This window comes from Novosphingobium sp. FG137, from assembly GCF_057809735.1.
In genome coordinates, this window is sequence record NZ_JBMDKN010000001.1 from 621738 (window position 1) to 736528 (window position 114791).

Genomic DNA, 114791 nt, shown 5'->3' on the forward strand with positions numbered 1-114791 from the left:
CCTGGCTGATCGCCGTGCGCACCGTTTCATCGCGAAACGGCTTGCCAATCAGGAATGCCGGCTCCGGCCGTTCGCCCGTGAGCAGCAATTCCGGAAAGGCCGTAATGAAGATCACCGGTACGTCGCTCTGCGCCGCGATAGCATCGACCGCCTCGACACCTGAGCTACCGTCTGCGAGCTGCACATCGCTGAGCACGAGGTTCGGCTTTTCCAGATCGAAAAGGACGCGCGCATCCTGGGCAGTGGTCGCATTGGCGACAACTTGGTGACCGATTTCGGCAACGATGCTCTCGAGGTGGCATGCGATCAGTGCCTCATCCTCGATGACGAGCACGCGCACCGGCTCGTCGAACCCGAGATTGGTCTTCGCCTGCTGGACGAGTTCCTCCGCATATCTTTCTGAAACACTCAGGATCGCAGCGGTTTGGAGGACCGAAAAGCCTTCGAGTTGATGGAGTAGAAGGGCCTGGCGCTGCAGGCTCGGAACCCGCGCAATTTGCGAGCCGTGCTCGGAGACCGATCCAGGTGGCGCCGGGACCTCGGTCGACATCCACAGCTTGGTGAAGGCGCGGAACAGGGCGATTGGTCCGTTACATATCTCGGCGCGGATGGCCCCGTCATGGAGTGACGACTCGAGCAGCGCCCGGACTAACGCGTCTCCCGCAGTTTGCCTGCCCGTGAGGGACCGAGCGTAGCGTCTGAGGTAGGGCAGGGCTCGTCCCAGTTCCGCGCCGGCCTGATCGCCGGCCGATATGCTGCGGCCGGAAAGGTGTGAAGGATCCGAAGACATGCCCATAACTGGTCCCATATAGCGCGGCCCGTTCACTCTGCGGCGCGCAAGTGTGGCGGGGTTTCGACATAAACGGTTGCCGTGCGGGTAGTTCCCGCCCGCGTGACAAAAAACTTGCGGCTGCGGCCTGTGGGGCAATTGCCACGCCTCGCCGCAAGGTTTGCACACTAACTAAAGTTTCAAGCTAAGCAATGATTCGGTAGTATTTTCGCGACTGTGGAATCGGATCCGCATTCCGTCGCTTTATTTGGAGAATAGTTGCCCAAAACCCTTTGTCAGGAAAATCCTATGACCAATCAGACCGAGCCCAAAGTCGGCGCGATGGAGAGCCATGCCTTGCCCGACGCGGATTTTCACCGAGAGCTTGTCGCCTCGATACCGCACCTGCGTGCTTTCGCGCGCAGCCTGTGCGGCCATCGGGATATCGCAGATGATCTCGCGCAGGAGACATTGCTCAAAGCCTGGGCTGCCCGAGATCGCTTCCGGGCAGGGACGAGTTTCCGGGCCTGGACATTCACGATCCTCAGGCACCACTATTTCGGCCAATTGCGGCGCGAGCGCTTTACGGGTGCGTATGACGAAGCCACTGCGGAGCGCATCCTCCATTGCAAGGGCGATCAGGAAGCGCGGCTGGAGGCAATCGATGTCCTGCGCGCGATGGAGTGCCTGACAGCGACGCAGCGCGAAGTCCTGATTTTGATGGCCATCGGCACGATGAGCTACGAGGAAATCGCGCTGGTGTGCGGCGTGGCGGTCGGCACGATCAAGAGCCGCATAGCCCGCGCTCGCGCGGCGCTCTCTGCCATTCTTGAAGGAGGCATCGTGCCGGAAGCGCGCAAGAATTTCGTGCTGGAGGGAGAAGTTTTCGATGCCTTTCTGGCGAGATTGCACGCCATCGCCCCCGCATACGCAACCCGCGCGGCCTGAACATGCGAAAGGTGCAGCGTAAGCAATCTGCGGCCGTCCTAGCTCGCCCCCTCCACCCGAGCGCTAACGGCTGCAGGTCCTTCGGCGGCGCTAGTCGGTAGCGCCGCCGAAGGTTAGCGCTGCGGCGAGCGCGCCAAAGGTGATGATCCCGCAGGTCGGTGGACTTCCACGCAGAGGCCGCGGCCGAGGCTGAACTGGCGCAACTGGGCACCGAAGAAGAGCACCATCGAGCGGATGATCTGCGAGCCGAGGCCGGTGCCCGAAGGGCTGACGCTCTTGCCAAGACCGACATCATTATCTTCCACGCGCAGGCGATATCTTCCCTCGGCTTCGTCCTTGAACACGATGCGCACTTCGCCGGGCTCCTCCCTTGCATAGGCGTACTTGCACGCATTGCTGACGAGTTCGTTGATCAGGATCCCGAGTGTGACCGCGGTCGCGGCCGGCAAGTGCGCCGGTTCGGCGTCGACCATGATGTTCCGCGCGCAGCAATGCAGGATGCGCCGGACACGCTGCCAGCTGTGGCGCAGGGCAAGAGGATTGGACCTTGGTCAGGTTTGCCCATCTTCATCCTGCATGCGCAGCGGGATCGAGACGATGAAGGTTGAGCCGATGCCCAGTTCCGATTCCAATGTGATCGAGCCCCCCAGTCGGACGATCGAGGAGCGCACATGCGCAAGGCCGATGCCCTCGCCAGGCTTGTCCTGCGGACCGGAACGGCGGAACAGATCGAATATCCGTTCGAAGTCCGCAGGGATGATGCCCCTGCCATTGTCGCTGACCCTGAATTCGGCGAACGCGTCGATGCGCCGGCCAGCGATGGACACCACCGGCGCGCGGCCGGGTTGCGCAAATTTAACCGCATTTTCAATAAGATTTGAGAAGATTTGTTCGACGACCATGCGGTCGCAAACGATATCCGGGAGATGACCTGCAATCTCGATCGTTGCCCCGGCCTGTTCGATCAGAGACTGTATGTATTCGGTAATCCCATTCACCAGCTTCCGCATGTCCAGAAGCTGCGGGACGAGCTCGCGGCTGTTCTGGCGCGACAGTTGAAGGATTGCCTGAATCAGCCCGTCGATCTTGCGGGTCGAGGCGCTGATGAAATGGATCGCTTCGGGTAGGTCCCGCTCCACCAGCGTATCGGTTTCGGGATAGATGGTTTCCGGACGGACGGCGCGCGCCTTGTTGAGGATATCCGCCAGCTTTTGCGCCACGGTCTCCAGTTCGGCGGTAAAGCCCATGATGTTGAGTAGCGGCCCGCGCAGATCGTGCGAGACAGTATAGGTAAAGCGCCGCAGCTCGTCATTGGCACTTGTAAGCTCGCGCGTCCGCTCCCCGACCGCGCGCTCGAGGCCAAGATTGGCCGTCTGCAGCGCCTGGCGCGAGACGATGATGTCCTGCGTGAAGTTCCACAGACTTTTATAGATGAGCGCGGCAAGCACGCAAAGTGTCGTCGCAGCCAAGCCGAGCAGCGCGTAGAAGCTGATCTGGAGATCATGGAGCCGCCTGCTGCGCCCGTTGAGCAGCAAGTCTTCCTCCTCCTGCATCTCGGCAAGCAGTTGGTGGGATGCTGTCAGCGCCTCGGAACGGCGACCGCGCGGGCCGTGTTGCAACTGCGCCACCAGTACGCGCAGCTTCGCGATGCGGGCCTGCTGGGATTGGTTATCGACGGTCATCCGCGCAAGATCGTTTATCGTCTGGTCAAACTGCGCCCGATCGTCTTCCTGCCCGGCCTGAAGCCACGCAACCGCAAGGCTGATTTGTCCAATTTGCCGTCTGGTCTGGTAAGTATGGGTCACCCAGCCCATCTGCTGTTCATTCACACTGGTGAGGCCAACGGCAAGTGCGATAAGTCCGGCGAGCGCGGCGAAACCCAAAATGATATTGCGCAGCTGCTGCATACGGAATCTGCGCTCAACGTCCGAGAAATAGGGCATAAACGTCTATTTCCCCCTGTCGCAGACGGTCGGCATTTCAGCGCAGGTCCAGCAAGGGACGAGGAAGCAGCAATCCGATATCGTCCCCAAAGCGGTCACTGGCCACAGACACAATTCGGTCGGCAGTAACGCGCGCGAACAACGCAAGTTCCGGGGCGGAAGGTCATTGTTCAAACTATTGCCGCCAAAACGCTCTCCTGAGTGCCCGAAGTGCCAGGCACAGATCGATTAGCTGCCGCAGGTTTCCTTCCGCCCGTGTAGCAGGGGGCGGATGCGTGGAACCGCTGATGCGATAGATCGCATTGCGCTGGACGAGCTGTCCCAACACCGCGCGCTGGCCCTTGCGGCGTCTGCACGGCTCCCCGGGGCCTTGGCCTCAATCGGGGAAATCCCATCGACATGGGCGTGCTGGCTAACCTGCGCCTACAACGCAAAGAAAATCGAGGCGAACCTCGCAGAATTGCGCGGCTTCGGGCGCAATGGTCATATGGGATTTCGTGGTCATTATAGCTCCATCGGGGCAAGTGCCCTCGAAACCGGACCGCAACGATGAAGTTCCCATACGCCAACATGGGTTGGGATAATCCTGGTCTGCGCTTGAATGCAGTCATGCGCGACACGCAGGCGGGAACCTTGACCTTGCCGGCGGCTTTACTGGCTATGCTTCTGGCGCGCACCGCGCGGGTTGTTCATGATCTGAAAGGCACGGCATGTCGCAGGATTCCCCCAGCTTCGAGACTACGCCCGGCCCGTCGGGCGAGACGCACCAGCATGTTCCGAACGGCGGCCCGCACGATGCCGGGCTTGCTCATCTCACAACCAATCAAGGCCTGCGCATCAGCGACAACCAGAACAGCCTGAAGGCAGGTCGAAGCGGGCCAGTGCTATTGGAGGATTTTGTCCTCCGCGAGAAGATCTTCCACTTCGACCATGAACGCATTCCGGAACGCGTGGTCCATGCGCGCGGACACGGAGCGCACGGCGTGTTCGAATGCACGCGCGCGATTCCCGAACTGACCAAGGCCGGCCTTTTCGCCGAGACCGGCAAGAAGACGCCGGTCTTCGCACGCTTTTCGACCGTCGCGGGCGGCGCCGGCAGCATCGACACGCCCCGCGACGTGCGCGGTTTTGCCGTTAAATTCTACACGGATGAGGGCAACTGGGACATCGTCGGCAACAATATCCCGGTGTTTTTCATTCAGGACGCGATCAAGTTCCCCGACCTCGTCCACGCGGTGAAAATGGAGGCAGACAAAGGCTATCCCCAGGCCGCCAGCGCGCACGATACGTTCTGGGATTTCATCAGCCTCATGCCAGAAGCGATGCACATGGTGCTCTGGCAGATGAGCGACCGCACGCTGCCGCGCTCGCCACGCTTCATGGAAGGCTTCGGTATTCACACCTTCCGGCTGGTAAACGGGGCGGGCGAGGGGCATCTGGTGAAGTTTCACTGGAAGCCAGTGCTCGGCATGCAATCGACGACGTGGGACGAGGCAACCAAGATCGCGGGTGCAGACCCCGATTACCATCGCCGCGACCTGTTTGAGACGATCGAGCGCGGCGCGTTTCCGCAGTGGGAACTGAGCATCCAGGTGTTCGATGATGGCTGGGCCATGGAACAGCCCTACGACGTTCTGGATGCGACCAAGCTTATCCCGGAAGAGGTGGTGCCAGTCACGATCATCGGACGGATGACGCTGGACCGCAATCCCGACAACTTTTTTGCAGAGACCGAGCAATCGGCGTTCTGCCCCGCCAACGTGGTGCCGGGAATCGACTTTACTGCCGATCCGCTGCTGCAGGGACGGTTGTTCTCCTATCTCGATACGCAGAAATCACGGCTCGGCACGACCAACTTCCACCAGTTGCCAATCAATGCCCCGCGCTGCCCGTTTCAGAATTTTCAGCGCGACGGCATGATGCAGATGGGCGTCCCCCACGGCCGCGCCAATTACGAGCCCAACAGCCTGTTCGAGCAGGGCGAACCAACCGGCCCGCGGGAATGCGCCGAGACCGGCTTCGTCACATTCCCGGACGCAGCCCAGCGCGATGATAGCTGCGCGCGTCTGCGCATGCGGCCCGAACTGTTTGACGACCACTACTCGCAGGCCCGGCTGTTCTACCGTTCACAAACTCCGGTCGAACAGTCTCACCTTGCCAGCGCCTTTGTGTTCGAGCTGTCGAAAGTGGATCTTGAGCATGTTCAGCAGCGCATGCTGACCCGGCTCGCAGCAGTCGACATGGACCTGGCGCACCGCGTTGCGAAAGGCCTTTCACTGCCGCTGCCGGCTCCTGCGAAAAGCGCAGCGCCAGTATTCGACATGGACCCTTCGCCCGCGCTTTCGATCCTGTCCGCAGGCCAGCCGCGCATGAACGGGCGGACGATCGGGCTGCTCTTTGCTGAAGGCTCCAGCCGTGACAGCATCGAGCGGATGCGCGATGCGATCGAAGCGCAGCAGGGCCGGGTGGTACTGGTTTCGCAGAAGGTCGGCTTACAGGAAGTCCGCGATGGCACCTTGAAAGCAGACGCCAAGTTGGAGGGAAGCCCATCGGCGCTGTTTGATGCAGTGGTCTCGATCATACCGCCGGAAGCGCTCAGCGCTTTGCGCAGCGATCACACCGCGCGCGAGTGGTTCGCCGATGCCTATGCCCATTGCAAGACGATCGGCGCCTGCCCGGCAACGCTGCGGCTGCTCGGAGAATGGGGGATCGCCGCGGACGATGGCGTAACCAACCTCCAGGACTTCCCCCATGTCGCACCGGCCCGGCACTGGTCGCGTGAGCCGCGTGTGCGCCTGCTTGCCTGAGGTGAGGCGGACGTGTCCTCCGTCATTGCGGAGGGGACCCTAAGCCTCCAACGCGCGGTTGATAGGTCCTGACCCTAGGAGCGAGAGGAAAGCTGCCCTTCGAAGAAGCGCAGGCTGTCAGCGAGGTGCCGGTTCCAGTAGGGCCAATCATGGCCGCCCGGAAACTCCTCGTAGAGGTGGGCGATGTTGGCCGCCGTCAGCGCCTCATGCAAACGGCGGTTTTCGGGCAGTAGCGCGTCATCCACTCCGCAATCGAACCGCAGCGGGGGCAAGGCGGCACGCGCACGCAGCAGGCAAGTCACGACTGAGCGGTCCTCGGCCTGCTCTCCCCATCCGATGCGCTGCTCTTCGATCATGGGGTCCATCTGTTCCAGATCTGTGATCGCGGAATGTGCGGAAACGGCTGCCAGACGCTCGGGATAGCGCCCGGCCAGACGCAGTGCGCCGAAACCGCCCATGCTGAGGCCGGCCATGAACAGGGGCGCAGGCGCATCGCCGGTACCCCGCACCTCGCGCACGACTGCGGGAACCTCGTCGATGATCCATCGCTCGAAGTCGGCCGCGCCATGGGGCACATAGCCCGATCCATCGCCCCACAATCCGTCAGAAGGCATGGCCAGCACCATCGGCCGCACCTCTCCTGCAGCAATCAGCGCATCGAGAACCGGAGCTGCGCCGCCGCGAAAGGCCCATGCCCAATGCGAGCCATAGACGCCGTGCAGCAGGACCACGATCGGCGAGTCCGCCGCCGTGCCCGGGGGCGCGTAGATCGTAACATCGCCCCGCTGGCCCAAGGCCGCGCTCTTGACCGTTGCGAACGTGAAACCGGGAGGCGTCAGCGCCGGGTCTGAAAATTCAAGCGTGCGAAACATGGTCATCACCTGTCAGCCAGATCAAGCCCTTGCCGCTCACGCCCGAGAGCATGTCCGAAATGGCCTGACCGGCGCTCTCGAGGCCGTAGTGGTGGGTTATCTGTTCCGCGACATGGAGCTTGTTTTCAGCCATCATCGTGAACAGGCGCGGGAAATCCCGGGTGGGACAGCAGCCGCCATAGAGCGCTGTCGAATAGCTCTTGTCCCACATGAAATCGGGCATGTGCGCGGTGACGGCGCCGTGGCTGCCGCTGACCTGAATGGCGCGCCCGCCATTGCGGACGAGGTGCAGGGGCAGGAAACTGAGGCGGGCTGAACCGGTCGCCTCGAAGGCGACATCCACGCCGTAATCGTCCGTCAGCGCACGTACCTTGCCGATCTGATCGGCAAACGCGGGGTCATCGCTCTGGACGAGGATGCCGTCGGTCGCGCCGAAGTGCCTGGCCCGTTCGAGTGGCTCGCTCCTCAGGTCCATCGCGATGATCCGGCTGGCCCCGGCGATGCGGGCGCCCTGAATGACATTGAGGCCAACGCCGCCGCAGCCCACGACCGCAACGGTCTCCCCCGGGCGGACCTGCGCCACATTGAGTGCGGAGCCGACCCCGGTCATCACTGCGCAGCCCAGCAGGGCCGCTTCGCCCAATCCCATGGCCGCAGGCAGCGGACTGACCGCTTCCTTCCTGACAATCGTGAAATCGGAAAACACGCCGAGATGGAAGGATCGATCGATGGGCTGATCGCCCCACAGGGTGCTGCCGGCATGGGCCGCGCTCGTGCCGAACCGTTCCGGCCAGCGACCGTGTGTGCGGTCGCAGATGTGCTCGTTGCCGCGCGCGCACTGCGGGCACGCGCCGCAGGGAATGGCCCAGTTCAGGCAAACCGGCTGGCCGATGGCAAGGCCCGTCACGCCCGGCCCGACGGCATCGATGATCCCTGCGCCCTCATGCCCGAGAACCATGGTCCGGCCCCATGACAGGCTGGCGTGGTCCGTATGGCAGACCCCTGCCGCGACCACGCGAATTCGCACTTCATTGGGCCCCGGCGGCGCTACGCTGACCTGCTGGAGCAGCAAGTCGCCCGCACCGGTGGTAATGGCGGCCCGGGATTCGACGAACTGGCTTGCGCGGGGCATTGTCTCTCCAATCGGCCACCATGATGCGGCGGCACCCTTTGCCTTGCCGGCACTGCGATGAAAACAGAGCGACATACGAATTCAGACTTGGCGAATGGAGGCCGGAACCCGCCGCCCGCAGATCGCATGGACCTTGCCCGGCAGCGCTGTTAGCGTTGCGGGATGGCAAGAGGGTCAATCTGTGAACCGGTCGAGGTCCACCCTCGTGCACTGGTGCGCGCCGAGCGCGTGGTGGCGGCCTTGGCAGACCCTGCGCCCGAACGATTCGCGCACTTTCACGATGCCGCCGAACTGGTCTGGTTTCAGGAGATTTCGGGCGAGCTCGTCAGTGAGGACGGCGTCTTCACGCTACGTGCCGGAACGCTCGTGTTCGTGCCCTCCATGCGCCATCACGATTTTGCCATAACGGAGGGCGCGCACAGCTGGGTTCTGGCACATCTCGATCCATCGCTGACAGCGGCCCTTGCTGCGCGCGAGGCGAAGATCTCGCTCGGTCGCTGCACGGCGATCACGTTTGATGGCGCCATGCGCGGCCGCATGAACACGCTGTTCGATTGGCTGCTGGAACTTGCGGCCAAGCCCGCCCCTGCGCGAGCGACAACCGCGGGCATCATCGAACTGATACTCGGGATGATTGGGCTTGCCGGTGATGGCCACCCGGAGAAAGCGCCTGGCGAGAGCGGCGGGCTCGATCGGCTCAGGCCAGCGCTCGACCTCGTGGCGCGGAGCCCTGCAAGCCCGATAACGTTGAGCAGCGCGGCTAGCGCCTGCCATCTCTCGGAAGCCTATTTCTCGCGCCGCTTCAAGCTGGTCTTTGGCAACACCTTTTCGGATTACCTGCGCTCCTATCGGTTGCGACTGGCGGCGCAGCGGCTGCTTTCGGGTGGGGAGCGGATCAACGAAATCGCCTACAAGACCGGCTTTGCCAGCCCCGCGCACCTTGCCGACCAGTTCCGCCGGCGCTTCGGCATGAGCCCGCGCGAGTACCGGGCCAAGGCCCGCAAAGGTCAAGAACACGAAAGCAATTGACCGGTTTTGTCCGCTGGTTTTCCCGGCTCAGCCGGTGCGATAATCTTTCCATGTCAGACCAAGATTGCATTGATCCGTTTCGCGCCGAGCGTCAGGCCCATGGCATCCTGATTGCCGATTTCGTCGGCGAAACCATCCCGATGATCCTGCGCCATGCCGATGTCCGCCAGGCAGCGAAGGATTGGACGATCTTCTCGTCGGATGCGCCGATGCGGGTGCCGATCCCGTCGGAAGAGGGCGTGCGCTCGGTTCGCCAGCTGCCGATCGAGGCCGATCCGCCGCTCCACTCCCAGTTTCGCGATCTGCTCAAGCCGATTTTCCTGCGCCCGTTGGCGGCGGACTATCAGGCCCGCATCGACGCGCTGATCGCGCGGCTGATCGAAGCGGCCACGGCCCAGCCGGAGATCGAGATCGTGCGCGGGTTTGCCCTGCCGCTGCAATCGCGCGCGCTCACCTATCTGCTGGGAATGCCGGAAAAGGCGGCCGAGGAATGGATCAGCTGGGGCACCCATGTCTTTCACGACGGCGAGGACAGCACGGGGAAGGGGGAAACGCTTGACCGCTATATCCGCGGAGCGCTCGATGCCGCCGATGTCGTCCACGGCACCGACTTCTTTGCGATCCTGCGACGTGCAACGGTCGATGGCCGCGCGCTGACGATCGACGAGATGGTCGGGATCGCGAATCTGACCTTTGCTGGCGGCCGTGACACGGTGATCCATTCGGTCAGCCGCATCATTGCCTACTTTGCCGCACACCGCGAGGAGCTTGCCGCCCTCGCCGGTGATCACAAGCGGATCGCCTTTGCGACCGAAGAGTTTGTCCGCTTCATATCACCGCTCACCCACATCGGTCGCGTCTGTGCCCATAGCACGCAATTGGGCAGCCACGACGTGCAGGCGGATGAACGCATTTCGCTGTGCTGGGCTTCGGCCAATCACGATGAACGCGTGTTCGAAGACCCCGGGGTGGTCAGGCTCGATCGGTCGCCAAATCCGCACCTCGGCTTCGGCAGCGGGGTGCACAACTGCCTCGGCGCAACCCAGGCCCGCGCGATCCTGCGCAGCCTCATCCAGCAGCTGGCCACACAGACCAGCGCGATCACCGTGCTGGGCGAGGAGCGCCAATACGAAGAGCAAACCGATTATCGCCGTTGGGTCGGCTTTGAATCGCTGCTCGTGCAAATGGAGCGCTGAGCCAGGTGCCGATCAACGCGCTGCGCCCGGTCGGCGCGCGGCGGGCTGGGCATCCGGAATGGGCTGGGTGCCAACTGACAGCGATCTGGACGCTCAGGCCTCCCGCCGCCTCGGCCTCGCGGGCTATATGCTTCGGTGCCGGAACATCGGACGCGAACGATCTCGCCTGATTTATTCGGCAGCGTCCCGCGCTTCGGTATCCAGCATCTCGACACGCGGATCATTGGGTGAAACCCAGTCGTTCCCGATCGCCTGCTCGACCCGCAGGTGCGCTGGCACGGCATCCAGACCGATCATGCGGTCGCAATGCTGGTGGAACCAGTAGATGCGCGATTCCTGATAGCTCAGCGGCACGCTCTTGAAGCCGCGGCTTTCCATCGAGCGCTGGATAGCCTCACCGAACTGGGTGTCCTCGAGGATAAGCTTGGCCATTGCCCGCCCGTTCGAAGCGGTTTCATCTGGCACGGTCCACAGATCGGGTGCCTCGCCGTCACCCCAGTCCGGCGCCATCGTGATCAGTTCCAGCCGCGTGGTCGTGAGCGAAGTGGGCCAGAAGATCAGCGGCGGCACGAAGTAGTTCGACTGCGGCGAGACAAAATTGGGGAAGATCGTGTAGCTCTGCGTGTGGGTGCGCCCCAGTTCGCCCACGGTGTCGATCGTGGTCCAGTTGGGCGCGTTGTCGATGGCCCGCACGTGATCGCCCTGCATCTCGCGCGGGGGCGGTGCGAGCATCCGTCCGTGGCCACCCGGATAGAGATGATTGACGTTGCGCTTGGCATCCACCAACGGGGCGACCGTATCGGGATGGATGAAGGGCACATGGTAGACTTCCATGTTGGCCTCCATCGCGACCTTCCAGTTGCACGCGAGGTCGAACGAATGGCGTGCGGCCAGACGCAGCTTGTCGAAGCCGAACTCCTCCCATTCCTCGGCGATGGGGCCGAGCCATGCGCGCAAGGTCGGCGCTTCATCGTCGAAGTTGACGAAGATCAGCCGACCGAACATCTCGCAGCGCACCGGGATGAGGCCGCGCGTTGAAAGTTCGAGATCGACGAAGTCCTGCCGCTCGGGCACCCCGATCAGCGAGCCGTCCGTCTTGTAGGTCCAGGCGTGATAGGGGCACACGAGCCGCCGGGCGCAGCCTCGATCCTGCGTCACCACCGGCGCGCCCCGATGGCGGCAGGTGTTGTAGAACGCCCGCACCACGCCGTCGGTCCCGTGAACGATGATGATCGGGTCGCCCGCATTGTTCCAGCGCATGAAGCTGCCGGGCTCGGGCACTTCGTCGAGATGCGCCGCGAACAGCCACGACTTGCCGACGACGTGCTCCTGTTCGAGCGCGTAGTATTCGGCGCTGGTGTAGCGCGCCGCAGGCACATCGGGCAGCGACGGAAAGCCTGCGGGCGGCCCTTTGCGCTGCCCTTCCCATTCCATCAAGGCCTTCAGTGTCGCGATCGTGCTGGCATCCATGTGCACCTCTCCATCCGAATCATCTCGGCTATTATGCAACGAATGTTGCATAATAGTGCCTGGATTGCTAGAGCCCGAGAACCGGATGGTCTTGGGAGAGGGCGGCGCGATGCAGATGACCGATATCGAAAGGGGGTCGGCGCCAGCCGCGAAGGCGGTTGGTTCGGGTGCTCGCAAGACCCTCGAACAGCACGCCGCCGTTCTGCTCAGCCACACTGCAGAGGGAACATTTCCGCTGGCAGGCGAGGTCATGGTTCTGGGCGCCGACCACTACACCTCCCCGGAGCGGTTTGCCGCCGAGAAGCGGCGCATCTTCCAGCGTGTCCCGCTGGTGCTCGCCGCTTCGTGCGAATTGCCCGGTGCCGGGGCCTACAAGACGCTTGAGGTTGCGGGCATCCCGGTGCTGCTGGTCCGCGACCGACAGGGCAAAGCCCACGCCCTGCTGAACGCCTGCACCCATCGCGGCGCTGCTGTGGCGAGCGGGTGCGGCTCGGCGGTGCGCTTCACTTGTCCTTATCACGGCTGGACTTTCGCTCAGGACGGCGCGCTGCTCGGTGTGGCCAGTCCGGCCGATTTCGGCACGGTCGACAAGGCGCTGCTGGCGATGAAGCGCTTTGCGGTCGCAGAGCGCGCGGGGCTGATCTGGGCGATCCTCGATTCCAAGAGCACGCAGGATCCGGCAGCCATGCTGGGCGGGATCGATGACCTGATCGCGGGCTTCAACCTTGCCGATTGGACCCTGATCGAAAGCCGCACGCTCCACGGGCCAAACTGGAAGCTTGCCTTCGACGCGCACCTTGAGTTCTACCATGTCCCTGTCTTGCATCGCGACACCTTCGGGCCGGAGCGGAGCAACCGGGCGTTCTACTTTGCACAGGGACCACATCAGCGGGTGATCGCGCCGCAAGGCCGCCCGGGTTCGGTGGTTCCGGATGATCTCTACGCCCTCGGCCGTCTGCCGGCCTTGGGCGAGCCGCTGGATCCGCTCTTGATGGGCGAGTGGATTCTGTTCCCGGGCACCTCGATCAACACCTTCTACATTAGGGGCATCCGCTGCGTGCTGGTTTCGATCGTCGTTCCGGGCGCCGAAGTCGGCACGTCCACCACTACCCAGACGTTCCTCGCCGAAACACCGCCTGATGCAGCGGGCCGTGCCGCAATGAGCGAGATCTGCGCCTTCCTTGCCCGCGTTGTTGGCGATGAGGACCTGCCGACCTCGGCGTTCCAGCAGAAAGTGATGGCGACCGGGATGGTCGGCGAGGTGCGTTTCGGGCGCAACGAGGGCGGCTTGCAGCACTTTCACCGCTGGCTTGATCGGGTCATCGTAGCGGACAACACCGAACTGGCGAACCTTCTGGCGGCCCCATGCCCGCAGTGATCGATCACGCCGCGCGCCGCACCGCGCTGGCCGAGATCGCCGCCGATCTGGTCGCGAGCGGCGGCGCCGAAGCGGCGACAGTGCGCGCCGTTGCGGCAGCAGCCGGGTTCAGCACCAAGGCGGTCACGCACTACTTCCCTGACAAGCGCGCGCTGATGCTGCTCACCTATCGCCATGCGGCGCTGAGCTCGCAGGTGCGCACCGATGCCTCGCAGCCCAAGGACGGGGGTGATATCATCGCCTTGCTCCACGCCCTGCTGCCGACCGATCCCAAGGTCGAGCGCGACTGGCGGGTTTGGTTCTCCTTCTGGGGCCTCGCCATCGCCGACCCGGAATTTGCTGCCGAGCAGCGCAAGCGTATGCGCGATTTCGTCGCCCAGATCGAAGCGATCCTCGCCGCAGATCGGCGCTGCGCGCACCTCACAGCGGCTAAGCGCCCGGATGTTGCCAGCGCGCTGCTTGCTGCGCTGATCGGGATCGTCACGCAGGTGATTTTCGATCCCGAAGCATGGCCGCCCCAACGGCAAGTCGTCGCGGTCAACGAAGTGCTGACACGATTTGAAGACGTCGCCGAAAAAGGGAACGGGTAGGATCGCCAAGAAGGCACGCCACCGGCAACGTCACGTCGTCGCCCATGGCTTTCGGAGATGTCGCGGGGCGTCACCGGACAGAGCAGCCATCTTCGCAAAGGAAGGCCACGGTTGACGATGATCGAGAGAGACGCACTCCATCCGCAGTCGCAAATTGGCCTGACAGGCTGGTTCAGACTTTTCGATGTGCCATCACCGAAGGGATCTGCTTGATAAACTTCTGCATTTTCCAGCGAAACACCTCACGCAAATTGGCATTACGACAGAGATTGACATAAATGACCAAAATAAATAATTGGTCAGGCCAGAAGGTAAATCCGATTCTGGGAGGGTGTCATGACGCACAAGTTTATCCTGCTGGCCGGCCTATCCGGCCTCGCGCTTTCGCAGCCCGTCCACGCGCAGGAGGCTGCAGAGCCTGCGGCGCCCTCGGCAGGCATCGAGGAGATCGTCGTCACTGCGCAAAAGCGCGAGCAGAACCTGCAGGCGGTACCTGCTGCCGTGACTGCGCTTTCAAGCCAGGCGATTGCCAATGCGCGTCTGTCGGACTTCTCCGACCTCACCCGCGCGGCGCCCGCGCTGACCATCACGCAGACCACCACTTCGCCCAACAACTCGATCATCCTGCGCGGCATCGGCACGTTCGCCTTCTCGATCGGGGTCGAGCCGAGCGTGGCGGTGATCATCGACGATATGCCGGTGGTGCAGCAGGCGCAGGCGTTCGACAACCTCGCCGATCTTCAGCGCATCGAAGTGCTGAAAGGTCCGCAGGGCACGCTGTTTGGCAAGAACGCCTCGGCGGGCGTCGTCAACATCGTCACCAAGGATCCGGCGCGCGATTTCGAAGGCAGTGCCAGCGTTACGGTCGCCACCGATGGCGATGTGCGCTCGGAAGCGGCGGTTTCCGTTCCGCTGTCCGATGGCGTGGGCCTGCGCGTTACTGGCTTCTACCATGATTTTCCGGGTAACGTCCGCAACCTCACCAGCGGCCGCAAGCTCAACGACCAGGAAAACTATGGCTTCCGCGCCAAGCTGCGCGCCGAACTCGGCAGCAACCTGACCTTCACGTTGACGGGCGCTTACGGCAAGGCGGTGCAGGACGGGGCGACCAACACCATCCGCAGCATTTCCGGCACCGGCACGCCCCGCGTGTTCGGCAGCCCGGCGCTGGCGCTGGCGCCCAGCCTGACCGGGATCACGCCGGGCGAGGGCAACTATAACGCGCGGGTCGATACCGCAGGCGCCACCCGCAACGAGACCGCCAGCATCGCGGGCAAGGTCAATCTCGATCTCGGGTTCGCGGATCTGATTTCGGTAACGGCCTATCAGGACTGGAAGTTCAACTTCGAGACCGACTTCGACGGCACCGATCTGAATGTCCTTGGTGGCCTTACCGGCGGCGCACTGAAGGGTGGCCTGGTGCAGAGCGGACCCTATCACTCGACCAACTTCACCCAGGAGCTGCGGCTCGTCTCGGGCGGTCGTTCGCCGCTCAAGTATGTCGTCGGCGCTTTCTATTCGAACGCCAAGACCCGCCGCGCATTCCAGCGTGGCCCGGTTGTCGCGACGGCGGACTGGTCTGCGCGCAACAGCAGCGAGAGCATCGGGATCTTCGCGCAGGTGGACTACACCCTGCCGACCGAGACCACGATCAGTGGCGGCGTGCGCTACAATCATGAGAAGATCGGGGTTGCCTTCGACAACAACCTGCCTTCAGCCACCGCCAACACCTGCCTCTCCGGCAATCCGCTGTGCCGGGGAACCAACAGCGACAGCGTGGTGACCTACAAGGTCTCGATTGCGCAGGAACTCGCGCGTCAGGTCATGGTCTTTGGCAGCGTTTCGAGCGGCTACAAGGGCTTTGCCTATGATATCACGACCGGCTTCAATCCGGCGCGGGTCGATGGCGCGCTCGGCGGCACAGGCCCAGGCTTGCTTGGTGTCGGCCCGGTTCGCCCGGAAACCTCGACCTCGTGGGAAGCGGGTATCAAGAGCCGCTTTGCCGATAACCGCATCCAGCTCAACGTGGTTGGCTTCCTGACCGATTACGACAACTTCCAGGCCCAGTCGGCGGTGCTGCTCGGCACACCGCCTGCACCGCAGTTCGTGCTCAACAACGTGGGCAAGCTGCGCACCAAGGGTTTCGAAGTGGAGCTGACCGCCAAGCCGACCGACTGGCTGCGCTTCGATGGCGGTGCGAGCTATACCGATGCGATCATGCGCAGCTTCCCGGCGGCGCAAGGCTATGCCGGGCAAACCGGCCAGGTGTGGAATGGCACCGCTTCGGCGCTGGTCGGCCCTTGCGTTACGGCAGCGCCGGCCACGGCAGCCAGCCCGCGCACGACCTGCACCTTGCAGGACCGCTCGGGCGCGCGCCTGCCCAACTCGCCGCGACTGAAGTGGAACATTGGCGCAACGGCCGAATTTCCGCTCGGCGGCAATGCCAAGGGCACCGCGATCCTCACTTATCAGCACCAGAGTTCGGTCAACTTCGATCTGCTCGGCAATCCGCTGCTGGTGCAGGAAGGCTACGGCGTGCTCAATGGTAGCCTTGGCGCCGAATTCGGCCGGGTCCGCATCACGGCCTTCGTCAACAACCTGTTCGACAAGCATTATGCCTCCAGCCTCACCGACGGCTACGGCGTGCTGGGCGGCAGTGCGAGCAACGACACCCACGTCGTTTACCAGTTCCAGACGCGGGATTCGCAGCGCTATGCCGGGGTGAAGCTCGGCGTGCAGTTCTGAAGCGTCATGGTCTGCTGCCCCAGGCCTTGATATCCACCCTTGCCGGACCGGAAAGCGCATGCCTTCCGGTCCGGACTTTTTGGCGCGAGGCGCGCCGCGCAGATCGGGGATAAATCGTTCATGAAACGCTCTGGCATCGCGCTGCGCTGGTGGATCATCGGACTGATCACGCTTGGCACCATCCTCAACTACCTCGCCCGCTCCACGCTCTCGGTCGCCGCACCCACGCTCAAGACCGAGTTTGCGATGACGACCGAGCAGTACAGCTTGGTCGTGCTAGCGTTTCAGGCCAGCTACACCGTGATGCAGACGGTGGCTGGCGCGGTGCTCGATGCGCTGGGCACACGCGTCGGCTTCTTCGTTTTCGCCATTGGCTGGGCGCTCAGCAACATGGCCCATGCCTTTGCCACCGGCTGGATGAGCCTTGCTGTGTTCCGCGCCATGCTGGGAGCGACCGAGGCTGCAGCCATTCCGGCCGGCACAAAGACCGTCGCGCAGTGGTTCCCGCCCAAGGAACGCCCACTCGCCACCAGCCTGTTCCAGATGGGCACGAGTGTCGGCAACATGATTGCGCCGCCGCTCGTCGCGTTCTGCATTCTGGCGTGGAACTGGCAGGCGGCGTTTATCGTCACCGGCGCGCTCAGCCTGGTCTGGGCAGTGATGTGGTGGGTGGCCTACCGCGATCCGGCCGTTCATCCGCGCCTTTCGAAGGCAGAGCGCGAAGCGCTTGCCGCGATGAACCAGCCTCAAGCCGGCAAGCCCGCAACGCGCGGCGATGTGCTGCGCAGCCGGGCGTTCTGGGCGATTGCGGTGCCGCGCTTCCTGGCCGAACCCGCGTGGCAGACCTTCAACTTCTTTATCCCGCTCTATCTTGTGGCGGTCTGGAAGCTCGATCTCAAATCCATCGCCCTGTGGGCATGGCTGCCGTTCCTCGCGGCTGATTTCGGCAGCCTTGCGGCGGGCCTGCTCCCGCCCTGGCTGATGGCGCGGGGCAGCTCTATGCTGTCTTCGCGCAAGATCACGATGACACTGGGCGCGCTGTGCATGGCAGGGCCAGCCTGCATCGGCCTTGCCACCTCGCCTGGAATGGCCATTGCGCTATTCTGCGTCGGCGGGTTTGCGCACCAGATGCTGAACGGTGCGCTGATCACGCTGTGTGCCGATGTGTTTGATAGCCGCACCGTCGGCACGGCCAGCGGTATGGCCGGAACGTCGGCATGGGTTGGCGGCATGCTGTTCACCCTGCTGATCGGGCAGAGCGCCGATGTGCTGGGCTACAACCCGCTGTTCGTGGCGCTGGCGGGGCTCGACCTGCTGGCCGCCGCGGTGCTGTGGAGCCTGCTCAGGAATCCCGCGCCGGGATCGCGCCGCGCCGCATGATCGTCCAACCGGCGAGCGCGTGCCCGCCAAGGGCTGCCTCTGCGGGGGGCTGACCGCGCAGCCGGGCTGCGAGATACCCAGCATTGAAGGCATCGCCCGCGCCGCTGGTATCGACCGGCGTGAGCACACACTCCGGGGCGATGATCGTGCCATCGGGCAAGCGGCAGCCGGCCGGGCCAAGCTTCACGATGGTTTCCGCGCAGCCCAGTGATCGCCAGTGCTGGGCAACCGCCTTGGCCGTCTGCTGACCTGAAAGCATGGTTTCGTCTTCCAGCGTGGGCAGGCCGATGCTGGCAACCGCGATGGCAGCATCGCGCGCCGAGCGGGCAGTGCGCACATCGGGCCAGAGGCGCGGGCGATAGTTGCCATCGAAGGCAACGAGGCCGCCGTGCTGCCGAACCCGGCGGGCCAGTGCCAGAAGGGATTCGCGGCCTTCGGAGGGCAGGATGGCGAGCGAAATCAGCGAAAACGCCATGAGATCGGCGTATTCGGCAGCGGCAAATGCGGCATCGATCCCGGCGCACGCAAACATCCGCCGCGCTGCACTGTCGCCGCGCCAGTAGGTGAAGCTGCGCTCGCCCGCCTCGTCGCACGTGATGGCATAGAGGCCCGGATTGCGCGCGGGATCGGCGAGGATCAGGCTCGTATCCAGCCCCTCGGCCGACCAGCGCGCCTTGAGGTCATCGCTGAACGGATCGGTGCCGAGCGCGGTCAGATAGGCCGTATCGATCCCGCTGCGGGCGAGATGGATCGCGGTGTTGAGCGTGTCGCCGCCATAGCCGAGCCGCCAGCTGGAGCTGTCCTGAGACAGCTCCAGCATGGCCTCACCCACCAGAACCGCGCGCGGGGCATTTCCGGCCATTCAGCGGCAAGCCGGGTTGGCCGCGCCGGGGACGGCGTAGAACGCGATGGCGTGGCCGGGCAGGGCTGCCTTGCCGGAAATCGCTACGCCTTCCAGCCCGGTCAGCTTCAGATCCGGCGACAGGGCGGGGGCCTTGCCGTTGATCAGCACGGCGCGCGTGTCGATCGGCTGGCCGGTCATGGTCCACCCCGTTGCCTTGCCGCCGAGGCGCAAGGTCTGCGCCGCTTCGCCAGTGTTGAGCGCCATCACCGCAACACCGCCGGGTTTGCCGACAAGGCACTGTGCATAGAGCCTGAGCGCCGGGGAGGGCGAACGCGGCGCAGCCAGCACGGTGGAACCCATCGTGCGCTTCCACAGCACGGCCGCCCAGTAATTCGGGCGCGGGGTCAGGGTGTCGCGGTCGATCAGCCCATAATCGCTGGCTGCCAGCGTGTTGTGCATGATCACCTGCAACCCCTTCTGCGCCAGCGCGGCGTTCTGGTTGAGGTAGCGGAAGGTATCGAGGAAGGTCGAGGCCCAGGGGCTGCCACCGCAGGCGGCCTGCGCGGTTTCCGTGTTCCACATCGGCTTGCCCGGCTCATACTTCTCGCGCAACGCGGCATAGTAGTCGTAGTCGCGCACCGTCAGATCGAGCCAGCGCGCGGTCAGGGCGTCCTCCTTGGCCGCTGTGCCGATGCCGAGGCCCTTGCAGCGCTGCGAGACGGTGCCGTAGAAGTGGTACGATACCGCATCGAGGCTGCCTGGATTGGCCTTCATCATGTCGTCGGTGCTGACATGGCTGCCAAATTCCGCCGGGACCGGAACGTCCTTGAGCAGGCCCGCCTCGCCGACACCGCCGACGCCGAGGATCGTCATCTCGGGCGCCGCCTTTCGCGCCCAATCGCGGAAAATGCGGAACTCCGCGCCATAGTTGGTCGCAGTATAGCCCTTGGGCATCTGCGGCGCGGCGCTGGGCATGTTGGCTTCGTTGAAGAACTCGGCGGCCCGGATCGTCCCGCCCGCCTCGCGGGTGAGATCGAGCAGGCGCTGGGCCTGAACCGGCGTCCACACGCCATCAGCGCCGCGTGTGCCGTTGCTGACCGCAAAGCTGGTGACGATGGGGGCATCGACCGCCTTGGAGAAGGCGACCACATGCCGCCACTGGTCGCGGGTCAGCACCTGCACGAAGCCTGCCGGCGGCGCGGAAAGGTGCTCGCCCTCGGCTTCCAGATAGGTGTTGTTCGACCACGTGCCGCTCACGCGCAGCAAGCTTGGCCCGAGTTCCTTGGCGAGTGCGATCAAGCGAGCGTCGGCAAGGTCGATGGGCGGGCGCTGGCGGTAGCGTTCATCCGCCGGGCCGCCATAGGGAGCCCAGAAACGGCCGCCAGTCACTTCGACCATCTCGATGTTGTAGCCTTGATAGCGCGCATCCACCGTTGCTACGCGGGCAAGGCCGCCAAGCCCGAGCGGGGCGGAAGATGGCGCCGGGCCAGCGGCGGTGAGGGCAACCAGCGCGGTTGCGGCAAGCAGGGTCTTACGCATGGGTCTTTGTCCTCTCACCAGTTCCACATCGTGCCGTCTTCCAGCCGGGCGACCGGAAGATAGGCGGGCTTGTAGGGGTACTTCGCAGCCAGCTTCTCATCGATATCGACGCCGTGGCCCGGTGTGTCTCCGACGAACAGCTCTCCTCTCTCGAAGTGGTAGTCGTGCGGGAACACCGCGTCTGTTTCCTCGGTGTGGCGCATGTATTCCTGGATGCCGAAGTTGGGCACCCAGGTATCGAAGTGGAGCGCGCAGCCCATGGTGACCGGCGAAAGATCGGTCGCGCCATGGCAACCGGTGCGCACGCCATAGAGGCTGGCGAGATCGGCGATGCGGCGCAGGTGGGTGATGCCGCCAGCGCCCACGACGGTGGCGCGGATATAGTCGATCAGCTGGTTCTGGATGAGATCCTTGGCATCCCAGATCGTGTTGAAGATCTCGCCCACCGCGAGCGGGGTGACGGTGTGATGGCGCACCAGCTTGAAGGCTTCCTGATTTTCAGCAGGCGTGCAGTCTTCCAGCCAGAACAGCTGGTAGGGCTCAAGCATCTTGCCGAGATTGGCGGCTTCCTGCGGGGTATAGCGGTGGTGCCCATCATGCAGAAGATGGTGGTCGAAGCCGTAGGTCTTGCGCAGCTCCTCGAACATCTTGGGCACGTAGTTCAGCGCCTTGCGCGTATCCCAGCCCGTCACCGAGGGGAGGGCGGCATCGGCCGGCTCGTAGTAGAGCTTGCCCCGGCCCACCCCGTAGGCGTCCTTGATGCCCGGCACGCCCGTCTGCGCGCGGATCGCCTTGTAGCCCATCTCGATATAGTGGCCGACGGCCTCGACCGTTTCGGCAATGTCGCTGCCGTTGGCATGGCCGTAGACCATGATCCCGTCGCGGCTGCGGCCGCCGAGCAGATCATAGAGCGGCATGCCCGCCATCTTGGCCTTGATGTCCCACAGGGCCATGTCCACTGCCGCGATGGCGCGCATGGTAACCGGGCCGCGCCGCCAGTAGGCCCCGCGATAGAGATACTGCCAGATATCCTCGATCCGGCGCGGGTCCATGCCGATCAGGCAGGGAAGCACGTGATCTTCCAGATAGGCGACGACCGCCTTTTCGCGCCCGTTCAGCGTGGCATCGCCGATCCCGTAGACACCTTGGTCGGTTTCGATCTTGAGCGTGACGAAATTGCGGCCCGGACAGGTCACGATCACGCGGGCGGACTGAATCTTCATGCGAATCCCCGTGCATTGGGTAGTGGAGCGTGTACAATGCGACTTGACCAAATCTGCCATACCTGTCAAGAAAATTGGTAATACCAAAAAGGAACCGACATGAGCGAGATCGAGAAAGGCCCGGATCGACTCTACCAGGACCTCGCCCGCAACCTGACCGAGGAACTGGCGAGCGGGGCCTACCCCATCGGCGCGCGCCTACCCGCAGAGCGCGAGCTGGCGGTCAAGTATGGGGTCAGCCGTCCCACCGTGCGAGAAGCCATCATCGCGCTTGAAGTGCAGGGACTGATCGAAGTGCGCGTCGGCTCGGGCGCCTATGTCCGCCGCCTGCCCGGCAGCGAGGACATGCCCGGCTTCAATGTCAGTGCCTTCGAACTGACCGAAGCACGCCTCCTGTTCGAAGGCGAGGCCGCCGCGCTTGCCGCCACCCAAATCACCGACGAGGAACTGGCCGAGATCGAACGGCTGGTCGATGCGATCGCGCAGGAGAACAACGATCCGCGCGGCAGCGAGCAGGCAGACCGTGCGTTCCATCTCGCGATTGCCAAGGCCACGCGCAACGGGGCGATCCACGATGCCATCGAGCGGCTGTGGGACCTGCGCGCCACTTCGCCCGAGGCGGCTCTGCTCCACGAAAAGGCGCGCACGGCCAATATCAAACCGGTGGTCGATGAACACACCACAATCGTGCAGGCGCTGCGCGCCCGCGATCCGGTTGCCGCGCGGCTCGCGATGCGCGGCCATCTCAGCCAGGTGATCGACAGCCTGCTGTTCGCCACAGAAGAGCGCCAGATCGAGGAAGCGCGCCGCGCCGCGCAGGCCAAGCGCGACCGCTACGCAAGGGCCACCGCGTGATCCGCAGTCTCGACCTTCATCCCGACCGGCTGTTTCCGGCTGACCCGGCTGTCCGCTCGCTGGCCCGTGAGCTTTATGGTACGGTTCGCGATCTGCCGATCATCAGTCCGCACGGCCACACCGATCCGGCGTGGTTCGCGAAGAACGAGAGCTTCGGCAACGCGACCGAGTTCCTGCTCGTGCCGGACCACTACGTGTTCCGCATGCTCTATTCGCAGGGCGTGTCGCTGCAGGACCTCGGTGTCGGCAATCCAGACGTCGATCCCCGTGCGGCATGGCGGCTACTGGCAGAGCGCTATCATCTGTTTCGCGGCACGCCTTCGCGGATGTGGCTCGACTTCGTGTTTGCCGATACCTTCGGCTTCAAGGTCCAGCTCTGCGCCGAAACGGCCGATCTCTATTTCAACAGCATCACCGAGCAGCTGGCCAGCGAAGCCATGCGCCCGCGCGCGCTGTTCGAACGCTACAACATCGAGGTGCTGGCAACGACCGAAAGCCCGCTGGACAGCCTCGAACACCACGCCGCGATCCGCGGGAGCGGCTGGGGCGGGCGGGTCATCACTGCCTATCGCCCCGATCCCGTCATCGATCCTGAATACGAGGGCTTCCGCGCCAATATCGACCATCTGTCCGAGCTGACCGGTGAGGACTGCACGACATGGGGCGGCTACCTCGCCGCGCATCGCAAGCGGCGCGCCTTCTTTGCATCTATGGGCGCGACCAGCACCGATCACGGCCACCCCACCGCGCTGACCGCCAACCTGTCGCGCGGCGAGGCTGAGCGGCTGTTCCAGACGGTGATTTCGGGAGCTTTCACCGAATACGACGCCGAACTGTTCCGCGCCCAGATGCTTACCGAAATGGCCGCAATGAGCATCGATGACGGGCTGGTCATGCAGATCCACCCCGGCGCATTCCGCAATCACAACGAGGGCCTGTTCCAGACGCTCGGCCGCGACATGGGCGCGGACATGCCGATGCGCACCGACTATGTCCACGCGCTCAAGCCCATGCTCGATTGCTTCGGCAACAACCACGCGCTTTCGATCATTCTCTTCACGCTCGATGAAAGTGCCTATGCGCGCGAACTTGCGCCACTGGCGGGGCATTATCCTTGCCTCAAGCTGGGTCCGGCCTGGTGGTTCCACGATAGCCCGGAAGGCATGCGCCGGTTCCGCCGGATGACGACCGAGACGGCGGGCTTCTACAACACCGTCGGCTTCAACGACGATACGCGCGCGTTCCTCTCGATCCCCGCGCGCCACGATGTTGCGCGGCGGATCGACTGCGGCTTCCTTGCCGAGCTCGTGGCGGAACATCGCCTTGCCGATTGGGAAGCGGCCGAGCTGGCGAGCGACCTCACCTACAATCTCGCCAAGCAGGCCTACCGCCTGTGAGCGATGCCGCGCGCCTTTCGTCAGCCGCGCTGGCGAAGTTGCCAGACGGCATCGTCCGCCCAGGTTACGACCGCGACGCACAGGCAGTCGGCATCGTGCACTTCGGCATCGGGGCGTTCCACCGCGCGCATATGGCGTGGTATACCGATCACGCGATGCGCCGCGGCGAGCAGGGCTGGATGATCCTTGGCGTTTCGCTGCGATCGGCAGACGTGGCGCAGCAACTGAACCCGCAAGGCGGCCTCTATAGCGTGATCGAGCGCAGCGCGGCAGGCTCCAGCGCTGGGATCGTCGGCGCGGTGCGCGGCGTGCTGGTGGCTCCGGAAGAGCCCGAGGCAGTGATGACCGCACTGGCCGCGCCGGAGACCCGGATCGTCAGCCTGACGATCACCGAGAAGGGCTATTGCCGCACCTCGGCAGGCGATCTCGATGGTGAAGCAGCCGGCGCGGGCAGCGTGTTCGACTTCCTCGCGAAGGGCTTGCGGCGGCGGTTTGATGCCGGTCTGCCCGGCCTAACGTTGCTTTCATGCGACAACCTCGCCGAAAACGGCCATCAGCTTGAACGGCTGTTGTGCCAGTATCTCGCGCGCCATGATCCGGCATTGCTGGACTGGCTCGGCAGCGCCTGTACCTGTCCGTCCACGATGGTCGACCGCATCGTGCCCGCCACCACGTCTGCGGACCGCGATGCCACTGCCGGTCTACTCGGCGGCCTGCGCGACGAGGCGGCCGTGTTCACCGAGCCCTTCAGCCAATGGGTGATCGAGGACCGCTTCGCCGGACCGCGCCCTGATTGGGCAGCCGTGGGCGCCCAGTTCGTCAGGAACGTCGCACCCTACGAGATGGCCAAGCTGCGCATGCTCAATGGCGCTCATTCGCTGCTTGCCTATTGCGGCCTCGCGCGCGGCCACACCTTTGTCCATCAGGCCGTGGCCGATCCGGTGCTGCTCGACCTGGTGCGCAAGCTGCTGCTGGTTGAAGCCGCCCCGACGATTGCCACCGAGCCGGGGCAGGACCTTGCCGCTTATGCCGAAGACCTGCTCGCGCGCTTCACCAATCCCGCGCTCGAACACCGGCTGTCGCAGATTGCCATGGATGGCAGCCAGAAGATCCCGCAACGCTGGCTGGCCACGCTCGCCGACAACGCGGCATGCGGCCGGCAGTGCCCCGCAATCCTGACCGCGATTGGCGCGTGGGTCCGGCATCTGCGCGGCGGCAACGGTCCTGTGTCGGACCCGCTTGCTGCGGCGCTGGGGGCAGCGGCAGCGCTGGATGATCCTATCGAAGCGCTGTTCGGGCGTGACGGACTCCTCGCCAGTGCATGGCAGCCAACCTGCGGCGACACCGATTTCGTTCTGCGAAGTCTTGAGGCGGCGTCTTCGTCAACAGCCTAGAACCGCAGCCGCCTCGCGCTTACCAAGGTGGCTGTCATGCTCTCCTGATTTTCCTCCATGAATGATTGGCGTCTAACCCTCAAGGGTACGACGGGCGGCTAAGCGATCGGGGTTTCGCGCAGAGCAGTTCACTTGCATTATGAAGGAGGCCGTGGCCGGCATCGAACGGATCACGATGCCGCCAGCGAGCCTGTTCACCGGCTTCTCGATTGGCCGAGAGCCGCTTTCCATAACCGACTTGCTATCGAACGAAGCGGCTTCGCTCGCGCTTGAGGCGGTCTGGTCCGATCTCCGTGGGATGGTAACCGGCACCGCGCTCGGGCGGCGCATCGCCGAGATCGCGGTGGCCGAGAACGATCATGTGGAGCCTGGCCAGTTGCTGTTCCGGATTGCCCCGGTGTCTTATCGGCAGGCGCACACCGCAATTGGAGGTCCTGTGATGCTAACTCGATCATGGCGCCCCGAACGCGCCCTGATTGAGTTTGGACCCTGACATTGACTGGGTCGGGTGGTTTTCGCCTGGCCAGTGCAAGGTGGCAAGATCATGGTGTTCATGATAAATCGGTGACAAGTAAAAACGGTCAGGTAAAAATATGCCGCAGAAGCCCCAGTCGATAGGCAGTTTTGCTGACGGAAATTATCAGGGACTGAGCGCTGGCTGGACCGACGGAGCGAGCGCATCTATTGGACTGAATTGGGCGCTTGAGGCTTATGCGCGTTCTACTGAAGTTCTTCTAAAGGCATCTTCAGTAGATGAAATTGCTGACCATGTCTGTCAGGAAATTGTCCGCCACGATGGATATGCTCTGGCGCTAGTCGGCTTGATTGATACGTCGTCGGGAGACATCAACGTCATCAGATCTGCGGGCACGGCCAAGGGCTATGCTGACGGTCTCGTTCTCAGCATCAACGAAAACGTTCCCAGCGGCCAGGGTCCAACCGGCACAGCCTTGCGGAATGGCCGGATTCAAGTCGTTGAAGATGCGTTGATCGACCCGCTTTACGCCCAATGGCGTGGCCGGGCTCAGAAGTACAATATTCGTTCCTCGATCTCCGTGCCGATCATGTGCGACGGAGATGTATCGGGAATCCTCATTGTCTATGCGGTGAAGCCGCGGGCTTTTTCGAGCCTCGATATCAATCTTTTCATTGATCTGGCCAGAAAGATCAAGATATCGATCGATCTATTCAAGAAGAATGAGATAATTATCGATCAACTTAACGAGATGGCCCAGCATTATCGTCAGTTTGAAAACATAATGTCGTCAACTTCTGAAGGTTTCATCATAGCTGATCTGGACGGCCATATCGTCAACGTCAACAACGCCTACTGCAGTGATGTCGGTTATGATAAGTCCGAACTCATCGGGAAAAGCATTTCGTTCTTGAGTGAGTCCTTTAGCAGGAGCGAAATATTAAAAGATATCAGATACATAAAGAAGTTCGGCTCGCTCTCGTTCACGACCTTCCATCGGCACAAGAACGGCGCACTGGTGCCTTTTCGCGTCCACGCCACGTACGATGACAGTCTTGAAGAGCGCATGTTCGCGTTTTTCCATAACATCTCTGACATCGAAGAAGTGAGCCAAGAACTTGAAGATCTTCGAAAATCGCATCGGGAGCAGGAGCGCCAGGTCAGCGAAACGCGGCAATTGCTCGCCAGCGTCAGCGAAGAGACATTGCGGCAGATCGGCCGCGATCTCCATGACGACATCGGGCAGATCCTGACTGGTGGAGCCATGCTGGCCGCAGACCTCAGCAAAACCATTTCCACCTGCTGCCGAGGCGCCGTCGGCGATCGGGCTGAGGTTCTGACCGGCATGCTCAGCCAGGCGACCAATCGCCTGCGTGCGATCACCCATGGGCTTTATCCCGTGGCGATCGATGCGGCAGGGCTGTTCGGATCGATCCAGACGCTGATTGGCGGGATGCGTACCCTCACAGGTATTGAATTGAGTGTCGACTGTGTTGGCTTGGAACCGGTTCTGGACGAGGAGACGCTCCTGCACATCTACAGGATCGTTCAGGAGGCCACCGCGAACGCAATCAAACACAGCCAAGGCTCAGCGATCGTAATTTCGTTGAATTGCGACCGGGCCACCCTTCGACTGACGGTTTCAGACGACGGGCGCGGCATCGTCCGCTCTCATCGTAGGCGGCTAAGGCAAGGCATCGGGATGGCCACCATGAAAGCGCGCGCCAGCGCCATTGGAGGGAAACTGAGCGTGACATCACCGCGATCCGGCGGGGTACGGGTCAAACTTCTGATGGCGTTGAAGGCCTAGGAACTGCGCATGAACGAACCCATCCGTCGCAACGTACTGCTTGTCGATGACCATGCCGTCGTCCGCACTGGCCTCAAGGCCATCGTCGATGGCACGCCGGACTTTACAGTGTGCGCCGAAGCCGAAGACGAGGCGCAGGCTCTTGTGCATTTGCGTGAGTTGGCGGTTGATGTCGCTGTGGTCGACCTGATGCTGGGCAAGAATTCGGCGCTGGCATCGATCAAGCGGTTTTTGCAGTACCGGCCCAATCTGCGCATGCTCATGTTCTCCATGCATGATGAAGAGGTCTACGCCACACGTGCCTTGCAGGCCGGGGCGCACGGCTACCTCATGAAGGGGGCTGACAGCGGAACCTTGATAGATGCCATCCGTACAGTCGCTGCCGGCCGCATCTACCTCAGCGCCCGGATCCAGAGCGAGATCCTGTCCAACATGGCGGCCGGCCATCCCGCTTCTGCCGCCGGCAATCTCAGCGCGTTAACGCAGGCCGAACTCGCTATCCTGCAGATGCTCGGCTCGGGGCAGAGCGTCAAAGAAATCAGCGCGAACCTTGGGCGAAGCCTCAAGACAATCGCGACGCATCGGAACAACATCCGTCTCAAACTTGATCTGCCGACGAGTGCCGCCCTAGTGCATTTCGCGACCCGATGGGTACAGGCCGGCACAATCGCTTGATCCTAATGCGCGAGTCAACTAAGCGATTTCCGTAGGGCCTTGCCAATCCAGACTCTAAGTCAAAGACTTAGAATCCAATAAGCCAATCGCTTATCTGCGAATGAGATGTAGGCGGAGTGATGGTCGACGGCCGTGGGCCTAGATTCCTCACATGAACCTATCCATCGCCACCCGTGACCAAGCTGCGTTTGCAGATGCCTCGCAGCGCTTTGCCCGGCGCACAATTGCCGGACAGGCCGCACTCGCCGACATCCCGTGTGCTGACACAAGGGCGGAGGCCCGAATTAGCGCCGCAATGGCGGTGCAAGTGCGAACCGAACAGGACGAAAGACCTGGCTGCATCCGTAACCTGTCCCCGCGCGGGGTCATGCTTTCGATGGCGAAACCGCCGCGGCGCGGCGAGTTTGTGGAGATCGTGACCGGAAGCCATTCGCTGGTCGGGCATGTCCGATGGGCCAGTGATTGCCGCGTCGGCATTGCCCTGCGCAACGCGATCGACGTGGGTTCGATCCTGGGCGGGAAGACCGGTTCGATCGCTGGAATGCCCAAGCCGGGTCGCAAGGCAATGTCGATGCCCGTGGCTGTCCATAGCCCTCGCGACAGTCACATTGTAGCCCGCCAGTTGCAGTTCGCGGCCATGATCGCCTTTGGCGCCGTCGTCGCATTCATGATTGCCTTTTGCGTCAACGACCTGCTCGCCGATGTCATCAGCCAGGTCAGAACAGGACTGCCCGGATGAAAGCCTTTTTGAAAGCTAACGGGATGACCTTTCCGAACTCTGGTCTGGAACATGTGATGCCGGATGAATCTTCGCGTACAAAGGCAGTGATTGGTCCACTTGGCGAGCCGCTGACCCTTGAGTCGCTCCCGCCACCGAACTGCAATCGCTGGACTCCACGTCGCAAGGCCGAAGTGGTGGCTGCGGTGAATGGCGGACTGCTCATGCTGGGCGAGGCCTGCGCACGATACAGCCTCAGCCTTGAAGAGTTTTTCGGTTGGCGACGTGTCGTCTACCGGTCCGGCATACAGGGACTGCGTGCAAAGCGCGCACAGTCTTGCGATTAAACACCTGAAAAAGTTCAGTTAGATGCCCAGTCTCGGCAGAGATCATGAGCAGAGAATCAGACTGAACCCCTGAAAGCCAACTCAAAACCATGACCTGCTCACCTTGAAACAGGCCGGGTCATTCCATGATCCAGAAAAAGGTAAGTCGCACCATGGCAATCCGATACAGCGGCCGAATAGCGCCGATGTCCAGCGATCGTCCTGAGCAGCCGATCGGTACTTGCGCGACACCCTTTCCGATCCGTGCACGCTATCTGAGAGCGCGCGATCAGGCTTCGGACGAGCGTCAGGCGTATGTCTGCAGCGTGTTTGATGATCTTGTGTGCTTTCCTTTCTCCGATGAGGGCACTTTCGCGCTGTCGCGCGCGGACGAGGACAATGATGTCCTGATGCTTGATGCTGCCGATCCAGCGCGTATGGCCCGCTACCTAAGGGTCAACCGCGCACTGCTCCGCAACGTGGCAAAGTTTGCGATCATGCAGGACAGTTCTCCGCCGCGCCGCGCCCGGATGCTGACGGCAGGTTGCGACGATGTGTTTGATAGTACACGGGTAAGCTCGGAAGAAGCCAGACTTCGGGTCGCGGCGGTCATACGCCGATACCATGCGCGCTGGGCCACCCGGAACAAGGATCAGGGCATTGCGGCCGACATGGCGCAATTCGCTGCCCCGAATACCCTGACACCCCGTGAGCTTGCACTTCTGAGCGCGCTTGCGGAGCAACGAGGCAAATCGATGTCTGTGCAGAGGTTGAGCCGGTTCGTAGCACCGCCAGATACTGCGCAGTTCAGGCGTTCGCTCAAATTCTCGATCTCCAGACTTCGCAGAAAGCTCTATCCGCAATGGCGCATCGAGTCCGCTCCCGACAAGGGCTATGCCCTCTTACGCTTTAATGCGGGGAACGCCGAGCCAAAGGCAGGTAGCGAAGCAAGCTCGTGGCGGCTTCTAGGATTTCAGCTCGGTTTGCAGGATACTGAAGCATCCACTCACGACCAAGCAAGGTCTGCTTAATAAGCTCGACAATACAGCGGCGTGAGCCAGGTCTTGCTCGACGTTCTCAACAAACCGCTCGGCTGGATCTGCTGAAGGTGCGCCTACCCACCGTGCAGCGCCGATGGCCCGCGCTTCATCCGCAGCCATGGCAGCGGCTGCCACCGGTGCGGGCGCACTCGGATTGGTTGCCTCAGGGCTGGTGATGCTTCCACCGCAAATACAATGATCGCAGCGGTTCGCGTACCGCCTGACCGCCCCTTCAACGTCAATCTGTTCTGTCAGCGTGCACCCGCGCGCAATCCCCGTTCTAATTGGGTTTGGCTGTCCAGACTCACACTTGGTGTGGGATCGGGTGGAGCAGAAAAGAACGCTATTGATGCGCAAAATCCGATAAATGCCGCATTTCTGGGGCCCTTTGGATACTTGCGGCTCGATCAGGAAACAAGCCTGGCGGAGACGGAGGGAGACTAGAAAATGGCTTAAACAAATGTAAAAAAATGGGAATTCTCATTCAATTGTTCTGAATGCCCCCAGGTGTGCCCCCGCCTGCTGAGGCTTTGCTTGGTATCCCAAAATCGGCGTAGCCGTTCGCGGCCACGCGCTCCAACTCGCGCCGGTAACCGCGCACGCCGCCCGAATAGGGCATGAAGACGCGCGGCTTGCCCTCAATCTCGGCACCGACATAGTATGACGCCGCCCTCGGGTAGAGGGTTTCCTGCGCGCGTTCGTTGACATGTTCGACCCAGCGCGCTTCGGCATCTGGGCTGGCTTCGATCCGTGCTGCGCCCAGTGTCTTTGCATGGACCAGCATCTGGGTCAGCCAATCGACCTGCTGCTCGATAGAGAGGATTACGTTGCTGAGAAGCGATGGGCTGCCGGGGCCGACCAGAACAAACATGTTGGGAAACCCAGAGACTCCAAGCCCGAGGTAGGTCGCCGGGCCGGCTGACCATTTGTCCCGGAGGCTGAGCCCGTCCCGGCCGATGATGTCGGGGCGCAGCAGTGAGCCGGTGAACGCATCAAATCCGGTCGCGTAGATTAGGACATCGAGCGGATAGTGTGCATTTCCGGTGCTGAGGCCGGTCGGGGTCAGGGCCTCGATCGGATCGGCCTTGATATCGACCAGCGCCACATTGTCGCGGTTGAAGGTGGCGAAGTAGTTGCTGTCGACCGAGGGCCGCTTGGCACCGAAGGGGAAGCCGCGCGGGGTCAGCAGTTCGCGGGTCGACGGATCCTTCACCTGCGCGGCGATTTTGTCGCGGATAAACGTTGCAGCCGTCTCGTTCGAGGCCTCGTCCAGCAGGATATCCTTGTAGGCCAGGGCGAAGCCGAAGCCGAGCCGGACCCACGCCGCTTCATAGACCGCCTGGCGCTCGTCTGCCGAGGCTTCGAGGGCCGATGCGCCATTAGGCACGAAGCCGAGGCCGCTGGGAGAATTGAGCGCGCGGGTGCGGCGGGCGCGATAGTCCGCCTTTATCGCCGCGTCCTCTTCAGCCGAGATCGGTGCATTGGCGGCCGGAATGCTGAAGTTTGCAGAGCGCTGGAACAAGGTGAGATACGCGGCCTCGGCGGCAATCAGCGGCGTCATCTGTACGCCGGAGGAGCCTGTGCCGATGATCCCGACTCGCTTCCCCGCCAAATCGACGCCCTCGCGCGGCCAGGCGGCGCTGTGATAGATCGCGCCCGTGAAGCTTTCCTGCCCTGGCAGAGTGGGCTGCTTGGTCGTTGAAAGCTGGCCAACCGCCATGATCAGAGTGTCCGCATCCCAAGTGCGGCCATCCTCGGTAGTCACGGACCAGCGATTGCTGGACTCATTGAACTCGGCACGCGCCATGCGCGTGTTGAACTGGATGGCAGGGCGCAAGTCGAAGCGGTCCGCCACATGGCGGATGTACGAAAGCACTTCGGGCTGAGTCGCGTAGCGCTCGCTCCAGCGCCATTCCTGCTCAAGCTCGGGCGAGAACATGTAAGAATAGTCGTAGCTTTCGACATCGCAGCGTGCGCCGGGATAGCGATTGTGGTGCCAGACCCCGCCCAGATCGTCGCTCGCCTCCAGCACGGCGACCGAGAATCCGGCCTCGCGCATGGAATAGAGCGCGCGGAGTCCGGCGAGGCCAGCGCCTACGATCAGGATGTCAACAGTGGCGTGGGATAGATCATTCGTCATGGCGAATCGGATATCTCTTCTGCGATCATCTATCAACACTTATGTTGATCGAGCCGCTTTCGGTGCATTTAAAGCCTCGGTTTTCGGGCTCGGATGGATAAAATCAACGTATATGTTGACTAAGGCGTTCCTCGGCGATAGCCATCGTGACCAGAGAACATGACAACCAAGGATGCTGGCAATGCAGTTTGAAACCCTGATCTATGAAAAGGCTGATCGCATCGCGACAGTCACCCTCAATCGGCCGCACACCGGCAACGCGATTTCGGTGCAGCTGCGCGATGAGCTTGACCGGGTGATGGACGATCTTGATCATGACGACGAGACGCGTGTCCTGGTGATCAAGGCCAACGGTGCCCATTTCGGCACGGGTTATGATCTCAAGGAGTTCTCCTACCTCTGGGATGCCGACAGCGCGATCAATGAAGTGCAGCGTCGCCCACATCGCCGTAATCCGGTTTGGTCGCGTCGCGAGTTCCACCTCTCGCGCGAGCGCTGGATGCGCCTGTTCCGCCTGCGCCAGTGCACGATCGCGGTGGTCCACGGACACTGCGTTGCCGGATCACTCGATCTGATCGGCGTGTGCGACATTGCCTTTGCCGCCGAAGATGCCTTGCTCGGCCAGCCCGAGGCACGCGCCATGGGTGAGCTTCATGTCTTCGCGATGTGGCCGATCCATCTCGGCATGCGCAAGACCAAGGAGTGGCTGTTCACCGGCGACAACATGACCGGCGTTGAAGCGGCCGAAATGGGCTTGGTGAACCGGGCTGTGCCGCGCGAGGAACTGGAAGCCGTGGCGATGGCCTATGCCAAGCGCGTATCCAATGTGCCGCTCGATGCGATCTACAGTCACAAGGAAGTGACCAACCGCTGGTTCGAGGCGGCCGGCATGCAGGCCGGCATGGCTGCGGCCAACGATCTCGATGCGCTCGGCATTGCCGGGCCGGGGATGGAAGAGTTCACCAAGGTGTGGCGCGAGGGCGGGGTCCGCCCGGCCGTGCGCATGCGCGATGCGCCTTTCGCGCCCTATCGCACGTATCTTGAGGCCTATGAGGCCGAACGAGATCGCGGCCCTGCGGACGCGTGACGGCAGAGGCTGCCCTGCGGTCGTCCGCTTTGGACCGACAAGCCGCGCTGGCGACGCGCTTTCCGAAATGGATTGCGCGCTCGCTGGACGGCATGCTGGATTCGGCAGCAGGGGAGTTTCCCGACCGGCCGTATGTCATCACGGACGAACGGTCCTGGACCTATCGTGAGCTGGCGGACTGGTCACTGCGGCTGGCTGCCGGTCTGATTTCGGCAGGAGTACGGCCAGGTGACCATGTGGCGCTGCTCATGGCCAACTACCCTGAGTTCGTTGCGCTCAAGTTCGCTATTTCGCGGGTCGGGGCAGTGGCCGTGCCGATCAATATCCTGAACCGGCAGGCGGAGTTGGGCTATGTTCTGGCCCAATCCGATGCGGTCATGCTTGTGACCATGGACTGCTTTCGGGGCCTCGATACCCTGGCAATGCTCGATCAGCTCATGCCTGGCTGGGAGCAGCACGGTGGCGGGCAGGCTTTTCCGAAGTTGCGGACGGTCGTCGTGTTTCCCACGGGTTCGGAGCCAGCCCGGGCCCAGGCCACACCCTTGGCCGCGCTGGAGCATCGCGCGCCCGAGGGGCTGGCCTTCCCTTCCTCGTCCCCGGATGCTGTTGCGGATATCATCTATACCTCTGGCACCACCGGGGCGCCCAAGGGCGTGATGCTGAGCCACGATCAGGTCTTGCGCACTGCCTTCACCAGTGCCTTGGCGCGAGCATTCGAGGACGCGCGGCGCATCGTGTTCGCGCTGCCGATGTACCACGTCTATGGCTACGGTGAGGGCATGCTGCCGGTGCTGTTCGTCGGCGGTGCAATCGTTCCGCGGTTGCGGTTCGAAGCGGCGGATCTGCTTCAGGCCATCGCGCTGCACCGCGTCACCGATGCCTTGCTGGTGCCGACCATGACGCTGGCCGTGATCGATGCGGCGCGGGATGCTGCTTGCGATCTCTCCTCTCTTACCTCGGTTCTTTCCTCCGGCACCCGTGCTCCCGAGCGGATCTGGAGGGAAATCGGCAGCGTGTTGGGCGTGGCCGAGATCACGACCGGCTACGGCATGACCGAGGTCACCGCATCCTCCACCGTCACCCGGCCCGATGACCCGTTCGAGCGGCTGCTCGAGACCAACGGCCGGCTGCGCGATGCGGGCGTGGCCGGCGATCCGGCGCTTGGCGGCCAACTGGTCGCGTACAGGGTGGTCGATCCGGACAGCGAGGCGGTCCTGCCTGCCGGCGCGGTAGGTGAGTTGCGCGCGAAGGGGCCTGGCGTGACGCGCGGGTACTATAACAAGCCGGCTGAGACAGCGGCTGCGTTCGATGCCGAGGGCTGGTTTCGCACCGGCGATCTGGGGCGGATCGACGGCGAGGGTTATCTCACGCTGGCCGGGCGCCTCAAGGAATCCTACCGCTGCGGGGGGGAGCAGGTGCTGCCTAGTGAAGTGGAGGACGTACTGACTTCGCATCCCGATGTGATGCAGGCGCATGTCGTGCCCTTGGCCGATGAACGCATGGGTGAAGTTGGCGTGGCGCTGGTTGTGCCATGTGATGGTGCAGAGATTACGAGTGAGGCGCTGCTGGCTCTCGTTCGAGAACGCCTCGCGCGCTTCAAGGTACCGCGTCACCTGTTTTTTGTGAAGGCAACGGACATTCCCACAACCGCATCGGGCCGCGCCCGCAAGTTCATGTTGGCGGAAGCCGTCGCTCGCATGGTGGAGGCGGCATGAGCGAGGCAGGCGCTAGCAAAACGCGGGTCGCAATTGTCACCGGGGCCGCGCGCGGCATTGGCGCGAGCATTGCGCTCCGCCTTGCCGCAGATGGCCATGACATTGCCGTGATCGATCTCGATGCGTTGGCCTGCAGCGAAACCGTGCGCGGGATCGAGGCACTCGGGCGACGGGCCCTTGCGGTCGGCGCGGACGTCGCGGACGAAACCGCTGTTGAGCAGGCAGTGGCTGATGTGACCGCTGCGCTCGGGCCGCCCACGATTGTGGTCAACAACGCAGGCATTCTGCGTGACCGCACGATCGGCAAGATGTCGCTGGCGGATTGGGACCTCGTGATCAACGTCAACTTGCGCGGCGCCTTCCTGATGAGCCGTGCGGTGCAAGCGCACATGCGCGCTGCGGGCTGGGGCCGGATCGTCAACCTTTCCAGCACGGCCGCGCTCGGGAATCTCGGCGAGGCCAACTATGCCGCAGCCAAGGCCGGTGTGCAGGGACTGACCAAGACCTTGGCCATCGAACTGGGTCGCTATGGGATCACGGCAAACGCGGTTGCTCCGGGCTTTGTCGAGACCGCCATGACGGCGGAAGTGGCCGCGCGGGTCGGCATGACGTTCGAGGACATGAAGCAACAGGCGATTGCCGGAACGGTGGTTGGCAGGGTCGGCCAGCCCGAGGATATTGCCCATGCGGTTTCATTCTTCGTCGATGAACGGTCAGGCTATGTAACCGGGCAAGTGCTCTATGTTGCCGGAGGGCCACGCGGATGAGCCCTGCAACTGGAAATGGCGCGCATGATCGCGTAATTGGCGGCGCATGATGAAACACGGCAAGCCAATGATGGCACCCTCCGAAAGCGGTATCGGCAAACGGCGCACTGCGGCGCGCGAAGATTCCAGCGTTTCGCACCAGCAACGCCGCAAGGAAATCGGCGAAGCGGCGATCCGGGTGTTCAACCGGATGGGATTCCAGCGGGCGAGCATGACTGCTGTCGCGGCCGAATTGAATATCGATCGGGCGTCACTCTACTACTATATCTCGTCGAAGGAGGAGCTCTTCGACGAGATCGTGCGTACCGTGGTGGAGCGCAACGTGGCACTGGCGCAGAAGATTCAGGCCAGCGACATGCGTCCGCGGCGCAAGCTCAGCGACCTGATCATCGCGCTGATGTCGTCCTACGGCGAACACTACCCGCTGATGTATATCTACATTCGCGAAAACCTCAGCAATGTCAGTGACAAGCGGTCTGAATGGTCGCGCTACATGCGCGATCTCAATAGCCAGATGTCCGAGGCGGTGATCGCGATCATCGAGCAGGGCTATGCCGACAAGTCCTTCCGCAACGTTGGTTCATCCAAGGTTGTGGCCTATGGCGTGCTCGGCATTGTCGGGTGGACGCACCGCTGGTTCAGGCCGGCGGAAAGCGACGTCAGCGCCGAGGAAATCGGCAAGATCTACGCTGAGATGGTGCTGGCCGGGCTGGAATCGCCCTATTGAGCGGCCCCGGCGCCTTGCATGACAAGACCGCGATCATCACCGGTGCCGGGCAGGGGATCGGCAGGGCCAGTGCCGAACGCTTTGCGCGCGAAGGTGCGCGCGTGCTGGCGGTGGATATCAACGCGGATGCGTTGGCTTCGCTTGAGAGTGCCTGCGGATGCGAGCCTTTCGCCCTCGATCTGACTGATGCCGCCGGGGTCGGAGCGTTTGCACGGACGGCGGGTACAGTGGACGTTGCGTTCTTATGCGCAGGCACGGTGCCCTACGGCACGGTGCTTGATTGCAGTGATGAGGACTGGGACGGGGCGTTTGCTCTCAATGTCACGGCCATGTTCCGGATGATCCGCGCCTTGCTGCCAGGGATGATCGCGCGAGGAGGCGGTTCGATCATCACCATGTCGTCGGTTGCCAGTTCGGTTCGCGGTGTACCCGACCGTTTTGCCTATGGCGCAACCAAGGCGGCGATCATCGGCATGACCAAGGCGCTCGCGGCAGATCACGCGGCGCAAGGCATCCGCGCCAATGCGATCTGTCCGGGCACGATCGAGACGCCTGCGCTGGAGGCGCGGATGCAGGCAAGTGGAGACTATGCCCGGACCCGCGCTGCCTTCGCCGCGCGGCAACCGCTCGGCCGATTTGGGCAGGCAGACGAGATTGCCAGCCTCGCGCTCTATCTGGCCAGCGATGCTGCCCGTTTCACCACCGGCCAGTGCCATATAATCGACGGTGGATGGTCGAACTGATGGCAATCGCGCTTGCATAATACCCGTTGGTATGGTTTCTATCCAGTCAGAATGTTTTAAAAGAAGCGGGGGCTGATCCCGCTGGGGTGAGCGCTTTGGGCGATGTCGGTTCCTTCCTGTCGGGCGTGAAAGTTCTCGACCTCTCGCAGTACATTTCGGGGCCGGTCACGAGCCAGATCTTGGCCGACATGGGCGCCGAGGTGATAAAGATCGAGCCCCCCGCCGGAGATGGGATGCGCGATCTGGGGCCGCGGGACGCGGATGGAGAGCCGGTGTTCTACGCCAGCCTGAATGCGGGTAAATCGCTGCGACGGCTCGATCTCAAATCCGCTGATGGGCGCAGTGCGATGGAAGGCCTGCTGGTCGATGCCGATGTGCTGATCGAAGGGTTCCGGCCCGGTGTCATGGCGCGGCTCGGGTTTGGCTACGCGGCGCTGGCAGCACGCAATCCGGCGCTGATCTATTGCTCGATCAGCGGTTATGGCACCGATGGTCCGCTGGCCAACGCGGCCGGCCATGATGGCAACTATCTGGCGGAAAGCGGCATTCTGGACCGCAACGGCCGCGATGCTCCGGTGTTCTTCGACCCGCCGATCGCGGATATGGCGGGCGCGCTCTATGCGGCGATTGCCATTCTCGGCGCGCTCAATGCCCGGCAGCGGACGGGCGAGGGGGCGCATATCGAGCTTGGCCTTGCCGACACCCTGATGCCGCTGCAATCGATGCAGGTAGCCGAATGGGGCGCGAACGGCACCGTGCCGAAACGTGGCTCGACGTATCTCAACGGGGCTGCGGCTTACTACAACCTCTACCGGACCGCCGACGGACGGCATGTCATGCTGGGGCCGGTCGAGCCCCGGTTCTGGCAGAACTTCTGCGCGGCGGCAGAACGGCCCGACTGGGTAGAGCGGCAGAACGACTCGCTGCCCCAAACGGGTCTGATCGCAGAAATCACCGCGTTCTTTGCCGGGCGAAACCTGGCTGAGATTGCGGCGCAGTTCGCCGATGCGGATTGCTGCCTCTCACCCGTGCTCGATCTGAGCGAAGCGCTCTCTTCCGAGCAGGTGCGCGCACGCGGCCTTGTCCAGTGTGCCGATGGTGCCTTGCAGACCCTGTTTCCCGCCACCTTCAATGGCCAGCGCCCCGCGCTGCGCGCGCCGCTATGCGTGGAACCGGGCCTATGACACGTCAACTGGACGTTGTTGTCGTGGGGGCGGGGTTTGCTGGCCTCTACGCGCTGCACAAGCTGCGGGCTCAAGGCCTTGCCGTCCAAGCGTTCGAGGCCGCTGACGATGTTGGCGGGGTATGGCACTGGAACCGGTATCCCGGTGCGCGCTGCGACGTGGAAAGCCTGCAATACAGCTACTCCTTCGATGATGCGCTTCAACAAGAATGGGTCTGGTCGGAGCGCTATGCGCAACAAGGCGAGATTCTGGCCTACCTGCATCATGTGGCTGACCGGTTCGAACTGCGGCCGCTGATTTCCTTTGGTACAAGGGTTACATCGGCGCATTTCGATGCGGCGCTGGACCGCTGGCATGTGACAACCGATCGTGGCGATGCGGTCACTGCGCGCTTCTGCATCATGGCCAGCGGATCGCTGTCGGCCTCGCGCTTGCCCGATATCCCCGGGATCGAAACGTTCGCCGGGCAGATCTTGCACACCGGAGCCTGGCCGCATCACGGCGCGGACTTTGCGGGCAAGTCTGTTGCAGTCATCGGCACGGGCTCGTCGGGCGTGCAGGCCATTCCGCAAATCGCCCGTTCGGCCGAGCGGCTGGTGGTCCTGCAGCGCACGCCCAATTTCGTGGTGCCCGCGCGCAACCAGCCGCTGAGTGATGAGAAGCAGACGGCCTGGAAGGGGGCTTATGCTGATTACCGCGCGCAGGCGCGGCAAGTTGGCACCCTTTACGATTTTAGCCAGACCCCTGCGCTTTCGGTCAGCGCCGATGCGCGCGAGGCGGAGTATCGCCGCCGGTGGGAACTGGGCGGGGTCAACTTCGTCCACGCGTTCAGCGATATCATGACCGATCTGGCCGCCAACCAGACAGCCGCCGATTTCGTCCATGCCCGCATCCGTGAACTGGTCGATGATCCCGAGACAGCTGAGAAGCTCTGCCCACGCGGCTATCCGCTGGGGGCGAAACGGATTTGCGTCGGCTCTGACTACTACGAGACCTACAACCGCCCGAACGTGTCGCTCGTTGATCTGCAGCTCGACCCGATCACGATGATCGATGCGCATTCGATCCACACTAGCGAAGCCGTTTTGCCGGTCGACGTGATCGTCTGTGCGACAGGCTACGACGCGCTGACCGGTGCGCTGGCACAGATCGATATCCGCGGGCGTAGCGGTGCGGCGCTGAGCGCCAAATGGGCTGATGGGCCGCGCAACTACCTCGGGCTGATGACTGCGGACTTCCCCAATATGTTCGTCGTAACCGGCCCGGGCAGCCCCTCGGTGCTCGTCAACATGGTGGTGGGTATCGAGCAGCACATCGACTGGATCGCCGGGTGCATCCATCACTTGGCGCAAACCGGTGCCACGCGGATCGAGCCTGAACCCGAAGCGGAAGACGCCTGGGTCCAGCAGGTCAACGATGCGGCGGAATCGACGCTCTTCGTGCAGGCGAACTCCTGGTATCTCGGAGCCAATATTCCGGGAAAACCACGTGTTTTCATGCCCTTTGTTGGCGGTATCGGCCGCTACCGGGCGATTTGCGACGCGGTCGCGGCCAGCGGATACGCCGGCTTTCAGATAGCGAATGGAGACTGACATGGCCTTGCATCCCCAGCTTCAGGCAATCGTCGATGCCTCTGCCGGCCTGCCGCCGATGGAAAGCGTCGCACCCGCCGTGCTGCGCGCCAATTACGAGGCGCTGATCGCCAAGGCGCCGCGCCCGGATGTGGCGCATGTGGAAGACCGGATGATCCCCGGCCCGCGCGGCGAGATTCGTGTGCGCATCTATCGGCCCGACATGGATGAAGGCCACGCCGTTATCACCTACTTCCATGGCAGCGCCTTCGTGATCTGCAGTATCGACACGCATGATGTGCTGTGCCGCCATCTGTGCCTGCAATCGGGCGCGGTCGTGGTCTCGGTCGACTATGGCCTAGCGCCCGAAGCCCCGTTCCCTGCCGGACCCGACGACAGCTTCGCTGCCACCCAGTGGGTAGCTGCAAATGCCGCCAGCTTCGGCGGTAATCCGGCGCGACTGGTCGTGGCAGGCGACAGCGCGGGCGCGACGATGGCGATCGTGACGGCATTGCGCGCGCGCGATGCGGGCGGCCCCGCGATTGTCGCACAGTTTCTGATCTACCCGGTCACCGACTATCCCGACACTCTGCCCGCCTCGTACATCGAGCGGGGCGAAGACTGCGGGCTTACCGCCAAGGCCATGCGCTGGGGCTGGGATCTCTATATCACCAACCCGGACGACCGGGGGCATCCGCATGCCTCGCCGTTGCGCGTACCCGACCTCAGCGATCTGCCGCCCGCTTATGTCATCACCGCCGAATACGATCTCCTGCGCGATGAAGGCAAAGCCTTTGCGGATCGGCTGATTGCTGCGGGGGTGGACACCACGCTGGTGCACTATGACGACATGAACCACGGCTTCATGGGCATGGCCGGCTCGCTGACCCGCGCGGACGAAGCCATGGCAGCAGCGGGCGAATGGCTGAAGACGCTGGCATGAGCCGCCATTTCGCCATTGTCGGTGCGGGCGCGGGCGGGCTCTGTGCCGCGCGCTATCTGACTGGGCAGGGCATCGAGGTGACCCTGTTTGAAGCCGGATCGCAGGTCGGCGGACTTTGGGTCTACAACAACGACAGCGGGATGAGCCCGGCCTACAGGTCGCTACACATCAATTCCGAAGCGAAAGTCAGCAACCTCGCCGACTTTCCGTTTCCGGACGATGCCCCGCTCTACCCCGATCATGCGGAGATGAGTCGCTACTTCGCGCGCTATGCCGATCATTTCGATCTGACGCGCCGCATCCGCTTCAAGGCGCGCGTAAAGCAGATCACGCCGGTCGGCGGCAGCTTCCGCATCGAACTGGAGGACGGGACCGCCGAGACTTTCGACGGTGTGGTCGTCGCCAGCGGGCACCAGAGCGTGCCGCGCCACCCCCCGCAGATCGAGGGCTATACCGGGCACTATGTGCATGCCCATGCCTACCGGGTGCCCGATCCCTATGCCGACAAGCGTGTGCTGGTGATTGGTCCGGGCAATAGCGGTGTCGATATTGCCGCCGATATCTGCACGGTGACCGAGCATACGGTGCTTTCCGCCCGTTCGCCGGTGCTGATCATGCCGCGCATGATGTTTGGCGTGCCCAATTCCCGCACTTTGCTGAAGCTTGAGCGGCCCTTCCTGCCCTGGCAGTTGCGGGTGTGGATCCGGACCACGCTGACGCGGATGTTCCATGGCCGGATGGAGCAGTGGGGCTTTCGCACACCCAAAACGCGCACGCACCCGATCAGCCATCCCACGCTGATCTCCCAGATTGCATGGGGCCGGATCACGGTGAAGCCGGGGATCAAGGCAGTAAACGGCACAACGGTCCAGTTCAGCGATGGCAGCGAAGACAGGTTCGACGCGATCATTGCTGCGACCGGCTACACCACCGCCATCCCGTTCCTGCCTGCGGCGATCTCGCCGGTCGAGGACGCGACGACTCACGTCGTGCTTTATAACCGCGTGGCGCATCCCAGCGTGCCGGGGCTGTTCTTCATCGGCTACTTCGATGTGACCGGCGGCAGCAATATCCGGATGATGGACGATCAGGCCGCCTATATCGCCGCCATGGCGTCCGGTGCGATCCGGCGGCCAAGCGAGAGCGCCATGCTCGCCGCGATCGAGACCGAGCGCGCCTGGGCGCAAAGCCAGTTCCCCGATAGCCCGCGCTATGGGCTGGAACTCGATCCGCGCCGCTATCGGGGGCGGCTGGCTCTGGACTATGCCGCCAATGGCGTTAAGCGACCGGTCTGAGATGGCTGAATTCGCGACGATCCGGGATGAAGTGACAGCGCTGAAGCGCGAGCGCACGGTCGAGGCGGCGGCACAGCTGTTTTACGATCGCGGTTACGAGAAGACCACGCTCGAAGCCGTCGCCGAGACCATGGGCGTCACCAAGCCGTTCATCTACAACCATTTCAAATCAAAGGCCGAACTGCTCGCCGATATCTGCACGCGCGGGGTTAGCGCTTCACTGGTGGCGATGGAGGCCGCACTCGCGGCCGAAGTCTCTCCTACCGATAAGCTCAGGATGCTCTCGCGCGGTTTCCTGACGGCGGTGCTCGGCAACCAGCGCTACATCGCCATCCTCACGCGTGAGGAAAAGAGCCTTGAGCCTGCCGATTTCGAGCGGCTCAGTGTGCTCCGGCGCGATTTTGACCGGAAACTGGTCGCACTGCTGCAAGCAGGGGTGGATGCGGGCGAATTTCATCTGAACGATCCCTATGTCGCGGCGCTGTCGATCGGCGGGCTCGTGAGCTGGGCCTATGTCTGGTACCGCCCCGATGGCCGCCTTTCGCTGGAAGCTCTCGCGGATGAGGTTTCGAGCCTGATCCTGGCCATGGCGGGTGTGCCAGTGGGGCAGTAGAGACCCGCCTAAAGGACCAGCCCGCTTAAAGAACCAGACCGTCGCGCAGGCGCGGATCGGCGATGGCTGCGATACGGCTGCGGCGTTCGTCGAAATCGGTAGCGCGGATATCGGCCGCGCCGTTTTCTGTGACGATCACGTCCACATCGCTCTGTGCGGAGGTAACGTACGCGCTGGCAATGCGGGAAACGATGCGGCTCACGTCACCGCTCTCGTTGACCGAGGGCAGGGCGAGGATCGCGAGGCCACCGGCCGAACGCCGCGCCGCGCGAAAATAGTCCGGCTGGCCGCTGGAAGCCCCGACATAGCGGTCCCCCAGAAACTCGGCATTGACCTGACCGCGCAAGTCCACCTCGATGCCGGAATTGATGGCCATGAAGGGTGAACCGCGGATGGGGACAACGAGTTGCTCTGGCAAGGCGAAACCAAGTCGATCGCTTCGGCCCAGCCAATCGTAAAGCGCGCCGCTACCCAGAGCCAGCGAGGCGAGGCATGCATCGGGGGAGGCTGTATCGATCGCCCCTGCATCCACCAGCGCGGGGAACCAGTCGCCGACCATGCCCGAGCGGATCTTGAGGCCACGCCGGTCCTGCAGCGCATGCGCGATCGCGTTGGAAAGCTTACCGATGCCGATCTGAAGGGTCGCACCGTCAGGCACCAGCTTTGCCACTTCGCGAGCCACGTGGGTCTGCACCTCGCCAGGCGGCTCGGGCGGAGCTTCCGGGAGTGGCGTATTGCTCTCGCGCGCGATGACGATCTGGCTGCGATGCAGGCGGCAGGGGCTGCGGGTGATCGGAACGCGCGCATTGACCTCTGCCACCACGACCCGCGCCAAATGTGCCGCTTCCCAGACATAATCGGCGGCAAAGCCAAGGCTGTGATAGCCATCGGCATCGGCAGGGGAGACCTGCAGCAGCACCACATCCGCCGGCAAGGTTCGCGCGGCGAGCGCGGCGCTCAATTGCGACATGGCAAAAGGGATGACCTTGGCCCGGCCATGGCGGGTGAGCGCCCCCATCGAACCGAGCCCGCAATAGGTGGTGATCCGCAGCGCGTCCGGCACCGCCCCCTTCCACGCTGGATTGAGCGAAAAACCGCAGAACGCCGTCAGGCTATCAATCTGCGCTGCCGCTGCAAACAAGTCTTCCACTAGCCCGACCGGCTCGCTTGTTGCCTGGCCCACGACCACGCGGTCGCCCGGGCGCAGCACATCGGCAAGCACGGATTCGGACAAGCGGGCCTCCTGTGATCTAGCTGGAAGCAGACTGGACTTGCAAATGCGCGGGCAGCTGTCCGGCGATGGTCAGTGTCATGCTGCCCGTGCCCGTGCTGGCTTCCCCGTTCAGGCTTGCCTTGATGGAGACAGGCTGGATGCGGTGCCAGTGGACCTTCTCTGTGCCATCGGGGTAAATCACCTTGGCGGGGTGCGACACATCCCACACATCGGTTTCAAGGCAGGTCTCACCACGCCATGCGCCGAGCCCGCGCCCGTCGTTGAAGCCGCCGCTATAGCCAAGGCCCTGCATTGCGATTGAGGCGCCTTGCGCATCTAGCTCCAGCCGCAGTTCGCCAGCGCCCTCCAGCTGGGCGACCACGACGGCGCGGCGGAAGCGGCGGGTCCCTTCGTGGAGATCCACTGCGAGCGCGATATGGGTCACATCGTGCGCCGTTTCGGTTTCGCGCAATGTAATCACGCCGGTGGTGTAGGGCGTATCATCGCCGCGTCCGGAGAACAGCAGGCTGCCGCTCATTGCAGTGGTGGAGAAGAACAGGAAGGACATGACATGGCCCTTCTCGGAAAGTGGCAGCTTGGGGCCCGTGACCGGTTCAGGCACGCCCATGCCGCGCCGTACGCCCCACGAGTGATCGCGGCACGACCACCATTTGTCGATCTCGATGCGCCGACCTTCGACTTCGAGATAGCCGCTGGCGACGCCGATCTGGTCGAAGCGGCGATAATCCTCGACTGTGCGGCTTTGCAAGCGGGTGTAGTGGGGATGCTCCTCGTGCGCGGGCTCCACACCGTCCCAGCGGATGCGGCCGTGAAGCACGCCTTCGCTGGGCTCGATCACGATATCGAGCGTCTGCAGCGCCTCTATGGGCGTGATGCGGATCGGGCCGCAGACGGTCTCCACGCTCCCGTTGAGCGAGCGCGAGACACGCAGGTTGTACTGCTTGCCATCGACGATCATCACCGCCCCGGCATCGAGCACGTTCATGTTGCGATAGGCACCCATCGTGATCTGGATCGCGACGCGCCCGTCGCCCGAATAGATCGCGAACCAGTAGCGATCAAAGAACCGGGGGTCGCTGGTCCAGACGTGGTCGAATGTGGTCGGCAACTGGTGCCACAGCGTATCGTCAAGCGCGGTAAGCATGGGGTTATGATCTCGTTGAAGAAGGAGTGGCGGTCGGCACGTAGCGCATGGGTACGCGTGAGGCGCGGGCGATCATGTGATCCTGAATGGCGCGGTGCAGATCAGGCGACAGGTCCGGGCTGCAGGCGGCTTCGGCAAGCAGGGCGCGCAGCTGGTCGTTACGCGCAGTCTGCGCGGCGCTGTCGAGCATATCATGTTCAGCGGTTTCCAGCGCGGCGTCTATGTTGGCGGCGAGCCCGGACGGCAATGCGCTGCGCATGTCTTGCAGCAGGCTCAGTGTCGCCGCGTTGTCCCAGCGCAGGAAGCCCGGCACGGCGGGCAGCGCCTCGGTCACCATGCGTAAGTTCGCGATGAGGTTGTCGAGTATCGTGCGCGCAAAGGGTTCTGCGACAGCGGGCGCGACCACGGTTTCCAGAATGCGGCAGGTGCCTAGCAGCTGCTCCTCGACTGAAGGCCTCATGCCGCGCGCTCCATCATCTGCAACATGGGCCGGAAGAGCCACGAAGGGGTCTGGAACACGCGGTTGTACCGGCCCGAGACGAACTCGTTCACCGCGGTCAGTTGGATCACCGCGAGCTTCCAGCACGAAAACACGTTCCACCATGTGAGAGCGGTGTCGTCCACGGCGCGGCTGGTCAGGCGGGTGAAGGCCTCGACGATGTGCGCGCGTTCCCAGTGACCGGGGATCTGGTGCTCGCGTCGCCGCACGGGATTGGTGATCCAGCCGAGGTCTTCGAGCGGATCGCCCAAATGCGCGGTTTCCCAATCGAGCTTGGCGGTGATTCGCGTGCTCTCGATCAGCGCGTTGCCCGGTTTGAAATCGCCATGGACGAGCACGATTTCGTGCGCTTGCGGGGCCGTGCGGCGCATCCACGCCAGCACATAGTCGAGCTCCGGATGGGCTTCGAGCTGGACGCGGCGATATTCCGCCTCCCACTCGCCTAGCGCGATCTGGGACGGCGAGCCTGCAGGCACGCCGAGGCTGGAACCGAGGCCGCGCGCCTGCCAGTCGATGGCCTGAATATCGGTCAGCAGCCGCAGGAAGGTGTGGGCGAGTTCCAGCCGCTCTTCCAGTGGCCGCGCGCCATTCAGCACCATGTAGTCGCAGTGGCCTGAAACACGCTCCATGATGAGCGAAGGTGCGCCGAGGAACTGTCCGTCAGGGTCCATCCAGAACACCGCCGGTGCCACCACCGCGCTGCCTTCGAGCGCCCTCAACACATCGAACTCGCGGCGGCGCTCGGTCTTGAGCAGGGTGCCGCTGGCATCGCGCATCAGCATGAGGCGGTGCATGTGGGAGCCGCAGTCATCGTTCCAGGTCGCGTCGAAAGACCAGTTCTCGCGGCTGAGGCCGCCCGCCGAGCGGGTGAGCCCGGTGAATTGGATATCGCGCGCCGAAGGGATCGCATGGCGCACCAGTTGCGCCAGCCCATCGGCCACCAGCCGTGCCGTAGTGTCCGTCTCGTGAGCGTCCGTCGCCATAGGGATCAATAGATCGCCAGCGGGGTGATCGGGCTGCCGGTACCGCCGACGATAGGCAGCGGCGCGGCTACGAACAGGAACTCCGGCACGCCAAGCGCGGCGAAGTCCTGCAACACAAGCCCCTCCAGCAGCGGGATGCCGTAGTCGCGGATCAGGCGCTGGTGAACAGGGAAGGTCGTGCCTGCGGGAAAGGGCATTGCCTCGATCGCATAGTTGTCGGCGCCAACGAGCGCGACGCTGGCTTCGGCCAGCCAGAGCGCGGCCTCGACGTCGATGCCCGGTTCCTCGTTGAAATCGACGGTGTGCGCCGCTTTGCCCGCCTGGTTTTCCTGCCATCCGGTGCGGATGAGCACAGCATCACCGCTAGCGGGTTCCACGCCGGCGCGGCTGGCAGCGACCCTCAACTCCTCCACCCCGATCGAATAACCAAAGGGTAGGGGCGCATCATGCAGCGCGGCCACATCGAGCAGCAGCCCGCGCGTGACGATGGGCGGCAGCTTCTCCACGCCGCATTTCTTTGCGCCATGGGTGCTGTTGGTCCCTGAACCGGGGTGCCCGTTGTAGAGCTGGTCCTCGGTCCACACGTGGCACAGCGCATCAATGTGCGTGCCGATGTGGAGCGGCATGACCACGCTGTCGTCGGCAAACTGGAAGCCGTTGGCGACACGCGCGCCGGCTGCATAGTCCCCGCCGTCGCGGTCCATGAAATGGAGGAGGCCCGTGCGGTTGCTGGGCACCGGAGTTTTCTTAGACAGCGGCTGCGCGAGGCTGACGACCCGGCCCTGCCGGACAAGGCCCGTAGCCGCGAGCACTTCGCGCGTGCCGACGAGATTGAGCGCACCGATCTCGTCACTTTCGCCCCAGCGGCCCCAAGCATCACGCGACATGGGTTCTATCCTTTGCGGTGAGGGCTGCGGCTTCCGCCTTGAGCGGCTGGCGCTGGAGTTTGCCTGTGGACGTGGCGGGAAGATCGTTGCGGAACACGATCCGGTCGGGCACTTTGTAGGTCGAGGAAAGCCCGCGGGCGTGCGCGATGAGTTCGGCTTCGGTTGCGGGCTGGGCCGCGACCACGAAAGCCACGATGATCTCACCGCGCGCGGGATCGGGCGCGCCGACCACCGCGGCTTGCGCCACCGCCGTGTGTTGCAGCAACACGTCCTCGACTTCGGCGGGCGAGACATTGATCCCGGCGCGCTTGATCATTTCCGTGGCGCGGCCAAGGAAGATCAGGTCTCCGGTATCGGTTAGCTGGCCCAGGTCGCCAGTGCGATACCAGCCGTCTGCGGTGAAGGCGGCAACGTTGTGCGCGATGCTTTGCCCGCCGTAGCCCGACATCAGATAACCGGTCACCTCGATGAGGCCAGGCTGGCCGGTATCCGCTTCCACGCCGGTTTCGGCGTCGATGAATCGCAAGCTGACCCCGGGGAGCGGCGGGCCCTGGCAAGCCGCGCGGCGTTCCAGCGGCCAATCCCACGGCGTGACGCAGCAATTGCCGCAGGTCTCGCTCGAACCGTAGATGTTGCAGATATGCGCTGCGCCCAGCTGCGTTGCCGCCGCGATCACATCTTGCGGGCTGCCGATGGTGAGCCCGGTTCTGAGGCTGGCGGTGCGGGCTGTGGCAAAATCAGGGTGTGCAACGAGGGCGGCGGTCATTGTCGGCAGAGTGTAGATCGCGGTGCAGCGGTGCTGCTCGATCAGCGCGAGCGCTTCGCCCGGTTCAAACCGCTCTTGCAGAATGATCGCAGCGCCGTGGCTCATGGCGGCAGGAAGCGCGTTGGCCGAGCCATAGGCCCAGAACAACGGTGCCGAGACAAACACCCGGTCATCGCGCCCGAGGCCCATCCGTTCGCCGATGTTGAAACCATTCTCGATCACTGCGCCATGGGCGAGGCGGACAGCCTTGGGCTTGCTGGTTGAGCCTGAGGTGTAGAGAATCAGCGCGTCATCCGCCGGGTTCGGCCCCTCGCCGGGCGCAGCATCGGGGGCGGCATCGGGGGCGGCGGCGCAGAAAGCTTCATAGGTGCGCCAGCCCGGGCCCGGTGCATTTGGGGCAACCGCAATCAGTTGGCGGAGATGGGGCAGGCCCGCGCTGGCCCATTTGTTGTGCTCGAAAGCTTCCGGCACCAGCGTTTGCAGCGCAGCGAAGAAGTCTTCCTTGCCCGACGACGGCATGGCGAACAGCGCCGAAATGTGAGCGTCGCCCAGAATGAATGCAAGCTCGGCGGGCTTGGACCACGTGCTGATTGGCACGACGACAGCGCCCGCCGCGCTCGCACCCAAAAAAATCTCGAGCCATTCGATCCGGTTCGACAGAAGCACGCCGATCCGTTCGCCGCGCTGGACGCCCGCGGCCCTGAGCGCGTTCGTGATCAGGCGGGCACGCTGCGCCAGCCCAGCGTAGGTGACCGGCACGTCGCCATCAATGACCGCGCACCGTTCCGGCTCAGTCGCTGCGAGCGCGCGCAGCAGTTCGGGGAAGGTTCGGCTGATCGGCGGTTGCATGTCAGTATCCGCTCCCTATCACAAAGCCGCGATAGCCATCGGCCGCGATTTCGTTGCAGATGCCGGTATAGACTCCAAGCCCGCCGACATAGGGCAGCATCACGCGCGGCTTTCCGGGGATGTTCGCGCCCATGTACCAGCTGTTCGCCTGCACATGCAGCGTCGCCTCGGCCACCTCGCGCACGTGGTTCACCCAATCCTCTTCGGCCTTGGGTTCGGCCTCGATCACGGTGACATCGCGGTTTGCCATATCAGCGAGGCAATCGCCGACCCAGTCGACATGTTGCTCGATCGCCATGACGACATTGGTCAGGATCGAGGGGCTGCCCGGGCCGGTGATCGTGAAGAGGTTGGGGAAGCCCGCGACCATCAGGCCGAGATAGGTCTTCGGGCCGTCTTGCCATTTTTCGGCAAGTGAGACGCCGCCGCGCCCGCGAATGTCGATGCGGGTGAGCGCGCCGGTCACCGCGTCATACCCAGTGGCAAAGACGATACAGTCCACCGCGTAGTGGCCGCCGGAGGTTTCGATACCGGTCGGCGTAATTTGGGTGATCGGGGTTTCGCGTGCATCGACCAGCGTGACACTCTCGCGGTTGAAGGTCGCGTAGTAGTCTGTGTCGACACAAATGCGTTTGGTGCCGATGGCATGGTCGGTGGGCGTGAGCCTGGCCGCGACGGCCGGGTCTTTGACGATTTCCCGGATCTTGCCGCGTACATAGTCCGCCGCGAGATCGTTGGCTGCCTTGTCCTTGAACAGGTCGTTGAAGGCATGGGTGAAATTTGCGCCGCCACGGGCCCAGCGCGCGTCGAATTCGCGCTGGCGCTCTTCGTCGCTCACCTCGAATGCGCCGCGCTGGCTGTACTCATAGAGTGCGCCGGATTTGGTGGCCTTGGCCTTCGCCCTAAGCTGCGCTGCATCGCGCTTCCACGCGTCCTGCACATCATCCTGGAGCGGGTGGTTCCAAGCCGGGATGCTGAAGTTGGGGGTGCGCTGGAAGACGACAAGGTGGTCAGCCGCTTGCGCAATCATTGGCGTGACCTGGATGCCCGATGAGCCGGTGCCGATCACGGCCACGGTCTGGCCCGCGAAATCGACCGGCTCGTGCGGCCAGTGACCGGTGTGATACCAAGTGCCGGCAAAGTCATCGAGGCCCGCAAAGTCAGGCTTGCGCGGCGCTGAGAGCGCGCCAGATGCCATGATGCAGAACCGCGCAGTGACGGCCTCGCCGGTTTCGGTTTCGATGCGCCAGAGGTTCTGGGGCTCGTCGTAGTGCGCTGCAGCAACACGTGTGTTGAAGCGGATGTCGCGGCGCAGATCGAACCGGTCGGCCACATGCTCGATATAGCGCAGGATCTCGGCCTGTGCGGGGTAGCGCTCGGTCCAGACCCATTCGCGCTGCAGCGCCTCGTCGAACGAATAGGAGTATTCGAGGCTGTACACATCGCAGCGCGCGCCGGGGTAGCGGTTCCAGAACCACGTGCCGCCAACGCCGCTGCCTGCCTCGAATGCGAGCACCGACAGGCCGAGGCTGCGCAGCTTGTGGATCATGTAGAGCCCGGCAAAGCCCGCACCCACGACGACAGCATCGTAGTCTGTCTTGATCGGGACGCTGACAGGCTCGGACATCGACGGAAATCCCCTCAATCATTTGGTCTGGCACTTGTCGAGCCGCATTTTTGCGCTCGACACGAGCTCGAATCAACACATATGTTGAAACATAGAAAACCCGCTGGGTTTAATCAATACCCACTGGTAAGGTGTCGGCTATGGATGATCTGACAAACAAGGTTGCGCTGGTGACCGGCGCGGGTGCGGGCATCGGCCGGGCCGTTGCGCTGCGGCTTGCGATGGGCGGTGCCGATGTGGGCCTGTTCGATCTGAATGCTGCGGGAGCCAGCGCGACGGCGGAGGCGATCAACGCGCTTGGCCGGCGGGCAGTGGTAGCATCTGGCAATGTTGCGAGCCGCGTTGAGGTGGTTCGCGGAGTCGAGGCAATCATCAGTGAACTGGGCCAGATCGACGTTCTGGTGAACAACGCCGGAGTCCTGCGCACGGCTGCTTTCCTTGACGTGACGGAGGAGGATTGGCGGCGCATATTCGCGATCAATCTCGACGGCGTGTTTCATTTTTCGCAGGCGGTGCTGCCCGCCATGGTGGCGCGCAAGAGCGGGGCTATCGTCAATGTCTCTTCGTGGACCGGCAAGAAGGGCGTGCCTAACCACGCTGCCTATGGCGCTACCAAAGCGGCGATCATCAACCTGACGCAGAGCCTTGCAGGCGAATTCGGCAGTTCGGGCATTCGCATCAACGCAGTGTGCCCGGGCATCATCGTCGATACCGAAATGCGCGCAGAGGCAGAGGAAATGAACCGCGCGCAGGGCCTGCCCGATGTGGCCACGCGGGTTCAGGCGATTCCGCTGCGCCGCGCCGGAAAGCCTGATGAAATTGCCGAACTCGTCGCCTTTCTGGCTTCGGACCGAGCCGCCTACATGACCGGACAGGCGATCAACGTCACCGGTGGACACTGGATGAACTGAGGAGCCCAAGATGATCCTGATCAGCGCCACACCGAGCCCGTTTGCGCGCAAGGTGCGCATCGCCCTCATGGAGAAGGGCGTGCCCTTCACCTTGCAGAACGAGATACCTTGGCACGCCGATACCCAGACGTCGCGCTACAACCCGCTGGAGCAGCTGCCGGTCCTGATCCCCGACGAAGCGGACCCTGTGTTCGAATCCTCACACATCATGGACTGGATCGAGTGGCGCTATCCCACGCCGCCGATGCTCCCCGATGCGCCCGAGGCGGCGCTGGAGGCCAAGCAGGTGCAGGTGATCGCCGAAGGGGTGCTCGATGCAACCGTGCTGCTGTTCTGGGAAATGCAGCGGCCCCAGCCGAGCGCTGAATGGGCGCAGCGGCAGCTGCGCAAGGTCAAGGGCGGGCTGACTGAACTCAACCGCCGTGTGGGGACACGCGAGTATGTGGTCGGCGACCGCTTCGGGCTGGCGGACATCGCGGTAATCGCGCTGCTCGGCAATCAGGACATCGTGATCGAGACGGGCATGATCCCGCTTTGGCAGGCCTATGCGCCGGATATGGCGCCATGGCACGACCTCTACCCCAACCTAGCGCGGTTCGAGGCGTTCCACCGCGATCGGCCATCGGTGCGCGCAACGGCGCCGGTAATGTTCGCCCTCACGGAAAAGATTGTCTGACCTAATCCTCGAAGATCGCCACCGCGCGGGTCCACCCCGCTGAAGCCGCGCGGATCTTCATTGGGAAGCACGCGATGGTGAAGCCGGTGGCGGGCAGAACTTCCAGATTGTGCAGCTTTTCGAGGTGGCAGTAGCCGATATCGCGGCCCGCCTTGTGGCCTTCCCAGATCAGGGCGGCATTGCCTGTCGCCTCATAGGCCTCACGCGTGTGGACGAAAGGCGCGTCCCAGCTCCAGCCATCGGTGCCGGTCAGCCGCACGCCTCGCTCTAGCAGGTACATCGTGGCGTCGTAGCCCATGCCGCAACCGGCTGTGACGTAGTCATCCTGCCCATACCGCTTGCCCGCCGCTGTGTTGACGACGACGATTTCGAGCGGCGAGAGTGTGTGGCCGATGCGCGCCAGTTCTGCCTCGACATCAGCTGCAGTGACGACATAGCCATCCGGCAGGGCGGTGAAATCGAGCTTCACGCCGGGCTGAAAGCACCAGTCGAGCGGCACTTCGTCGATCGTGATAGCGCGCTCGCCCCGATTCATCGTCGAGGCGAAGTGGTAGGGCGCATCGAGATGCGTACCGTTGTGCGTGATGAGCTCGATCTTCTCGATCGCCCATGCCTCGCCATCGGGCAGGTCACCGGGCTTCAGTCCGGGGAAGAAGCCGATCAGATCGGGGACCGAAGTCTTGTGGTCTATGTAGCTGATCTTCGGCTGATACGGCGGCGGATCGGAGATCACATCGTTCTCGAGATAGATCGACAAGTCCACAATCGTGCGCGCCATGCTCTAAAACTCCACCCTGTCGCCGCCCTTGAGGCCCAGCATCGCGCGGGCTTCGGTGGGCGTGGCCGGTTCATGGCCCATTTCGCGGATGATCCGCACTATCTTTTCCACCTGCTGCGCGTTCGAGGCGGCGAGCACGCCGCGTTCGATGAACAGGCTGTCCTCCAGCCCGACGCGGACATTGCCTCCCATCAATGCTGCTTGTGTCAGGAACGGCATCTGGTGCCGCCCGGCAGCAAGCACCGACCACTGGAAATTGTCGCGGCCGAACAGGCGGTCCGCCGTCGATTTCATGAACATCAGGTTTTCGAGATCTGGGCCGATGCCGCCGAGGATGCCGAAGATCATCTGGATGAAGAACGGCGGCTTCACCAGGCCCCGATCAACGAAATGGGCGAGGTTGTAGAGGTGGCTGACATCGTAGCACTCGTGCTCGAACTTGGTGCCGGCCTCGCCCATCACCTCGAGGATCGTGGCGATATCGCGGAAGGTGTTCCGGAAGATGAAGTCGTCGGAACCGGTTACATAGGGCTTTTCCCAATCGTGTTTCCATTCGGAGATGCGCGCCGCTGCGCCGAAGAACGCGAAGTTCATCGAGCCCATGTTGAGCGAGCACATCTCCGGCTTGAACTGCACCGCTGCCTTCAGCCGCTCTGCCAGTGGCATCGTCGCCGAACCACCAGTGGTGATATTCACCACGGCATCGGTCTGCTGTTTGATGACCGACAGGAACTGCGCGTAGATCGCCGGATCGCCGGTGGGCTGGCCGTTGGCGGGATTGCGCGCGTGAAGGTGCAAGATGGCCGCGCCCGCCTGTGCCGCCGCGATCGACTGCTCCGCGATGTCGGACGGCGTGCAGGGCAGGGCGTCCGACATTGTCGGGGTGTGCGCGCCGCCGGTGACGGCGCAGGTGATGATGACCTTGCTCATCGCGGCGGCATCAGCGCGCGGTTGAGGCCGAGCCGGTCCGCAGTAACTTGCACATGCACAATCTGGTCTCCCTCGGAGTCGAAGATGCCAGCCAGTGCCAGCGTGACCGGTTGGCCGATCTGCGCCGTGTCGATATCATCGAACCCGCCGCGATAGGTGCCGGTGCAGGTGAGGTGGAAGGCGCCGCGCGGCCCGGCGGAAAACAGCTGGTCGACGGCGATGGCGTCGATGGCCACCAGCTCGGTAAAGCGCGGACCTGCAGCGCTGATCTCGTCGATCACTGTCCTGTCGGCCCAATTTGCGGGGGTCGTCAGCCAAGCCTGAGCCAACGCCTCCACTGCTGCGTCTGGTGCTTCGCAAGGCGCGTCCCACGGGGCGGGATGCGGGGCGCGGACCATGTCGCAGGTGCTTTCGGCGAGCTGGCGCTTGCGTGCGTAATAGTCCTCCTCTGCCCAGCCGCGATGCAGCCGCCCATTCTGGATGCGAAACAGCGTGACGCCGCCCCAGGTGGAAAGCCGCCCGCCGTGACGGCTTGACGCGCCGTGTTCGGTAAAGCGCATCGCAATGGCGTCGGGACCGATCACCGTATCGTGCACCGTTACGCAGAGGCCGGGAAACTGATCGAGCTGCGCGGCGGTTGCTGGGAGATAGGTGTCGTCGCGCCCAGCGAGCAGGAAACCGCCGATGCTGAGCGCATAGTCGGGCTCCATGATCGTCTCGACAGCCGCCACATTGTGGCAGGTCAGAAAATCAACGGCAAAGCCGCGCAGCAGGCGCGCGGAGGGGCTGAGGGTCATGCTTGTTCTTCCAACCAGCGCGGATCGCGCATTTCTTTCTTGAGGATCTTGCCCGAGGCGTTCTGCGGCAGCGCCGCCACGAAGGCGACGGCGGTTGGGCACTTGTAGTGCGCGAGCCGCGCGCGGGTGAACGCGATAAGCTCTGCTTCGCTCGGGCCAGTGCCCGCCCGCGCGACGACAAAAGCCTTGGGGGTTTCGCCCCAGCGCTCATGCGGCACGCCGATCACGGCGACGGCGGCGATCGCCGTATGATCATAGAGCACGTTCTCGATCTCGGTAGGGTAGATGTTCTCCCCGCCGGAGACGATCATGTCCTTGAAGCGGTCGTGAATGTACACGTAGCCGTCAGCGTCCTGATAGGCAGCATCGCCGGTACACATCCAGCCATCGGGGGTGATCGCTTTCGCGGTTTCCGCGGGCTTGTTCCAGTAGCCGAGCATGATCGCCTCGGACCGGATGCGGATCTCGCCGACTTCGCCGACAGCAACAGGTTGGCTAGTCGCCGGATCAACCAGCGCGAACTCGTTCCACGGCATCGGCAGGCCGCAGGCGCGCAGGCGGTGTGCGCGCGGGCCGCCCGGATCATGGTCTTCGGGGGCCATCATGATCACGGTCCCGGCGGTCTCGGTCATGCCATACGTGTTCATGAAGCCGCAGCCGAGCACGGCGATCGCGCGCTTGAGCACCGCTTCGCCAATCGGCGCGCCGCCATAGACGATGCGGTTGATGCTCGACATGTCCATCTCGGCCACGCCCGGCACTTCGAGCAGCATCTGGATCACGGTCGGCACGAAGAAACCGTGGGTGACGCGGTAGGCCTGGATCGCCGCGACGATCTCGGCCGGTACGACCTGCTGCATAAGCACGGTGTGGCCGCCCTGGCTCATCGCAGTCATGGCATAGCCGATCCCGCCGATATGGAAGAGCGGGCTGGCCACCAGATTCACGCTGCTGGCCGACATATCCCACAGCTCGCGCGCCATTCGCGCCAGAAACGAGAGGTTGTGGTGGCTCATCACCACGCCTTTGGGCAGGCCGGTCGTGCCTGAGGTGTAGAGGATCAGCAGCGGGCTGTCTGGCGTGGGCAGGGTGCCCGGATCATCCGCGCTTCCGGCATCGCGCCAGGCGGGATAGTCCGCCAGCAGGATCATGGCTGGGGGCGCAGGAGCTTCGGCCAGCAGGCCGTGCAGTTCTTCCTCGACGATCAGCAAGGCGGGCGTGCTGTCGCCAAGAATACCGGCAATCTCGCGCGGGGCGAGCCGCCAGTTGATCGGCAGGCATATCGCACCCGCCTTGGCGCAGCCGAAGAACAGCTCGAACTGCGCCGGCCCATTGCGCGCGAGGATCGCGACCCGGTCGCCAGCCTTCACGCCCTGCGCCGCCAGCGCGTGCGCCACACGGCTGGCCCGCGTGTCGAACGCTCCAAAGCTCAGCGTCTCGTCGCCGAAAGTCAGACACGGAGCATCCGGGGTCAGCGCGGCATTCTGGCGCAGCAAGGTGAGCAGGTTGGTTTCCACAGGGATCAGTAGCTCTTCGGCAGGCCCAGGCTGTGGGTTGAGACGTAGTTCAGGATCATCTCGCGGCTCACCGGCGCGGTGCGGTGCAGGCGCGCAATGAACCACAGGTCGGACAGACCATACTCGTTCGAAAGCCCGTTGCCACCATGGACCTGGATCGCCTGATCAAGCGCCTTGAGCGAGGATTCGGCCGCCGCGAACTTGGCCATGTTGGCGGTCTCGGCCGCGTCTTCCCCGCCATCGCAAAGCTGCGCGGCGCGTGCATTGAGCAGGCGAGAGGCCTGCACATTGATGTAGGCTTCGGCCAGCGGGTGGGCAACGCCCTGATGGGCGCCGATCGGTGTGTTCCACACCGATCGGTCCTTGGCATATTGCGCGGCCTGCGTGATCGCGAAGCGCGAGATGCCGTTGTTGATCGCGGCGGCGGCGATGCGCTCGGGGTTGAGGCCGGAGAACACCTGCTTGAGGCCTGCACCCGGCTCACCGATCAGGGCTTCATCGGGCACCTCGACATTGTCGTAAAAAACCGAGAACTGCTTTTCAGACGTGCGCAGTGCGGAATCGATCTGGGTCATCGAAATGCCCGGTGTGCTGGTGGGTATCACGAACAGCGACAGACCCTGCCGCGAGCCGTCGTTCACCGGCACGCCGTCGCGCGCCACGAGCATGACCGCGTCCGACTGATCGATATCCGAAGTCCAGTACTTTGCGCCGTTGATCACCCAACCATTGCCCTTGCGCACCGCGTGGGTGGTGACCTTGTGGGTGTTCGAGCCTGCGTTCGGCTCTGTAATGCCGAAGCACATCTTGCGCTTGCCGCTGGCAATGCCGGGCAGCCATTCCTGCTTCATCGCGTCGCTGCCGCAAGCCGCGATGATCGGTGCGGTGATCGAGGAGATGACCATCGAGAGGATCGGGCAACCGTGTGCTGCAGTTTCCTCGATGCAGATGTTGAGTTCGGCCAGACCGCCGCCACCGCCGCCGTAGGCCTCGGAGACGTGAACACCCAGGAACCCTGCCTCGCCTAGCGCCGACCACAGCGCTTCAGGCTGCTCGCCCTTGTTCACCACGTCCTGGAAATACTTCCGGCCAAACTTACCGACGAGCTTGCTGACACTGTCGCGCAGATCGCGGTGGTGGTCGGCGGTATCGCAGAGCGATGTTTGGAAAAGATCAGACGACATTCGAAAAGCTCCAGACTTGAAATTTGCTCACTGCGGCCAGGTGAAGAAGCCTTGGCCCGATTTGGCGCCGAGTTTGCCTGCGGCGACCATGTCGATGAGGATTTGCGGTGGGGCGAAACGGGGGCCGTGGGCGGCCTCCAGCGTGCGCGCGATATCGAGCCGGACGTCGATGCCGACGATATCGCTGAGGCGCAGCGGACCCACCGGGTGACGATAGGCAACGACCGCGGCCCGGTCGATATCCTCGGCCGATGCGACGCCCGATTCGAGCATGCGCATCGCCTCAAGGCTGGCGATCAGATCGAGCCGGCTTGTGGCAAAACCAGGCACATCGCGCACGGTGAGCGACTGCTTGCCAATAGCTGTCACATATGCGCGAGCGGCTTCCAGCGTTTCCGGCAAGGTTTTCGCGCCTTCGACCAGTTCGACCAGATGGATCGACCAGACCGGATTGAAAAAGTGCATGCCGAGGAAAATCCCGGGATCGGGCAAGGCCTGCGCCAGCCGGTCGATCGACATCGCGCTGGTGTTGCTACCAATTAGCTTTGGCGCGCGGCGCGCAATCCGGGCCAGAATGTCGAGCTTGAGCTCCAGCCGTTCAGGGACCGTTTCGATCACCAGATCGAGACCCTCCTGCAACAGGTCCACAGCCGCAATCCGCGTGATCCGGTTTTCAAGCGCTGCCGCACCCGGTGCATCAAGCTTGCCGCGCGTGATGGCGGAGGCGGCCGTCTTGCTGATCGTGTCCCGCAGCCCGAGCGCCCGCGCATCATCCGGCTCGACGACCGTGACCTGCGCCCCCGCCATGGCACTGACATAGACGATACCGACGCCCATCGTGCCGCCGCCGACCACGGCGATCTGCTGGTTTGCCAAAGCTTCGTTCATCGTCCGGTCCATTGTGCAGGGCGTTTTTCGGCAAAGGCGCGTGCGCCTTCATTCGCGTCGTCAGAGGCAAGAACGCTGTCTACGAGCGGGCGCTGGCGGTCCCAGATTTCGGCCTCGGGCCACTCGCGCGATTCGCGGATGATGCGCTTGGTCATCGCCGTGCTCAGCGGCGCGTTGGCGGTGATGGCCTCGGCGAGCGCAAGTGCGCCTTCAAGCGCGCCGCCTTCGGGCGTGATCCGGTTGACGAGGCCCCAGCGGTGCGCTGTCGCCGCGTCCATGCGTGCGCCGGTCAGCGCATATTCCAGCGCGATCGTCTCAGGAATGCGGCGCGGCAACCGCACCAGCCCGCCTGAGCCTGCGACCAGGCCGCGCGCCACTTCGGGGAGGCCAAACCAGGCGGTTTCAGCTGCGACGATGAGATCGCAGGCCAGAGCCAGTTCACAGCCGCCTGCCAGAGCGAAGCCTTCTACTGCGGCAATGACAGGCTTTTTCGGCGGCGCTTCGGTAATCCCCGCGAAACCGCGGCCTTCGAGCTCGGGCCGCTCGCCATCGGCAAAGGCCTTGAGGTCCATGCCTGCGCAGAACGAGCTGCCACGCCCGGTGATCACGCCCACGCGCAATTCGAGGTCGGCGTCAAGCCGGTCCAGCGCGCCAGCGATGGCGAGCGACACCGCATGCGTCACCGCGTTGCGCTGCTGCGGGCGGTTGATCGCGATGACGAGGACCGCGCCGTGCTGTTCGATCTCGACGGGGCCGTGCATTGGGCTATCCATGGGCAGGCCTCCCAAGGATGTATTCGCCGAGATCCGCTGTCTCGGTCATGGTCCAGAAGTCGATGATCCGGAACGGGTTGTTGACGACGACCCGGCCTTTGGAATTCTTGTAGTAGGTCTCGACGCCGGGGTAGGTCCACACCATGCCGGCGTGGGTCTGATCGACCTTCACGTTGTAGGCGTCGTGGACATCCTCGCGCACTTCCACTTGCGTGGCGCCTGCAGCCAGAGTCTGCTGAATGAGCGACATCACATAGTGCATCTGCCGCTCGAGCACGGTGATCAGGCTGCCACCGTGCCCGAACTGGGTGTTGGGCCCATAGAGGCAGAAGAAGTTGGGGTATCCGGGAACGACTGTGCCGAGATAGGCGCGCGCATCGTCGCCCTTCCAGTCCTTGTGCAGTTCGCGTCCACCAAGCCCGACGACCTTCATCGGCGCCAAGAGGTTGACCACGTCAAAGCCCGTCGCCCAGATCAGCACATCCGCCTTGTGAACTGCGTCATCCTGCGTGCGGATCCCGTCCGGCATGGCCTCGACCACCGAGCCGGTGACGAGCGTGACATTGTCCTTCGCCAATGTGCGGAACCAGCCGTTGTCCAGGAGCATGCGCTTGCCGAAGGGCGGGTAATCCGGCAGCACTTGCGGCAGCAGATGCGTCGCCCCGCCAAGTTCCGAGGTGATATAGGCCTCAAGCCCCTTGCGGTGCGCATCGTTGATCGGGTTGATCGAACGGCCATGGCCGTCCCACGCAGGATCCTGTTGCAGCGCCTCGTAGAGCTTGTCGTTGAACGCCCAGCTGAGCCGAATGCGGTACCAGCGGCGGTACAGCGGAACCGCATCAAGCAATCGGCGCAGCGGTTCGGGGATGGTCTTGCCGAACTTCGGAAAGGGCGCGGCCCATTGCGGGGTGCGCTGCACGATTGTCAGCGACGCGACGGTGTCCGCAATCGCGGGCGCAACCTGCATCGCGCTCGCACCGTTGCCGATCAGCACCACATCGCGCCCTTCCATCGGCACGCCTTCATCCGGATAAGTGGCAGTGTGGAAGCTGGGGCCCTTGAAGGTTTCGAGCCCTGGGATATCGGGCAGCCGGGGCTTGTTGAACGCGCCGACGCCGCTGATCAGGATCGACGCGCGCAAGGTTTCGCTCTTGCCCGTCTCGTTGGTGACGAGGGCGGTCCATTCGCCTGCAGCCTCGTCAAACCGCGCTTCGGTCACCTCAACGCCGAAGCGGATGTGCCGGGTGATGTCGTGATCGGCTGCGACCTTTTCGAGATAGCCGTGGATCTCCCGGCTGCCGGCGAAGAAGCGCGACCAGTCGTAGGGCGCGAACGAGAACGAATAGAGATGGCTCGGCACGTCACAGGCTGCGCCCGGATAGCGGTTCTCGAGCCAAACGCCGCCGGGTCGATCATGGCGCTCGACGATCGTATACGGAATGCCCGCTTCCGCCAGCTGGATGGCGGCGCACAGGCCCGAAATCCCCGCGCCAATGATCAGCGCGCGAAAACCTTCCGGAACCGGGGCAGGTGCCGTCTCTCTGCCGTCAGCCGCTGGCAGATCGAGATCCGCGCGGATCATCGGGGCGTATGTTGCGGGGACAGTTTCGCCGAGCGAGACGCTCATCATCTCGACGAGTAGCGAATCTGACGGGTTCACCAGGGGAGCCAGCTCTCCGCCAAAATGCCGGGTCAGCGCGGCGTGGGCGGCATCGCGGATTTCGCGCTGCACATCATCGGGCAGACCGCCGCTGTCGTTGTCGTCCATCCCGCGCGTGCGGGTGGGGATGAACTTGCCTTCGATCCAGCTCCGTTCGCCCGTCAGCTGGACCAGCAGACAGGCAAGAGTCGGCACATTTGCAGCCTCCAGCGCTTCGGTCAGCCAATCGAGATGTTCGGTGTCTTGCACAGCTACTGCCACTGCCTGTTATTTCCCTGCACGCGCCATAAGCGGAGCGGCGTTGACAACTCTGTCCTCAACAGCGAGGTAAAAGTCAACAGATATGTTGATTTGACGTTGCTGGGGCTGACAGCGCTTGGTCTGGGTGGCTCATTTCAGAGGCGAAGTCCCGAGTTTTCAACATTTTTTGCTGGAAAAACAGGGATAGTATCGGACTGCCGCCGCTAGTCTTGGCTGTTTCAGCCAAAATTTTAACACCACTGTTGACGAATGCGACCTACCTCATCTACGAAGGTGTTGATAAACGGAAGGCGACTCGATGCAGGCAGGAAAGCCTTGCACGCGCCAAGGGGAGACTAGCCTATGTCCAGACCTACCATCCTTCGCGCTGCGCTCGTTTCGGCCAGTGTCCTGTCGCTGGCCGCGACTGCGCATGCGCAAGCTGCGCCCCAGTCTGAGCAGGCTGCTCCCAGCGAAGGCCTTGGCGAGATCATCGTGACCGCCACAAAGCGTAGCGAAAACCTTCAGAACGTGCCGGTGGCTATCACCGCCGTGAATGCGGCCCAGCTTACCAAGCAGGGCGTGTTCTCCACGACCGACCTCAACAACTCGATCCCGAACCTGCAGGTCAGCTCGGCCTACGGCGAAACCCAGCCGAACTTCACCGTGCGTGGAATCGGCGTCGGCACCGAGTACAATTCCAACGCCGCGTCGCCGGTCGGCATCTACGTCGACGAAGTCTATCAGTCGTTCCGTGCGAGCCATGGCCAACAGTTGTTCGATCTCGAGCAACTGGAAGTCGTGCGCGGGCCTCAGGGCACGCTCTATGGCCGCAACACGACTGGCGGCGCGATCAACTTTATCACCCGCAAGCCCAAGCTGCAGGGTCAGAACGGGACCGTCACGCTGGGCTATGGTTCGTTCAACCGCATCAGCGCGCAGGGTGCGATCGAAGTGACCCCGGTCGAAGACAAGCTCGGCATTCGCATCGCGGGCAGCTACGTCGATTCCGACCCCTATGTGCGCAACGTGCAGCCGGTCGGCCTGATCAAGTCTAATCCGAATGTTCCCGACAACATTGCTTTCGGCGACAAGAATGCCGGTATTTCGCCAGGCGGCCATGAATCGTGGGGAGTTCGCGGGCAGATCCGCTTCAAGCCGAGCGAGCGGGTCGATCTCAACCTGAAGGCCTATGTGGCTCAGTCGGTTGGTGGGCAAGATTCACCGCAGAACCATGGTCCCTCGCTGACCAATGACACGATCAGCCTCGCAGATTCGGCGTTCGGCTTCTTCTACACGCCGCTCGCAAGCACGTTGTTCGGCAATGGTCAGGACCTCACCAAATATCTGCCGCCCGCGTACAGCGCCAAGGGCCGCGGCCTGACCGACCGCCAGATCGAAGGCAACTCGATCGGCACGGCCGAGACCAAGACCTTCGGTATCGTACTCAACGCCAAGTTCGAGCTGGGCGACAAGGTCAACCTCACCTCGATCACCGGCTTCGACCGCACGCGTAATGGCCTGCTGCCGCGCATCGACTGCGACGGCACGCCCTACAACGTGTGCTCGATCGGTTATGCCTCGACCTCGCGCAGCTTCAACCAGGATCTGCGCCTCGATTATTCGAGCGGCCGGTTCAAGGCGATCGCGGGCGTCTATTATGGCTGGGACAAGATCGTCACCAACAACACGCCTGATTTCTACGGCTTCCTCAGCGACGTGAACGCTGCGATCGGCAACCCCAAGACCTACTTCAACCCCGCTGGCCTCGGCCGCGAGGCCGGCATGGCGACCGCGCTTAAGGCGACGCAGAACTACACCCAGGAGCGCAAGTCCTACGCGATCTACGGCGAGGCCAGCTACGAGCTGACCGACACGGTCAAGATCACCGCTGGCCTGCGCTATACCAAGGACAAGTTTGCCTACCTCGACGCGCTGACCACGTTCTACGACGATACCGGAGCGCCGCGCCTCTACACCGTGTCCGACTATGCGCCCGGCGGCGTGCTTTCGAAGTACTTCATTGGTGACAACGCTGCGCTCGACAAGAGCATCAAGCCGCTCAACCGCCGCGATGGCTCGAACGCCCTCACAGGTCGTGCGATCATCGACTGGAAGCCGACCGAGAGCATGCTGCTCTATGCCAGCTACAGCCGCGGCTATCGCGGGGGCACCTACAACGGATTGGCTTTCCAGAATGCCGCTCAGGTCTACTTCGTGCAGCCAGAAAAGGTTGATGCTTTCGAAGTGGGTATCAAGAGCCGCTTCTTCGACAACCGCCTGCAGTTCAACCTTTCGGCGTTCCACTACAAGTACAAGGCGCAGCAGCAGCAGTTGCTCGATCCGAGCTCGGTGACCTTCCTGATCAACCTCGACGGGAAGCTGACCGGTCTCGACGCCGAGCTCATCTTCGCTGTCACCGACAGTATCCGCTTTAACGCCGGCCTCGGCGTGCTCGACAGCAAGTTCGACAAAGGCGCCTGCCCCACGGCACCGATCAGCGGCACACCGCCCCAGGTTGGCAACTGCATCTCGACTGGCGGCGGCAAAATCGATGTGGGCGGCAATCCGTTCCCCTACGCCAGCAAGGTTTCGGGCAACATCGGATTGGACTGGGATGCCTACAAGACCGATGCCGGCACGCTGACGTTCCACGCTGATACCAGCTACACGGGCAGGTACTACTATGACGTGTTCGGCTCGTACGACTATGTCGGGCTGCAGGGCAGCTCGGTCAATTCGGGCAGGGGGCCGCTGGGTGAAGGCCAGGCGCCGTATTGGCTGATCAATGGCCGGATCTCCTACACGACGCAGCACTTCACCATCGCCGGTTACGTCAAGAACCTGACCAACAAGCTCTACTACCCCAACGCGATCAACGTCGAGGGCAGCTACGGCAGTGACTACCGGATCCGCGCGGCACCGCGCCAGTTCGGCATCGAAGTCGGCGCCAAGTTCTGATGCACTACCACGAGGGCACCTGCGACGCAGGTGCCCTCACTGTTTCAGCGTTTCCCATCCGCACATAGGCTGCATTTCATGCGCAAGTTTCACCCGCTCGTTCTTTCGCTTTTGCTTGCCGGTTGCGCGCAGGCCATCGCTGATCCAATCACCTCCGTATCGTCGGGCGAATGGCGAACCTACGGCGGCACTGCCGAAGAACAGCGCTTCAGCCAGCTGACTGCAATCGATGCCAGCACGGTCGGCAATCTGGGCCTGGCCTGGAGCCACGAATTCGATACCGCGCGCGGCCTCGAGGCTACGCCGCTGGTGGCTGACGGGGTGATCTACACGACGACCGCTTGGTCGAAGGTCTATGCGCTTGATGCGGTGAGTGGAAAGCTCCTCTGGGAATACGATCCCAAGGTCCCCGGCGAGACCGGGTTCAAGGCCTGCTGCGATGTCGTCAATCGCGGTGCCGCGCTCTATGACGGCAAGGTCTATGTCGGCACGCTCGACGGCCGGCTGATCGCGCTTGATGCCAAGACCGGCAAGCTCATCTGGTCAACCCTGACGGTTGACCAGAGCAAGCCCTACACGATCACCGGCGCGCCGCGCGTGGTGAAGGGGAACGTGCTGATCGGCAATGGCGGCGCTGAATATGGCGTACGCGGCTACGTCAGCGCTTATGATGCCCAAACCGGCAAGATGGCCTGGCGCTTCTACACGGTACCGCCTGCCAAGGGTGCGGGCCCCGATGGCGCCGCCTCTGACAAGATCATCGCCAAGATGCAGGCCACCTGGGACGGCGATTGGTCCAAGTTCGGCGGCGGCGGCACGGTCTGGGATTCGATCGTCTATGACAAGGAATTCAACCAGGTCCTGATCGGTGTCGGCAATGGCTCGCCGTGGGATCACCGCCTCCGTTCGAACGGCAAGGGCGACAACTTGTTCGTCTCGTCGGTCGTTGCGCTCGATGCCGATACCGGCGAATACAAGTGGCACTATCAGGGCGTACCGGGCGAAAGCTGGGACTTCACTCAGACCCAGTCTATCATTCTCGCCACGCTCAAGATCGGCGGCGCAGACCGCAAAGTCATGATGCAGGCGCCCAAGAATGGCCTGTTCTACGTGATCGACCGTAGTAACGGTAAACTGATTTCCGCCAAGAACTTCGTGCCCGTCAACTGGACGACCGGCGTGGACATGGCGACGGGCCGCCCCGTGGAGAATCCCGATGCGCGCTACGAAAAGGGCGTGTTCGTCGCCACGCCTTCGGGCCACGGCGCCCACAACTGGCAGCCGATGGCCTACAGCCCGCAGGCAGGGCTGGCCTATATCCCGGCGCAGGAAGTGCCGCTCGCCTATGTCAGCGACAAGCCTTTCGTGGCGCGACCGGGCGGCTGGAACCTCGGCGTCAACCTCGCGATCAACTCGTTGCCCGATGACAAGGCTGCGCTCAAAGCCATCCGGGCCACGCTGCGCGGCTACCTCATTGCGTGGAACCCGGTGGAGCAGAAAGAGGCCTGGCGCGTCGATCTCGGCGGCCCTGGCAACGGCGGCGTGCTGACCAGCGCGGGCGGCCTCGTCTTTGCGGGCAATGCCAAGGGGAAGCTGGTCGCCTACGCGGCGACAAGCGGCAAGGAACTGTGGTCCTACGATGCCGGTATCGGCATCATTGCTCCGCCGATCACCTATTCGGTCAAGGGCGTGCAGTATGTCGCCGTAATGGCGGGCTACGGTGGCGGCTATGGCCTGCCGGCAGCGTTTGCCGAACTGCAGGGGCCGCGGCCCAATGGCCGCCTTCTGGTTTTCGCGCTCGGCGGAAAGGCCTCCTACAAGATCGAACGTGCCCCGCAGGCACCACCGGTCATCGTCCAGAACGAATGGACGCCAGAAACGGTGGCCAAGGGCGCCGAGCTCTATGGCAATACTTGTTCGGTCTGCCATGGCGGCGGCGTGCGCTCCTCAGGCGTACTGCCCGATCTGCGCCGCTCGGGCGTGCTTGCCGACAAGGCCACCTGGCAGTCGGTCGTGCATGACGGCGCGCTCAAAGAAAACGGCATGGTCGGCTTCGCCAAATGGATGTCGGTTGAGGATATTGAATCCGTAAGGGCCTACGTTGCCGACCGTGCCCGCCTGCTGGCGAAGGAGCCTGACCAGTGAATCTGCAGATGTTGATCGGCGGCAATCATGTCGCCGGAAACCAGAGCATTGATGTGATCGATCCCGCCACGGGCCAGGTCTTTGCCAGCTGCGCGCGGGGCTCGCGTGAGGACTTCGAGGATGCAGTCACGGCCGCAGCCGCTGCGTTTCCTGCGTGGTCGCAGAGCACTGCGGAAGCGCGCAGTGCCTTGCTTATCCGAATGGCCGAAGTGATTGAGGCCAATCTGGAATCACTCGCCCGCACGCTCACCAGCGAGCAGGGCAAGCCGATCCCCGATGCGCAGGCCGAAGTGGGCGGTGCGGCCTATTTCCTTCGCTACTATGCCGGGCAGACTATCCCGGTTGAGCTAATCGAAGACAGCGAGGCCCGCCGGATCGAGTTGCACCGCCGTCCGCTCGGTGTGGTCGCGGCAATCGTGCCGTGGAATTTTCCTGTCCTCACCGCAGTCAACAAGGTTGGCGCGGCGCTGCTCACTGGGAACACCGTCGTCGTAAAACCCGCAGCCACAACCCCGCTGGCCACGCTGGAAATCGCTGCGTTGTGGAAGGATTTGGTACCTGCCGGCGTGGTCAATGTGGTCACGGACAACAATGATCTGGGCGATGCGCTGACCGGCCATCCGCTGGTGCGCAAGGTCAGCTTCACCGGTTCGACGACCACGGGCAGCAAAGTCATGGCGGCAGGTTCCGCCTCGCTCAAGCGCATGACGCTGGAACTGGGCGGCAACGATTCCGGCATCGTGCTCGATGATTGTGATCCCGAGGTTGTCTCGCAGCAGCTGTTCAATTCCGCCTTCGTCAACAACGGCCAAGTCTGCATCGCGCTCAAGCGGCTCTATGTGCATGAAAGCCAGTATGACGCGGTCTGCGCCAAGCTGGCCGAGATCGCGAATGCCGCCGTTGTAGGACCAGGATCGCAGCAGGGCACACAGCTTGGTCCGGTGCAGAACCGCGTGCAATTCGACAAGCTCAGAGCCCTGATCGAGGAGACGCGCACCGAGGGCACGATCATCGCGGGCGGCGACAGCCCGGAGGGTGAGGGCTACTTTATCAACCCGACCATTGTGCGCGATATCGCAGACAATGCGCGCCTCGTGACCGACGAGCAGTTCGGCCCGGTGCTGCCGGTCATGCGCTTTGCCGATATCGACGATGTGGTGGCGCGGGCCAACAACACCAGCTTCGGCCTTGGCAACTCGGTGTGGTCAGCGGATCCGGCTCGCGCCGGTGCGGTTGCGGCGCGGCTCGATTCCGGCTCGGTGTGGATCAACAAGCACGGCGATATCGGGCCCGACACGCCATTTGCGGGGGCCAAGATGTCGGGCGTCGGGATCGAGATGGGCATGCATGGTTTGCTTGAGTTCACGCAGGCGAAGGTCATGAACTACGCGAAAGCAGCGAGGGTGTAGACTTCTATGATGAGCCAGGAGGTCATCCTTAACGACGGCCATCACATGCCGCAATTGGGGCTTGGCCTCATGCGGTTCGGCTCGGAAGCGGAAACCGCGGCGGTGCTCGCCAGCGCGGCGGATGCTGGATACCGTCTATTCGACAGCGCGGCCATATATGGAAACGAGCAGCAGGTGGGCGATGGGCTTCGCCAGTGTGGGCTGGCGCGGGGCGATGTGTTCGTCACGACCAAGCTGTGGAACACCGAACATGGCCGGGACAAATGCCGCGCAGCACTGGAAGGCAGCTTGCAGCGTTTGGGTCTCGATCAGATCGACCTTTATCTGATCCACTGGCCGCTCCCGATGGATGATCTTTACGTCGAGACCTGGCGCGGGCTTATTGCACTGCGGGAAGAGGGGCTGGTCCGCTCAATCGGTGTGTCGAACTTCACGGTGGAGCATCTTGGCCGGCTCATCGCTGAAACCGGGATTGTGCCGGCGGTGAATCAGATCGAAATGCACCCGCGCTTTCAGCAGCGCGCGCTACATGCGTTTCATTGTGAGCATGGCATCATCTCGCAGGCGTGGTCGCCGTTTGGAGGCGGCGGCACCGGAGGAGTCCCGCTTCTGGGTGAGCCCGTGCTTGCGGAGATTGCGGCGAAGCATGCGCGCACACCCTCGCAAGTGGTGCTGCGCTGGCTCACGCAATCCGGCGCATCCGCTATGCCCAAGGCGACGAGCGCGCTGCACCTTGCGCAGAACATGGCTTCACTGTCGTTTGATCTCGACGAAACCGATCTCGCCGCGATTGCGACACTCGACAGCGCGGATGGCCGCACAGGCCCCGATCCGCTGACCTTTGCCGTGAAGCACTTCGCTTGAGATCCTAGCTACTCACGGTTGCCAGTCAGCCTTGGGCAGATCCTCGGGCCGCAGTTCGAAGCCCAGCGGGATGCACCACGAGCGGTCTTCGCTGAGAATCGCCTCGCTGTGTTTTAAGACCAGCGCATCGAGCGCGCACTCTTGCGGCGTATCCTTTGCAGCTTCGACAAGCGCAGCAACGCCGGCTCGCAAGGTGGCAGTCGCTGCGCGCAGATCGGCGTCCGAGGCGGCTGGATCATCCAGCACCGCTTTGCTTTGCTTCGACTGGTCAGCGAGGCTCAGCGCGTCAGCGTCAAGCAGCGCCGCTACCGCGTCCGCCATGGTCACATAGCGCTGGAGTGTGCCGCGATAGTAGCGGCGCGCCAGTGGCACGCGCTTCTGCATGAAGCCGATGGCTGCGAGCGAGAGGTGGAGCTGTTCGATCACATGCTTGTCAGCGTTCCCAAGAGCGGGAAGCACCACCTCGCCCAGTGCGCGCTGGACCACTTGCAACTGGGTTTCGAAATCCTGGTTCATGCCGTCGCACTCCGGAAAAAGCTGACCAGATCGGAGAGGGCGAGGTAGCCCATTCCGGCAACATGGTTGAGCAGCACGTCCTGATGGGTTGCCGCGCCGCGCGCCGCCCGGGTCGATGCCGCCAGCAACAGCACCGAGACGAGATAGCGGTTGAACACGCCGAAATAGCGTATGCGGGCCGGATCGACCGGCAGGCCCGAGGCCTTTTCATAGGCGGCATAGAGCTCGTCCTCGGGCATCATCCCCGAGACCAGGATCGTCTCGCCATCTTCGGCATAGTGCTGGAAAATCGGCAGCGCTGCGTATGTCAGGTCCTGATGCCGGTCGCCCAGCACAGCACCTTCCCAATCGAGCCATGCGGTGATCTCGCCCTTAGCTTCATCAAACAGGAAATTGCCGCTACGATAATCGGCGTGCACAATCGAAATATGGTCGATTGGCGGGGCATTGCGGTTCAGCCACTTGTAGACCACCGCCATGACCGGCTCTTCCTCAATGCGGTCTTCCTCCCAGATGCGCCGCGCGGCATTGACCTGCCGGATCACTGAGGCGTTCGATCCCACTTCCGGCCGGTCAAAGCTGGCGAGAACGGGCGGCGCGCCGATCGGCAAATTGTGAATGCGGGCAAGGTAGTCGATGAACTGCGGCGCCAGCTTGGCGCGCAAGTCTGGCCCATAGTTCTGGCCCAGCCCCGTGACCTTGCCGGCATCGTGCGAGGGCTTGGCCGTGCCAGTGGCAAAGCCATAGACCATTGCCGGATAGGGCAGGAACTGTGCCTCCGGGTCCATCCAGTAGGCGTGTGGGACAGGTACGGTGCCCTCGACCGCCCGGATCACTTCGAACTCGCGCCGACGGCTCGACTCGGTGACCGAGGCTGCCGGTTCCATGCGCAACACCATCGGGGTGACCATTGGCGCCTGGCCATCGGCGTCATCGCTACGCCAATGCAGGTTGAACAGCATCTGTAGCTTGGATGCACCGCCCGAAAGCCAGCGCGCATCTGCGATCTTGACCGGATAGCCGACCTGATTGGTGATCAGCCGCTCGGTGCCATCCACTAGCGTATCCAGCGCAACCGCCTGAAACGAGGGACCATTGCGGCGGCGCATCTTGCGGGTGAGCACGGTGTCCACTTCGCGCTCGGTGGGAAACCGCGCGCGGACCGCGTCGATGAAGGCATCACTGGGATGCTGCCGGATGGTGTCGTCGGTCATGGTGTGCTGCTTTGTCCCACTCTTTGGGTCAGGTGTCATGCTGGTCGGCCATCCCGCGCGAAAGGTGCGAGAGCCCGGCAAAATCGGCGATATGGCTGTGTCCGACGCGGGTTCCGCTTTCCCAGCGCATCAGGGTCTGGAAAGCCGCGCTCGATGGATTGAAGTTGTACCATGGCGCGGCAGCAACAGTCGTGCCGACCGCGTTCCAGCAATTGCCACGGTCGTCTTCGAACTCGACCACGGCGCGGGTAACCAGCATATCGAACCGCTGCGCGCGCATGGTGGCCCGAACGAGGGGGCGGCGTTCGCCGTCGACGACCACGTAGCCGAACTTAAAGGGGCCGTAGACGACCTCCTTGTTCTCGAACTCAAGCCCCAGGACGAGGAATGCGCCGAGGTCGGGGCCTAAGTTGACATGGACCCAGGTGCCGCCCTTGCTGCCCCAGTCCTTGCGCGGCCCCCAGCTCTTGTTCATGCCCTCGGTGCAATCGACCCTGTACTCGCGGCCATGGAGCGAGAGCGTGCCGGTGACGCGGCCCTTGCTTTCCATGTGGCCGGTGTTCCAGCCATCATAGCCCGCGAGCTTGGACGAGGCGATCAGCGGGTTTTCCGCCGGATCGTGAGGATCGAAGGGATCGCATACCGCGCTGTAGGTGATGTCGAGCGCGCAATTGCCATCGAGCGACTGGTACTGGAACGCGCAAACGCGGGCGCTGTGCGCCTGAAACGACAGGCCATTGGCGAGCGTGAAATCGTCGAAGCGCTCGGGGCAGGGCAAATGCATCTGCGCGTCGTTGTACTCGATCTGCCATGGATGCAGGCTGAGCCCTTTGTGGATCTCGATCGAGCTGTGGCAGACGCCGAGATTGGGCCGCGCCAGATTGTAGAGATTGCCGCTGATGCCCGCTTCGGGCACCGAGAAGATCAGGAACAGCGTTTCGGTCCACTGCATATCCGCCGGGTCACGGGGGTGGAACGCGAAATCCTGAGCAGTGATCATCTTAGGGTCTCCAACGCCAGCCGCCTCAGCAAACGATCATGCCGCCATCGATGACATGCTCGGTGCCGGTGATGAACGAGGATTCGTCCGAAGCGAGGAAAACCACTAGCGGCGAAATCTCAGAAGCCTCCGCAAAGCGGCGGAGCGGAATACCTGCCGCTGCACCGCCGCCATCCTCATCGGTTGCGGCAACCATCATCGGGGTTTTGACGTAGCCCGGATGGACCGAATTGGCACGGATGTTCTGGTCGCCGTATTCGACGGCAACCTGCTTGGTCATGCCGCGCACCGCGAACTTGCTGCCCGCGTAGGCAAGATTGGGTGTGCCGACATTGGCGATCATGCCCGAGGTCGAGGAGATGTTGACTATCGAGCCGCCACCACTGGCGATCATCGAAGGTAGGACCGCGCGCATGCCCAGAAACACGCCGGTCTGGTTGACCGCGCAGACGTGCCCAAAATCGGCCGCTGATAGTTCGGCCGTCTTGGCGATCGTGCCGATGATCCCGGCATTGTTGACCAGCACGGTGATCGGACCAAAGCGCGCTTCTCCTGCTGCGACGACTTCTGCCCAGCCGGCTTCGCTGGCGACATCGTGCTTTTTAAACATGGCTTGGCTGCCCAGCGCCTCGGCCAGCGCTTCGCCAGCTACGGCGTTTAGGTCGGTGAGAATCACGTTGGCGCCTTCGGCGACAAAGGCCTTGGCGTGAGCTTCGCCCATGCCTTGGGACGCCCCCGTAATGATAGCGACCTTGCCGGACAATCTACCCATGTCATCTCTCCATTTTGCCGGGCGCTTGCTCGCCTGATGGGCCAACGGGTTGATCCCGCTTTGGTTTGATGGCGCGGTTTGGTCAGAAGCGTTGGTTCCTACGCGGCACTGATGCCTACTTTTCGGATGCCGACGCTGATGCCCAATCGATATGTGCGCTTACCATCTACTGCCTGATGAATATCGTTCACTGGTGTAATGTCAATGCCGTCGTCATTGGGCGAGGGCGCGTTGGTTCCGCTTCCGCAGGCGGAAGCGTGTCCGGCGCTAGGTCCATGGAGCGGTGGTCTTATCCTTGGGCAGGCCGACCTGACTTCCCAATAATTCCTCTTAAATATTGATTTTTAAGCCTAAAATTTCTGCGTTTCGCCGTCTGCGGGTAACCATCTCGTTGCGGACATCCATGCTGGAATGCTGGGCCAGAGCAACTGGAGCAAGCTGGGCCTTGCCGGTTTTCAACCATTGTGTTGACAGAATGGCGGGCCGATTCTATGTAATGAACTGGCTAACTAAATCCGTTCGGGCGGAAGCAACCCCCGACACCTGAGCAAAGCCGGACAAAGCTGGCGGTCAAGGTGGCAAGGACAAAATCCGAAGCATTCAAGGGAAGGGGATTTCCATGACCAAGCATAAGATTGGCATTGCATCCGCGTTGACAGCACTCGCTCTGGCAAATGCGACCGCTGCATACGCACAGGCTGCTCAGGCGGCGCAAGACGGGGCCGCTGCCAGCGATCCGTCGGGCGAGATCATCGTTACCGCCCAGCGCCGCGCTGAAGCGCTCGAGCGCACGCCTGTGGCCATTTCGGTCGTCAGTGGTGATGCCCTCGCCAAGCGGGCCATCGTGACCGAGTCCGATCTCCAGGCCGCCAGCCCGGGCCTGATCATCCGCGCGGGTTATAACTCCAACCAGCTCAACTACGCCTTGCGTGGCCAATCGCTCGATGCATTCAGCGATACACGCCCGGGTGTTCTGCCCTATTTCAACGAAATCCAGCTGGACGGCGTTGGTGGTGGTTCCTCAGCCTTCTATGACCTGCAATCGGTGCAGGTGCTGAAAGGGCCGCAGGGCACGCTGTTCGGCCGCAATTCTACCGGTGGCGCGGTGCTGTTCACCTCGGTCAAGCCGGACGAGAACTTCGGCGGGTACTTCAGCGGGCGCGTCGGCAACTACAAGTCCTACCAGCTGGAAGGCGCGCTCAACGTGCCGCTGGCGGGTGACAGGGTGCTCGCCCGCGTGGCCGGGTTCTACGAGAAGCGCGATGGCTACCAGCGTAACCTCTTTAACAACACGCGGGCTGGCAATGTCGATCGCTATGGCCTTCGTGGCAGCCTGACATTCAAGCTCTCGGATACGATCAAGAACGAGCTCGTGGTCGATTATCTGCATTCGGGCGGCAACAGCCTGAGCGGGTTGATCGACAGCCTCGAGCCGACCGGGCTCGTTCCGCTGCTCGCGCTGACCAACTTCGGCAATCAGGCGCAGTACAATTTCCTGATCAACGCATTCACTGGCGGCGCTGCCGGCTGCAACGACACGACCAACAATTGCGCTGCCGCCTACGCTGCCGCCAACCCCAAGCTCGATCCTGGTGGTCTGGTGTCGTATCTCAAGACGCAGAAGGCCCGCGGTCCCTATCAGATCGAGTCCGATGGTCCGGCAGAGTATCGCGGCCGCAATATCATCGTCTCGAACATCACCACCTTCGAGGTTGCGACCGACACGAAGATCCGCAACATTTTCGGCTATACCTATCTTCAGAACGGCATCCGGGGCGATATCGACGGCACGCCCTTCGGCATCGATGACAACGGCACCGGCGGCAAGAACGACAATACCCGCCAGTATTCGGAAGAATTGCAGCTGGTAGGGAAGGCGTTCGGCGGCAATCTCGATTATGTGGTCGGCGGCTTCCTCAGCCACGAGACCAACGAGAACGTGACGACCAGCCTGTTGCTCCAGTTCCCGCCGCTCACGTCGCAAACCAACTACAACAAGCTGACCACGCGCGACATGATCGCGGGCTATGCGCAGGGCACATATGATCTCAGCGAGGCGACCGGCCTCGAAGGCCTCGGTATCACGATCGGCGCGCGCTACACGCACGAGAAGATCAAGTTCGATACGCTGCCGGCTGATACGGCATTCAAGGAACCGCCCGCTGTCCAGGCGACGTTCGACTTCAACCAGCGAAAATCCTTCGGCAATCTCAGCTGGACCTTGGGTCTGCAGTATCAGGTCAATCCTGGCCTGCTGATCTACCTTGCCTCGCGCCGCAGCTACAAGAACGGCGGCTATAACGGCATCCAGAACCCCAAGCCGGGTCTTGGTTCCGCCGGCGGCAACGAGTATGGGCTCGAAACTCTGACCGATGCGGAAATCGGCATCAAGTATCGCGGTCGGATGGGCGGCGTACCGGTCCAGTTCAACCTCGCCGGGTTTCAGAACTGGATCAAGAACGGGCAGCGTGTGGCCTATACGCTGCTAGGCTCGACCCCGGCGGCTGTCACGGTCAACGTGCCCTTTTCAAAGGTCACCGGCTTTGAATTCGATGGTTCGATCCGTCCGGCCACATGGCTTAATGTTGGCGGGTCGTTGAATTATACGAATGCCCGTTTTACCGATAATCTCGTCTCGATCGGTGGTGCTCCTCCGGTCCCGTTCGGCACGTATCCCGATACGCCGGAATGGTCAGGTTCGGCGTTTGGCGAAATCACGGTCCCGGTCCGCGATTCAATCGACGTCAGCCTCCGGTCGGATGTCTACTCGCAGTCGCTGTTCTGGTTCGCCTCGACCGGCAACCGCAGCCCCGGTGCCAACGTGAAGGGTTACACGCTGGTGAACTTCCGCCTTGGCATCGCAGACACCAAGGCGGGTTGGTCGCTGTCGGCCAACCTCAAGAACGCCTTCAACCGGGTCTACTATGTCGGCGGGATCGCCACTGGCGAACTGTTCCAGTTCAACACTGTGGTTCCGGGCGCACCGCGCACGTTTATGGCCGAACTGCGCTACAAGTTCTAAAGTTAGCGCCGGGCGGGTTTCCTCACCCGCCCGGCTCGCAAAACCCCGAACATAACGGGGCCCAGTCGAACGATATCAAACTGGAGAACAAGGATGTCTGGCAAGCTTCGATTTGGTGCCTTCTGCGGTCCCCACCATCCGCTGAACGAGAACCCGACGCTCACCTTGCAGCGCGACCTCGAGCTGGCGGAGCACCTGGAATACCTCGGCTTTGACGAGCTGTGGTATGGGGAGCACCATTCGGCTGGGTGGGAACTGATCGCCAGCCCCGAAGTGATGATCGCAGCCGCTGCCGAGCGGACCAAGCGCATCAAGCTGGGCTCAGCAGTGACCTCGGTGCCCTATCACCATCCGCTCATGATCGCCGAGCGCTACAGCCAGCTCGACCACATGACCCGTGGCCGCGTCATGCTCGGCATGGGGCCAGGTTCGCTGGCCTCCGATGCCAAGATGATGGGCATTCCCGTCGCCAAGCAACGCGACATGATGGACGAAGGCATGGACGTGCTCGTCCGTCTGCTGCGCGGTGAGACCGTAACGGCCAAGACCGACTGGTTCACGCTCGACAACGCGCGGATCCACATGACGCCTTATTCGCGGCCCAGCATTGACATGATTGCGGCCAGCACAATTTCTCCGACCGGGTCGCGCGCAGCCGGGCGCAACGGCATCGGTATGCTCTCATTCGGCGCGACGTCCGGCGGCGCTTTCGATGCGCTTTCGGCCAATTGGAATATCGCCGAGGACACGGCCAGAGCGAGTGGCAAGACGATTGATCGCAAGAATTGGCGATTGGTTGCGCCGATGCATATTGCACCGACGCGTGAACAGGCCCGCAAAGAGGTCGAGTTCGGCGTCGAAGGCTGGGCCGACTACTTGCGCAACGTGGCTGCCTTGCCGATCGTTCCGGGTGGCGGCGATGTGATTGATGCGCTGATGAGCTCGCACATGGCCGTAATCGGCACGCCCGACGACGCCGTGGCGCAGATCAGGCGACTACAGGCGCAGTCGGGTGGTTTTGGCACGCTGGTGCTGTTCGCACACAACTGGGCTGATTGGGCCGAGACCAAGCGCTCCTACGAGATGTTTGCCCGTTTCGTCATGCCGCAGGTCGACGATATGGTCGACAACCGCGCCGTGTCGGAAGCCGAGTGCCGCGCCAACCGGCCCGAACTGGCCGGGCAGATCGGTGCCGCCATCCAGGATCGCATCCAGCGCCATATCGACGAGCATGGCCAGAAGGACATTGCGCCCGAACTCATCGCCGCGTTGCCTCCAAAAGCCTGACCGCGGGGGAAAGGTTGCGGGCAGAGCGGTTGGCTCTGCCCAGCGCCTTGGCCGCAAGAGCGAGACGTGCCCATGGATTTGTTCATCAAGCATTATGGGCTGCGGGCAATGGAAGGCGCCGTCTCGGCCTTGCGCGCGGAGCTTGGCCAACTCTCACAGCGAATTGCCGAGATTGATGGCGTTGTCGGGGTCGATCTCCTGCAAGACGAGGCGGATGCCAATCGCTTCATTTTCATCGAGCGCTGGCAATCGGCGGCGCACTACGCCGAGGGCAGCCAGTTGATCGACAAGGCGGCATTCAAGGCCGTGTTGGCCCATCTTGGCGCGCCGCCCGAAGTTGCAACGCTGAAAGCGCTTGGCGCGGGCGGGGTCTGATGCGGCTAAGCGCCTACGCCGCAGCCCGTTCAAGCACGCCGCTTGCACCGCCCGCATAGGCCGGGATTGCACCGCTCAGCGTTACCGCATGGTCAAGTTGAAGCATCTCGACCGGCGAGAGTTTCGCCGCGATCTGGCCGATTTCAGGCGCCAATGATCTAAGGGCCGTGGTCAGATCCGGATGCTCGGGCATGGCAGAGACGACAAGCCGCGTGATCGCTTCGCTGGCAAGGATCACCGCCGGCGAAAGCGTGCCTTCCCGGCTGGCCTTGTCATAGGCCTGCTTGCCCAGGAACATGGTTCGGATCATGTTTCGCGGCTCGGGACGCTGAATCAGGTGGGCAAACACCGACATTTCCGCGCGGATTGCGCCATCAATCGGCTGCATCAGTCCAAATTCGACGCAATCGAGGATCGCGAGCGGGGCTGGTTCATGGCCGAGCATTCGCGCCATTTCGCGCGTGCGATGCGCGGCGATGGCATCCGCGTAGGCGGCATGGGCGAGCGGCTGCGCGGCGTCGTCCCACGGCTGCACCGCATGCGCGCGGTCCGAAAGGAGCCACTCCTCCGCCGCAGCGATCTCCTCACCCTCTGCTACCACGGCATGGACAAGGCCGGCCTCACGCGCTTCCTCGCCGGAAAGCGTGCGGCCTAACAGCAGAACCTCGAGGCCGAGCGCGACGCCGACGAGCCGCGGCACACGCTGGGTTCCCCCAGCACCGGGCAGGAGCCCCACCGCGCATTCGGGCAGGCCGAGCACGGCCCGGCGATTGTTGGTGACGACGCGGTAGTGTGCACCCAGCGCCAGCTCGCAGCCACCGCCGAGCGCCACTCCGGCGATGGCTGCCGCCACAGGCTTACCCGCCGTCTCCAATCGCCGGATGGCATGGCTGAGAGGGAAGAAGTGGTTGAACGCCATGTCGAACCGGTCAGCAGCGGGGGCCGCAACGATCATGTCGTAGGCAACGCCAAGCTCGGAGAGATCGGCACCAGCACAGTAGCCAGTGGCCTTGCCCGATCGCACGAGCACGCCCTTCACATCGGCACGGTGCAGCCATTCGGCAAATTCACCGAGCTCGTGGATAGCTTTGTTCGAAAAGACGTTCATCGATCTGCCGGGGCAATCGAACACGAGGTGCACGAGGCCATTGTCCTGCATCTCGGCACGGAACTGCGTGAGAGTGGGCGGGGTCATGGTGTGGGCTCCGGTATCGGCGTGCGCGGTTTGCGGAACTTGCCTGCATCGTCGCGGACACGCTGGGTGGTAACGTCTATAGAGCGGGGTTGCTTGGCCTTGGCCAGGTGGTCGGCCAGAAAGCCCGCGAGGTCACTGGCCGTAAGCGCCGCATCACTTTCGATCACGGCGTGGACACGCGCGCCCAGATCGGGATCGGGCTTGCCGAAGACCGCGCAGCTGCGCACGGCCGGGTGACGCAGGATGGCGGCTTCGACTTCGGCGGGCCAGATGTTGATGCCGCCGCTGATGATCAGATCATCCTTGCGGTCTGCCAGGAAGAGAAAGCCGTCCGCATCGAGCCAGCCGATATCGCCGACGCTTTCCCAGCCCTCGGCGGTCGCACGGCGCTCGGCCCCGATGTAGCGGTAAGTCGATCCGGGGCCGCCGGGTGGCATGGCATAGACCTCGCCCTGCTCGCCCGGTGCCGCATCGCTGCCATCGGCGCGCAGGATGCGGATGCGCGCATTACCGATGGGGCGACCGACCGAACCGGGCCGCTTCAGCCACTCGCGCCCGCCGATCCAGCAGCGGACAAGGCCTTCGGTCGCGCCGTAGACTTCCCAGACATGATCCGGTCCGAGCCAGTCGATCCACGCCGATTTGAGCCAGGGCGCCATAGGCGCAGCGGTGTGCACAACCTGCTTCCAAGCGGCATATCGCGCAGGTGGCCGCGCGGTTTCGGGCAGGGTCATGATCCGGTGCATCATGGTTGGCACCATCAGCGCCCAGCCAATCCCCTCATGCGCGATTTCCTCAAGCGCGGCAGCGGCATCGAAGCGGTCCATCGTATGGACCGCGCAGCCGTTCCACAGCGCGAACACCGCCGCGCTGAACGGCGCATTGTGATAGAGCGGCCCGGGCACGATCACCCTGCCGTCAGCGGGGATGCCGATGAAGACGGTGCCAGCGGGAAAACCGGCAGGGCGGCCATCGACAATGACCTTGGGCGTGCCGGTGCTGCCACCGCTGGTGCAGGCCTTCCACGACCCCGCAACCGGGCACGGCTCCAACTGGGCATGGTGGGACGAGGGCGCGGGCAGCATCTCGGCATCGATGGCGCAGCGCGGCTGCATTACGCCGATGATGGCATCACGCTCTGTGGGGGGAAGGCGATGCGAGAGCGGCGCAGGAGTCGCGCCGCAGCGGTAGATGGCAAAAGTGAGCGCGAGAAAGTCAGGCCCGTTCGGAAGCTGGAAGGCCATTAGATCGTGTGGCTCCACACCTTTGCCGATGAGCCATGTCGCTAGCTGCGCACTGCGCGCATCGAGCTGGCCAAACGTCCACCGCTCGGTCCCATGGACCAGCGCCTCGCGTTCGGGCGGAACCCGCGCAAACAAGTTGGCCAGCGGCAGGAAGGCCTCAGAAGCCGACTGCATCGGCGCCCTTCAGGGAAAGGATCGCGCGGGCATCATCCGGCGTGGCGACCTCAAGTCCGAGTCCCTCGATGATCTGGCGTACGCGGGTTACCTGTTCGGCGCTGCTTTGCGCGAGCTGCCCGCGCCCGATCCACAGGCTGTCTTCCAGCCCGACGCGGACATGACCGCCCATGCTCGCGGCCATGGCGGCGACTTTCATCTGGTTCGCGCCCGCAGCCAAGACGGACCAGCGGTAGTTGTCGCCAAACAGCCGGTCTGCGGTCCGCCTCATGTGCATCACATCGTCGGGATGCGCGCCGATCCCCCCGAGCAGGCCGAAGCAGGTCTGGATGAACAGTGGGGCTTTTACCAGCCCTTCGCTCCAGAAGTAGTGCAGGTTGTAGAGGTGGCTGGTGTCATAGCACTCGAACTCATAGCGCGTGCCGGTAGCATTTAGCGTGTCGAGCGCATAACGGATGTCCTTGAAGCTGTTGCGGAACACCAGATCGTGGCTCCCCTCCAGCATTTCGGGCTCCCACGCGTGCTGGAATTCCTTGAAGCGCTTCAGCATCGGGAACAGGCCAAAATTCATCGAGCCCATGTTAAGGCTGGCGACTTCAGGCTTCCACACTTCGGCGGGCTTCACGCGGTATTCGACCGGCATGTAGGGTGATGCGCCGGTTGTGAGATTCACCACCACGTCGCTGCTCTGCTTGATCACGCGCAGGAACGGTTCGAAGTCCTCGGGCGTGTGGACTGGGTGACCATCCTGCGGATCGCGCGCGTGAAGGTGGACGATGGCCGCACCAGCGTCCGCTGCGCCGAGCGCGGCTTCGGCAATCTCCTGCGCGGTGACGGGAAGGTGCGGTGACATCGACGGAGTGTGGATCGAGCCCGTAACCGCGCAGCTGATGATGACCTTGTGCTGTGTCACGTTATGCCTCCTGCAGACCCTGCATGGCATCGCGCCAGTGCCGGGCCAGTGTCTCTCGGTTGTGCGGTGCGGCGATGGCGAGGATCGCCTGCGCGCGCGCCTCATGCCCCAGATTGCGTAAGTCTGCCGCACCGTGCTCGGTCACGACCACATCGACATCAAAGCGCGAGAGCGAGACCGGACCGTGCCCTCCGCCTGCCGGAACAATCCGGCTGGCAGTCCTTGCCTCCGACGGCAGCGCTATGATCCTAAGGCCGCCGGCGGCCCTCGCTCCGCGCGCATAGTCGCCTCCGCCGCCGGGGCCCGACAGGAACCCCCGCGCCGAAGCTTCTGCATGGACCTGTCCGTAAAGATCGACTTCCATCGCTGAATTGATCGTGACGAACCGCTCGATTGCGCCGAGCGTTGCCGGATCATGAGTGACATTGACCGGACGGAACTGGAAATGGGGATCGCCGAGCCCGTCATAAAGCGCGGTACTGCCGATCGCGACCCCGACCAGTGCTGACGGGCCGTCTGCCATCGCGCCCGAGCGCACGAGTTCCAGCGCACCATCGCCGATGAGGCCCGTGTGGAGCCGCAGGCCGCGATGGCCCGTGAGCGCGCGGAGCACGGCATCGGGGATCTTGCCGAGCCCGGTTTGAACCGTCGCCCCATCGGGGATGAGCGGCGCGACGTGGGCGGCGATAGCGAGGCTCGTCGTGTCCTCGCCGCTGGCCATCGTGCGCAGCGGCTGCTCGCTCTCGTACCAGCCGGTCAGCTCTGCAAGTGGAATGCCGGGATCACCCGCCGTGCGGGGCATCAGCGGATTGATGTGTGCAATGCGCACCGGAATATCGCGCCAGAGGGCGGCAATGAAAGCAGTCTCCGCGCCGAAGCTGCAATTTCCTTCGGTATCGGGTGGGCTGCACATGAATAGCGCTGCGGCCGGCTTCTGCTGGCGATAGAGTGCGAGGATATCCTGATAACACAGCGGCAGGAACTGACTGCGCGCGCCCTCGCGGCGCAGTTCGGGCGTCTGGAAAAATGTCAGGACGCGCGCGTCATGCCCTGCGCGCCAGACCGCCTTGTTGAGTCCGGGGACAAAGATGCCCGAGAACGTCATCGCACCCAGCGCACTGCCGGCGGCAGCAACCTCGTCGATCAGCAAATCGGATTCCGCCGAGCAGGAGGAGACGAGCGCGAGGCCTCCCGGCGGCAGAACGCCGGGCAGGTCTCCAGGGCGCAGCAGGCGATTCGTCATGTGCTGCGCCCCAAATCCGCTTACTTCACGTATTTGTGGAAGTCCGGTGTGCGCCGTTCTTGGAACGCGCGCATGCCTTCCTTCGATTCCTCGGTGTCGTAAAACAGCTTCACCGAATTCAGCGCCATCATCGAGATACCGCGAATGTTGTCGCTGTCTGCATTGAAACTGCGCTTGGCGAGCGCCAGCGCCGTGGGCGAGCGCTGGCCGAGCATCTCGGTCCACTCATCGACCGCCGCATCGAGTTCAGCCGCTGGAACGACCTTGTTCACGAGGCCCATTTCGAGTGCTTCCTGCGCCGAGTACTGCAGGTTCAGGAACCACATCTCGCGCGCCTTCTTGTCGCCAATGTGGCGGGCTAGAAATGCAGTGCCCCAGCCGGCATCGACCGAGCCGACCTTGGGGCCGACCTGGCCGAACTTGGCCGTGTCGGCAGCGATGGTCAGATCGCAAAGTGTGGCAAACACATTGCCGCCGCCAATCGCGAAGCCGTTGATGCGGGCGATCACGGGCTTGGGAATGTCGCGGATGATCGACTGGAATTCGTCGATCGGCAGGCCGACAATACCGCGCCCGTCGTACTGGCCGTCCTTCGCGCTCTGGTCACCGCCCGTGCAAAAGGCCTTGTCGCCCGCGCCGGTCAGCACAACCGACGAGACGCCCTTGTCATCAGCGGCGAGCTTGAACGCGGCGATCAGCTCCTCGATCGTCTGCGCGCGGAAGGCATTGTAAAGCTTGGGGCGGTTGATCGTGACCCATGCGGCGCGGCCACGCACTTCATAGAGAATGTCTTCGAATTCGGGGGTGCTCATGGCGCATCCTTTCCTGTTTTTTTGGCCTGGGGTCGATCTTCGCGCCGATCAGACCATGTTCATGCCGCCGGAGACCGAAATGGCCTGGCCGGTGATGTAGGCGCCGTCATCAGAGGCGAGCAGCGCAACGATCCCGGCGTAGTCATCAGGCTCGCCCATGCGGCCGAGCGGAATGCCGCGCTCGAGCGCCGCCTTCCACTTTTCGGCTTCGGGGCCGGTCCCGGCGACCTCGGCCATCATCGGGGTGTTGGTCGGCCCCGGGCAAACGGCGTTGCACAGCACATTCTTGCGCGCGAGTTCGCGCGCGATTGACTTGGTGAAGCTTATGAGGCCGCCCTTGCAGGCCGAATAGACGGCTTCCATTGCGGTGCCGACCTTGGCTGCATCCGAGGCGATGTTGATTATGCGCCCTCCGCCATTCGCGACCATCTTGCCCGCGACGGCGAAATGCGTATTGAGATTTCCGGTGAGATTGATCGCGATGACCTTTTCCCAGAATTCAGGCGTGGTCTTGAGGAAGGGGGCAGGGCGGTCCCACCCGGCATTGTTGACCAGAACCCAGATCGGGCCGAGCTCTACCTCGACAGCTTCAACTGCAGCCTGAACGGCAGGCAGATCGCTGACATCGAGCTGCCACGTGCGCACGGTCGCGCTGGGGCCCGCAAGCTGGGCGGTTTCCTCGCCCGCTGCTGTGCTGAGGTCGAAGATCGCGACCTTGCAGCCTTCCGCCGCGAGCCGCAGCGTCAAGGCGCGGCCAATGCCCTGTCCGCCGCCGGTGACAATGGCGACCCTTCCGTCCAATCCTCTCACGTATTCCTCCATTCGGATGTTGCAGTCAGAGATCCAGATCCTGACCGCCCTCTGCTTCGCCGCCCGCCAGATCGAGCAGGCGGTTCTTGATCTTCACGAGCACCAGCGCCGCAGCGTCGAGTTCATCCTCGCTGACGGTCGCCAGAATGTCGGCCTCGACCGCGTCGACGCTTTCGCGGATGGTCGAAACTAGCTTCAGCCCGGCGCGGGTCAGGAAGACCCGGCGTGCGCGCGCATCGCGCTCGTCGGCGCGCCGTTCGACAAAGCTGGCGGATTCCATCCGGTCGATCAGGCCGCCAATCGCGACTTTGGTCAGATCCAAGTCTGCCGCCAGCGCGGTTTGGGTCATGCCGTCGCGGCGCGAGAGGAAAGCCAGAACCCACCACTGCGAGCGCGTTAGCCCGAGCGGCTTGAGCGCACGGTCAACCACGATTCGTCGCAGCCGCGAGACATCATGGATGAGGAAGCCGAAACGCAGACTGGAATCGAGATTTTTCTGGATCATCAAGGAACCTCCGGGAGAGACATTTCCCGGACTAGCCGTAGCCGCGCCTTGCGCAAGGGGGAGAGTAAGCCGGTTCACCTTTTGGCGCTCAGCTTGCCCTTGAACATGTCGCGCGAAATGATGGTCTTCATCACCTCGATGGAGCCGCCGGCGATCTTGACGATCCGCGCATCGGCATAGGCGCGCGCGATCGGATACTCCCACATGTAGCCCCAGCCGCCGAACAATTGCAGGCATTTGTCGACCGTCTCGCAGTGCAGCTCTGACGTGACCATCTTGGCCATGGCGGCATCGACGGGATCGAGCTCGCCTCGCATGAACAGCTCGATGCACTTGTCGGTAAACACGCGTGCCATCACGCTACGGGCCTTCAAGTCGGCGAGCACGAACTGGGTGTTCTGGAAGTCCGCGATGGTCTGGTCGAAGGCCCGGCGCTCGCTGGTGTACTCGACCGTGTAGTCAATCACCGTCTCGACCACGGTGGCCGAGCGGATCGCCTGCGCCAGCCGCTCCTGCGCCAACTTGGTCATCATCAGCGAGAAGCCTTTGCCTTCCTCGCCCAGCATCGCATCTGCATCAACGCGCAGGTTGTCGAAGAACAACTCTGAGGTGTCCTGCGCCTTCATCCCCAGCTTGTCGAGATTCTTGCCCCGATTGAAGCCGGGTAACGAAGCATCGACGAGAAACAGCGTCACGCCTTTGGCGCCGGCCGCAGTATCGGTCTTGGTGGCAAGCACCAGCACGTCGCACATCTGGCCGTTTGAAATGAACACTTTCTGCCCATTGATGACGAAGTGGTTGCCATCGCGCTCGGCCTTGGTGCGGATAGCTTTAAGGTCGCTGCCCGCATGCGGCTCGGTCATGCCGAGCGAGCCGATAGCCTCGCCGCGCACCATCTTGGGCAGCCAGTGGCGCTTCTGCTCTTCGTTGCCGGAGCTGAGGATATAGGTGGCGACCAGATCCGCATGGATCAGGAAACCCGGGCCGCTTGCACCCACCCGCCAAAGTTCCTCGAACACGACCACGTCGAATAGATAGTCGAGGCCAAGGCCGCCGTATTCTTCGGGCACTGTGCAGCATAGCATGCCAGCCTCGCCCGCCTTGAGCCACAAATCACGCGGTACAATCCCGTCTTTCTCCCACTGATCGTGGAAGGGGACGATCTCTTTCTCGACGAAATGACGCACTGTCTGGCGCCACATTTCGTGCTCGGGCTGGAATATCGAACGTTCAATCATTGGGTAGCCTTCAAACGCGAGAGCTGGCGGTCGGTGGCAGGAGTTGGGCCGGCGAAGTGCTGACCTGCGGCGACTGCTGCGGGTTGGCCAGTTTGCGTGTCATCGGTGAAAATGGTCATCGGCCCCTCCTTGCCTCACCAGCCTAGCCTCAAGGCCAATTGCTCTTGCCAGACAATGTGAAGCTGTTTACTACTGTATTTGAGACTGTCAAGCGCGAGTGGTGCAAAACCGCCACCTTGGAGCGATAAGGCAGGGTATCGGATTGAGGAGAAGCGGGTGTCAGGGCTAGCGCAATCGTTCGGTGTTGCCGCGCTCGGCGGCTATGTCCCGCTGCTTCGGCTAGACCGGAAGGCAGCGTCCCGCGAACTGGGCTGGTCTGGCCTGCCGATGCCGCGAGCGGGAATGCGATCCGTTGCCGATTGGGATGAGGACGCGCTCACGATGGCGGTAGAAGCGGCCCGCCAGCTGTGCCGGGAAAGCGCGCCGGACGCGCTCCGGTTTGCCTCGACTTCAGCCTATTTCACCGATCGCGCGCAAAGCGGGATGGCGCTCGATGCACTAGCCATGCCGCGCACGGTGCGCACCAGCGATGCCGCAAATTCGCGGCGCGCAGCCACCTCGGCAATGCTTGATGCCCTGTTGGGCGGGCGAGACGAGATCGTGACGGCCGGAGAGAAGCGGCCCACCCAACCGGGCAGTGCGGCGCAACTCGCCTTCGGAGACGGCGCGGCGGCTGTGCGAACCGGGCCTGATGCGCCCGCGAGGCTCGCGGGCCATGCCAGCTTCTCGCACGATCTGGTCGACCGCTACGCGTCGCGCGATCATCCGTTTACCTACACCTACGAAGAGCGCTTCGTGCGCGATGTGGCGGTGGCCGAAGTGATAATGCCGGTGGTGCGCACAGCGTGTTTAGCCGCCGGCATTGCGCCGGGGCAACTTGCCCATGCCGCCGTGCATGAACCGGTTGGTGGCTGCTGGCGTGCGGCGGCCAAGGCTCTGGGCTGCAAGGCCCCCAATCATTGTGAAGCGGTTTCCGATATAGTCGGCGATCTGGGCACGGCCCATGCCATCTATGGGCTCGGTCTCGCGCTCGACACGGCAGAAGTTGGCGACTTTGTGCTCCTCGTCGGCTTCGGCAGCGGCGCCGATGCCATGGTGTTCGAAGTGACTGGCCCGGTTCCGGGGGCCAGCGCGATGGCGGCGGCGCTCAAGGAAGGGCAGGTCCTCGTGAGCTACTCGCGCTTCCTTAGCCTGACAGGCTCGCTCGAGCTCGACTGGGGCATGCGCGCCGAATTCGAGCAGAAGGCGCAGGCGACTGTTCTCGAACGGGTGGGGCGCGATATGATCGGTTTCGTTGGCGGACGCGACAGCACTGGCAATGTGCAGTTTCCCAAGAGCGCCTTCCCGGCCAATCCGGCGCTGTCTGAGGTCGAAAAGATGGAGGATGAGCGGCTGGCCGATCTTGAAGCGACGATCGTTTCGATCACAGCCGACCGGCTCAACTTCAGCCCAGATCCGCCTTTCGACTTCGGCCTCGTACAATTTGAAAACGGCGCCCGCGTCCTGATGGAAATGGTCAATCGCCCCGCCGAAGGCTTTCGCGTCGGTGACCGCGTGCGGATGCGGCTCCGGATCAAGTCCCAGAACCGCCGTCTCGGCTTTCGCACCTACTTCTGGAAGGCGGCGCCGCTGATGCGGCCCGTGCTGGGAGACGCCTGATGGCCACGGGAATACGCGACAAGGTGGCCATCATCGGCATGGGCTGCACGCGGTTCGGCGAGCGCTGGGATGTGGGTGCGGACGGGTTGATGGTTGAGGCGTTTCTCGAAGCGCTCGCAGATGCTGGAATCGAGCGCGCCCGCATCGAAGCGGCCTGGGTCGGCAATGCGCTCGATGATATCAACGTCGGCAACAGCGCGCTGCCGGCCGCTCATGCGCTTCGGCTCGACAAGGTGCCGGTCACCCGCGTCGAAAACATGTGCGCCACCGGCACTGAGGCCCTGCGCGGTGCCGCTTATGCAGTCGCCTCTGGTGCGGTGGACGTCGCGCTTGCCATCGGCGTCGAGAAGCTCAAGGACACCGGCTACGGTGGGCTCCCGCTGCGCACCAAGGGCATGCAGAACGATCTGTGGATGCCGTATGGTTCAGCGCCGGGCACATTTGCGCAGCTTGCGGGTGCTTATGCCGCCCGCCACGGGATTCCGGCAGGGGACCTCAAGCGCGCGATGGCGCATGTCTCCTGGAAGAGCCACCAGAACGGCGCGCTCTCACCCAAGGCGCATCTGCGCGGCGCGGTCGATATGGATAAGATCCTCAATGCCCCGCTGATCGCCGATCCGCTTGGCCTGTTCGACTGCTGCGGTGTTTCGGACGGTGCGGCGGCGGCCATTGTCACCACGCCAGAAATTGCCCGTGCGCTGGGCAAGGCCGATCCGGTCACGATCAAGGCAATCCAGCTTTCGGCGAGCAATGGCTGGGAAATGCAGTTCGGCGCGTGGGACGGCGCTTCGGTGCCCAACACCCGCGCCGCCGCCGCACGCGCCTATGCAGAAGCCGGCATCCGCGATCCACGTGCCGAACTCGACATGACCGAGGTCCATGACTGCTTCTCGATCACCGAGTTGGTGATCATGGAGGACCTGGGTCTTTCGGAAGAAGGACGTGCGCCGGTCGACATTCTCGACGGACGCTATGATGCGGGCGGGGCGATCCCATGCCAGCTTGATGGCGGGCTGAAGTGCTTCGGCCATCCGGTCGGCGCTTCGGGTCTGCGCATGGCCTACGAGGTCTATACCCAGCTGCAAGGCCGGGCGGGCGATCGCCAGCGGAGCAAGGTCGATTTCGGGCTGACGCACAACCTTGGCGGATCGCCGTTCAACAGCGTTGCCGCTGTCGCGATCCTCGGCCGGCTGAACTGAGAGGGATTGGGACAATGGCAGGCCTGTGGTTTGATGAATTCAAGGTGGGGCAGGTGTTTCGCCACGAAGTGCGCAAGACCGTGCTGGACTACGAGAACAGCCTGTTCTCCTCGCTCACCTACAATCCTGCGCAGATCCATATCGATCACGCCTATTGCGAAGGCACCGAGTTTGGCCAGCCGCTGATGAACTCGATCTTCACGCTGGGACTGGTCATCGGGCTCAGCGTGCAGGACACCACGATGGGCACCACCGTAGGCAATCTCGGGATGACCGATACGACCTTCCCAAAGCCTGTCTTCTCGGGCGATACGCTTCGCGCTGAAACGAAGGTGCTGGAGCTTAGGGAGAGCAAATCGCGGCCCACGCAGGGCATCGTCACCTTCGAGCACATCGGGCTTAACCAGTGCAATGAAGTGGTGTGCCGCACCGTGCGCAACGCGCTGATGATGAAGAAGCCGGCATGAGGCTGCGCTCGCTTTTGTTTGTACCAGGAGACAGCGAGCGCAAGTTCGCCAAGGGCCGCTCTGCCGGCGCGGATGTGCTCATCCTCGATCTGGAGGATGCTGTCGCCCCCTCGATGAAGGAGGCCGCACGCGCCATGGTGACGGGCTGGCTTGGCGAGGCGGATGCGGTCAAGGCCAGTTTGTTCGTGCGGGTCAATCCGCTGGATACCGGCCTGACCGCTGATGATTTAGCGGCTGTGGTGCGGCCGGGCCTCGCGGGCATTCTCGTCCCCAAGGCCAACGGCGCGCAGGACGTTGCCACGATTGCCGGGATGATCGATCCGATGGAAGCTGCCGCCGGCATGGCGCCGGGCAGCGTGAAGATTATGGTCGTTTCCACCGAAACCCCGCAGGCGATGTTTGCGCTCGGCAGTTATACCCCGCCGCATCCGCGCCTGATCGGTCTGACCTGGGGCGCGGAAGACCTTGCGGCCGCCATTGGTGCGACGGACAACAAGGAACCGGATGGGCAGTGGACCGAGCCCTATCGCTTCGCGCGCTCGTTATGCCTTTTTGCCTCGGCTTCAGCCGGGGTGGTGCCGGTCGATACGCTTTATGCTGATTTCCGCGACGGGGCGGGGCTTGAGGTCGATTGCCGCCGGGCCCGTCGCGACGGGTTTCTTGGCCGGATCGCGATCCATCCCGATCAGGTCGCCACGATCAACCGCTGCTTCACCCCCTCGGACGAGGAGGTCGCGCATGCCCACCGGATTGTTGACGCTTTCGCCGCCAATCCCGATGCCGGTACGCTCGGGATCGACGGCAAGATGTTCGATATCCCCCACCTCAAGGCCGCGCTGAAGACGCTGGCCGCCGTCGGAGAAACCGCATGACCCAAGTCCGCCCTCTTCCCACCGAGGAAGACCTTCAGGCTATTCGCGAAGGCGTCCGCGCCGCTTGTGCGCCGTTCGGCGATGACTACTGGTTAGCTCGCGATGACGATGGCGAGTTCCCCCGCGAATTCCACCGCGCCATGGCCGATGGCGGTTGGCTCGGCATTACCATGCCTGAGCAATTCGGAGGTTCCGGCCTCGGTGTGACCGAGGCGATGACAATGATGAGCGAGGTTGCGGCCTGCGGCGGCGGGTTCGCGGCGGCTTCGACCATTCACATCAACCTGTTCGGCCCGCACCCCATCGTGGTGGAGGGCACACTTGAGCAGAAGGCGCGCTGGGTCCCGCGGCTCGTTTCGGGCGAGGACCAGTGCTGCTTCGGCTTTACCGAGCCTGACGCAGGGCTCAACACCACGCGGATCAAGACTTTCGCCGAGAAGGTGCCCGGCGGATATATTGTCCACGGCCAAAAGGTCTGGACCTCGACCGCCCAAGTCGCGAACAAGATCATGCTGCTGACGCGCACGACCAAGTTCGAGGACTGCGCCCGGCCGACTGACGGCATCACGATCTTCTACACTGATCTCGACAGGTCCAAGATTGATGTGCGCCTGATCAACAAGATGGGCCGCAAGGCGGTGGATTCGAACGCGATCTTCATCGACGGGCTGTTCATTCCAGACGAGGACCGCATCGGCGAGGAAGGGAAGGGCTTCGGCTACATCCTCCACAGCCTCAATCCCGAACGCATCCTCATCGGCGCCGAGGCCATCGGCATCGGGCGCGATGCGCTGCGGCGGGGCGTGAACTACGCGAAGGAACGCGTGGTGTTTGATCGGCCGATCGGCATGAACCAGGGTATTCAGCACCCGCTAGCGGAAAAGTGGATGTATCTGGAGAGCGCCTGGCTGATGGTCGAAAAGGCTGCGCACCTCTATGATCAGGGCTTGCCTTGCGGGGCCGAAGCCAACGCGTGCAAGTTCCTCGCCGCGCGCGCTTGCCATGATGCAGCGTGGCAGGCGGTCGCCACCCATGGCGGCTTTGGCTATGCCAAGGAGTACCACGTCGAACGGCTCTACCGGGAAAGCGCGCTGACCCGCCTCGCGCCAATCACCGAACAGTTGATCATGTGCTTCATTGCCGAGAAAGTGCTCGGCCTGCCCAAGAGCTATTGAGGAAAAATCCATGGGGATGATGGACGGTAGGACGGTGCTGGTCACCGGCGCGGGGCGCGGCGTGGGGCGTGGGATCGCGCTCGCTATGGCTGAGGCGGGGGCGGCGGTGGTCGTCAATGACCTTGGCGTTGCGCTGAGCGGAGAAGGCCAGGACGAAGGCTCGCCCGCCGAGCAGGTCGTGGAGGAGATCCGTAGCGCAGGCGGCAAGGCTGTCGCCAACCACGACAGCGTGACTGACTGGCTCGGTGTGGGCCGCATGATCAAGGCGGCCATCGACAGTTTCGGCCGGATCGACGGGGTGGTCAACAACGCGGGCAATCTGCGCGATGTCTACTTCCACAAGATGAGCCCCGAGGATTTCCGCGCGGTGATTGAAGTGCACCTCATGGGCAGCTTCAACACCAGCCGCGCAGCAGCGCCCTTTTTCAAAGAGCAGGGCAGCGGGGCTTATGTCCACATGACCTCGACCAGCGGGCTGATCGGCAATTTCGGGCAGGCCAACTATTCCGCAGCCAAGCTCGGGATCGTCGGACTTTCGAAGTCGATTGCGCTCGATATGCAGCGCTTCGGCGTGCGTTCGAACGCCGTCGCGCCGTTCGCGTGGACACGCATGATCGACTCCATTCCGACTGATACGCCCGAGCAGCAGAAGCGCGTGGACGGCCTCAAGAAGCTCGATGCTAACAAGATCGGGCCCTTGTGCGTCGCTCTGTGCAGCGACGGGGCTGCCAAGGTCACCGGACAGATCTTCGGCGTGCGCAACAACGAAATTTTCCTGTTCTCGCAGCCGCGCCCTATGCGCGCTGCCCACACCGCCGAGGGCTGGACGCCTGAAGCCATTGTCGACCGGGTCTTCCCCCAGTTCTCGAACGACCTTTATCCGCTACACCGTTCGGCCGAGGTCTTCAGCTGGGATCCCGTGTGATTGATCCCGCCGCAATTCTGGCGCATGATTTCGGGCAGCCGGAGCAGACGTATACGCCGCGCGATGCGATCCTGTATGCGCTGGGTGTGGGGCTGGGCAGCGATGCCCTCGATACGGGCGTTCTCGCCTTCCTCGACGAGCGGAGCCTGGCGGTCCTCCCGACGTTTGCTGTCACTCTGTGTACGCCAGGGATGTGGATCCGTGATCCCGCACTTGGCGTCGATTTTGCCAAACTGGTCCATTCGGAGCAGTCTGCCGATTTTATAGCGCCCCTGCCGCCCGAGGCATGTGTTCGGGGTGAGGCGCAAGTTCTCTCGCTGACCGACCGGGGTGAGGGCAAAGGCGCGGTGCTGGTGCTCGAACGGCGGATTTTCGACGTTGCCAGTGGTGCGATGTACTGCCGCCTGCATCAGACGCTGATGTTGCGAGGGGATGGCGGTTTTGGCGGATCGCCCGGGCCGCGCAACGAAATCGCATTACCGGATCGCGTCCCTGATCTGACCGTCAGCTTTGCGACAAGCCCGCGTGGCGCGCTGATCTATCGCCTCTCGGGCGACTGGAACCCGCTGCACCTCGATCCGGAAGTGGCGCGCGCGGCTGGATTTGAACGACCGATTCTGCAGGGTCTTGCCAGCTATGGCATCGCCGGTGTGGCAGTTTCGCGCGCAGTGGGGCGCGATCCGGCTGACCTCTCGCGGCTGGCGTGCCGGTTTTCGGGCGTGGTGCTGCCCGGCGACGAATTGGAATTCCAGATCTGGCAACGTGAAGGCGCAGCCGCGCACTTTGCCGCCTATGTCGGCAACCGGAAGGTGCTCGATGGAGGCGAAATCACATGGAGAAACACGTGACTGCGAGCAGCCTGATCCTATGAGTCTCGATGCGTTGTTCCAGCCGCTGCAGCTTGGCGGGCTGACCTTGCCCAACCGGGTGATCATGGCCCCGCTCACCCGCGCGCGCGCCACGCCCGGCAATGTGCCGACAGCGCTGATGGCGCAGTATTACGCCCAGCGTGCGGATTGCGGGCTGATCGTGTCTGAAGCGACCGCAGTCGATCCGCTGGGCATGGGCTGGTACCGCGTGCCCGGTTTGTGGACGTCAGACATGGTTGAAGGCTGGGCGCATGTGACCGGCGCGGTCCACTCGGCGGGTGGGAAGATCTTCGCTCAGCTGTGGCACATGGGGCGGCTGGTGCTGCCTGACTACATCGGTGGTGCGCAGCCGCTGGGCCCATCGCCCATTGCGGGGGAAGGGCAGACGTTTGCACCGCCACCGCCTGACTACGTAGGCGGCTTCCTGCCGATGAAGGCTTATGTCGTACCGCGCGAGATGACCCATGGGGATATCGCCCATGCGGTCGAAGCCTATGGCACCGGTGCCGCGAACGCGCTGGTCGCCGGGTTCGACGGCGTGGAGATCCACGCGGCCAACGGCTATCTGATCGACCAGTTCCTGCAATCGAACGCCAATCATCGAAGCGATGCTTATGGCGGTGACCTGGCTGGTCGCTCGCGCCTGCTGCGCGAGGTTCTGGAAGCCGTGACGGCGGCGGTTGGCCCCGGCCGGGTCGGTATCCGCATCAGCCCGACCAGCGCGCGCAAGGGCATGGGCGATGAAAACCCCGATGCGCTGGCCGATGCCGTCGCAGCCTTGGCGCAGGAATTCGGCATCGCCTATATGCACCTGATCGAGCCAATTGCTTCCGGCTTCATGGAGCGGCCCGACAACCCGGTCATCGAGCGCATCCGTGCGATTTTCCGGGGCGTCGTGATTCAGAATGGTAGCTTCGATGCTCCGGCAGCCAATGCCTGCATCGCGGCTGGCAAGGCCGATGCGGTCTCGTTCGGGCGGCCCTATATCGCCAATCCCGATCTCGTGATGCGCATGCGCGGCGGGCATCCACTTGCGGTGGCGGACATGGACCATGCCTATGTCGGCGATGCGTGCGGCTATACCGATTATCCGCTGTTTGCCGGTTCGGTTTAGCGCATGATGCTCACGCGACCTGGCGCGTGGCCCGTTCCCAGTGCGGCGCGCGCAGGTCCTTCTTAGAAACCTTGCCCGATGGCACCAGCGGGAAGCTTTCCATGAACGTCACTCGCTTGGGCACTTTGTAGCCCGCCAGCAGCGTTCGTGCATGTGCGATCAGCGCGGCTTCATCGAGCCCGCTATCGGGCTGGCGGATAACGCAGGCCATCACCGCTTCGCCCCACCGCGCATCGGGCACGCCGATCACTGCGACTTGCGCCACCTCCGGGTGGGTTGAAAGCGCGTTCTCCACCTCGGCGCAATAGATGTTCTCGCCGCCCGAGACGATCATGTCCTTGACCCGGTCGACGATGTAGTAAAGCCCCTCTGAATCGCGGCGCGCCACATCGCCGGTGCGGTACCAGCCATTTTGCAGAACTTTGGCAGTGGCATCGTCCTGTTTCCAGTACCCAGCGGTGATGGCAGGCGCACGTGCGATCAGTTCGCCTGGTTCACCCTCGGGTACATCGTTCCCAGCGGCATCGACGATGCGCAGTTCGATCAGCGGCAGCGGGCGGCCGCAGCTTTGCAGCTTGGCCTCGTCCTCTAGGTCATGTTCGCCTGGCCTGAGGATCGTGAACGCCCCGCAGGCTTCGGTGGCACCATAGAACTGCATGAACGCACAAGGCATCTGCGCGATGGCGCGCCGGATTAGGCCCAGCGAAATCGGCGATCCTGCATAGAGCACGAGCCGCAGAGACGAGAAATCGGTCTCGGCCGCGCGCGGATGATCGAGCAGCATCTGGATCATCGTCGGGGTAAGGGTCAGCAAGGTCGGACGGTCGCGCTCGATTGTCTCGCAAATCACGCCGGGATCGAATTGGCGCACGATCGAGACCGCCACGCCGTTATACAGGCACTGGAACGCAATGCCGATCGAGAGCAGATGGAAATTGGGCAACGGGTTTATGAATATATCGCCCTCGTGCCATTCGTAGGCGGGCTCGAGATGCTCGCACAGACGCATCCGGTTGAACGCGCCGTGGCTCAGCATCACGCCCTTGGGTTTGCCCGTGGTGCCCGAGGTATAGAGCTGGATGGCAACGTCTTCCTCGCTGATGAACAGGTCGGGCTTTGTCGTACTATCGCCGGAATAGCGGCGTTCTAACGTGTCTTCACCATCGAACCAAATCACCTCGACCGCACACCCTGAAACTTCCGCTGCGGCGTTCCACAGGTCTGCCAGCGTGCGCTCGACGAATACAATTCGCGCTGTGCTGTCGTCGATGAGCTGCGCCAGTTCGGCGGCCGAAAGACGCCAGTTGAAGGGAACGAAGGCGGCGCGCGTGCGGGCCGTGGCGGTCAGCGCAAAGTAGAAATCGGGGCTGTTGAGGCCAAGGAAGCCGATCCGGTCGCCCGGCTCCGCACCATGCGCCAGCAGGCCGTTCGCAATGCGGTTGGAAACCGCATCATACTCGGCAAACGAGATCGTGCGATCCCCTTGAACCAGCGCGCGCCGCCCGGGCGCGGTGCGCGCATGGTATTCGATGAATTCGCCGAGCGTCCTGACTTCGGGATAGAGCCACATGGGTGTGTCCTCAATCGATGAGCAGCACGGCCTTGACGCATTTCCCGTGGTGGGCATCGTCGATGGCCTCGTTGATCTGGTCCAGGCGATAGGTCTTGATAAACGCCTCGATCGGAAGTCGCCCCGCTTTGTGGTGCGCGATCAGTTCGGGGAGGAACACCGCTGGTTCGGAATCGCCCTCGATGATCCCGCGCACCGTGCCGCCCTGGGTGATGAACTGTACGACGGGAACTGGCAGCGCGGCATCGAGCGAGCCCGGCACGCCGAGCAGCCCGATCCGGCCGCGATTGGCAATCATGTTCACACTCTGCACGACGACCGGCATAAAGCCGCTGGTGTCGATCACCATGTCCGCACCTTCGGGAATGATGCCCCGAACCGCAGTGGCCATATCGCCTTGTCCGTCGAGCACATGGGTTGCACCGAGCTGCAATGCTAGCGTGCGGCGGCCCTTCTGCGGCTCGATTACGATGATCGTTGCGCATCCGGCAATCTGTCCACCCAACACAGCGGAGAGACCGACGGCACCCGCACCGAGCACTACGAGTGCTTCGCCTGCCTTTGCGCCGAGAGAGCGCAGGACGCCGCCCACGCCAGTCTGAATACCGCAACCCAGCGGCGCGAGGACCGCGAGATCGGTGTCGTCATCAACCTTGAGGACGTTGCGCTCGTTTGCGATTGCGAGCGAAGCGAACGATGACTGGCCGAAGAAGTTGTCGGAAATCTCCTTCCCACCGCGGGTTACGCGGCTTGATCCGTCGCCGCGCGCAGCGATCATGTTGAGCGTAACGAAGTGGCTGCAATAAGCTGGTTCATGGCGCTCGCACGGCTTGCAGGCGCCGCACGAATTGAACGTAAGCAACACCTTGTCTCCCGGCTTCACGCCGGTCACACCTTCGCCGACTGCATCGACGATGCCGGCGCCCTCGTGGCCGAGAATGGCAGGGAACTGCAGCCCCATCGCGCCCGAGGCGACCACCAGATCGGTATGGCAGATGCCCGCTGCCTTGATCGCGACGCGCACTTCGCCGGCCTGCGGCTGCGCCACGTCGACCGCCTCAATCGAGAACGGGCCATTGGGCTGGTTGAGAACGGCGGCGATGGCGTTCATGGCATTAGGTCCTTGTCATCTTTGCTGGTACGGATCGCATCTTGGCGGGGCGTGAGATAGCAATGGCTGAGCTATGCCGCGCATTTTGGCGACGCGTGGAATGCCGCCGTGAGTCAGAGAGTTCCTGTGGTCTTGATGGCCGTCGTTCGAGACAAAACCACATCACTCACCTCTTTGCCCGTACTCGCTGACCCGCGCGCCGATGCCTTCAACGAATCATATCACAACCAGTAAACAAGTGTACAGTAAGTTCTTCGGAAAACCGCGAATGCTGCGCTAACATGGCCGAGCGGACGTCTGATCCTGCCGGCGTCATGCGGCAGCCGACGAGCACTCCAGTCCCGTCACCATCATCCCTATCTCACGTCGTCGGGTTCGAATTACCGCGTCGACCGCGGAGGGATATGCCGGTCGACATGAGTTCTCCCACGAAACATTCTTAGTGGCTTTCCCGCGGCCATAAGGCAAAAATGCGTCCCATCGAAGGACAGCTGAGTTGAGCATGGACTCGCACAGCAATGGCTGAACAGGGGGAGACCATGCGCCAGTATCTCGTCATCGCGTACGACATCGGGGGGGGGCACGAAAGCGCACCGCCGAGGTGAGACGCGTGGCCCGGTAGCGGGGCAAGTTCAGGGCGAACCATAGCCGCCAAATGCGGGACACCCCGGGGCCATCCGGCTCTTCGCGAACCCCTCCCTGAAGGCGCCGTCAGCCCCTCGCAACCCCGATCCGGCCGGCCGTGTTACCCGGCTTTGCCGGGCTGCCCGCACCACCCGCCCTGATCGAGGTTCCCCTCCCGTCGCCTTCGGCGTCGTCCGGTGCGAGCGTCTGCCGCCCCCTTCTGACGGTCAGTTCGCAGCCGGGATGGCCCCGGACCTGCGCGATCAGGAGAAGACCCATGACCAATCTCGTTATCCTCGTCGGCCGCATCGCACGCGATCCCGAGACCCGCACCACCGCCGGTGGGACCAGCATCACCAGCCTCTCGGTCGTGACCGACCGGCCCGCCCGCAAGGACGCCAAGACCTACAGGCAAGAGAACGGCTACACCGCCAAGGACAGCGAGTTCCACCGGATCACCAGCTTCAATGGCCTCGGCCAGAACGTCGCGAAGTTCTGCAGCAAGGGCCAGCTGGTCACGGTCGAGGGCCGCATCCACTACACCCAGTGGGAAGACCAGGACGGCACCAAGCGCTACGGCTGCGAGATCCTCGCCGACAAGGTCGACTTCCTGACCAAGGGCCGCGGCACCTCCGGCGACAGCGCGCTCGACATCGACGAAGACTGAAGGGCACATCCCTCTCGAACAAGGCCCCGGCAGAGCGATCTGCCAGGGCCTTCTTTGTGCTTGGGCAGCAATCGACAGCGCGGGGGCACCGAGCCCCACACGCCGCCGTGAGCCGGTGGCAATCGTACCGACAGGCCAGCGCCTGAGGGCGGCCTGAGGATCCGCTGGTCCTGCTGCCCTTGTTCCGTTCGATCCATACTCCAGGAACATGAAACCGCGCCGATTATAAGTGGGGAAGTCGGCACACCGTACCCGGGAGCCCGGTGTGCTGTATTGCGCAGAAATCCGCCACTTTTCTGTGTTTGGCGGCGCAGCGCCTGCATGATGTCATCTAATGTCAGCCCGGAATCTGCAAATCAGAGTGATTTGAATCTGAATACAGCTTTGTTTTGTAGACATAAAGTGGCGCTTTCCTACAGCCCGGCACTGGCAGTATCGTAAGGTCTCGATCTGGAGGGGTTTCCGGCCGAGGCGGCGGCCAACGTAAGTTGGAACCAATGCGTTTTGCGCTTCAATGCTACGTCGATGAGAGCCTGCACGAAGCGGTGAAGGCCGCCGCTGCGGCATCCCACATGAGCGTCAGCCAATGGCTAAAACTGGCAGTGATCGGGACCATCGAAGGTCACGACGAGGCTGCGTTTCGGGACCGGTTGATGTCCCAAGTGCTCTTCGCAGCCACTGCGACCGAAGGCCTTCTGCTGGTTCATGCCGACAAGGATTTGCGAACGCGAGTTCAGGTCGCGCATGGCAAGCGGCTGCGCGAATATCGCGAGCGGATAGCTCCCACCAAGCGGGGGGCTTGAGCCATGCTCTCGGTCGCCAATGTGCGCTCTGCTGGCGGTGCTGCGAGCTACTTCGCCAAGGACAATTACTATGCCTCTGCCGATGCGGATCGGTCGGGCCTATGGGTCGGCAAGGGTGCCGAGCGGCTGGGCCTGTCCGGCACCGTCGAGCCGCGTGCCTTCGAGGCGATCCTGCGCGGCGAACTCCCCAATGGCGGGCGCATCGGGAGAGAAGGCGCTGCCCACCGCGCGGGCACGGACCTGACCTTCTCGCTGCCCAAAAGCTTTTCGATGCTCGCGCTCGTTGGCAAAGATCAGCGCATCGTCGATGCCTACCGCGAAGCGGTGATCGAGACGCTGCAATGGGCCGAACGGAACGCCGCCTTCATGCGCGTGGAGCAGGCCGGCAAGGAACGTCAGGTCCAGACCGACAACCTGACCGTGGCGCTGTTCCAGCACGACACAAACCGCAGTCAGGAACCCAATCTCCACTTCCACGCCGTTGTCGCAAACATGACGCAGGCTAAAGACGGAACATGGAAGGCGCTGCGCAATGACCGGCTGTGGGAGTTCAATACGCTGCTTAATGCCATGACCATGGCGCGCTTCCGGGTCGAAGTTGAGAGGCTGGGATACCGCATTGGCGACGTCGGCAAGCACGGTAACTTCGAAGCCAGCGGGATCAGCCGTGAGGCGGTTATGGCGTTCTCGACGCGGCGGCAGGAGGTGCTGGAAGCCCGGCGCGGCAGCGGGCTTGAGGCTGGGTTGATCGCAACTCTGGCGACGCGTTCCGCCAAGCAGCACGACGTTGATCGAGGTGCCCTCCAGTCGCAGTGGCAGAACCATGCATGGGGGCAGGGCCTCGATCTTGAAGGTATGGTGCGCGATGCCCGTGAGCGATCGGCAGCCATGGCACTTGTCGCGCAGCGGCGGGACCAAGATCGCCCGTCGATCGCAGAACGCGGTAAGGTGATGGTGTTCGAACTGGCCGAGCGTCTTGGCCTCAAGCAAGGTGATCCCTTGGTCCCGGCGCGCATCCATCTGAGACCCGCGCAGGAGATCGCCGCAGCCCATGCCGTGGCCTCGGCCGTGCGCCACCTGTCCGAGCGCGAGGCCGCCTTCAAGGTCACCGATCTTGCCAAGGCGGCGCTCGATTTTGGCCTGCCTACGACCATGCCGCTGATCGAGAAGCGCATCATGCAGCTTGCGGATCAGGGCGCGCTGAGCAAAGGGCGCGGTACCATGCACGGCTGGCTCACCACGACCGATGCGGCAGCGCTGGAAAGCCGCATGCTGGCCGAGATCGAGAAGGGCAAAGGCGCAGCAATGCCGATCCTGACAAGCGACGTCGCAGGGCACCAGTTGCAGGCCGCAGCCAGCTTCAACTTCGGCATGACGCTCAATGCGGGACAGGAAGCTGCTGGCAGGATGATCCTGTCATCGACCAACCGGATTGTCGCCGTGCAAGGGGTGGCGGGGGCTGGCAAATCCAGCTTGCTGCGCCCCACTTCGCAGATCCTGAGCGAGAACGGCAAACGCGTTATCGGGCTAGGCGTACAGAACACGCTGGTGCGGATGCTGGAGCGTGAGACGAGCATTCCGTCGATGACGATGCACCGGTTTCTCGGGCAGCACCGCAAGCTGCTCGATGGGAATGCGAGCAGGGCCGAGCTGGCGGACGCGCGGACTGCTTATCGTGACACCGTAATTGTGCTGGACGAAGCGTCGATGGTCTCAACCCGCGATCAAGACCGGTTGGTCCGGCTCGCCAACCTTCTCAATGTTGATCGCCTGGTTCTGATGGGCGACCCGAAGCAACTGGGAGCGGTCGAGGCGGGCAAGCCCTTTGCGCTGGCACTGGCCGCGGGCACCGAGACCGCGCGCATGGACACCAATCTCAGGGCGCGATCGGAGACATTGCGGCTCGCTCAGGCGGCAGCGCAGCAGGGGCGCACCGGTGAGGCGCTGGAGCACCTCAGGGATCATACCGTCGAGGTGAGCGAGAACGGAGCTATCCTTGCTGCCGAGCGCTGGCTGTCGCTCCCGCACGTCGAGCGCGAGCGGACGGGTATCTATGTCTCGGGCCGGCAGTTACGCGATGAGGTGAATGCCGCAGTGCAGACAGGCCTCGCAGCCAATGGCGAGATCGGTCCCGACGCCGTGAGCCTCACCGTACTCTCCCGCATCAATACTACGCGCGAGGAACTTCGGCATATCCGGACATATGAGCCTGGCATGGTGCTGGAACTGGCAACCCGGCAGTCACGTCAGCATCTGGCCAAAGGGCGCTACGACGTCGTCAAAGTGGACGCGGGCAGGGGCGTTGTCGAACTTCGGGATGTCGGCGGCCGACATCACACGTTCGCCCCCTCGCGCCTTGGCGCGACCGGAAACAATCAGGCAATACAATTGCATGAACGTAAGCCGCTCACGCTTTACACCGGCGATACCATCCGGTGGACCGCCAACGATCACCAGCGCGCGCTGATCAATGCCGACAGGGCCGCGATCACCGCCATTACGCCCGACAGCGTGACCGTGCGTACGTCGACAGGCATGGAGCAGTCGCTCAAGTCTGACGACCCGATGCTGGCCCGGATCGATCTGGCCTATGCGCTCAATGCCCACATGGCGCAGGGGCTGACCACCGACAAAGGCATCGCGGTGATGGACAGCCAGACCCGCAAGCTGCTCTCCGCCCGCAACTTCCTTGTGACGATCACTCGCCTGCGTGACGAGCTAACCCTGATCGTCGACAACCGCGACAAGGTCGAGCTGGGCATCGGCCGCAACACGGGTGACAAGACTTCGGCGTTGGAGGTGACCGAGCGGCTCGGTGCGGCGGCGGCCAAAGGGCTGGAAGCTGGCAAGCCGCCAGAGCCCGAGACAGAGGCCAAAAGGCCGCCCGAGCTTGAACGCACGATCACGCGTGTGGTGCCTTTCGAGATGGGTATTTGATTTCGGGCTTGCCTTATCGGCTCGGCCAACCAAGCATCTTCGCTGGCTCAGGAAAAATCCCGAGCAACATTGCGCCCCATGCTTCGGTGATTTCGCGGCGGCGCTTGAGGTATGCGGCGCGATTGTAAGCACCCTCCGAACCCGACACACCTTCAGGGATGTGCGCCAGCATCAAATCTATGACATGGCGATCCCCCGGCGTGCCCCCGCGTTCGGCCCACTCGTTCATGATGGTCGAAAACGACGCTCGCCAGCCATGCGGCACATGCCGGCCCTGATAGCCGCAGCGGTTGTAGAAATAGCTCAACGTGTTCTCGCTCATCGGCATGCGTGCATTGCGGTTGCTGGGAAATATCAGCGGCCCGCGTCCCGTCAGCACATGCACTGCGCGCAGCACAGCCACCGCCTCGGCAGACAACGGCACCAGATGTTCAAACCCGTCGTCGTGCTTGAGCTCCAGCATGAGTTTCATCCGTGCGGCGGGCACGCGCCACAGCGCATCAGGGCAAGGCTCCTCGTTGTTCCAATCCACGTTCTCGATTTCGGTCCATGGCAGGGCCCGGATCATGCCGGGGCGCTGCGCGGTCAATGCCAGAAAGCGCGAAGCCAGCTTGGTAAGCGGCGAGGCGGCCTCCGCCTCGGTCTTGCGAATCATATCATGCAGAGCATCGATCGAGATAAGCGCCGGACGCTTGCGGGCGCGGGGCACCGGCTTCAGCGCCTTGGTGACCACGCCTGCCGGATCACGTGCTGCTGCGCCTTCAGCAATCGCATGCACAAACACTGCCGAGATCCTCTGGCGCACTCGGTGCGCCGTCTCTATAGCGCCCCGCTTCTCGATCTTTCGCAAGACCGAAAGTACCAGCGGCTCATCAATCTCGCGGATTGGCAGTTTGCCGATCCAAGGGAACACCTCTTTCTCGAGGCTGCCTATGACATCGCCTGCATGGATCGGCGTCCAGCGGCTCTCCTGCAGGTCATACCAGCCCCGTGCCAGCGCCTCGAAAGTGTTCCCCGAAGCAACCGTGCGCGCCACCTTGGCCTTCCGGGCTTCGAGTCCCGGATCGCGTCCCTCGGCCAGAAGCTTGCGCGCCGCAATCTTCCGATCACGCGCCAACTTGAGCGGAACTTCAGGGTAGCTTCCAAGGACAAGTCGCCGTTCCTTGCCAGCAAACCGGTACTTCATCCGCCAACTGCGATGGCCGAATTTGGTCACATAAAGGTACAAACCCTCAGAATCGGAGAGCTTGTAATCCTTGTCCTTCGCCTTGGCATTCTTGACGGTGAGTTCTGTGAGCATTGATGCCCCCGGAATTGCAATTGAGTGCCCCTTGAACGCCCCCGGATGGGCGTGGCTTCATAGGGATCAATTTGAACAAACAGGGAACAATATTGGCCGCAGAACGGCAGAAACGCAAGGAAAATGGGATGTTAGGGGAGCCTTGCAGATCGCAAGGTGGCGGAGACGGAGGGATTCGAACCCTCGGTACCGGTAATCCCAGTACGACGGTTTAGCAAACCGTTGGTTTCAGCCACTCACCCACGTCTCCGGATCGCAGCGGCGAGGGGGCGCTATAGCGAGGGAGTGGGGGGGCGGCAAGGGGCTTCCTGCGGTGTTTGCGGTCGCGATTCCGGCAAACGTCCGGGATTCGCCTCGGCGTGAAATCGACTCGGCTCATCGCCGGTTCATTGTGCCGGGGGAAGAGATGAGGGTCTGATAGGGTGACAAAGGGTCTGGCCCAAGCGCTGGTGCCGGGTGATCGGCGCCGAAGAACCGGCAAACGGCCGCAGGATAGGAATTGGGTGATGAAACTGAGCCGGAACATTGCGATCGCGCTCGCCGCTTTGGGACTGGTGCTTGGCACCGGTGCGCAGGCGCAAGTACAGCAGATCGATCCCAACACTGCGATCGATGGAGACTTGCCGGCAAAGCCGGGTTCGCAAGCACTTCCGCCGACTCCTGCTCAGCCGGCACCCTCGCCAAGCGCGCCGGCTGCACCTGTCGGAACGACGAGCACGGGCGATCCGGCATTTTCCTCCCCTGCTGCAGGCAGTGCGGCGGCGGGGCCGGGCATGGCCTCGATTCCGCCGGCGGCCGGTGCAGCCAAGGGCACTGCCGCCGATGGCACGACCTACCGCGAGGACGATCTCATCGGCGCGGCCGAGGGCGTGTTCGGCAAGGGTGCCAAGGGCCTGGCGCTGATGATCCAGGATATCCTCAAGAAGCAGGGCCAGCCCAATGCCTATATCACAGGGCGCGAGGCGGGCGGTGCGGTGGTCGTGGGGCTGCGCTATGGTTCGGGGACGCTGCACCACAAGATCGAGGGCGAACGGCCGGTGTACTGGACGGGGCCTTCGGTGGGCTTCGACCTTGGCGCCAATGCGGCGAACACCTTCGTGCTCGTCTACAACCTCAATGACTCCGAGGACTTGTTCAAGCGCTTCGGTGCAGGCGAAGGGCAGGCCTATTTCGTCGGCGGCTTCAATGTGAGCTATCTGCGGCGCGGCGATGTGGTGGTGATCCCGGTGCGCTTCGGCGCGGGGCTGCGGCTCGGGGTGAATGCGGGCTACATGAAGTTCAGCCGCACCCAGAAGTGGATGCCGTTCTGAGCGATTAGTGCATGCCCACAGCCCCTTGTGCCCGGCGCGGTTTGGGGGCAAAGGCGCGCCCATGCTCGAGACCCTGAACGCCCAGCCCGCCGATGCGCTGCTTGCGCTGATCAAGCTCCACAACGCCGATCCCCGGCCGACCAAGATCGACCTTGGTGTGGGCGTCTATCGCACAGGAGACGGCGACACGCCGGTGTTCGGCGCGATCAAGGCGGCCGAGCGCATTCTGCTCGAGACGCAGAATTCCAAGGCTTATCTCGGGCCTGAGGGCGACATGGGCTTTGTCCATGCGCTGATCCCTTACGTCTTCGGCACCGATTTCGACCGCAGCCGCGTCGAGGGGATGCAGGCTCCCGGCGGCACCGGCGCGGTGCGCCTCGCGGTGGAAGTGGCTGCGCGCGCGGGTGCGAAGCGGATCCTGATGGGCGTGCCTTCGTGGCCCAACCACGCGCAGATCGTGGCGGCGGTGGGCCTGGAGCTCAAGACTTTCAAGCATATGACGGCGGACGGCACGGCTGACCTTGAGGCGCTGCGCGCCGCGCTGGCCGATGCCGCGCCGGGCGATGTCGTGCTGCTCCATGGCTGCTGCCACAACCCAACCGGCGTCGATTACACGCCGGCGCAGTGGGACGAGATCGCGCCGATGGTGGCCGCTTCCGGCGTGCTGCCGCTGATCGACCTTGCCTATCAGGGGCTGGGCGACGGTATGGAAGCCGATGCCTATGGCCTGCGCAAGGTGCTTGCGGCTGTGCCGGAAGCGCTGGTCGCCTACAGCTGCGACAAGAATTTTGGCCTCTATCGCGACCGTGTCGGTGCGTTCTATGCGGTGACGAGCGATGCTGCGGCGCTGGCCAATGCCATGGGCAATGGCGCGACGATTGCGCGCGCGAGCTGGTCGATGCCGCCCGATCACGGTGCGGCGGCGGTGCGGCTGATCCTGGGTGATGCCACGCTCACCGCGCAGTGGATCGACGAACTCACCGCGATGCGCGCGCGCATGGCCGAAGTGCGCGAGCGGCTGGCTGCCGCGCAGCAGATCGGGCCGATCAACATGGCGCCGCTCGGGCACCAGAAGGGCCTGTTCTCGATGCTGCCGCTTTCGGGCGAGCAGATCATGGCGCTGCGCGAGAAGCACGGCGTCTATATGGCCGGATCGGGCCGCGTGAACATCGCGGGCCTGACGACCGGCAATATCGAAAGCTTCATCGGCGCGCTGCGCGATATCGCGGGCTGAACGGTCTGCGTTTTGCGCGCGCTAGTTGGCGCGCGCTTCCGGATGACGCCCCGCGCGCTGCGGCAGCACGAGGATCAGCAGTGCGATCAGCGCTGCGAGCAGGGCGGTGGCAAGCGGGCGGCTGATCTCAAGCCCGCCGCTTGCAAGGGGCTTGTCGAGGAAATCGCCCACGGTCGCGCCGAGCGGGCGGGTCAGGATGAAGGCGGCCCAGAACAGCACGACGCGGCTGGTGGTGGTGAACCAGACAAGCAGCGCAACCACGCCCAAGGCCGCACTGAACACTAGCGCGCCTCCGCCATAGCCTGCGCCGGCATCGGCCACCCAGTCTCCCAGCGCGGTTCCAAGCGTCTGCGAGAAGGTGATGGTGATCCAGTAATAGAGCTCGGCTGCAGGAGTAGCCACGGTATCGGCCGCGATGGTGCCGAGGCTGCGGTACCAGACAAGGAGCGAGGCGAGCACGCAGGCCAGCAGTAGCAACGAGCCGCCGGGGTAACCGATCCCGAGCGAGCGGGTGGCAAAGTCTGCCAGCGTGGTGCCCGCCGTAGTGGAGGCGATGATCGTGGCCCAATAGAGCCAGGGCGCAAAGCGGCTCGCACGGATCTGCAACCAGACAAGGAGTGCGAGCGCCGCGCCGAAGATCAGCGTGCCGACAAGGTATCCGTTGAGCCCCGCAGCCCCCGCGTCAGGCGTCGTCTCGCCCAGCCAGGTCATCGAGACGGTATCGCCGCCAGTTTCGCCCAATGTTGTGGCGAGAATCTTGATCAGCCAGAAGCCGAGCGTGATCGCGGGGACCTTGGCTTCGGTGCTGATCCTCGCCATGTCTCAGCCCGCCGAAGCGAGGCTTTGCATCCGCTTCAGGTAGCGAGCGAGGACGTCGATCTCGAGGTTCACTTCGCGGCCCGGCGCGAGCGTGCCCAGCGTGGTCACTTCGGCGGTGTGCGGGATGATGTTGAGCATGAAGTGGCACGCACCGTCCGGCTGGTCAGCCAGATCGTTGACGGTGAGCGAGACGCCGTCGACGGTGATCGAGCCTTTGGCCGCGATGTAGGGTGCCAGTTCGGGCGGGGCCGCCACGACCACGTGCCACGAGCCGCCGGTCTGATCGACCGAGACGACATGGCCGACGGCATCGACATGGCCGGTGACGATATGGCCACCGAGTTCGTCACCCAGCTTGAGCGCGGGTTCGAGATTGAGCGGGGCATGTTCGTGCCACTGCGCCGGGGCGGTGCGGCTGATCGTCTCGCCCGAGACGTCAACCGCGAACCAGCTGTCCCCCGCCGTGCCACCGCGATCAACGACGGTCAGGCAGACGCCCGAGCAGGCGATCGAGGCGCCGATGGCGATCTTCGACGAGTCCATTGCGCAGGCAATCGTCACGCGCGTATCGCCCTTGGTGGCGATGGCGCGGATGCGGCCGACTTCGGTGACGATGCCTGTGAACATGGGTCTGTGGTCTCCTTCAGCGGGTCCGGTCGTAGACGTCGAGCGTATCGCTGCCAAGCCGCCGCTGATCGATCAGGCACCACCGGCCATGTGCCTCGGCGAGGGAGGCGAGGCCGATCTCGCCGAGGCCGCGCTGGCCTGCGCCGATCAGGATGGGGGCGCGGTAGAGCAGCAGGCGATCGATGCGGTCTGCGGCGAGGAAAGCGGCGGCAGCGCCCGCGCCGCCTTCGATGAGGAGATACTGCGCCTCGCCGAAGCGGCCGTCCGCCGGATCGGCGATAGCCTGCCAGCCTTCAGGCGCGGTGCCGCGCGTGAGCACCCAGCGTGCGGGGCTGCGCGCTGCGAGGCCGGGGAGGCGCACATCGAGCCGGGGCGAATCGGCGCGCAGCGTCTCGCCGCCGACGAGGATGGCATCGCAGCGGGCTCGCGTGGCATGGCCGTGGGCGCGCGCTTCGGGGCCGGTGATCCACTGGCTGGTGCCATCGGCCATCGCGATGCAGCCATCGAGCGAGGTGGCGAGCTTGAGGGTCGTGTGCGGGCGGCCAAAGTGGGCGCGGGTGAGGTAGCCTTCAAGCGAGCGCAGGGCGGCAGGCGAGGGGACCAGCTCCGCCGTGATGCCCGCTTCGCGCAGCAGCGCGATTCCCGCGCTGGCGGTGCGCGGATCGGGATCCTCGCAACCGATCACCACGCGGGCGAGCCCGGCATCGCGCAAGCTGTGCGCGCAGGCAGGGCCGCGCGGGCTATCGTGGGCGCAGGGTTCGAGCGTGACGTAAGCAGTGGCACCGCGCGCTTGGGCCCCGGCCTGCGCCAAGGCCTGCGCCTCTGCATGTGGGCGGCCGCCGGGCTGGGTCCAGCCGCGCCCGATCACGCGGCCATGCTTGACGATCAGCGCGCCGACAGCAGGGTTCGGGCTGCTGAGCGGGCGGCTGCGCGCGGCCAGCGCAGCGGCGGCATCCAGCCAGTCGGCATCACTGAAGGCCACCGGGTTCAGGGCGCCTTGGCGGTCGAGGGTGCGGGGGCGGCGGTTGGCTTCACTACCAGCCGGTCGAGCAGCGCCTTGTCGCGCGCCGCCGCAGCGCGGGCTTCGGCCTCGCGCTCGGCTTGCGCCTTACGGTCCATTGCCTCGGTATCAAGGCCGGTGGCGGCACCGACGGCCTTGTACATCTTGCGCACATCATCGGCGCGGGCCTGCTCGGCCGCAGCTTCGGCGCGGGCTTTCTTCGTTGCCTCGATATTGCCGGCGATGATTTCGGCATCACTGCGGTCGGCGCGCCAGCTTTCGAAGTAGATCACCTCGGGCGGGCGCGGCAGGCCGCGGCCGCCCTGCTGCCACATGACCGAGAAGATCCCGAGCGTGACCAGCATCGCCAGCGCCAGTGAGCGCAGGCGGTACTCGCTCGGCGCACCGAGGATCTGCCAGAGGTCCTTGGCGGCGCGCACCGGGGAGACGTTGCGGAAAAACTCTTTCATGACAGCCTAGATAGAGCTTGGTGCGGTCCTGCGCCAGTGCCTGGCGTGTCCACTAGCCGAAGGGGTGGTAGAGGCCGCGCCCCTCCGCCTTGAGCCAGCGATTGGCATGTTCGATCGGCGCTTCGTAAATCTCGTCGAGATGCGCGTGGAATGCCAGGCTGTGATCGAAGTGGGTCATGTGCGCCACTTCGTGCGCGACGACCGAGCGGCGCACGAAATCGGGGGCCATGACCAGCCGCCAGTTGATGCGGATCACGCCGCGGCTGCTGCAGCTGCCCCAGCGGCGGAGCGCGCGCGACAGCGCCAGTTTCGGCACCGGTTGACCGGCGCGGGCGCAGTAGTGGGCAAGGTCGGCGCCCGCCAGCCGCAGCGCTTCGGCTTCGAGCCAGCGGCGCAGGCGGCCCTCCATGCCATCGGCCGGACCGCCCAGCAAAAGCTGGCCGTCCGTGATTGCCGGGCGGCGCGGGGCACCCTGTCGCCATTCGACCCGCAGCGCCTCTCCGCGAACGGTAAGCGTGCAGCCGGGCTCGATCCGCGCCGGGGGCGGGATGCGCTCAAGCTGGGCGGCCAGCCAGTCGCGGCGCTGCTCGGCAAAGCGCAAGGCATCGGCACTGCGCCCCCATTCGGGCATCGAGATGCGGGCCTCGCTGCCATCGGGAGCAAGGCGCAAGGTGATGCGGCGCGCGGTGCGCAGGCGGCGGATCACCACCGGCAATTCGCGGTCTCCCACCATCAGCGTGCGGGGCGGCGGTGTTGGGCGCGCCGCGCGTCCCCGAGGTAGCAGGCGCGGCAGCGATATCATGCGTCCTTCGCCCCGAAGGCCAGGCCGTCCGGCACGATATGCTCCTCAAGCGGGCCAGCCAGCACTTCGCTCACCGCACGGCCGATCACCGAATGGCCAGTGCGGCGCACTTCCTCGCGGTCTCCGCATTCAAGGTAGTGCCAGGCGGGCAGGGGCTTGCCGTCCGCACGCAGGCGATAGGCGCAGGTCGCAGGCAGCCACGGCACCTCGCGAACCAGCCGGGGGGTGAGGCGCAGGCAATCAGGCACCATCGCCTTGCGGTGGCGATAATCCGAGCAGCGCCCGGTGGAGAGATCGAGCAGGCGGCAGGCGACGTTGGTGTGATGGACCTCGCCGGTGTCCTCGTCTTCCAGCTTGTGGAGGCAGCACTTGCCGCAGCCGTCGCACAGCGCTTCCCACTCATCGCGGGTCAGCGCCTCGATCGGCTTGTCCCAGAAACGGCCGGAAGATGGCGGCGAGCCGGGCATCAGCGCCTCAATGCACCCACTTGGCGAGTTCGTCAGCCACGGCATTCGCATCCTTGTCGACCGGCAGCAGCGCGATCGGCTGGCCTTGCGGCCCCATGAGATAGGCCGCGCGGCTGTGATCCATCAGATAGTCTTTGGGGCCAGTGCCCTGGCCCTTCTTGTAATAGACCGCGTAGGACTTGGCGATCTGCGCGATCTGCGCCTCGCTGCCGGTGAGGCCGATGAGCTCCTTGCCGAAATGCGCGGCGAACTGGCCGACGACCTCGGGCTTGTCGCGCGCGGGGTCGATGGTGATGAACAGCGGAACGACCTTGGGCGCGAGATCGGGATGTGCCTTGGCGAAGCGGTGATAGCCCTGCATCAGCACCTGCACATCGAGCGGGCAGACATCGGGGCAGAACGAATAGCCGAAATAGAGCGTGGTGTAGCGCCCCTTGAAATCAGCGGCGTGCACGATCTTCCCCGTCTTGTCGACCAGCGTGAAATCCCCGCCGATGGCTGCGCCTTCAAGCGGCGGCGGTTCGCTGGATGCGCCGCTGCATGCGGATAGCAGGAGAAGCGCGGAAGCCGCGAGGGCGGTGCGCAAGCGGGCACGAATAGGTCTCTTGGGGTCCATGGCGCGGCGGTTCATGCTCTGCTAACCAGCGGCTTGCAAGGGGCGACTCTGCTGCACGACGAGCAGAGTGCGCGCTTTATCGAGAAGGACGGGGCAGACGTGATGAGGGACAGGACGGTGATCGCACGCGGGCTTCGCGCAGGGCTGGCCGCCGCCGCGCTGCTGGGCGCGCTGGGCGCGGCTCTCCCCGCGCATGCGCAGTTCTCCGAAAGCTACAAATTCCTCGAAGCCGTGCGCAAGAAGGACGGCCAGAAGGTGACCGACGCGCTCAATGAGCCGGGCACCCAGATCGTCAACACCCGCGATGTCAGCACCGGCGAGAGCGGCCTGCACATCGTGACCGCGCGGCGAGACCTGACTTGGATGCAGTTCCTCGTCTCGCACGGGGCCAACGTCAACGTGCGCGATGCCAGGGGCACGACGCCACTGGTGCTGGCTTGCAATCTCGGCTTCATCGAGGGGGTCGATTACCTGATCACCTCGGGCGCCAAGGTGGACGAGCCCAACAACACCGGGGAAACGCCGCTGATCACCGCCGTGCATCGGCGCGATCTGGCCATGGTGCGGTTGTTGCTGAAGGCCGGTGCCAATCCGGACCGTCCGGACAATTCGGGCCGGTCCGCGCGCGATTATGCGCTGCTGGATGGCAAGGACAGTGCGGTCGCAAACGAGATCGCGAATTCGGCCAAGGGGGGCGCGGCGGGTCAGAAGAAGACCTACGGCCCCTCGTTCTGAACGGACGGACCATGATCGACGCAGCAACTGCCGACCTTTCGCTCGAGGACCTTCGCCTCAGCCTTGCCCCGCATATCGCCGAAGCCGCCGCGTTCGACGGCTGGACCGAAGCAGCGGTGAACGAGGCCGCGGAGATCGCCGGGATCGATCCCGCTGCGGCGCGCTTCGCCTTTCAGGGCGAGGGCGGACAATCGGCGGCGATGGCGATGATAACCGCGTGGGCGGGCAGCATCGACCGCGCGATGGCCGAGGCATTGCCGGCCGAGCATCTCGCCACCATGAAAGTGCGCGAGCGGATCACCGCGCTCGTCACCTTCCGGCTCGACCAGATTGCCGGGCGCGAGGAAGCGCTGCGCGGCGCGCTGATCGAGTTGGCCAAACCGTGGAACGTGCCCGCCGCGACGAAGCTTGCCTGGCGCAGCGCGGATGCGATGTGGCGGCTCGCGGGTGATACCGCGACCGACTACAACCACTATACCAAGCGCGCGATCCTCGGCTCGATCTACGCTGCGACCCTGGCGGTCATGGCGGAGGACAAGAGCGAGGACCGCGAGGAGACCCGCGCCTTCCTCGCCCGCCGAATCGACGGCATCATGCGCTTCGAGAAAGCCAAGGCGCGCTTTACCGCGAAACCGGCGGACGAGACCTTCAGCGTGACCCGGCTGCTCGGCCGCTTGCGCTATCCGACACGGTGATCGTCAGCAGTTATTGCGAATGACTTGCAATGGCGCGGGCGCTGTGGCAGCGCTCGCGGTGTGACACTCGACGAACTCCCCCTTGGCAAGCCCGCTCGGATCATCTCCGCCGATTGGGATGCGCTCGTGCCTGAAGAAGCGCAGCGACTGAAGGCGCTGGGGATCGAGGAAGGCGCCGAAGTGCGACTTGCCTATCGCGGCGTCTTTCTGGGGCGCGATCCCCTTGCGATCGAGATCGGCCGGATGACAGTGGCGCTGCGGCGCGTGCATGCCCGGGCGATGCAAGTCGAACTCATGGCGGTGCCCGCAGCATGACCCGCCAGACCATGATCGCCGCGCTGGTCGGCAATCCCAATGCGGGCAAGAGCGCGCTGTTCAATGCGCTGACCGGCGCACGTCAGAAGATCGCCAACTATCCGGGCGTGACGGTGGAGCGCAAATCCGGCCGCATGTTGCTGCCGAGCGGCGAACCGGTCGAACTGGTCGATCTGCCCGGCTCCTACAGCCTCAATCCGTCGAGCCCGGACGAGGAAGTCACCCGCGATGTGATCATGGGCCGCATGGCCGGGCAGACCCAGCCCGACGTGCTGGTGATCGTGCTCGATGCCTCGAACCTCGAACAGCATCTGGTCTTTGCGCAGGAAATCATCGAGCTTGGCCGGCCGGTGGTCGTCGCGCTCAACATGGTGGACCTGGCCGAGCGCGACGGGTTGGTGATCGATGCCGGTGCGCTAGCCTCGGCGCTGGGGGTTCCGGTCTATCCGACCGTGGCGGTGCGGCGGCGCGGGCTGGCCGAACTCATCGCAGCGGTTGCCGCGCTGCGCGACGCACCGGCGGATCAGGCACCTGCACCGCGCCCCCATGTCACCGCACCTGAGCGACGCATGCTGGCCCGTCAGATGGCGCGCGGGGCGATCCTTTCCGAAACCGCGCAGCACCGCATCCACGCGCAGCTTGACCGGGTGCTGCTGCATCCCTGGCTCGGCCCGCCGATCCTCCTCGCGCTGCTCTTCGTGGTTTTCCAGGCCGTGTTCAGCTGGGCCGCGCCGCTGCAGGATGCGCTTGACGGCGGCGCTTCCGCCCTCGGTGATGCGGTGCGCGGCGCGCTTCCTGCATCGCTCCTGCGCGATTTCCTGACCGACGGCGTGATCGCGGGCGTCGGCTCGGTGGTGGTGTTCCTGCCGCAGATCCTGATCCTGTTCTTCTTCATCCTGACGATGGAGGCGACCGGCTACATGGCGCGCGCAGCCTTCCTGATGGACCGCGCGATGGCGGGCGTCGGCCTTTCGGGCCGCAGCTTCATCCCGCTGCTCTCCAGCTTTGCCTGCGCGGTGCCGGGGATCATGGCGACCCGCAGCATCACCGATCCGAAGGACCGGCTGACCACGATTCTGATCGCCCCGCTGATGACCTGCTCGGCGCGGCTGCCGGTCTATACAGTAATCATCGCCGCCTTCGTGCCCAACGCCCAGGTGCTGCCAGGCATCGGCCAGCAGGGCCTCGTGCTGTTCGGGCTCTATGTCTTCGGCGTGCTGGGCGCGATGGGCGCGGCGCTGCTGCTTCGCCGGACGATCACGAAAGGCGCGGCATCGGGCTTCATCATGGAAATGCCCAAGTACCAGTTGCCGACGGTGAAGGACCTCGCGCTCGGGCTGTGGCAGCGCGCCTATGTCTTCCTGCGCCGCGCGGGAACGATGATCTTCGGCGTCACGGTGGTGCTGTGGCTGCTGCTCAATTTCCCGCGCGCGGAAAATCCGCAGGATCAGGTCAATGCCTCGGTCGCGGGGCATATTGCCAACGGGCTTGCCGTGGTGATCGAACCGATCGGCTTCAACCGCGATATCGCGCTCGCGCTGATTCCCGCGATGGCCGCGCGCGAAGTGGCCGTCAGCGCGCTGGCGACGACTTACGCCGTGGGCGCCAGCGACGATGCCGCGCAGGGCCAAGCGCTGGGCGCCCAGCTCAAATCGCACTGGAGCCTGGCTACCGCGCTCGCCTTCCTTGCGTGGTTCGTGTTCGCGCCGCAATGCATGTCGACCATTGCGGTCACCCGGCGTGAGACCAACGGGTGGACCTGGCCCGCCTTCATGCTCGCCTACTTATTCGGCCTCGCCTATCTGGCGGCAGGCATCACCTACTGGACCGCGGTGGCCTTCGGGCTGGGGTGAGTTGTGGAAAAATTGGGGCGGTGCCAGACTCGCTCTGACCGGCGCCAAGCGCTAGGCCTTGGCCTCACACGGTACAGGATCGCGAATCAATGGCAGGCAGCGTCAACAAGGTCATTCTGATCGGCAATCTCGGGCAGGACCCTGAGGTGAAGAGCTTCCAGAACGGCGGGCGCATCGCCAATCTGCGCATAGCCACCAGCGAGCAATGGAAGGACAAGGCCACCGGCGAGCGCAAGGAGCGCACCGAATGGCACAGCGTCGTGCTCCAGTCCGACGGGCTGGTCGGCGTGGCCGAACGCTTTCTCAAGAAGGGCAGCAAGGTCTACATCGAAGGCCAGCTGCGCACCCGCAAGTGGCAGGACCAGTCCGGCAATGACCGCTACACGACCGAGATTTCGGTCGGCGTCGGCGGTTCGCTGACCATGCTTGATGGTCCGCAGGGCGGTTCGGGCGGCGGCGGCATGGGCGGAGGCGGTGGCCAGCGCTCGGGCGGCGGCTGGAACGAAGGCGGCTCCTCCAGCGGCGGCGGTCGTTCGGGCGGTGCCTCGTCCGGTGGCGGCTGGAATCAGGGCGGCGGCGGTTCGCCCGCCGGCGGTTTCGGCGATGATCTCGACGACGATATCCCGTTCTGAGCCGCGGCTCAGAAGAGTTGCAGCCCAATTCCCAAACCGCTCATGCTGAGCTTGTCGAAGCATTACAGCGCTAACGTTGCGCCAGCACCCTTCGACAGGCTCAGGGTGAGCGGAAATTGGAAGGCTTAAGTGTGCGGATCAGGTCCCGCGCGTATCGCCATAAAGGTGGATGTGCAGCCGGTCGGTAAAGCGCCAGCCGTGCGTGAGCGCGGCGCCAGCCAGCCACTTTGACCGCTCGCGGAGCACCTCGCTGGAGGTGCCCTCGGGCATCAGGAACAGCCGCTCAGGCGGAATGTGGTAAAGCGCCTGCAATTCGGCGACTTCATTGAGGTCGTCTTCGCTGCCCACCACGAACTTGAACCACACCTTCTGGCTCGCAGCCCATTCGCGCATCAGATCGGGCACGATGGCGAGGTTCTCGGCATTGCCTGAGTGTGAAAGCTTGGGGCTTACGTTGAACTGATCGACCAGCTGGGTGATCG

General features: G+C 63.6%; 104 protein-coding genes and 1 tRNA gene (2 of these 105 cut by a window edge). 54 read left to right on the forward strand and 51 right to left on the reverse strand.

Annotated elements, in window-relative coordinates; translation table 11 throughout:
- Positions 1–790: the 5' portion of a response regulator gene (locus tag ACODS2_RS02835; protein ID WP_488997483.1), read on the reverse strand. It extends 32 nt beyond the left edge of the window; the window shows 790 of its 822 coding nt (coding positions 1–790); it begins with the start codon at positions 788–790; its stop codon lies beyond the left edge, outside the window.
- Between the two features lie 288 nt (positions 791–1078).
- On the opposite strand from ACODS2_RS02835, the gene ACODS2_RS02840 reads away from it, so the two are divergent.
- The gene (locus tag ACODS2_RS02840) at positions 1079–1717 is read left to right on the forward strand and encodes a sigma-70 family RNA polymerase sigma factor (protein ID WP_488997484.1); all 639 of its coding nucleotides are present in this window, start codon (positions 1079–1081) and stop codon (positions 1715–1717) included.
- A gap of 113 nt (positions 1718–1830) precedes the next feature.
- Here ACODS2_RS02840 and ACODS2_RS02845 read toward each other — a convergent pair whose 3' ends face one another.
- Together ACODS2_RS02845 and ACODS2_RS02850 are read right to left on the reverse strand one after the other, a co-directional pair.
- Complete coding sequence (locus ACODS2_RS02845; protein ID WP_488997485.1) at positions 1831–2190, reverse strand: ATP-binding protein; 360 nt, start codon at positions 2188–2190, stop codon at positions 1831–1833.
- A 78-nt stretch (positions 2191–2268) separates the two neighbouring features.
- Positions 2269–3624 carry a sensor histidine kinase gene (locus tag ACODS2_RS02850; protein WP_488997486.1) on the reverse strand — a complete coding sequence of 452 codons (1356 nt, stop codon included), beginning with the start codon at positions 3622–3624 and terminating at the stop codon, positions 2269–2271.
- A 746-nt stretch (positions 3625–4370) separates the two neighbouring features.
- Here ACODS2_RS02850 and ACODS2_RS02855 point away from each other — a divergent pair.
- Positions 4371–6467: a catalase gene (locus tag ACODS2_RS02855; protein WP_488997487.1), complete on the forward strand. Its 2097-nt coding sequence runs from the start codon at positions 4371–4373 to the stop codon at positions 6465–6467.
- 74 nt (positions 6468–6541) lie between these two features.
- Here the strand turns inward: ACODS2_RS02855 and ACODS2_RS02860 are convergent, their stop codons facing one another.
- Together ACODS2_RS02860 and ACODS2_RS02865 are read right to left on the reverse strand one after the other, a co-directional pair.
- Entirely contained in the window at positions 6542–7345 is an 804-nt protein-coding gene (locus ACODS2_RS02860; RefSeq protein ID WP_488997488.1) for an alpha/beta hydrolase, read from the reverse strand.
- Complete coding sequence (locus ACODS2_RS02865; RefSeq protein ID WP_488997489.1) at positions 7323–8471, reverse strand: alcohol dehydrogenase catalytic domain-containing protein; 1149 nt, start codon at positions 8469–8471, stop codon at positions 7323–7325. The genes ACODS2_RS02860 and ACODS2_RS02865 overlap by 23 nt, the downstream gene beginning before the upstream one ends.
- Before the next feature lie 162 nt (positions 8472–8633).
- On the opposite strand from ACODS2_RS02865, the gene ACODS2_RS02870 reads away from it, so the two are divergent.
- Both ACODS2_RS02870 and ACODS2_RS02875 read left to right on the forward strand, forming a co-directional pair.
- Positions 8634–9500, forward strand: a complete 867-nt coding sequence (locus tag ACODS2_RS02870; RefSeq protein ID WP_488997490.1) for a helix-turn-helix transcriptional regulator — start codon at positions 8634–8636, stop codon at positions 9498–9500.
- Positions 9501–9550: 50 nt separating this feature from the next.
- Positions 9551–10696 (forward strand): cytochrome P450, encoded by a 1146-nt coding sequence (locus ACODS2_RS02875; RefSeq protein ID WP_488997491.1) that lies wholly within the window; start codon positions 9551–9553, stop codon positions 10694–10696.
- A 171-nt stretch (positions 10697–10867) separates the two neighbouring features.
- Here ACODS2_RS02875 and ACODS2_RS02880 read toward each other — a convergent pair whose 3' ends face one another.
- Complete coding sequence (locus ACODS2_RS02880; protein WP_488997492.1) at positions 10868–12166, reverse strand: aromatic ring-hydroxylating oxygenase subunit alpha; 1299 nt, start codon at positions 12164–12166, stop codon at positions 10868–10870.
- Between the two features lie 115 nt (positions 12167–12281).
- Between ACODS2_RS02880 and ACODS2_RS02885 the strand changes: the two genes are divergently transcribed.
- From ACODS2_RS02885 to ACODS2_RS02900, 4 genes are all read left to right on the forward strand, one after another.
- Positions 12282–13544: an aromatic ring-hydroxylating oxygenase subunit alpha gene (locus ACODS2_RS02885; protein ID WP_488997493.1), complete on the forward strand. Its 1263-nt coding sequence runs from the start codon at positions 12282–12284 to the stop codon at positions 13542–13544.
- Positions 13532–14134 (forward strand): TetR/AcrR family transcriptional regulator, encoded by a 603-nt coding sequence (locus ACODS2_RS02890; RefSeq protein ID WP_488997494.1) that lies wholly within the window; start codon positions 13532–13534, stop codon positions 14132–14134. The genes ACODS2_RS02885 and ACODS2_RS02890 overlap by 13 nt, the downstream gene beginning before the upstream one ends.
- Positions 14135–14470: 336 nt before the next feature.
- Positions 14471–16879, forward strand: coding sequence for a TonB-dependent receptor (locus tag ACODS2_RS02895; protein ID WP_488997495.1), 2409 nt, complete (start codon positions 14471–14473; stop codon positions 16877–16879).
- Positions 16880–16999: 120 nt separating this feature from the next.
- Complete coding sequence (locus ACODS2_RS02900; RefSeq protein ID WP_488997496.1) at positions 17000–18259, forward strand: MFS transporter; 1260 nt, start codon at positions 17000–17002, stop codon at positions 18257–18259.
- Here the strand turns inward: ACODS2_RS02900 and ACODS2_RS02905 are convergent.
- Genes ACODS2_RS02905 through manD form a run of 3 tightly spaced genes read right to left on the reverse strand, consistent with a single transcriptional unit; the run spans position 18222 to position 21865 of the window.
- A complete protein-coding gene (locus ACODS2_RS02905; RefSeq protein ID WP_488997497.1) occupies positions 18222–19121 on the reverse strand; it encodes a sugar kinase in 900 nt (299 codons plus the stop codon). The genes ACODS2_RS02900 and ACODS2_RS02905 overlap by 38 nt on opposite strands.
- Positions 19122–20642: a hypothetical protein gene (locus tag ACODS2_RS02910; protein WP_488997498.1), complete on the reverse strand. Its 1521-nt coding sequence runs from the start codon at positions 20640–20642 to the stop codon at positions 19122–19124.
- 14 nt (positions 20643–20656) lie between these two features.
- Positions 20657–21865, reverse strand: coding sequence for a D-mannonate dehydratase ManD (manD, locus tag ACODS2_RS02915; RefSeq protein WP_488997499.1), 1209 nt, complete (start codon positions 21863–21865; stop codon positions 20657–20659).
- Positions 21866–21964: 99 nt separating this feature from the next.
- On the opposite strand from manD, the gene ACODS2_RS02920 reads away from it, so the two are divergent.
- The 9 genes from ACODS2_RS02920 (at position 21965) to ACODS2_RS02960 (ending at position 30546) form a co-directional block, all read left to right on the forward strand.
- The gene (locus tag ACODS2_RS02920; protein WP_488997500.1) at positions 21965–22720 is read left to right on the forward strand and encodes a FadR/GntR family transcriptional regulator; all 756 of its coding nucleotides are present in this window, start codon (positions 21965–21967) and stop codon (positions 22718–22720) included.
- Entirely contained in the window at positions 22717–24117 is a 1401-nt protein-coding gene (uxaC, locus tag ACODS2_RS02925) for a glucuronate isomerase (protein WP_488997501.1), read from the forward strand. Before ACODS2_RS02920 ends, uxaC begins: the two co-directional genes overlap by 4 nt.
- The gene (locus tag ACODS2_RS02930; protein ID WP_488997502.1) at positions 24114–25511 is read left to right on the forward strand and encodes a mannitol dehydrogenase family protein; all 1398 of its coding nucleotides are present in this window, start codon (positions 24114–24116) and stop codon (positions 25509–25511) included. The genes uxaC and ACODS2_RS02930 overlap by 4 nt, the downstream gene beginning before the upstream one ends.
- A 151-nt stretch (positions 25512–25662) precedes the next feature.
- Positions 25663–26004: a hypothetical protein gene (locus ACODS2_RS02935; protein WP_488997503.1), complete on the forward strand. Its 342-nt coding sequence runs from the start codon at positions 25663–25665 to the stop codon at positions 26002–26004.
- Between the two features lie 100 nt (positions 26005–26104).
- Entirely contained in the window at positions 26105–27796 is a 1692-nt protein-coding gene (locus ACODS2_RS02940) for a GAF domain-containing sensor histidine kinase (RefSeq protein ID WP_488997504.1), read from the forward strand.
- Between the two features lie 9 nt (positions 27797–27805).
- Complete coding sequence (locus tag ACODS2_RS02945; protein WP_488997505.1) at positions 27806–28471, forward strand: response regulator; 666 nt, start codon at positions 27806–27808, stop codon at positions 28469–28471.
- A gap of 151 nt (positions 28472–28622) precedes the next feature.
- The gene (locus ACODS2_RS02950) at positions 28623–29210 is read left to right on the forward strand and encodes a PilZ domain-containing protein (RefSeq protein ID WP_488997506.1); all 588 of its coding nucleotides are present in this window, start codon (positions 28623–28625) and stop codon (positions 29208–29210) included.
- A gap of 56 nt (positions 29211–29266) precedes the next feature.
- A complete protein-coding gene (sciP, locus tag ACODS2_RS02955) occupies positions 29267–29536 on the forward strand; it encodes a CtrA inhibitor SciP (RefSeq protein WP_488997905.1) in 270 nt (89 codons plus the stop codon).
- Between the two features lie 125 nt (positions 29537–29661).
- Positions 29662–30546 carry a winged helix-turn-helix domain-containing protein gene (locus ACODS2_RS02960; RefSeq protein WP_488997507.1) on the forward strand — a complete coding sequence of 295 codons (885 nt, stop codon included), beginning with the start codon at positions 29662–29664 and terminating at the stop codon, positions 30544–30546.
- A gap of 493 nt (positions 30547–31039) precedes the next feature.
- On the opposite strand, the gene ACODS2_RS02965 is transcribed toward ACODS2_RS02960, so the two are convergent.
- Complete coding sequence (locus ACODS2_RS02965) at positions 31040–32695, reverse strand: flavin-containing monooxygenase (protein WP_488997508.1); 1656 nt, start codon at positions 32693–32695, stop codon at positions 31040–31042.
- 181 nt (positions 32696–32876) lie between these two features.
- Here ACODS2_RS02965 and ACODS2_RS02970 point away from each other — a divergent pair, with 181 nt between their 5' ends.
- The 10 genes from ACODS2_RS02970 to ACODS2_RS03015 all read left to right on the forward strand — a co-directional run bounded on the left by ACODS2_RS02970 (position 32877) and on the right by ACODS2_RS03015 (position 43340).
- Positions 32877–33782, forward strand: a complete 906-nt coding sequence (locus tag ACODS2_RS02970; protein ID WP_298174271.1) for an enoyl-CoA hydratase-related protein — start codon at positions 32877–32879, stop codon at positions 33780–33782.
- A 29-nt stretch (positions 33783–33811) separates the two neighbouring features.
- Positions 33812–35497: a class I adenylate-forming enzyme family protein gene (locus ACODS2_RS02975; protein WP_488997509.1), complete on the forward strand. Its 1686-nt coding sequence runs from the start codon at positions 33812–33814 to the stop codon at positions 35495–35497.
- Complete coding sequence (locus ACODS2_RS02980) at positions 35494–36264, forward strand: SDR family oxidoreductase (RefSeq protein WP_298174267.1); 771 nt, start codon at positions 35494–35496, stop codon at positions 36262–36264. The genes ACODS2_RS02975 and ACODS2_RS02980 overlap by 4 nt, the downstream gene beginning before the upstream one ends.
- Before the next feature lie 46 nt (positions 36265–36310).
- Positions 36311–36991 carry a TetR/AcrR family transcriptional regulator gene (locus ACODS2_RS02985; RefSeq protein ID WP_488997510.1) on the forward strand — a complete coding sequence of 227 codons (681 nt, stop codon included), beginning with the start codon at positions 36311–36313 and terminating at the stop codon, positions 36989–36991.
- The gene (locus ACODS2_RS02990; protein ID WP_488997511.1) at positions 36988–37734 is read left to right on the forward strand and encodes an SDR family oxidoreductase; all 747 of its coding nucleotides are present in this window, start codon (positions 36988–36990) and stop codon (positions 37732–37734) included. Before ACODS2_RS02985 ends, ACODS2_RS02990 begins: the two co-directional genes overlap by 4 nt.
- Positions 37735–37820: 86 nt before the next feature.
- Positions 37821–38918 carry a CaiB/BaiF CoA transferase family protein gene (locus tag ACODS2_RS02995; protein WP_298174262.1) on the forward strand — a complete coding sequence of 366 codons (1098 nt, stop codon included), beginning with the start codon at positions 37821–37823 and terminating at the stop codon, positions 38916–38918.
- Positions 38915–40510, forward strand: coding sequence for a flavin-containing monooxygenase (locus ACODS2_RS03000; RefSeq protein WP_298174261.1), 1596 nt, complete (start codon positions 38915–38917; stop codon positions 40508–40510). The genes ACODS2_RS02995 and ACODS2_RS03000 overlap by 4 nt, the downstream gene beginning before the upstream one ends.
- Before the next feature lies 1 nt (position 40511).
- Positions 40512–41432 (forward strand): alpha/beta hydrolase, encoded by a 921-nt coding sequence (locus tag ACODS2_RS03005; RefSeq protein WP_488997512.1) that lies wholly within the window; start codon positions 40512–40514, stop codon positions 41430–41432.
- Positions 41411–42727, forward strand: coding sequence for a flavin-containing monooxygenase (locus ACODS2_RS03010; RefSeq protein WP_488997513.1), 1317 nt, complete (start codon positions 41411–41413; stop codon positions 42725–42727). The genes ACODS2_RS03005 and ACODS2_RS03010 overlap by 22 nt, the downstream gene beginning before the upstream one ends.
- A 1-nt stretch (position 42728) precedes the next feature.
- Complete coding sequence (locus tag ACODS2_RS03015; protein WP_488997514.1) at positions 42729–43340, forward strand: TetR-type transcription factor C-terminal domain-containing protein; 612 nt, start codon at positions 42729–42731, stop codon at positions 43338–43340.
- 25 nt (positions 43341–43365) lie between these two features.
- Here ACODS2_RS03015 and ACODS2_RS03020 read toward each other — a convergent pair whose 3' ends face one another.
- From ACODS2_RS03020 to ACODS2_RS03050, 7 genes are read right to left on the reverse strand one after another with little or no spacing between them, the layout of a single operon-like run.
- On the reverse strand, positions 43366–44574 hold the full coding sequence (locus tag ACODS2_RS03020) for an acetyl-CoA hydrolase/transferase C-terminal domain-containing protein (RefSeq protein WP_488997515.1): 1209 nt from the start codon (positions 44572–44574) through the stop codon (positions 43366–43368).
- A gap of 16 nt (positions 44575–44590) precedes the next feature.
- Positions 44591–45718 carry an Rv3169 family protein gene (locus ACODS2_RS03025; RefSeq protein WP_488997516.1) on the reverse strand — a complete coding sequence of 376 codons (1128 nt, stop codon included), beginning with the start codon at positions 45716–45718 and terminating at the stop codon, positions 44591–44593.
- A gap of 4 nt (positions 45719–45722) precedes the next feature.
- Positions 45723–46178: a hypothetical protein gene (locus ACODS2_RS03030; protein WP_488997517.1), complete on the reverse strand. Its 456-nt coding sequence runs from the start codon at positions 46176–46178 to the stop codon at positions 45723–45725.
- Positions 46175–47200 carry a phosphotransferase family protein gene (locus ACODS2_RS03035; protein ID WP_298165171.1) on the reverse strand — a complete coding sequence of 342 codons (1026 nt, stop codon included), beginning with the start codon at positions 47198–47200 and terminating at the stop codon, positions 46175–46177. Before ACODS2_RS03035 ends, ACODS2_RS03030 begins: the two co-directional genes overlap by 4 nt.
- Positions 47201–47205: 5 nt before the next feature.
- Entirely contained in the window at positions 47206–48087 is an 882-nt protein-coding gene (locus tag ACODS2_RS03040) for a cyclase family protein (RefSeq protein ID WP_298165169.1), read from the reverse strand.
- The gene (locus ACODS2_RS03045; protein ID WP_488997518.1) at positions 48077–49702 is read right to left on the reverse strand and encodes a class I adenylate-forming enzyme family protein; all 1626 of its coding nucleotides are present in this window, start codon (positions 49700–49702) and stop codon (positions 48077–48079) included. Before ACODS2_RS03045 ends, ACODS2_RS03040 begins: the two co-directional genes overlap by 11 nt.
- 1 nt (position 49703) lies before the next feature.
- Positions 49704–51329, reverse strand: coding sequence for a flavin-containing monooxygenase (locus tag ACODS2_RS03050; RefSeq protein WP_298165165.1), 1626 nt, complete (start codon positions 51327–51329; stop codon positions 49704–49706).
- A gap of 140 nt (positions 51330–51469) precedes the next feature.
- Between ACODS2_RS03050 and ACODS2_RS03055 the strand changes: the two genes are divergently transcribed.
- Together ACODS2_RS03055 and ACODS2_RS03060 are read left to right on the forward strand one after the other, a co-directional pair.
- Entirely contained in the window at positions 51470–52240 is a 771-nt protein-coding gene (locus ACODS2_RS03055; protein WP_298165163.1) for an SDR family NAD(P)-dependent oxidoreductase, read from the forward strand.
- 10 nt (positions 52241–52250) lie between these two features.
- Positions 52251–52916 carry a glutathione S-transferase family protein gene (locus ACODS2_RS03060; protein ID WP_488997519.1) on the forward strand — a complete coding sequence of 222 codons (666 nt, stop codon included), beginning with the start codon at positions 52251–52253 and terminating at the stop codon, positions 52914–52916.
- 1 nt (position 52917) lies between these two features.
- Here the strand turns inward: ACODS2_RS03060 and ACODS2_RS03065 are convergent, their stop codons facing one another.
- From ACODS2_RS03065 to ACODS2_RS03100, 8 genes are read right to left on the reverse strand one after another with little or no spacing between them, the layout of a single operon-like run.
- Positions 52918–53694, reverse strand: coding sequence for a cyclase family protein (locus ACODS2_RS03065; RefSeq protein WP_298165160.1), 777 nt, complete (start codon positions 53692–53694; stop codon positions 52918–52920).
- A 3-nt stretch (positions 53695–53697) separates the two neighbouring features.
- The gene (gene kce / locus ACODS2_RS03070) at positions 53698–54624 is read right to left on the reverse strand and encodes a 3,5-dioxohexanoate:acetyl-CoA acetone transferase (protein ID WP_488997520.1); all 927 of its coding nucleotides are present in this window, start codon (positions 54622–54624) and stop codon (positions 53698–53700) included.
- Entirely contained in the window at positions 54621–55421 is an 801-nt protein-coding gene (locus tag ACODS2_RS03075) for an ester cyclase (RefSeq protein ID WP_298165156.1), read from the reverse strand. The genes kce (ACODS2_RS03070) and ACODS2_RS03075 overlap by 4 nt, the downstream gene beginning before the upstream one ends.
- Positions 55418–56938: a long-chain-fatty-acid--CoA ligase gene (locus ACODS2_RS03080; RefSeq protein WP_298165154.1), complete on the reverse strand. Its 1521-nt coding sequence runs from the start codon at positions 56936–56938 to the stop codon at positions 55418–55420. Before ACODS2_RS03080 ends, ACODS2_RS03075 begins: the two co-directional genes overlap by 4 nt.
- A gap of 5 nt (positions 56939–56943) precedes the next feature.
- A complete protein-coding gene (locus tag ACODS2_RS03085) occupies positions 56944–58122 on the reverse strand; it encodes an acyl-CoA dehydrogenase family protein (RefSeq protein WP_298165152.1) in 1179 nt (392 codons plus the stop codon).
- A 27-nt stretch (positions 58123–58149) separates the two neighbouring features.
- Complete coding sequence (locus ACODS2_RS03090; protein WP_298165150.1) at positions 58150–59010, reverse strand: 3-hydroxyacyl-CoA dehydrogenase family protein; 861 nt, start codon at positions 59008–59010, stop codon at positions 58150–58152.
- The gene (locus ACODS2_RS03095; RefSeq protein WP_298165148.1) at positions 59007–59783 is read right to left on the reverse strand and encodes a crotonase/enoyl-CoA hydratase family protein; all 777 of its coding nucleotides are present in this window, start codon (positions 59781–59783) and stop codon (positions 59007–59009) included. Before ACODS2_RS03095 ends, ACODS2_RS03090 begins: the two co-directional genes overlap by 4 nt.
- Positions 59776–61704, reverse strand: coding sequence for a flavin-containing monooxygenase (locus tag ACODS2_RS03100; protein ID WP_488997521.1), 1929 nt, complete (start codon positions 61702–61704; stop codon positions 59776–59778). Before ACODS2_RS03100 ends, ACODS2_RS03095 begins: the two co-directional genes overlap by 8 nt.
- 342 nt (positions 61705–62046) lie before the next feature.
- On the opposite strand from ACODS2_RS03100, the gene ACODS2_RS03105 reads away from it, so the two are divergent.
- The 4 genes from ACODS2_RS03105 to ACODS2_RS03120 all read left to right on the forward strand — a co-directional run bounded on the left by ACODS2_RS03105 (position 62047) and on the right by ACODS2_RS03120 (position 69062).
- On the forward strand, positions 62047–64644 hold the full coding sequence (locus ACODS2_RS03105; protein ID WP_488997522.1) for a TonB-dependent receptor: 2598 nt from the start codon (positions 62047–62049) through the stop codon (positions 64642–64644).
- A gap of 78 nt (positions 64645–64722) precedes the next feature.
- Positions 64723–66789 carry a PQQ-dependent dehydrogenase, methanol/ethanol family gene (locus tag ACODS2_RS03110; RefSeq protein WP_488997523.1) on the forward strand — a complete coding sequence of 689 codons (2067 nt, stop codon included), beginning with the start codon at positions 64723–64725 and terminating at the stop codon, positions 66787–66789.
- The gene (locus tag ACODS2_RS03115; protein ID WP_298165176.1) at positions 66786–68198 is read left to right on the forward strand and encodes an aldehyde dehydrogenase family protein; all 1413 of its coding nucleotides are present in this window, start codon (positions 66786–66788) and stop codon (positions 68196–68198) included. Before ACODS2_RS03110 ends, ACODS2_RS03115 begins: the two co-directional genes overlap by 4 nt.
- Before the next feature lie 6 nt (positions 68199–68204).
- A complete protein-coding gene (locus ACODS2_RS03120) occupies positions 68205–69062 on the forward strand; it encodes an aldo/keto reductase (protein WP_488997524.1) in 858 nt (285 codons plus the stop codon).
- A gap of 12 nt (positions 69063–69074) precedes the next feature.
- On the opposite strand, the gene ACODS2_RS03125 is transcribed toward ACODS2_RS03120, so the two are convergent.
- Genes ACODS2_RS03125 through ACODS2_RS03140 form a run of 4 tightly spaced genes read right to left on the reverse strand, consistent with a single transcriptional unit; the run spans position 69075 to position 72564 of the window.
- Complete coding sequence (locus tag ACODS2_RS03125; protein WP_298165178.1) at positions 69075–69578, reverse strand: hypothetical protein; 504 nt, start codon at positions 69576–69578, stop codon at positions 69075–69077.
- Entirely contained in the window at positions 69575–70792 is a 1218-nt protein-coding gene (locus ACODS2_RS03130; RefSeq protein WP_298165180.1) for a phosphotransferase family protein, read from the reverse strand. Before ACODS2_RS03130 ends, ACODS2_RS03125 begins: the two co-directional genes overlap by 4 nt.
- Positions 70793–70820: 28 nt before the next feature.
- Positions 70821–71792 (reverse strand): DUF7064 domain-containing protein, encoded by a 972-nt coding sequence (locus ACODS2_RS03135; RefSeq protein ID WP_488997525.1) that lies wholly within the window; start codon positions 71790–71792, stop codon positions 70821–70823.
- A 25-nt stretch (positions 71793–71817) separates the two neighbouring features.
- Positions 71818–72564, reverse strand: a complete 747-nt coding sequence (locus ACODS2_RS03140) for an SDR family NAD(P)-dependent oxidoreductase (RefSeq protein WP_488997526.1) — start codon at positions 72562–72564, stop codon at positions 71818–71820.
- A gap of 619 nt (positions 72565–73183) precedes the next feature.
- Here ACODS2_RS03140 and ACODS2_RS03145 point away from each other — a divergent pair.
- The 3 genes from ACODS2_RS03145 (at position 73184) to ACODS2_RS03155 (ending at position 77248) form a co-directional block, all read left to right on the forward strand.
- Positions 73184–75586 (forward strand): TonB-dependent receptor, encoded by a 2403-nt coding sequence (locus ACODS2_RS03145; RefSeq protein WP_298172622.1) that lies wholly within the window; start codon positions 73184–73186, stop codon positions 75584–75586.
- A gap of 93 nt (positions 75587–75679) precedes the next feature.
- Positions 75680–76873, forward strand: a complete 1194-nt coding sequence (locus ACODS2_RS03150; protein ID WP_298172619.1) for an LLM class flavin-dependent oxidoreductase — start codon at positions 75680–75682, stop codon at positions 76871–76873.
- A 72-nt stretch (positions 76874–76945) separates the two neighbouring features.
- Positions 76946–77248, forward strand: a complete 303-nt coding sequence (locus ACODS2_RS03155; RefSeq protein WP_298172614.1) for a putative quinol monooxygenase — start codon at positions 76946–76948, stop codon at positions 77246–77248.
- Between the two features lie 13 nt (positions 77249–77261).
- Here the strand turns inward: ACODS2_RS03155 and ACODS2_RS03160 are convergent, their stop codons facing one another.
- From ACODS2_RS03160 to ACODS2_RS03200, 9 genes are all read right to left on the reverse strand, one after another.
- Positions 77262–78443 (reverse strand): enoyl-CoA hydratase-related protein, encoded by a 1182-nt coding sequence (locus ACODS2_RS03160; protein ID WP_488997527.1) that lies wholly within the window; start codon positions 78441–78443, stop codon positions 77262–77264.
- Positions 78440–79861 carry an AMP-binding protein gene (locus ACODS2_RS03165; RefSeq protein ID WP_488997528.1) on the reverse strand — a complete coding sequence of 474 codons (1422 nt, stop codon included), beginning with the start codon at positions 79859–79861 and terminating at the stop codon, positions 78440–78442. The genes ACODS2_RS03160 and ACODS2_RS03165 overlap by 4 nt, the downstream gene beginning before the upstream one ends.
- Positions 79845–80774, reverse strand: a complete 930-nt coding sequence (gene kce, locus ACODS2_RS03170; protein ID WP_488997529.1) for a 3,5-dioxohexanoate:acetyl-CoA acetone transferase — start codon at positions 80772–80774, stop codon at positions 79845–79847. The genes ACODS2_RS03165 and kce (ACODS2_RS03170) overlap by 17 nt, the downstream gene beginning before the upstream one ends.
- Before the next feature lies 1 nt (position 80775).
- A complete protein-coding gene (locus ACODS2_RS03175; RefSeq protein ID WP_298169673.1) occupies positions 80776–82017 on the reverse strand; it encodes an acetyl-CoA hydrolase/transferase C-terminal domain-containing protein in 1242 nt (413 codons plus the stop codon).
- A 20-nt stretch (positions 82018–82037) separates the two neighbouring features.
- Entirely contained in the window at positions 82038–82829 is a 792-nt protein-coding gene (locus tag ACODS2_RS03180) for an enoyl-CoA hydratase-related protein (protein ID WP_298169670.1), read from the reverse strand.
- 48 nt (positions 82830–82877) lie between these two features.
- The gene (locus ACODS2_RS03185) at positions 82878–83639 is read right to left on the reverse strand and encodes an SDR family NAD(P)-dependent oxidoreductase (protein ID WP_298169668.1); all 762 of its coding nucleotides are present in this window, start codon (positions 83637–83639) and stop codon (positions 82878–82880) included.
- 25 nt (positions 83640–83664) lie between these two features.
- Positions 83665–84144, reverse strand: a complete 480-nt coding sequence (locus tag ACODS2_RS03190) for a MarR family winged helix-turn-helix transcriptional regulator (protein WP_488997530.1) — start codon at positions 84142–84144, stop codon at positions 83665–83667.
- 74 nt (positions 84145–84218) lie between these two features.
- Positions 84219–85382: an acyl-CoA dehydrogenase family protein gene (locus tag ACODS2_RS03195; RefSeq protein ID WP_488997531.1), complete on the reverse strand. Its 1164-nt coding sequence runs from the start codon at positions 85380–85382 to the stop codon at positions 84219–84221.
- Positions 85379–85501: a hypothetical protein gene (locus tag ACODS2_RS03200; RefSeq protein WP_298164095.1), complete on the reverse strand. Its 123-nt coding sequence runs from the start codon at positions 85499–85501 to the stop codon at positions 85379–85381. Before ACODS2_RS03200 ends, ACODS2_RS03195 begins: the two co-directional genes overlap by 4 nt.
- Before the next feature lie 157 nt (positions 85502–85658).
- Here ACODS2_RS03200 and ACODS2_RS03205 point away from each other — a divergent pair, with 157 nt between their 5' ends.
- The 8 genes from ACODS2_RS03205 to ACODS2_RS03240 are packed head-to-tail and all read left to right on the forward strand — an operon-like array spanning position 85659 to position 93722.
- Positions 85659–87101, forward strand: coding sequence for a hypothetical protein (locus ACODS2_RS03205; protein ID WP_488997532.1), 1443 nt, complete (start codon positions 85659–85661; stop codon positions 87099–87101).
- Complete coding sequence (locus ACODS2_RS03210) at positions 87101–88300, forward strand: acetyl-CoA acetyltransferase (protein WP_298171360.1); 1200 nt, start codon at positions 87101–87103, stop codon at positions 88298–88300. The genes ACODS2_RS03205 and ACODS2_RS03210 overlap by 1 nt, the downstream gene beginning before the upstream one ends.
- 14 nt (positions 88301–88314) lie before the next feature.
- Positions 88315–88767 carry a MaoC family dehydratase gene (locus ACODS2_RS03215; RefSeq protein ID WP_298171363.1) on the forward strand — a complete coding sequence of 151 codons (453 nt, stop codon included), beginning with the start codon at positions 88315–88317 and terminating at the stop codon, positions 88765–88767.
- A complete protein-coding gene (locus tag ACODS2_RS03220; RefSeq protein ID WP_298171366.1) occupies positions 88764–89639 on the forward strand; it encodes an HpcH/HpaI aldolase/citrate lyase family protein in 876 nt (291 codons plus the stop codon). The genes ACODS2_RS03215 and ACODS2_RS03220 overlap by 4 nt, the downstream gene beginning before the upstream one ends.
- Positions 89636–90814: an acyl-CoA dehydrogenase family protein gene (locus ACODS2_RS03225; RefSeq protein ID WP_488997533.1), complete on the forward strand. Its 1179-nt coding sequence runs from the start codon at positions 89636–89638 to the stop codon at positions 90812–90814. The genes ACODS2_RS03220 and ACODS2_RS03225 overlap by 4 nt, the downstream gene beginning before the upstream one ends.
- A gap of 10 nt (positions 90815–90824) precedes the next feature.
- Complete coding sequence (locus ACODS2_RS03230) at positions 90825–91739, forward strand: SDR family NAD(P)-dependent oxidoreductase (protein ID WP_488997534.1); 915 nt, start codon at positions 90825–90827, stop codon at positions 91737–91739.
- Positions 91736–92587 (forward strand): MaoC/PaaZ C-terminal domain-containing protein, encoded by an 852-nt coding sequence (locus ACODS2_RS03235; protein WP_488997535.1) that lies wholly within the window; start codon positions 91736–91738, stop codon positions 92585–92587. The genes ACODS2_RS03230 and ACODS2_RS03235 overlap by 4 nt, the downstream gene beginning before the upstream one ends.
- Before the next feature lie 19 nt (positions 92588–92606).
- Positions 92607–93722, forward strand: coding sequence for an alkene reductase (locus ACODS2_RS03240; RefSeq protein WP_488997536.1), 1116 nt, complete (start codon positions 92607–92609; stop codon positions 93720–93722).
- A gap of 10 nt (positions 93723–93732) precedes the next feature.
- On the opposite strand, the gene ACODS2_RS03245 is transcribed toward ACODS2_RS03240, so the two are convergent.
- From ACODS2_RS03245 to ACODS2_RS03255, 3 genes are all read right to left on the reverse strand, one after another.
- Entirely contained in the window at positions 93733–95292 is a 1560-nt protein-coding gene (locus tag ACODS2_RS03245) for a long-chain-fatty-acid--CoA ligase (protein WP_298164986.1), read from the reverse strand.
- Positions 95293–95302: 10 nt separating this feature from the next.
- Positions 95303–96403, reverse strand: a complete 1101-nt coding sequence (locus ACODS2_RS03250; protein ID WP_488997537.1) for an NAD(P)-dependent alcohol dehydrogenase — start codon at positions 96401–96403, stop codon at positions 95303–95305.
- 711 nt (positions 96404–97114) lie between these two features.
- Complete coding sequence (locus ACODS2_RS03255; RefSeq protein WP_298171867.1) at positions 97115–97306, reverse strand: hypothetical protein; 192 nt, start codon at positions 97304–97306, stop codon at positions 97115–97117.
- Here ACODS2_RS03255 and ACODS2_RS03260 point away from each other — a divergent pair.
- The 3 genes from ACODS2_RS03260 (at position 97305) to mobF (ending at position 101434) form a co-directional block, all read left to right on the forward strand.
- Positions 97305–97694, forward strand: a complete 390-nt coding sequence (locus ACODS2_RS03260; protein WP_298171870.1) for a single-stranded DNA-binding protein — start codon at positions 97305–97307, stop codon at positions 97692–97694. The genes ACODS2_RS03255 and ACODS2_RS03260 overlap by 2 nt on opposite strands.
- Before the next feature lie 497 nt (positions 97695–98191).
- Complete coding sequence (locus ACODS2_RS03265; protein ID WP_298171872.1) at positions 98192–98497, forward strand: hypothetical protein; 306 nt, start codon at positions 98192–98194, stop codon at positions 98495–98497.
- 3 nt (positions 98498–98500) lie between these two features.
- Complete coding sequence (gene mobF, locus ACODS2_RS03270; RefSeq protein WP_488997538.1) at positions 98501–101434, forward strand: MobF family relaxase; 2934 nt, start codon at positions 98501–98503, stop codon at positions 101432–101434.
- Positions 101435–101447: 13 nt separating this feature from the next.
- Here the strand turns inward: mobF and ACODS2_RS03275 are convergent, their stop codons facing one another.
- A complete protein-coding gene (locus ACODS2_RS03275) occupies positions 101448–102734 on the reverse strand; it encodes a tyrosine-type recombinase/integrase (RefSeq protein ID WP_298171878.1) in 1287 nt (428 codons plus the stop codon).
- 157 nt (positions 102735–102891) lie between these two features.
- Positions 102892–102984, reverse strand: a tRNA-Ser gene (locus tag ACODS2_RS03280).
- Positions 102985–103240: 256 nt separating this feature from the next.
- Between ACODS2_RS03280 and ACODS2_RS03285 the strand changes: the two genes are divergently transcribed.
- The gene (locus tag ACODS2_RS03285; protein ID WP_488997539.1) at positions 103241–104044 is read left to right on the forward strand and encodes a DUF1134 domain-containing protein; all 804 of its coding nucleotides are present in this window, start codon (positions 103241–103243) and stop codon (positions 104042–104044) included.
- A gap of 61 nt (positions 104045–104105) precedes the next feature.
- Positions 104106–105278: an amino acid aminotransferase gene (locus ACODS2_RS03290; RefSeq protein ID WP_488997540.1), complete on the forward strand. Its 1173-nt coding sequence runs from the start codon at positions 104106–104108 to the stop codon at positions 105276–105278.
- Positions 105279–105299: 21 nt separating this feature from the next.
- On the opposite strand, the gene ACODS2_RS03295 is transcribed toward ACODS2_RS03290, so the two are convergent.
- The 7 genes from ACODS2_RS03295 to ACODS2_RS03325 are packed head-to-tail and all read right to left on the reverse strand — an operon-like array spanning position 105300 to position 110094.
- Entirely contained in the window at positions 105300–106097 is a 798-nt protein-coding gene (locus tag ACODS2_RS03295; protein ID WP_488997541.1) for a COG4705 family protein, read from the reverse strand.
- 3 nt (positions 106098–106100) lie between these two features.
- On the reverse strand, positions 106101–106724 hold the full coding sequence (locus ACODS2_RS03300; protein ID WP_488997542.1) for a riboflavin synthase: 624 nt from the start codon (positions 106722–106724) through the stop codon (positions 106101–106103).
- 16 nt (positions 106725–106740) lie between these two features.
- Positions 106741–107715, reverse strand: a complete 975-nt coding sequence (gene ribD / locus ACODS2_RS03305; RefSeq protein WP_488997906.1) for a bifunctional diaminohydroxyphosphoribosylaminopyrimidine deaminase/5-amino-6-(5-phosphoribosylamino)uracil reductase RibD — start codon at positions 107713–107715, stop codon at positions 106741–106743.
- Positions 107712–108194 carry a hypothetical protein gene (locus tag ACODS2_RS03310; RefSeq protein WP_488997543.1) on the reverse strand — a complete coding sequence of 161 codons (483 nt, stop codon included), beginning with the start codon at positions 108192–108194 and terminating at the stop codon, positions 107712–107714. Before ACODS2_RS03310 ends, ribD begins: the two co-directional genes overlap by 4 nt.
- A 52-nt stretch (positions 108195–108246) precedes the next feature.
- A complete protein-coding gene (locus ACODS2_RS03315; RefSeq protein ID WP_488997544.1) occupies positions 108247–108996 on the reverse strand; it encodes a M48 family metallopeptidase in 750 nt (249 codons plus the stop codon).
- Positions 108993–109463, reverse strand: a complete 471-nt coding sequence (locus ACODS2_RS03320; protein ID WP_488997545.1) for a YcgN family cysteine cluster protein — start codon at positions 109461–109463, stop codon at positions 108993–108995. Before ACODS2_RS03320 ends, ACODS2_RS03315 begins: the two co-directional genes overlap by 4 nt.
- A gap of 7 nt (positions 109464–109470) precedes the next feature.
- Positions 109471–110094 (reverse strand): SCO family protein, encoded by a 624-nt coding sequence (locus ACODS2_RS03325; protein ID WP_488997546.1) that lies wholly within the window; start codon positions 110092–110094, stop codon positions 109471–109473.
- Between the two features lie 87 nt (positions 110095–110181).
- Here ACODS2_RS03325 and ACODS2_RS03330 point away from each other — a divergent pair, with 87 nt between their 5' ends.
- From ACODS2_RS03330 to ssb, 5 genes are all read left to right on the forward strand, one after another.
- Entirely contained in the window at positions 110182–110814 is a 633-nt protein-coding gene (locus ACODS2_RS03330; RefSeq protein ID WP_488997907.1) for an ankyrin repeat domain-containing protein, read from the forward strand.
- A gap of 11 nt (positions 110815–110825) precedes the next feature.
- Positions 110826–111509, forward strand: a complete 684-nt coding sequence (locus tag ACODS2_RS03335) for a COQ9 family protein (protein ID WP_488997547.1) — start codon at positions 110826–110828, stop codon at positions 111507–111509.
- A 60-nt stretch (positions 111510–111569) separates the two neighbouring features.
- The gene (locus tag ACODS2_RS03340) at positions 111570–111824 is read left to right on the forward strand and encodes a FeoA family protein (RefSeq protein WP_488997548.1); all 255 of its coding nucleotides are present in this window, start codon (positions 111570–111572) and stop codon (positions 111822–111824) included.
- The gene (feoB, locus tag ACODS2_RS03345) at positions 111821–113677 is read left to right on the forward strand and encodes a ferrous iron transporter B (protein ID WP_488997549.1); all 1857 of its coding nucleotides are present in this window, start codon (positions 111821–111823) and stop codon (positions 113675–113677) included. The genes ACODS2_RS03340 and feoB overlap by 4 nt, the downstream gene beginning before the upstream one ends.
- Positions 113678–113766: 89 nt before the next feature.
- Entirely contained in the window at positions 113767–114309 is a 543-nt protein-coding gene (gene ssb, locus ACODS2_RS03350) for a single-stranded DNA-binding protein (protein WP_488997550.1), read from the forward strand.
- A gap of 138 nt (positions 114310–114447) precedes the next feature.
- On the opposite strand, the gene ACODS2_RS03355 is transcribed toward ssb, so the two are convergent.
- A protein-coding gene (locus tag ACODS2_RS03355; protein WP_488997551.1) for a 7-carboxy-7-deazaguanine synthase QueE crosses the window boundary here: on the reverse strand, positions 114448–114791 show its 3' end. The gene runs 403 nt beyond the window's last position; only the last 344 of its 747 coding nucleotides appear in the window; the start codon falls outside the window, past its right edge; the stop codon is at positions 114448–114450.

Bases quoted from the DNA above. Each gene is read 5' to 3' on its own strand.
- ACODS2_RS03145 (WP_298172622.1), top strand. From the start codon at position 73,184: ATGACCAAGCATAAGATTGGCATTGCATCCGCGTTGACAGCACTCGCT.
- ACODS2_RS02880 (WP_488997492.1), bottom strand. From the start codon at position 12,166: ATGGATGCCAGCACGATCGCGACACTGAAGGCCTTGATGGAATGGGAA.
- ACODS2_RS03025 (WP_488997516.1), bottom strand. From the start codon at position 45,718: ATGCTTACCGCGCTTGACGATACGCTGTGGCACCAGTTGCCGACCACA.
- kce (WP_488997520.1), bottom strand. From the start codon at position 54,624: ATGAGCAAGGTCATCATCACCTGCGCCGTCACCGGCGGCGCGCACACC.
- ACODS2_RS02960 (WP_488997507.1), top strand. From the start codon at position 29,662: ATGATCCAGAAAAAGGTAAGTCGCACCATGGCAATCCGATACAGCGGC.
- ACODS2_RS02985 (WP_488997510.1), top strand. From the start codon at position 36,311: ATGATGAAACACGGCAAGCCAATGATGGCACCCTCCGAAAGCGGTATC.
- ACODS2_RS03015 (WP_488997514.1), top strand. From the start codon at position 42,729: ATGGCTGAATTCGCGACGATCCGGGATGAAGTGACAGCGCTGAAGCGC.
- ACODS2_RS02860 (WP_488997488.1), bottom strand. From the start codon at position 7,345: ATGACCATGTTTCGCACGCTTGAATTTTCAGACCCGGCGCTGACGCCT.
- ACODS2_RS03165 (WP_488997528.1), bottom strand. From the start codon at position 79,861: ATGCAGTCGGCTTCTGAGGCCTTCCTGCCGCTGGCCAACTTGTTTGCG.
- ACODS2_RS03035 (WP_298165171.1), bottom strand. From the start codon at position 47,200: ATGGCGACGGACGCTCACGAGACGGACACTACGGCACGGCTGGTGGCC.
- feoB (WP_488997549.1), top strand. From the start codon at position 111,821: ATGACCCGCCAGACCATGATCGCCGCGCTGGTCGGCAATCCCAATGCG.
- ACODS2_RS03040 (WP_298165169.1), bottom strand. From the start codon at position 48,087: ATGTCGCGTGATGCTTGGGGCCGCTGGGGCGAAAGTGACGAGATCGGT.
- ACODS2_RS02840 (WP_488997484.1), top strand. From the start codon at position 1,079: ATGACCAATCAGACCGAGCCCAAAGTCGGCGCGATGGAGAGCCATGCC.
- ACODS2_RS03295 (WP_488997541.1), bottom strand. From the start codon at position 106,097: ATGGCGAGGATCAGCACCGAAGCCAAGGTCCCCGCGATCACGCTCGGC.
- ACODS2_RS03130 (WP_298165180.1), bottom strand. From the start codon at position 70,792: ATGACCGACGACACCATCCGGCAGCATCCCAGTGATGCCTTCATCGAC.
- ACODS2_RS03315 (WP_488997544.1), bottom strand. From the start codon at position 108,996: ATGATATCGCTGCCGCGCCTGCTACCTCGGGGACGCGCGGCGCGCCCA.
- ACODS2_RS03095 (WP_298165148.1), bottom strand. From the start codon at position 59,783: ATGGATAGCCCAATGCACGGCCCCGTCGAGATCGAACAGCACGGCGCG.
- ACODS2_RS03330 (WP_488997907.1), top strand. From the start codon at position 110,182: ATGAGGGACAGGACGGTGATCGCACGCGGGCTTCGCGCAGGGCTGGCC.
- ACODS2_RS02865 (WP_488997489.1), bottom strand. From the start codon at position 8,471: ATGCCCCGCGCAAGCCAGTTCGTCGAATCCCGGGCCGCCATTACCACC.
- ACODS2_RS03190 (WP_488997530.1), bottom strand. From the start codon at position 84,144: ATGATCCAGAAAAATCTCGATTCCAGTCTGCGTTTCGGCTTCCTCATC.
- ACODS2_RS02890 (WP_488997494.1), top strand. From the start codon at position 13,532: ATGCCCGCAGTGATCGATCACGCCGCGCGCCGCACCGCGCTGGCCGAG.
- ACODS2_RS03320 (WP_488997545.1), bottom strand. From the start codon at position 109,463: ATGCCCGGCTCGCCGCCATCTTCCGGCCGTTTCTGGGACAAGCCGATC.
- ACODS2_RS02970 (WP_298174271.1), top strand. From the start codon at position 32,877: ATGCAGTTTGAAACCCTGATCTATGAAAAGGCTGATCGCATCGCGACA.
- ACODS2_RS02920 (WP_488997500.1), top strand. From the start codon at position 21,965: ATGAGCGAGATCGAGAAAGGCCCGGATCGACTCTACCAGGACCTCGCC.
- ACODS2_RS03285 (WP_488997539.1), top strand. From the start codon at position 103,241: ATGAAACTGAGCCGGAACATTGCGATCGCGCTCGCCGCTTTGGGACTG.
- ACODS2_RS03240 (WP_488997536.1), top strand. From the start codon at position 92,607: ATGAGTCTCGATGCGTTGTTCCAGCCGCTGCAGCTTGGCGGGCTGACC.
- ACODS2_RS02895 (WP_488997495.1), top strand. From the start codon at position 14,471: ATGACGCACAAGTTTATCCTGCTGGCCGGCCTATCCGGCCTCGCGCTT.
- ACODS2_RS03175 (WP_298169673.1), bottom strand. From the start codon at position 82,017: ATGACGAATCGCCTGCTGCGCCCTGGAGACCTGCCCGGCGTTCTGCCG.
- ACODS2_RS03005 (WP_488997512.1), top strand. From the start codon at position 40,512: ATGGCCTTGCATCCCCAGCTTCAGGCAATCGTCGATGCCTCTGCCGGC.
- ACODS2_RS03220 (WP_298171366.1), top strand. From the start codon at position 88,764: ATGAGGCTGCGCTCGCTTTTGTTTGTACCAGGAGACAGCGAGCGCAAG.
- ACODS2_RS03215 (WP_298171363.1), top strand. From the start codon at position 88,315: ATGGCAGGCCTGTGGTTTGATGAATTCAAGGTGGGGCAGGTGTTTCGC.
- ACODS2_RS03210 (WP_298171360.1), top strand. From the start codon at position 87,101: ATGGCCACGGGAATACGCGACAAGGTGGCCATCATCGGCATGGGCTGC.
- ACODS2_RS03000 (WP_298174261.1), top strand. From the start codon at position 38,915: ATGACACGTCAACTGGACGTTGTTGTCGTGGGGGCGGGGTTTGCTGGC.
- ACODS2_RS03030 (WP_488997517.1), bottom strand. From the start codon at position 46,178: ATGAGGCCTTCAGTCGAGGAGCAGCTGCTAGGCACCTGCCGCATTCTG.
- ACODS2_RS03140 (WP_488997526.1), bottom strand. From the start codon at position 72,564: ATGGGTAGATTGTCCGGCAAGGTCGCTATCATTACGGGGGCGTCCCAA.
- ACODS2_RS03055 (WP_298165163.1), top strand. From the start codon at position 51,470: ATGGATGATCTGACAAACAAGGTTGCGCTGGTGACCGGCGCGGGTGCG.
- ACODS2_RS03225 (WP_488997533.1), top strand. From the start codon at position 89,636: ATGACCCAAGTCCGCCCTCTTCCCACCGAGGAAGACCTTCAGGCTATT.
- ACODS2_RS02905 (WP_488997497.1), bottom strand. From the start codon at position 19,121: ATGGCCGGAAATGCCCCGCGCGCGGTTCTGGTGGGTGAGGCCATGCTG.
- ACODS2_RS03155 (WP_298172614.1), top strand. From the start codon at position 76,946: ATGGATTTGTTCATCAAGCATTATGGGCTGCGGGCAATGGAAGGCGCC.
- ACODS2_RS03050 (WP_298165165.1), bottom strand. From the start codon at position 51,329: ATGTCCGAGCCTGTCAGCGTCCCGATCAAGACAGACTACGATGCTGTC.
- ACODS2_RS03150 (WP_298172619.1), top strand. From the start codon at position 75,680: ATGTCTGGCAAGCTTCGATTTGGTGCCTTCTGCGGTCCCCACCATCCG.
- ACODS2_RS02940 (WP_488997504.1), top strand. From the start codon at position 26,105: ATGCCGCAGAAGCCCCAGTCGATAGGCAGTTTTGCTGACGGAAATTAT.
- ACODS2_RS02850 (WP_488997486.1), bottom strand. From the start codon at position 3,624: ATGCAGCAGCTGCGCAATATCATTTTGGGTTTCGCCGCGCTCGCCGGA.
- ACODS2_RS03110 (WP_488997523.1), top strand. From the start codon at position 64,723: ATGCGCAAGTTTCACCCGCTCGTTCTTTCGCTTTTGCTTGCCGGTTGC.
- ACODS2_RS02855 (WP_488997487.1), top strand. From the start codon at position 4,371: ATGTCGCAGGATTCCCCCAGCTTCGAGACTACGCCCGGCCCGTCGGGC.
- ACODS2_RS02910 (WP_488997498.1), bottom strand. From the start codon at position 20,642: ATGCGTAAGACCCTGCTTGCCGCAACCGCGCTGGTTGCCCTCACCGCC.
- ACODS2_RS03195 (WP_488997531.1), bottom strand. From the start codon at position 85,382: ATGATTGAACGTTCGATATTCCAGCCCGAGCACGAAATGTGGCGCCAG.
- ACODS2_RS03090 (WP_298165150.1), bottom strand. From the start codon at position 59,010: ATGAACGAAGCTTTGGCAAACCAGCAGATCGCCGTGGTCGGCGGCGGC.
- ACODS2_RS02900 (WP_488997496.1), top strand. From the start codon at position 17,000: ATGAAACGCTCTGGCATCGCGCTGCGCTGGTGGATCATCGGACTGATC.
- ACODS2_RS03135 (WP_488997525.1), bottom strand. From the start codon at position 71,792: ATGATCACTGCTCAGGATTTCGCGTTCCACCCCCGTGACCCGGCGGAT.
- ACODS2_RS03265 (WP_298171872.1), top strand. From the start codon at position 98,192: ATGCGTTTTGCGCTTCAATGCTACGTCGATGAGAGCCTGCACGAAGCG.
- ACODS2_RS03160 (WP_488997527.1), bottom strand. From the start codon at position 78,443: ATGACCCCGCCCACTCTCACGCAGTTCCGTGCCGAGATGCAGGACAAT.
- ACODS2_RS03310 (WP_488997543.1), bottom strand. From the start codon at position 108,194: ATGAAAGAGTTTTTCCGCAACGTCTCCCCGGTGCGCGCCGCCAAGGAC.
- ACODS2_RS03290 (WP_488997540.1), top strand. From the start codon at position 104,106: ATGCTCGAGACCCTGAACGCCCAGCCCGCCGATGCGCTGCTTGCGCTG.
- ACODS2_RS03085 (WP_298165152.1), bottom strand. From the start codon at position 58,122: ATGTCGTCTGATCTTTTCCAAACATCGCTCTGCGATACCGCCGACCAC.
- ACODS2_RS02980 (WP_298174267.1), top strand. From the start codon at position 35,494: ATGAGCGAGGCAGGCGCTAGCAAAACGCGGGTCGCAATTGTCACCGGG.
- ACODS2_RS02965 (WP_488997508.1), bottom strand. From the start codon at position 32,695: ATGACGAATGATCTATCCCACGCCACTGTTGACATCCTGATCGTAGGC.
- ACODS2_RS03200 (WP_298164095.1), bottom strand. From the start codon at position 85,501: ATGACCATTTTCACCGATGACACGCAAACTGGCCAACCCGCAGCAGTC.
- ACODS2_RS03335 (WP_488997547.1), top strand. From the start codon at position 110,826: ATGATCGACGCAGCAACTGCCGACCTTTCGCTCGAGGACCTTCGCCTC.
- mobF (WP_488997538.1), top strand. From the start codon at position 98,501: ATGCTCTCGGTCGCCAATGTGCGCTCTGCTGGCGGTGCTGCGAGCTAC.
- ACODS2_RS03260 (WP_298171870.1), top strand. From the start codon at position 97,305: ATGACCAATCTCGTTATCCTCGTCGGCCGCATCGCACGCGATCCCGAG.
- ACODS2_RS03105 (WP_488997522.1), top strand. From the start codon at position 62,047: ATGTCCAGACCTACCATCCTTCGCGCTGCGCTCGTTTCGGCCAGTGTC.
- ACODS2_RS02845 (WP_488997485.1), bottom strand. From the start codon at position 2,190: ATGGTCGACGCCGAACCGGCGCACTTGCCGGCCGCGACCGCGGTCACA.
- ssb (WP_488997550.1), top strand. From the start codon at position 113,767: ATGGCAGGCAGCGTCAACAAGGTCATTCTGATCGGCAATCTCGGGCAG.
- ACODS2_RS03065 (WP_298165160.1), bottom strand. From the start codon at position 53,694: ATGGCGCGCACGATTGTGGACTTGTCGATCTATCTCGAGAACGATGTG.
- ACODS2_RS03300 (WP_488997542.1), bottom strand. From the start codon at position 106,724: ATGTTCACAGGCATCGTCACCGAAGTCGGCCGCATCCGCGCCATCGCC.
- ACODS2_RS03325 (WP_488997546.1), bottom strand. From the start codon at position 110,094: ATGAACCGCCGCGCCATGGACCCCAAGAGACCTATTCGTGCCCGCTTG.
- sciP (WP_488997905.1), top strand. From the start codon at position 29,267: ATGCCGGATGAATCTTCGCGTACAAAGGCAGTGATTGGTCCACTTGGC.
- ACODS2_RS02950 (WP_488997506.1), top strand. From the start codon at position 28,623: ATGAACCTATCCATCGCCACCCGTGACCAAGCTGCGTTTGCAGATGCC.
- ACODS2_RS02885 (WP_488997493.1), top strand. From the start codon at position 12,282: ATGACCGATATCGAAAGGGGGTCGGCGCCAGCCGCGAAGGCGGTTGGT.
- ACODS2_RS02875 (WP_488997491.1), top strand. From the start codon at position 9,551: ATGTCAGACCAAGATTGCATTGATCCGTTTCGCGCCGAGCGTCAGGCC.
- ACODS2_RS03060 (WP_488997519.1), top strand. From the start codon at position 52,251: ATGATCCTGATCAGCGCCACACCGAGCCCGTTTGCGCGCAAGGTGCGC.
- ACODS2_RS02945 (WP_488997505.1), top strand. From the start codon at position 27,806: ATGAACGAACCCATCCGTCGCAACGTACTGCTTGTCGATGACCATGCC.
- ACODS2_RS02870 (WP_488997490.1), top strand. From the start codon at position 8,634: ATGGCAAGAGGGTCAATCTGTGAACCGGTCGAGGTCCACCCTCGTGCA.
- ACODS2_RS03075 (WP_298165156.1), bottom strand. From the start codon at position 55,421: ATGACCCTCAGCCCCTCCGCGCGCCTGCTGCGCGGCTTTGCCGTTGAT.
- ACODS2_RS03045 (WP_488997518.1), bottom strand. From the start codon at position 49,702: ATGCAACCGCCGATCAGCCGAACCTTCCCCGAACTGCTGCGCGCGCTC.
- ACODS2_RS03275 (WP_298171878.1), bottom strand. From the start codon at position 102,734: ATGCTCACAGAACTCACCGTCAAGAATGCCAAGGCGAAGGACAAGGAT.
- ACODS2_RS03120 (WP_488997524.1), top strand. From the start codon at position 68,205: ATGATGAGCCAGGAGGTCATCCTTAACGACGGCCATCACATGCCGCAA.
- manD (WP_488997499.1), bottom strand. From the start codon at position 21,865: ATGAAGATTCAGTCCGCCCGCGTGATCGTGACCTGTCCGGGCCGCAAT.
- ACODS2_RS03125 (WP_298165178.1), bottom strand. From the start codon at position 69,578: ATGAACCAGGATTTCGAAACCCAGTTGCAAGTGGTCCAGCGCGCACTG.
- ACODS2_RS03250 (WP_488997537.1), bottom strand. From the start codon at position 96,403: ATGAACGCCATCGCCGCCGTTCTCAACCAGCCCAATGGCCCGTTCTCG.
- ACODS2_RS03255 (WP_298171867.1), bottom strand. From the start codon at position 97,306: ATGGGTCTTCTCCTGATCGCGCAGGTCCGGGGCCATCCCGGCTGCGAA.
- ACODS2_RS03230 (WP_488997534.1), top strand. From the start codon at position 90,825: ATGGGGATGATGGACGGTAGGACGGTGCTGGTCACCGGCGCGGGGCGC.
- ACODS2_RS03010 (WP_488997513.1), top strand. From the start codon at position 41,411: ATGGCTGAAGACGCTGGCATGAGCCGCCATTTCGCCATTGTCGGTGCG.
- ACODS2_RS03245 (WP_298164986.1), bottom strand. From the start codon at position 95,292: ATGTGGCTCTATCCCGAAGTCAGGACGCTCGGCGAATTCATCGAATAC.
- ACODS2_RS03180 (WP_298169670.1), bottom strand. From the start codon at position 82,829: ATGAGCACCCCCGAATTCGAAGACATTCTCTATGAAGTGCGTGGCCGC.